This window comes from Nocardia sp. CY15 (assembly GCF_009829295.1).
Taxonomy (GTDB): Bacteria; Actinomycetota; Actinomycetes; order Mycobacteriales; family Mycobacteriaceae; genus Nocardia; species Nocardia sputi.
Map to the genome: position 1 here is coordinate 1 of NZ_VUOT01000024.1, position 115343 is coordinate 115343.

Here is a 115343-nt window from a genome sequence, read left to right on the forward strand (position 1 = left end):
GCCGAAATCCGGGTCACGCGACGCACGACCGGCCGAGCGGGTGCTTCGACCTCACGACGCACCGAGCCACACAACGCAGCAGCGAGAAGACTCTACTGAGTTGACATCCGTTAGGAACTCAACGGCGGGGCGAAATACCAGGTCGAATGGCAGGACTACGACACCGGCGCGCCGATCACCGCGCAAATGGTGGCCGAGAAGATCGACATCGGTTCTATGGGCGATTACCCCCTGCTGATCAACGGCTCCCGCACCCAGGCCAACGAGCGGGCGCGCACCGCACTGGTGTCGGTCACCGGGTACAACCCCAAAGGCGCGCTGAACATGGTCGTGGTGCCGAACGACTCGGCGGCCACCACCATCACCGACCTGGCCGGGCAGAAGATCTCGGCCAGCGTCGGCTCGGCCGGACACGGCACTCTGGTGCAGGCGCTGTCGCGGGCCGGAATCGATCCGGCCAAGGGCGTGGAGGTGCTCAACCAGCAGCCGCAGGTCGGCGCGACCGCGCTGGAATCGCGCCAGGTGGGCGCGCTGTCGCAGTTCGTCGCATGGCCCGGCCTGGTCGTCTTCCAGAACAAGGCCAAACTGCTCTACGACGGCGCCGAACTCGGCGTGCCGACCTTCCACGGCGTGGTGGCCCGGCGCTCCTACGCCGCCGATCACCCGGAAGTGCTCCAGGCGTTCCTCGCCGCGCAACTGGACGCCACCCAGTTCCTGCGGGAGAAGCCGTTCGAAGCCGCGAAGATCGTCGCCGACGGCTCCGGTCTGCCTCACGAGGTGGTGTATCTCTACAACGGTCCCGGCGGAACGAGTTTCGACACCACGCTCGAGCCGAGCCTGATCGCGGCGCTCAAAGGCGATGTGGCCTACCTGAAGTCGATCGGAGATTTCGCCGACCTGGACATCGACCGGTTCGTCGACGACGCGCCGCTGCGCAAAGCGTTCGCCGACGCCGGACGCGACTACGACCGGGAATCGACCGACACCGCCAACCCGACGCGGGTCACCGGCAGCGATCCCGTCTGCGGCATCGCGGCCGAGAATCCCGCACTGGCAGGTGAACTGTGGCTGGACGGGGAACCGAAACCCCAACCGGCCGCCGACCCGACCTGCCTGCTGCGCGCGATCCAGGCCGCGAAGGCGCAGGGCAAAACGATCCGCGCCGCCTACATCCCGGACACCGAACTCGGCACGCGCTGGTTCGCCGACAAGTCGATCTGGTTGCGCGACGGCGCCCGCTACCTGCCCTTCACCACCGCCGCCGCCGCGCAGCGCTACCGGCAGGCGCATCCGTCCGCCGCACCGGTCACCTACGACCAGGCCGTCACGGAAGTACGCGGATGACCAGCGAACTCGCCGTCCCAGCGGTGCGGGCGGGCGCGGCGGAGACCGCCGCGACCCGCCCGGACACCGCCCCCGCACCGCGCTCGGCATGGCGCTCCCGGCTGCTGCGGGTCGCCTCGGTCGCCGTCGCGGTGGGTCTGTGGCAACTGCTCACGGTCACCAACGTGCGGGCGGGCCTGCGCTTCGACACCCTGCCCACCGTCACCGAGATCGTCGCCGAATTCGGCACGCAACTGCGCGCCGAACAGTACTACCTGGATATCGCCCAATCGCTGCTGCGGATCGTCACCGGATTCGGACTGGCCGCGGTGGTCGGCGTGATCGCGGGCATCGGCCTGGGCCGGTCGCGGCTGTTCGCCGACACCATCGGCCCGCTGGCCGAACTGATCCGGCCGATCCCGGCCATCGCCCTTGTCCCGGTAGCGATCCTGCTGTTCCCCAGCGACGAGTCGGGCATCGTGTTCATCACCTTCACCGCGTCGCTGTTCCCGGTGCTGGTCAGCACCCGGCACGCGGTGCGCGCCCTGCCCACGATCTGGGAGGACGCGGTCCGCACGCTCGGCGCGTCCCGGCTGGACGTGCTGGCGCGGGTGGTGTCCCCCGGCATCCTGCCCGGTGTCTTCAGTGGACTGTCGGTCGGCGTCGGCGTGGCATGGATCTGCCTCATCTCCGCGGAGATGATCTCCGGACGCCTCGGCGTCGGCTACCGCACTTGGCAGGCCTACACCATCGTGGACTATCCGGCGGTGTTCGTCGGCATGATCACCATCGGCGTCCTCGGTTTCGCGACATCGGGGCTGGTCGAGCTGGCCGGCCGCCGTATCACCCGCTGGCTGCCCAGAGAGGTCGAAGCATGACCACAGTGATCGACGCCCCGGCCTCGACCGGAATGCGCCTGACCCTCACCGGTGTCCGGATCGCCTACGGCGGCGAACCGGTGCTCCACGGACTCGACTTGTCGATCGCGCCGGGGGAAATTCTGGTCGTGGTCGGCAAATCCGGCTGCGGCAAGTCGACCCTGCTACGCGCGGTCGCCGGGCTGCGCACCCCGGAAGGCGGTGCCATCCTCGCCGACGGCGCCCCCGTTACCGGCCCCGCCGCCGACCGCGCCTTGGTGTTCCAGGACGACGCGTTGCTGCCGTGGCGCACCGTGCGACAGAACATCGAACTCGCGCTGCGCCTGCGCGGCACGCCCCGCGCCCAGCGGCGAGCCGCCGCCCTGCACTGGGTGGACGAGGTCGGGCTCACCGGATACGCCGACTATCTGCCCCGCGACCTGTCCGGCGGCATGCGCCAGCGCGTTCAGCTGGCGCGCAGCCTGGCCGCCGCGCCGCGCGCCGTGCTGATGGACGAGCCCTTCGGCGCGCTGGACACTCAGACCAGAGAAACCATGCAGCGCCTGCTGATCCAGACCTGGCGCGCCCACCCCACCACCATCGTCTTCGTCACCCACGATCTCGACGAGGCCCTGCTGCTCGGCGACCGCATCGCCGTGCTCGGCGGCGGCACCCTGCGGGCGGTGGTACCGGTGCCCAGCCCGCGGGAAGCGATCGACCGGGCCGCGACGAAGGCCGAGATCCTGGAGAAGCTGTGAACATTCCGCAACTGTCCGAACGCATCCGGATGGACTGCGACGTGCTCGTGATCGGCGGCGGCACGGCGGGCACCATGGCCGCGCTCACCGCCGCCGAGCAGGGCGCGAACGTGCTGCTGCTGGAGAAGGCGCACGTGCGGCACTCCGGTGCGCTTGCCATGGGCATGGACGGCGTGAACAACGCCGTGATCCCGGGCAAGGCCGAACCGGAGGACTACGTTGCCGAGATCACCAGGGCCAACGACGGAATCGTGAACCAGCGCACCGTGTACCAGACCGCGACGCGCGGCTTCGCCATGGTGCAGCGGCTCGAGCGCTACGGCGTGAAGTTCGAGAAGGACGAGTACGGCGAGTACGCGGTGCGCCGCGTCCACCGCTCCGGCTCCTACGTGCTGCCGATGCCCGAGGGCAAGGACGTCAAGAAGGCGCTGTATCGGGTACTGCGCCAGCGCAAGATGCGCGAGAGGATCCGCATCGAGAACCGGCTCATGCCGGTGCGCGTTCTCACCGACAACGGACGCGCCGTGGGCGCCGCCGCACTGCACACCCGCACCGGCGAATTCGTCGCCGTCGGCGCGAAGGCGGTCATCCTGGCCACCGGACCGTGCGGCAGGCTCGGACTGCCCGCGAGCGGGTACCTGTACGGCACCTACGAGAACCCGACCAACGCCGGGGACGGCTACGCGATGGCCTATCACGCGGGCGCCGAACTCAGCGGCATCGAATGCTTTCAGATCAACCCGCTGATCAAGGACTACAACGGCCCCGCCTGCGCCTACGTCGCCAACCCCTTCGGCGGCTACCAGGTCAACGCCGACGGCGAGCGCTTCGTCGACTCCGACTATTGGTCCGGCCAGATGATGGCCGAGGTCAAGCGCGAGATCGAGTCCGCGCGCGGCCCCATCTATCTCAAGGTGTCGCACCTACCCGACGAGACGCTCAGCACGCTCGAGGGCATCCTGCACACCACCGAGCGGCCGACCCGCGGCACCTTCCACGCCAACCGCGGCCACGACTACCGCACCCACGACATCGAGATGCACATCTCCGAGATCGGCCTGTGCGGTGGACACTCCGCCTCCGGCGTGTGGGTCGACGAGCACGCCCGCACCACGGTGCCCGGCTTGTACGCCGCGGGCGATCTGGCGTGCGTGCCGCACAACTATATGATCGGCGCCTTCGTCTTCGGCGATCTCGCCGGTGCGCATGCCGCGTCCACCCTGGAGGACCTCGCCGCGCCCGCCGAGCTGCCCGAAGATCAGCTGGCCGCGGCGCACGAGCTGATCTACCGGCCGCTGCGCCACCCGGACGGGCCGCCGCAGCCGCAGGTCGAATACAAGCTGCGCCGATTCGTGAACGACTATGTGGCGCCGCCCAAGACGGCCACCAAGCTGGCCATCGCGGTGGAGACCTTCGACCGGATGCGCGAAGAGGTCGAGGGCATCGGCGCGCGCACCCCGCACGAGCTGATGCGCGCGGTGGAGGTGTCGTTCATCCGCGACTGCGCCGAAATGGCCGCCCGCAGCTCACTGACCAGAACCGAATCCCGTTGGGGCCTCTACCACGAGCGCGCCGACCTACCCGAACGCGATGACGTCGAATGGCGATACCACCTGAACCTGCGCAAGAACCCCGACGGAACCATGGCGTTCCTGAAGCGGCCGGTGGCGCCGTATCTGGTTCCGGTTCCCGGGCTCGACGACCTGCCCTCGGCCGATGCCGACGCCGTCACGGTGCACCAACCGCACCTGATCGCAGGCCGTGCGCCGCACACCGCCGCCGTTGAGCAGGATCGCGCCGGATCCGGCACTTCGGCGCAGCCCGCCACTCCCCCGTCGCCGAGAATCGTCGAGCTGCTCGCGCTCGACGAACCCACCGTGGCGCATCTGTCGTCCTATCTGACGGATCCGGACGCGGGCGTTCGGGCCGCGGCGATCTCGGTGCTGACCGAGCACACACCGGAGGGCTTCGCGACCGCCTTGGCCGACGCCCTGGATGACGAGGCGGCCTCGGTGCGGCGCGTCGCCGCGGCAGGCCTGCGTGAACTCGTGGAGGTCCTGCCCTCGGCGGCCGGGCTCGCCGACCGGCTCGATTCGAGTGATCCCGTCGTGCGGGCCACCGTGATCGACCTGTTGCGCGCGCTGCGGGCGGGCGATGCCGCGCGGTATCGCGCGGCCCTGGCCGACGTGGATCATCGCGTCCGCATCGAGGCGGTCCGCGCGCTGGTCTCGCTGAACGATCGCACCGGAGTGGCCACGCTCGCCGCGGACGACAACCGGGAAGTGCGGATCGCGGTCGCCCACGGCCTTGCCGCCATCGGCGACGGCGGAACAGAGGTGATCCGCCGTCTCGCCGCCGACCCGGATCCGCTGGTGCGCGCCGCGGCTCTGACCGCGTTCGCACAGCTGGGCGCCGAGCCAACCGACGTCACGGCGCTGGAGACCGCGGTTGGCCACTCGGCCTGGCAGATCCGGGTGGGCGCGGCGCGCGGGCTCGCCGGCGCCGACCCGGATCTCGCGGTGGCTGTCCTGGCCGCGGCCCTGCACGATCCGCATCTCGACGTCCGCAAGGCGGCGGTGCTGTCGCTGTCGGCGTGGCCGGACCTACCGGCAGCGCACGACGCGCTGCGCACCGCGATCGATGACACCGACGCCGATGTGCGCGCGTATGCCCGGCGGGCGCTGGCGACCCAGCCCACGGCCTAGCGCGACGTGGTTGCCGCAGCTCGAATCGCTGATTAGATTAGCGGCTCGACCGTTGCCGACTCGCTAGCCGGGTTATAGCCGGGCGGCGGCGGCGGGACGGCCGGCGACGAGTGCGTCGCCGTCTTCCTCATCAGCGACGGGAGTGTGGCGTTGACCGTGCCGAACTGGCTGGATCTCGCCGTGCTCGGCATCCTCGTGGCCGCCGCGGTGCTGGGCTGGCGCCGCGGCGCGATCGTGGGGCTGCCCGGTTTCGCCGGCGCCTTGGCCGGAGCCATCCTCGGTGCGGCGCTCTCGGCGACGGCCCTCGGCCAGCTGGCTCCGGGCGCCGTGCGGCTATTGCTGGTGCTGACGGTGATCGTCGGATTGGTCGCCTTCGGCGCGGTCGCCGGGCACCGGGCCGGATGCGCCGCGCGCGCGGGGGTCTCCGCTCCCGTCGCACGACGCGCGGACGCTCTCTTCGGATGCCTCACCCATGCGCTCGCGGTCCCCCTGGTGGTGTGGTTGTTCACCGCGCCAATGGAATCCGCCGCCTTGGTGCGTCATTCGGCGACGGTGCGGACCGTCGACAGCGTGGCGCCGTTCTGGCTGACCGGCTTGTCCGAGGTGCTCACCGGCCCGATCAGGGACGCCGGGCTCGCCCGCCCGCTCGCGCCGGTCGATCCCCGCATCGTCGAGGGACCGATGCCCGCCGAACTGCGGCCCAGTGTCCTTCGTATCCAAGACCTGGCACCGACCTGCGGAATACGCCAATCCGGTTCCGGATTCGTCATCGCCGCGGAACGAGTGCTGACCAACGCTCACGTCGTCGCCGGAGCCGGCAAAGTGTCCGTCGACGCGGCGACGGGACCGCTCCCCGCGACGGTCGTGCAGTTCGATCCGATCATGGACATCGCGGTGCTCGCCGTCCCCGGCCTCGGCGCACCAGCCCTGACCGTCGCGCCCGAACCCGCCGGGCCCGGGGCCGACGCGATCGCGCTCGGCTATCCCAGGGGCGGGTCCTACACCGCGTCCGCCACCCGGGTGCGCAGCCGGGCCGCGCGCCAGGTGCGCGACATCTACCGCACCGGTCTGGGAGAACGCGAGATCTACACCCTGGACGGTTCGATCCAGCACGGCAATTCGGGCGGGCCGCTGGTCGACCGCGACGGGCGCGTGCTGGGCATCGTGTTCGGTGTCGACGAGAACGACAGCAACGTCGGGTTCGCCACGAGCCTGCCGGAGGTCCTCGATCGACTCGACCACGCATGGCGATCCGACCGGCCCGTCGACACCGGCCCCTGCGCCTCCTGACCCGCGTCAGGAAGCGTCGGCGACGATCACCACACCGCTCGACGCGTCGAGCAGCGGAATCGTCCGCTCCGCGGCGTCGTCGACGTGCACGCGCGGGTGCGGGGGCAGTTCGGTCTCGAAATAGGTGCCCGGCCCGTAGAACTGGCCGTACTTCACCACCACACCGTCGAAGTCCAGCACGGCCGCTTCGTGCTCCTGGATCACCGCACCCCGGCCCGCGGGCGGCTCCCACGCGATGCTCTGCGCGAGAAAGCGTTTGGCCCCCGCTGCCCGCGCGGCGGCGATCAAGTTCCGGGTGCCCTCGGTGCGGATGCGCGCGTTCGCCTCGGCCCGCTCCGGCAGCAATGCCGCGTCGTCCGGCAGATCCGTGAGCTGATGCATCACCATGTCGGCTCCGAACCCGGCCACCGCGGCGATCACAGCTTCCACGTCGTAGACATCGCACACCACCGGCTCGGCGCCCGCCGCCCGCACCTGGTCGGCCTTCGCCGCCGACCGGGTAATCCCCGCCACCTCGTGCCCCGCCTCGATCAGCAGCGGAAGCAAGCGGACACCGATCACGCCGGTCGCACCGGCCAGGAAGATGCGCACGGTGTCATTTTGCCGCGCCTGCGCCGTGGCGTGTTCGCGGGCCCTGACTCCGGCAAGGCCGAGTAGCGCGGCGCGATAGCTCAACGGCAGCTCACCCAAGCGGTGACCGCATCGTCGTTCACGGTGTATCCGATCCCGCGGGCGGTGAGCATGCGCAGCACCGCCGTGTTGTCCGCTGTGGTGCTCACGAAGATTCGCGAGTAGCCCTCGACGGTCGCGCGCTGGATCAATGCGGTGAGCACCGCCGTTCCGACGCCCGATCCCCGGCGGGAGCGGCCGATCCATACGCCCGCCTCCGCTGCACCCTTCGCGGTGGGGAGCGGACACAGGCGCGCAGCCCCGACCACCTCACCGTCCGCGCATACGCAATAGGTCGATTCGACCGGCGGACTCGCCAGCGCCCGGCTTCGATGGAACTTCCGGAAGCTCGCCTCCCGGTCGGCATTCCAGCTCGTATCGGGTCCTTCGACCGGCATCACTTCGCCTGGCTCCGCGTCCGCCACCGCGGTGCGCAGCAGATCGGTCAGCAGGTCTTCATGGAGCGGTTCGAGGGTGACATGACCGGGCACGACCCGATCCTGTCATCGGGCCCGCCCGCACGCGACCGGTTTTCCGCCCGCTCAGACCGGGGTGATCGGCAGTCGCAGTGCGCCGGGCGCGGCGACCGGCACCACGGGGTTCTTCGGTTCGATCGGCGCGAGTCGGCGGTAGGCGTCCCCGAGGGGCGGGCGCGGGTCGTCCTCGCCCTTGTTCGGCCACAACGACATGGCGCGTTCGGCTTGGGCGGTGATGGTCAGGGAGGGATTCACGCCCAGGTTCGCCGAAATGGTCGAGCCGTCGGTGATGTGCAGGCCGGGGTGACCGTAGACGCGGTGATACGGGTCCACGACGCCGGTCTCGGCCGAGTCGCCGATGGCGCAGCCGCCGATGAAGTGACCCGTGATCGGGATGTTCACCAGCTCCGTCCAGGCCCCCTGCGGAAGGCCGCCGATCTTCTCGGCGATCCGCCTGGTGACCTCGTGGCCTTCCGGAATCCAGGTCGGCGGCGCGACGCCCTCCCCCGGCTTGGTCGTCATTCGCCTGCCGAACAAGCCGCGCTTGGTGTAGGTCACGATCGAGTTGTCGACGTTCTGCATGACGAGCACGCCGATCATGCGTTCTGACCAGCGTCGCGGACTATGCAGCCGAATAAGATGGCGGCGTTGCGCGATCAGTTCCTTCACTCCCAGCAACCAGCGCGCCCTGCCTTCCTGAGCGTCCACCAGCACGGTGGTCAGCAAACTCATCGCGTTGCTGTCCTTGCCGTAGCGGACCGGCTCGATGTGGGTGTGATCATTGGGGTGGATCGATGAGGTGATCGCGACACCTTTGGTGAAGTCGGCGTCCCTGCGCAGAGAGCGCGCGCCGAGCACCGCTTCGGAGTTGGTGCGGGCAAGATGCCCCAGCCGCGGCGAGACATGCGGCAGGCTGCCGCTGTCACGCAGCCGGTGCAGCAGTTTTTGGGTGCCCAGCGCGGCCGCCGCGAAGATCACCTGGTCCGCGGTGAACGTCTGCTTCGCCTTGCGGACCCATCGCCCGGTGCGCACCGTCCGTACTTCGTAGCCGCCCGCAGGCCGCGGCCGCACGTCCGTCGCCGTCGTCAACGGGTGCACTGTGGCCCCGGCCTTTTCGGCCAGATAGAGGTAATTCTTCACCAGCGTGTTCTTCGCGCCGTGCCGGCAACCGGTCATGCACTCGCCGCAGTGCGTGCAGGTCGAGCGCGCCGGTCCGGCTCCGCCGAAATACGGGTCTGCGATCTGCTGGCCGGGGCGGGAATCGTTGTCGGCGAACAACACTCCCACCGGCGTGCGGCGGTAGGTATGGCCGATGCCCATGTCCTGCGCCACCGAACGCAGAATCCGGTCGGTCGGAGTGGTCGCCGGATTCTGCGTGACGCCGAGCATTCGTTTGGCCTGGTCGTAGCACGGCGCCAGCTCGGAGCGCCAATCGGTGATGTGCGCCCACTGCTTGTCGCGGTAGAACTTCTCCGGCGGCTCGTACAGCGTGTTGGCGTACACCAGCGACCCGCCCCCGACCCCTGTCCCGCTCATGACGAAAGTGTCGTTGAGCAGCGTCATCCGCTGGATGCCGTAGCAGCCGAATTTCGGCGCCCACAGGTACTCGCGCAGATGCCAGGAGTTCTTCGCGTACTCGTCGTCGGCGAATCGGCGACCGGCCTCCAGCACGCCGACCCGGTATCCCTTCTCGGTCAACCGCAGGGCGGCAACGCTGCCGCCGAAGCCGGACCCGATGACGAGCACGTCGTAGTGGCTGTCCATGCGCTCGAGCCTATGGCGGCGAACGCGCAGGCCGGAGGAGAGATACGGACGCGATATCGAGATTTCCGGCCATACTCGCAACCGGTCTGCACCGCAGCCAGCCGCGCGGATCGGCTGCTCATTGTTGGTCGGATGCCGGCCTCTCGTCGACGTCGGCTTGCCGGTCCGCTGCCGCGACCACAGCGTGAGCGACGTGGGTGGTGCGGCCTGCGTGGGCTTCGGTGCGCATGCGTTCGGACATATGGGGATAGTGCAGTTCGAAGGCCGGGCGTTCGGAGCGGATGCGCGGCAGTTCGTAGAAGTTGTGCCGCGGTGGTGGTGAGGTGGTCGCCCATTCCAGGGAGTTGCCTTGGCCCCACGGATCATCGACGGTCACGACCTCGCCGTATCGCCAGCTCTTGAACACGTTCCACACGAAGGTGAGCATGGAGACGCCGAGCAGGAAAGAGCCGATCGTGGACACGGCATTGAGCGCGGTGAATCCGTCGTCGGGTAGGTAGTCCGCGTAGCGGCGAGGCATTCCCATGCTGCCGAGCCAGTGCTGGATCAGGAACGTCAGGTGGAATCCGATCAGGGTGGTCCAGAAATGGATTCTGCCGAGCCGCTCGTCGAGGAAGCGGCCGGTGAGTTTGGGGAACCAGAAGTAGATGCCCGCGAAGGTGGCGAACACGATGGTGCCGAACAACACGTAGTGGAAGTGGGCGACGACGAAATAGGTGTCGTGCACGTGGAAATCCAGCGGCGGGCTGGCCAGGATGACGCCGGACAGGCCGCCGAGCAGGAATGTTACGATGAACCCGACCGAGAACAGCATCGGTGTCTCGAAGGTCAACTGGCCCCGCCACATGGTGCCGATCCAGTTGAAGAATTTCACCCCGGTCGGTACGGCGATCAAGAAGGTCATCAGCGAGAAGTACGGCAACAGGACCGCGCCGGTGGCGTACATGTGGTGCGCCCACACCGCCACCGACAAAGCGCCGATGGCCAGGGTGGCGTAGACCAGGGCGGTGTAGCCGAAGATGGGTTTGCGGCTGAACACCGGAATCACCTCGGTGACGATGCCGAAGAACGGCAACGCGATGATGTACACCTCGGGATGCCCGAAGAACCAGAACAGGTGCTGCCACAGGATCGTGCCCCCGGTGCCCGGATCGTAGATGTGACCACCCAGATGCCGGTCATAGGCCAGCGCCATCAGCGCCGCGGTGAGGATCGGGAAGGCCAAGAGCACCAGGATGCTCGTAACCAGGATGTTCCAGGTGAAAATGGGCATCCGGAACATCGTCATCCCCGGCGCACGCAGGCAGATCACCGTGGTCGTCATGTTGACCGCGCCGAGGATGGTGCCGAGACCGGAGACGGCGAGACCCATGATCCACAGATCCGCGCCCACTCCCGGCGCGTGCTCGGACAAGCTGAGCGGGGTATAAGCGGTCCACCCGAAATCAGCCGCGCCGCCCGGAGTGATAAAACCCGCGGTGGCCATGCTAGCCCCGAACAGATACAGCCAGTAGCTGAACGCGTTCAGCCGGGGGAACGCCACGTCCGGAGCGCCGATCTGCAACGGCAGAATGGCGTTGGCGAAACCGAAGACGACCGGTGTCGCGTAGAACAGCAGCATGATGGTGCCGTGCATGGTGAACAGCTGATTGTATTGTTCGGGCGAGAGGAATTGCAGTCCGGGCGCGGCGAGTTCTCCGCGCATCAGCAGCGCCATCAAGCCGCCGATCAGAAAGAACCCGGTCGCCGAGGTGAGATACAGGATTCCGAGCACTTTGGGGTCGGTGGTGGTGACCATTTTCCACAGGAACGAGCCTTTCGGCCCGACTCGCGCGGGGTACGGCCGCGTCGCCTCGACAGGTGGAATTTCACGCGCCATCGCAGCCATCGTGCACCTTCTTCCTGGTCGGACGCGCTCGCCGTACCCGGGAATCGAGGCTCTAAACCCGGGTGAAAGGCGAGGCTCGCCCGCTCGGTGTTCTCTCGATGACCGTTCCCGATCGGTGGCCATGGCGCGTACCGACCCACAGGCGAGGCTGCGGCCCGGCGAACGGTTTCGTGGTCAGGTGTGCGCGGGCAGAAGTTCGGCGACGAGTTCCTCGACGAGAGTCTTGATCTCATCCCGAATCGGGCGCACCGACTCGACACCCTTGCCCGCGGGGTCCTCGAGCACCCAATCCCGGTAGCTCACCCCTGGAAATACCGGGCAGGTGTCGCCGCAGCCCATCGTGATGACGACATCGGAGGCTTCCACGGCGTCGAAAGTGAGAATCTTGGGCGATCGGTCGGAGATATCGATGCCGATCTCGCGCATGGCCTCGACCGCGGCCGGATTAATGGATTCGGCGGGTGCACTACCTGCTGAGCGAACTTCGATCTCGTCTCCGGCGAGGTGGGCGAGGAAGCCTGCGGCCATCTGGGAGCGGCCGGCGTTATGGACGCAGACGAACAGAACAGTGGGCTTGGATGCCATGAATCAATGGCCTTTCAGCTGGTGGAGATGTCGGATACGGTCGGCACCAACAGCAGTGCGCGGGTCACGCTCATCGCTCGAGCACCTTTTCCTGCGTCGAGTCGGCAGGTGTGGGTGCGGCGGGTGTGGTGAGACGAAAGCGTGTGCGTAGTGCCAGGGAGACGTACACCAGCCCGACGAGGACGGGGACTTCGATCAGGGGTCCGACGACTCCGGCGAGGGCTTGGCCGGAGGTGGCGCCGTAGGTGGCGATGGCGACGGCGATGGCGAGTTCGAAGTTGTTGCCCGCCGCGGTGAACGCCAGTGTGGTGGTGCGTTCGTAGCCCAAGCCCATCACAGCGCCGAAGAGGTAGCCGCCGCCCCACATGATGGCGAAGTAGGCCAGCAGCGGGATCGCGATGCGCACGACGTCGAGGGGTTGGGAGGCGATTTGTTCGCCTTGCAGGGCGAACAGGATCACGATCGTGAACAGCAGCCCGTACAGCGCCCACGGCCCGATGCGGGGCAGCAGTGTGGATTCATACCAAGCGCGGCCTTTGGCGCGTTCGCCGTAGCGGCGGGTCAGGTAACCCGCCAGCAGGGGGATGCCAAGGAAGATCAGCACCGATTTCGCGATCTGCCACGGCGAGGTGTCGATCGTGGTCTGCTGCCACCCGAGCCAGCCGGGCAGCACCGACAGGTAGAACCAGCCCAGCACCGCGAACATCAGCACCTGGAACACCGAGTTCAACGCCACCAGCACGGCGGCGGCTTCGCGGTCGCCACAAGCCAGATCGTTCCAGATGACGACCATCGCGATGCAGCGCGCCAACCCGACGATGATCAACCCGGTGCGGTACTCCGGCAGGTCCGGCAGCAACAGCCATGCCAGAGCGAACATCAGCGCTGGACCCAGCACCCAATTCGACACCAGCGACCCGATCAGCAACTTGCGGTCGCCGGTGACGGTGTCGAGCCGGTCATAGCGCACCTTCGCCAAAACGGGGTACATCATGATCAGCAGCCCGATCGCGATCGGCAGCGAAATGCCATCGATCTCCACCGCGCTCAACCCATTCCCCAGGCCGGGGATCATCCGTCCCAGCAGCAGGCCCGCGGCCATCGCGACACCGATCCACACCGGCAGGAACCGATCCAGCGTCGACAGCTTCGCCACCACGGCATGGTCGCGTGTTGTGGTGGCGGCGCTCACGCGTGCACCCCCGCGGCGGCGCCGCTTTCGACCAGCAGCACATCCGACAACCGTTGCAGCGCCTCGGGGATCACCCGGTAATAGACCCAGGAGGCGCGGCGCTCGCTGGCCAGCAGCCCGGCCTCGCGCAGCACCTTCAAATGATGTGAGATCGTCGGCTGCGTCAGGTCGATGCCCTCGGACAGATCGCACACGCACGCTTCCTGCCCTTCGCGCGAGGCGATCGCGCTCAGCAGCCGCAGCCGCACCGGGTCCGACAGCGCCTTGAACACCCCCGCCAGCTCGGCGGCGGTCTGCGCGGGCAACGGTTGGCGCACGATCGGCGCGGCCGTACACGCCTGTACGGGAACGATCGGAAGCTGCGACTTCGACATGGACCTATATTGACCGATATCAATACTGGATCGCAAGCGAACAGTGGGCGAACAGAGTGCACGGACTGTTCTGTTCGGGTTGCATCCGGTACCCAGGTACAGGCTTACCGTGAGGTCATGACGATGATCACGCCTTCTCCCTGCGATCGGGTGCCGGACTCCTGCACCCTGCCCACCGCCGAGCAACCGGTTCGGGTCGCGGAGTTCGACCGCTTCTTCGCCGAGTTCGCGCGGCGCGCGCGCCAGCCGACCCGCACACGGCTGGATCTGCTGCTGGACGCCGACGCCGAACCCACCGCCCGCGATCTTGCCGCCCGCGAGTCCGCCTGCTGTTCTTTCTTCGCCTTCACCTTCGACTCCACCATCGATGGGCTGGTGATGCGCATCGAGGTGCCCGGCAACCAGGTCGAGGTCCTCGACGCGCTCGCGGTGCGGGTCGATGCCGCGATCGGCGGGGACCGGCGTTGACCGGGTTGCGCACCAGCCGGCTTGCCGCGGCCGCCGGGGTGAATACCCAAACGCTGCGGTACTACGAGCGCCGTGGGCTGCTCGCCGAACCGGAGCGGTCACTGGGCGGACACCGGCTGTATCCGCAGGAAGCGCTGACGGTGTTGCGGGTGATCAAGGCCGCCCAGCGGCTCGGGTTCACCCTCGAAGAGATCGCCGAACTGCTCGACCTCACCCGGATCGGGCGCCGACGCGCCGACGCCGGGTTGCAAGCCCGCGCGACGGCGAAACTGGCGGAGATCGACGCGAAGCTCGCCGAGCTGACCGCGGTGCGCGACACCCTGCGCGCCGCGATCGCGGCCGGATGCGAGGACCTGATCGCGTGCAGTGAAAGCCCGCGCTGCCCAGTGCCCTTCACCGACGATCACAGCGACGTCACCGGATGCCACCGTGACTGTTGAATGAGCCACCGCGTCCCAGCGTTCACCGAGCGTTGACCTGGTCGCGCAACTCGACGACCGCGTCGATCGGATAACCGACCTCGCCGAGCACGGACGCGATCATCTCCTCGGCCTCCCGCAGCAGCGCATCCCCGCCAGCGTGGAACGCAACTCGACCGCGCGGCGATCGTGCGTGCGTCGAACACCTTCGACCAGGCCTCGCGACTGGAGGCGCTGGATCGCTGAAGTCGGCTTCATGCCAAGGTCTGCTCAGGAGCCGGTAACGTTCTCGATCGGCGAGGTGGCCAGGCGGTTCGGCGTGGCGGTGCCCGCGCTGCGGTGGTGGGAAAAGCAGGGCCTGCTGGTGCCTATTGCTCATGAGTCCGTGCGGCGGCGGTACGACGCGGCGGGCGTACGGCGGATCGCGTTGATCCATCTGTTGCAGCAGACAGCGCTGATGAGTCTTGATGAGATCCGCACGGTGCTGAGCGGCGAACACCACTCGGGAGGGTGGCGGCAGGTTGTCCGGGCGCGCCTGGCCGCCTGCGAGGAGCAGCAGCTTCGGTTGCAGGCGGCCCAGGCCTACCTGTCCCACACGTTGACATGCCAGCGCGATGACCCGATCGACGGATGCCCATACCTTGCCGAGGAGATCGACAGGTACCTGAAGTCTGTCGGCGACCGTTCCTGTGATCACGCACCGCGGACGCCGCGGCAGCCTGAGCGACGCTCCGAAGCACTGACCGAACTATCCATCGACGGGCGGAAGGGGCGCCCGTAGTCATCATGACCGGCCGGGGAGTCGAGCACCTGCTGCCACGGCACGATCGGCGTCGTAGCCGTAGAGCCAATCGAACCGGTTGAGGGTGAACCCGCGCATGACCACGTCGCGAGCCCGCTGCCTGATGCCGTCCGGCAACTGGAACAGATCACCGTTACGGATGGATCGTTGCTGGACGGTGGCGGTGCGGGCGTGCCGGGCTCGCTCATATCGACGAAGCGCGTCCGGCACGCCGGCCCTGCTCACCCCGTCGAGGCTGCGGCCCAGCACCCAGGCGTCCTCGATCGCTTGGGCCGCACCTTGGGCGAAGAAGGGCAGCATGGGGTGCGCGGCGTCGCCGAGCAGGGTTACCCGTCCCAGTCCGATCTTCTCGAGGGGTGGCCGGTCGAAAAGGGGCAGCCGAAGAGTCGTCGTCGCGGCCGCGAGGATCGTGTGCAGATCGGGATCCCAGCCCGCCATCGCGGCGGCGAATTCATCGACCGGGCCCTCGCGAGTCCAGGATTCGATGTCCGCGTCCGGGGCGGGCACCGCCGCGGCCAGGTTGAGCAGACTGCCCGCGGAGATCGGATAGCAGACAACATGTTTGCCCGGCCCGAGCCACATCCGCGTCATGGGCGGCTCGGCCAGGTGCGCGACGGAATCGACGGGGACCAGGACGCGCCAGGCGGCCTTCCCGGAGAAACGCGCTGCGCCGGAATGGAGGAGCCGGCGAAGCTCGGAGCCGAGACCGTCGGCGCCGATAACGACGTCCGCACGATGACCAGAGCCGTCGTCGAATCGGAGACTCACCCCGTCGTCGTCCTGGTCCACGCCGACACAGCGAAGGCCGGTACGAATGACTCCGCCAGGTAGGGCATCGACGAGCACTCGGTGCAGATCGGCGCGGTGCACTGTGTAGTACGGGGCACCATAGATCGCGGCAACATGACCACCGGCGTCTATTTCCTTGATGATCTTTCCCGAATTCCACCGGCGAATTTGCACGCGGGCCGGCTCGACGGCCACGGCGGCGAGCGCGTGGGACAACCCGAGGCGGTGCAGTAGCCGTGAGGCGTTCGGCCCGATCTGGATTCCAGCTCCCGCCTCGCCGAGTTCGCTGGACCGTTCGAAACACACCACCTCATGCCCGGCACGCCGCACCGCGAGCGCTGCACTGACACCACCTATGCCCCCTCCGACGATGGCCACCTTCAATGGCGAAGTCACGACGATCTACCTCTTTTCGACACGGTCGAGATCCGTACCGCGACTATGTCAGCTGAAGTCGACTTCAGGTCAAGGTCGATTGATCGCACTTGATTCCGGATCGCGGTTCGCAGGCCCATGCTGTGTCGATGAACCAAAGGGAGTCGCAGCCGATCTCGCCGAGCTCGATTCGCCTTCCGCTACCGGCTGATCGCCGCACACCCGTCGACCCAGACCACGTCGGCGTCGAGGACTCCGCCGTAACAGGCCTTCTCGTCGTCCGGGGGTTTGAATGCCAGCGATGTCGACCCAGCCCCTCGCCGCCCAACTCGTCGCCCCGTAGATTTCCTGCCCACACCGCGACCCACCACAAGTCGACGGCCACACTGAATTCTGACGCCGGTCGATGAGACCGAGTGCCCGGAGTTTACTGGTCCGGATCACGGGTAGCCCGTCGGCACCATGGCCGCACACGCGAGCAAGTGGAGGTAGCCCGATGACCGTCTCGAACCAGCACCTGGTTCCGGCACACCATCGCCGCAGCCAGACCCGCGGCGAGGTTCCGGATCACAGCCGCACGACCAGAAGCCATGCCGGGGAGGGGATCGAAGATGGCTACAACATCCCCGGGATTGTCCTGTGCGTGCTGGGGATCGTCGCTTCGGCCTTGACTCTGACCGCAGCCGGCTACGGATTCGCCGGGTGGGCCGTTGTCGGTGCCATCGCCGCTACGACGCTGGTCGGCTCAGGCATCGCGTGGATACTGCTGGAGCACCGGCGGGTCAAGGCCAAGGAAGGCCTCGCTCTCACTGATCAGCGGGGGCACTGATACCAAGCCGTCCTGATCCGCCGGGTCCTACGACAGCGCCTCTGCGTGCGGGCCCGGCCTGCGATGCGGAGTTCGACTGCCACCGGGATGGCAGCGAGGTCGGGCACCGTACGCGCTCGGCGACGGCGTGTCCGAGGGTCCGCTGTCACGGGGCGGGCGAGTAGGAGTTCGGCTGCCCAGCCGTGGCCAGATGCGAGAAACCTCACCCGATGAGTACGAACCACCCCATCACAGGCTATTGTCGATCAGGTGCGTGACTTGTCACGCCAAGCGTCGTAGATCGCATTCGCTTCGCAACCAGCGCTTGCCGCATCCGCTCTTATTACGGCGATCGATTTTGCCCATCGGCAATCTCGCCATTTCGTGCCCCCGGCGCGGACCCGCAAGGTCCGCAGACGGCCCGGGCACCACCTGATGCCCGAAAGGCACCGCAACACATATGAGTTCTGCTGACATCTCTTTTGCCGCGCTCGGCGTGAGCGCACCGCTGGTGAAGGCGTTGACTCGCGCCCAGATCACCGAACCTTTTCCGATCCAGTCCGACACCCTGCCCGATTCGCTGGCCGGACGCGACGTGCTGGGCCGTGGCCGGACCGGCAGCGGCAAGACGCTCGCTTTCGCCATTCCGATGGTCAACCGTCTCGGCGGCGGTCTCGCCGGTAGACGCGCACCGAGCCGACCGACCGGCCTGGTGCTGGCGCCGACTCGGGAATTGGCCACCCAGATCGCGGCCGCGCTGGAACCCCTCGCCGCGGCCTATCGCATGACCGTCACCACGATTTTCGGTGGGGTCCCGCAGAACCGGCAGGTCCGGGCGCTGCGCGCCGGTGTCGACATTGTCGTCGCCTGCCCCGGCCGGCTCGAGGATCTGATGAACCAACGTCTGATCTCCCTGGATGCCGTCGAGGTCACCGTTATCGACGAGGCCGACCACATGGCCGACCTCGGGTTCCTGCCAGGTGTGACCCGCATTCTCGCAGCCACCCCGAAGGACGGTCAGCGCCTGCTGTTCTCGGCCACCCTGGACAACGGCGTCAACAAGCTGGTCAGCCGCTTCCTGCCGGATGCCAAGCTGCATTCCGTCGACGAGGCGAACTCCCCGGTCGCCGCCATGACCCATCATGTTTTCGAGACCGCGAGCGTCGAAGCCAAACGCGAGCTCGTGCACCGGCTCGCCTCGGGCTCGGGTCGGCGAATCCTGTTCATGCGCACCAAGCATCAGGCTCGCAAACTGGCCAAGCAGCTGACCCTCGCCGGAATCCCGGCCGTCGATCTGCACGGCAACCTCTCGCAGGGCGCCCGCGACCGCAACCTCGCGGTCTTCGCCGCCGGTGATGCCCTGGTGCTGGTGGCCACCGATGTGGCCGCGCGCGGCGTGCACGTCGACGGTGTCGAGCTGGTCGTGCACGTTGACCCGCCCGCGGAACACAAGGCCTACCTGCACCGTTCGGGCCGTACCGCGCGGGCGGGCAACTCCGGTGAAGTGATCACCCTGGTGCTGCCCGGCGAACGACGCGACCTGGCCGACCTCATGCGCAAGGCCAAGATCACGGTGACCCCGCAACGGGTCACCGCCGATTCGCCCGTGGTGGCCGAGCTCGTCGGCACGACTGCCCCATTCGTCGCGCCCTCCTACAGCGATCGGGCGGCACGTGAAGACGACCGCCGCAGCAGCGGCGGACCGTATCGCAGCAGTGGCGGACCGCGCCAAGGCAATGGCGGACCCCGCAGGAGCAGTGGCGGACCGCGCCAAGGCAGCGGCCGTCGCAACGGCAATGCGGCGCAAGGGCAGTCGCGCGCCAAGCCGCGCGCTCATTCCGCGCGCGGAACGGCCGCATAGGGCCCGCTTTTCGGTCGCTCCCCAGACAGGCCTATACCGAGATCGCCGAGGTGCTGAGCATCGCCAGCGGACTCCCGGACAGCGAATGCTGGTGAACGTGGCCGATGAAGCCGGACCGGCGGGCAACCCATCGGGTGCGAGGCATCGCACGCGCACCTGATGGGTTGCCGTGCGATTGCGTAGCCGCGAAATCTTGGCCGGCCGTCCGACTCGGCCGGTCGAGACCACGGCCGAGTGGGATCTTCGAGGGCTGCGGCGGAAGTAGGGCGGGCAGTGTCGGCTCGTCCCGTCCGACACGGCCCGCAGAGGGCGCGGCGTCACGCGTTGAGGGCGCGGGTCGGCTCGGCGGTGGCGATGTGACGGCGGCGGGACGGGAGCATCGAAGTCGGGTGCGAAATGCTCCAGGCCGCGCTCTTGCAGATGAACTCCTTGACTCGCGCGGCCGCCCTACCGGTGAGAGCCGAAGGCTTGGGCTGATCGTCGGGGGTGACCCACTGGACCACAGCGTCGCGGCGGCCGAGGCTGATGCACTGGGCGGTGTAGCCGATCGAATTGCGGGGGATCTTGCGACCGGTCAGACGTGCGGCGATGGCGTCGGCGGCGTGATAAGCCGAAGGGACACCCGAGGCGCAGGACATGCGCAGCGGATCGCCGTTCGCCCCGGGGGCGAGCGCGGCGTCGCCAACGGCGTAGACGTCGGGGTGCGACACCGACCGCATCGTGTCGTCGACGACGATCTGCCCCGTCGCCGACACCTGCAGGGTGGTGGCCGCGGCGATCGGGTGGACGGCGAAACCGGCTGTCCACACGGTGATTCGGGCCGGGATCGTGCGGCCGTCGGCGGTCTGGGCGCCCGTCCGCTCGACGCGGGCGATGTCGGTGTGCTCGTGCACAGTGATGCCGAGCCGGTCGAACGCTTTGCGCAGATGCTGTTGGGCCTTCTCGCTCAGCCAGTCGCCGAGGCCACCGCGAGCAGCGAGGGCGACCTCGAGGTCCGGCCGGGCTTCGGCGATTTCGGTGGCGGCCTCGATTCCGGTGAGACCACCACCGGCGACCAGCACGGTCGCACCCGCGCCCAGGCTCGCCAGCCGCTCGCGCAGCCGCAGTGCGGACTGCTTGCCGGCGATGTCGTAGGCGTGTTCGGCCACACCGGGCACGCCACAGTCGGCGGCGGCGCTGCCGAGGGCGTAGACGAGAGTGTCGTAGGCGATCGACCGCGAGCCATCGGCGGCGACGATGTCGACGGTCTTGCGGTCGGCATCGACCGCGGCCACCCGGGCCGACACCACCCGCACGCCGGTGTCCGCGAAGACGTCGGTCAGCACGCGGCTTTTCAGCTCCTGACCTGCGGCCAGCTGGTGCATACGGACGCGCTCGACGAACTCCGGGTCGGCGTTGACGAGGGTGATCTCGACATCCGCGGGGTGCAGCCGCTTGGCGAGGCGCCCGGCCGCGTTGGCTCCGGCGTATCCGGCGCCGAGAACGACGATGCGGTGTTTCATGGTCTCACTCCTGTCTGGATGGTGTTCGCTTCCTGAACCGGATAGCGGCGCGAAACCTGACAGAATTGGACTGTGATCTAGGTCACCACCCTTCCTGGAGGGGGTGAGCGTGCCGACCGGCCGCCTCGATCCGCGGTGGGCACCGAATATCACACCGCAGTCCGATTCCATGTAATACCAGAGGGTTACGGCTGACGAGAATCCGGCCGATAGCTTCGAGATATCGAAATCGGCGCCCCGCTCCGACATCGACCGGCCGGCATCGTCGACGGACGGAGATGGCGTCCCCGACTCAAGCTCTCAGGAAGATCTATGACGACACCTGCCTTGGTCCCCGAGTCATCTCCACGGTCACCGCAGCGCGGCGCCGACGGTGATTACGCCCGTCTGTTGCGCCGGATCTCCGCCGCGGGGCTGATGAACCGGCGTCCCGTCTACTACGCCGTCCGGCTGAGCCTCGTCGGCGTCGCGTTCGCAGCCGGGTGGGCGGCGTTCGTCCTCATCGGCGATTCGTGGTGGACGCTGCTGGTCGCGGGGTTCATGGCCGTGACGTTCGCTCAGATCGCACTCGTCATGCACGATGTCGCACACCGCCAAGTCTTCCGGCTACGGCAGCCGACGGAACTGGTGGGACGTCTCGTCGGCAACGCCGGCATCGGCCTCGGCTACGGCTGGTGGCAGGACAAGCACACCCGGCATCACGCCAACCCCAACCACGAGGAACTCGACCCCGATGTGGCACCCGACATTCTGCTCTGGTCACAACAGCAGGCACGGTCCAGCCGAGGTCTGCCTCGTCTCATCGGGAGGACGCAGGCGTTCCTGTTCTTCCCCCTGCTGTTGCTGGAAGGCCTGAACCTCCATGTGGCCGGCGTACGCGCCCTCAGAAATCGATCGGTCAAACACCGCGGAATGGAGGGCACACTGCTGTTCGGCCACTTCGCCGCGTACCTGGCCGCACTGTTCGCGGTTCTGCCCGCCGACAAAGCGTTCGCGTTCCTTGCCGTGCATCAAGGCCTCTTCGGCCTGTACATGGGTTGCATCTTCGCCCCGAACCACAAGGGCATGCCGACCTTGACCGGCGACGACCGTCCCGACTACCTCCGTCGCCAAGTGCTGACCTCCCGCAACGTGCGGGGTGGCGCGTTGACCGACGTCGCCCTCGGCGGGCTCAACTATCAGATCGAGCATCATTTGTTCCCGAGCATGCCGACGCCGAACCTGCGTCACGCTCAGGTGATCGTCCGCGACTACTGCACCGAGATCGGCGTGCCCTATCACGAAACCGGGCTGATCTCCTCTTACCGCGAGGCACTGAGACACCTCCACCACGTCGGCGCCCCCCTGCGCCCGGAGGCCGGAGTGCCACAACGCAATCGTTGACCGATCCACTGCTTGATTCGGTGGTGCCGGTGGCCGTGTCGCACGAGGATCGGGTGGTATGAGACCGGAGGTCGGTGCCGCTGTGGTGCGGTGTGTCGAGTGTGGTGGTTACGAGTACGCGGGTGCCCCGCAGTGCCATCGTTGCCTGCGGCTGGTCGACGATATCGTCGAGGAGGAGTGGCGGCGCTTCTTCCTCGACTGGCAGAGCGAACCCGCGCCCGAGGTCGCCCGGCTCGTCGCCGCCGAGCCCGACCGGCACGACTGGCGGGTCGTGGACGCCGCACTCGATCGGATCGTCTGCGACGAGTGCGGCAATCGGCTCGGTCGCGGACCGATGGACTGTGCGGAATGTAACCTTGCGCACGGATTTCGTTATGCCGCAATGGAGACCGATCGGCCGGGCGTCCCGCCGGGCAACGAGCACGCGATCCGCGTCAACGTCTCGGTCATCCGCCGACCCTGGGTGGCCTCGGCGCAAGAGCTGCTGGCTCGCAGACTCCTGCTGCCCGCCTTGCTGGTCGGCTTCCTACCGACCACCACGCAAGCCCAGCGAATCAGCACCCTGATCAAATCCGACCCCACCCCGGAGCGAGCCACCCGCGTAGTAGATGACTTCCTCCGGGACAACGGCCTGGAAATCCCCACTCGGTGAGCACGCACCCGACTGCCCCTCGGATCGAACCTCCGCGTTCGGCAGCACAGGGAGCAAGACGAGAAGCGGCAGCGATGTCGGTGCGCTGATGTCTGCGCGAGCAAGTCCGGTCTCGGTGAACGCTTCAGCCGGAGGTGACTGCGGCCCGGCGCGCATCGGCGGTCCCGTCTCCTGAAGGGCGGACACGAAACAGGTTGTCCCAGTGGTGATCCAACCGCTGTCTGGCCTCGTCCGGCGGCAGCACACCGAGTGCGGCGTGCTCGTGCTCGATGAGCAGTTCCCAGTCCCGGAGTCTGCGCAGGCCGTCGCGGATCTGGAAGTCGAAGCTCGTCCCCCACTGCCTGCGAAACCAGTCCTCCACGCGTTGATCGAGTTCGGCGGCGGTGAGCGGGCGGTCGGCCGTGCGCAGGAAATGGTAGGCGAGGACGGCTTCCTTCACCTCCGATTCCTCGGCGGCACCCAGCAGATGATGGAACACTCCCGCATCGTTGTCGAGATTGCTGAAGTAAAGGTGTTCCGACAGCGTCTTCATCAACTTGATCTTGCGGTTCTTGAACTTGGAGAACTGCCGAACCAGGTAACCGCCGAAAGCCGCCACCCCCGCGCCCAGGGTGACCAGCGTGGCCTGATCCAACGGCACGGACTCCTCGCGCAACCCGGCCCAAAACGCGAGCAACAGCACCAGCGGCCCCAACGAGGCAACGAGCTTCGTGACGACCACGACGATTCCGGAGACCACCGCGGGCACCCCGATCAGCAGCTTGTCCAGCGGCCGCATCCGCACCCGAACGCTCGGATACAGCATCTCGAGGTCGTTTCTCGGGACATTCTGGAACAGCTTCAGCAGCACACCGCCATTGGGGCGATCCACGACCGCCTCCGGACGCTCGGCGAAAGCGACGTACACCAGAACTTTGCCGTAGTTGGTGAATTCGATGCTGCGCCGCCGCAGACCGAACAACCACCTCACCTGTTCGGTGCGCTGCGACACCCCCCGTCGAAAGAACATCGCCGTCTCGATGTCCTCCTCGTCGATCTCCAACCGCACCTTCACCAGGGAGTGCTCGGCGAACGCGCGCTGAATCTCAGCGGCATCGATGCGCGTGAAATCCGCCGCCTCGGCCAGCGCGACCAGCTCCCGCTCCACCCGCACCCGCGCCGCCGCCCGATCCTCGGCTGTCGCGGCACGGATGGCCCGTTCATCCTCCGCGGGATCGACCAGCTGATACGCGTCGAGCACCTTTTCACCACGCACATGAAATTCGTAGTGCACCAAAGCCGCCAGCAGACGAGCGAACTCCGCGAACGACTCGCGTTCGGCATCAGGAAGTTCGTCGGTACACAGAGATATCACCGCGCTCTTGCGGAACGGCAGGAAGTGTTCGGCATCCATCGGCAACTCCTCTCGACGGACCAGCCCGTCGGCCATAACCCTAGGGGGAAACCGATATTCACCGCCGATCGTTGATCGATCCGGAGAGGTCGTGCGGCACGCAGCACGCAGCCACCGTCGATTCGATGCGGGAGGCCTTTGGCGACATCATGCGGCTCGTGCTCGCGACCGCGCCACAATGCCGAGGCAGGCAAGGGCAGGCAAGGTGGTGCGCGTCGCGACCCAGCGACACCAGGACGCCATCACCGCGCCGGTGTTCCGGTTGAGCATGGTCGGCGAGCTGCGGCCCGGTGCCACGGTTGAGGAAGCCGTGGACATCGTGTGGTTACTTCGGCTACACGGGCTCCTTCACGCTGGTCGACGACAACGGCTGAGACAACGCCACCGGCAGACCAAGGTCAGAAGCACATCACCACCGAACTTCGAAAAAGGCTCGGCTGAAGTGCACGCTCGAAGTGAAGCGCGGATCACCTCGTGCTGACGCGGAGGTGACCACGCCCCGGCCTGCCGCCGTTGGGGCGTCCCGCCTGTCAGCGCGAGGACGACCGTGCCCGGCCTGCCGCCGCGCAAGCCTGCGGCGCGTTCTAGTTGTGGGCGCCGACAGCGATGCTGCTCGCAGGTCGATACTCAGCCGCTGTTGCCGACCAGCGCGGCGGGCATCGTCGGCTGGCCGGGGCGTGTCGCTGCCCGGCGGCGGCGTTCAGTTGATGCCGGCGATTTCTTGGGCGATCGCCGCGAGCCGCGTCTGGGCGGCCGAGACGACACCGTGCCGGTTCTTGTGGGCTTCCTCGTAGGCGACGATCGCTCGAATGTCGGCCGAGTCGGAGAGGTCCTTGACCGCGGCGACGGCTTGGGTGACGTTCAGCTCGTCGTAGTCGTCGATGGGCAACTCCTCGGGTTCGAGGACGCCGGTGGTGGTACGGATCGAACGCAACGCGTCGGCGGCGGCATCGGCGCCTTCGCGTCGGGTGACCTGCTCGGCGGTCTCGAGGGCGGCGTCGCGAGAGGCCGACAGGGTCTTGACGGCGACATCACCCGCGCGCGCACCTTGGGCGAGCAGTTCGCCGAGCGCCGGTGGGGTCGCGCGGACGGTGTCCAGTGCCCGGTCAAGACCACGAGCGGACCAGGTGACCGGGATGTTGACCAGCTTCACCGCAGTTCCGGTGGCCGCCTGCAGCGGTGTGCGGCGCAGTGCCGCCGGCCCGCCGAGGGCGTCCTCGGCCAGGACGGTGGTCAGCCAGTCCACGGTCGCCGAGTGCGCGGTGATCAACCGCTCCGCCAGAGCCACCACCTGACGTTGACCGGCGGTGGTAGCCAGGGCCTTGATGTAGCGGGCGCGGTCGAGGAGTTGGTGTTCGAGGGTGAGGTCGCTCAGCAGGGCTTCGTCGAACGGCTGGGCCTGTTCGACCATCGCCTTGACCGCGGCCGCCGCGCGCCCGAGGAAAGGGCCGACCAATTCCGGGACGCTGCCCAGGTCGCGGATGGCGGCCTCGATGGCCTCGGCGCGGGCACGGCCGTTGTCGGCGTTCTCGGACAGCTCGCGCCGCACCGCTTCGGTCCGGGCTTGAGCTATGCGGGTTTCGGCGACCTGAATTTCGGTGTTGGTCAAAGCGAGGACAGCGCGCAGCTGCGCCAGCAACGTGGTGGTGTCGGGAGTGCTCATGCGAATCTCGTCCCTTCGACGTTGACAGCATCGGGTCGGCGCAAGGTGCACCGCTATCCGAATACCCCGCACTACCCGAGAGTAACCTGCTCCGAAAAAGCATGCCTGACCGACATATGCCGAGGTAAGCATGGAATCTCCCGGCCAACGGATCATCCGGCTCGAGCTGCGGCGCGATTGTGCCCAAGTCGCGCATCGGGCCACCGGTTGCGTCGGGCTTACGTGCAGCCAGGCGCCCGTACAGCTGGGAGTCGTCTCTCGTGGCAAACCTTCAGCTCTCGGGTTGGCGTCTGCGGATGCGCGGGTTGGGCTCGACTCGCCAGAGCGGTCGGTTTCGCTCCGCGGAGTGCGGGTTGGACGAGCACGAGCCGACCGAAGGAGCCTCCGATGCCGCGTTCACTTGCCGATCAGACCGAAGCGGAGCTGGGTGGTCCTCGCAGTGTGCTGAGCTTGCAGCGCCGCGATCACCAAATCCTCGACGGGTTGCTGTCCCGCATCGACAGCAGCGGCGGCGACGACCGCCGGGACGCGATGACGGCGCTGTGCCGGCTGGTCTTCCCGCACGCGTTCGCGGAGGAGGCGGTGCTGTGGCCGCTGGCTCGGAAGGTCCTCCCGGACGGCGAGGAACTCACGCTGCGCGTCGAGCAGGAGCATCAAGAGATCAACGAGCTGTTCAGCGAGCTGGAGACGATCGACGCCGACAGTCCCGAGCATCACGGGCTGTTCGCGAGAATCGAGGGGCTGCTGCGCCAGGACGTGCGGGACGAAGAGGACGTGCTGCTGCCGAAGTTGCAGGAGGCACTCGACGCGCAGGCTTTGCGCCGGGCGGGCTGGGCGTGGCTGGCCGTGCGGGTCACCGCGCCCACACGGCCGCATCCGACCGTCGCGCGGCGGTTGCCCGGTAACGCGCTGGCGGCGGTGCCGCTCGCTCCGCTGGATCGTTCGCGCGACCGGCTCGACCAGGTGGCTCGCCGAGCGCCGCGACGATGGGCGGCCGGCTGCGCGCACGCCAGTCGCGCCCTCGCGGGGGTGGCGGGTGTGGTGGAGCATCTGCCGCCGTTGCGACGCGGCGAGCACCCGTCCACGCGCACCTGAGCGCGCTCCGGATGATGCGTACGCCCGAGGTTCGCCACGACGCGAGCGGTAGTCGCTCGTGTACACGAATACCGCTCCCGCACAATAAAATCTAATTCGGACCCGTCATCTTTTCCAGGTTTGCTCCGGATCGACAGAGGTATCCGCAACGCGGGTGGGGACCCCGTTCGTCGTCTTGGAGGCGTAGATGTTCCGTCATACCGATTACCTGCAGTTCGACGTGAAGCCCGAAAAGCCCGACCCCGTGTACGCGCGGAAGCTCCAGGAACTCGTCGGCGGAGCATTCGGGGAGATGACCGTCACCATGCAGTACCTGTTCCAGGGGTGGAACTGCCGGATGCCCGGCAAGTACAAGGACATGATCATGGACGTCGCCACCGAGGAGATCGGGCACGTCGAGATGATCGCCACGATGATCGCGCGGTTGCTCGAGGGAGCCCCCGCCACCCGCGCCACCCAGGAAGCCGCGGCCGATCCGGTCGTCGCCGCCGTGCTGGGCGGCATGGATCCGCAGCAGGCGATCGTCTCCGGCGGCGGGGCCTCGCTGTCGGACAGCAACGGCGTGCCGTGGAACGGCAGATACATCGTGGCCAGCGGCAATCTCTTGGCGGACTTCCGCGCCAATGTGGCCGCCGAGGCGCACGGACGACTCCAGACCGCGCGCCTGTACAACATGACCGACGACCCCGGCGTCAAGGACATGCTGCGGTTCAACCTCGCCCGTGACACCTACCACCAGAATCTCTGGCTCGCGGCGATCGAACAGCTGAAGGAAGACGGCTTGGAGGGCACGGTCACGCCGAACGCGCTGTTCGACGAAGAACACTCCGAGCACGCGACGAGCCTGTGGCACCTGTCCGACGGCACCCAGTCCGACCAGGGCCGGTGGGCGACCGGCGTCGCCCCCGACGGCGTGCACCAGAACGGCTTCCTCGCCGACCCGCAGCCGCTGGGCGACAAGGCCTCCGCCCCGCCGCCGGACCCGAAGCTCTACGCCACCTACGACGGCTCCCAGGGCGAGCCGCGCTCGGCGGCATTCGGTACCGAGGCGGGACTGATCGGCAAGGTGAAAGACGCCCTCGACCCGGACAAGCCCTGACCTGGTGATCCGGTCACCGGTGCGCCGGCGTCACCCGTTCGACGAGAGCGTGGTCGGATGCCGGCGCACCGGCGTGAGTACACCCGTAACCGCAGCGCCGATTGTGAATTACGCAGGGAACCGATGGTTTTCATGGGATCCGGGCTCGGGCTCGAGTAGTCCGAGGCGAAGTCGGGCGCTGGCATGCGCTATCCGGCATTGCGAATGTAGCTTTGTCGAGCAGTTCGGCGTGACTTGCACGCCGCTGAGATCCTCGGCGAGTGCGAAATTGACCGCACCACCGGAATTTTCATGATTTTTACAATCGCCGACAACATCGGACCCGACGCACTAGGGACTCCGCCAGCGCGTCAGGCGTCGTGCCCGACCGTGCGGGAGTATTCGAACCCGGTGCGAAGTTCACTGTCTTCACACCCGCCGAATAACTGAGACTCCGCGTCCTTCGGTGTGCGAGATGATCCGCGTTCCGGCTGACGCAGGCGCCTGAGCGATCGCCGGCACCCGACAGACCCGCTCATTTCCACCGCAAGGTTCATTCCTGGTCGCCGCCGGTGACCGCCGTCACCCGATCAGCATGCGGTCGCCGAATCGGTCCCGGCTGCCCTGGGACTCCCGGTCCCGTACGACGAAGGCATCGCCCCCGCAACTCGCCCTGCGGGTTGGGCACGCAGTCGCGCCAGGAATTACGAGTCGTCTCAGTGGAGCATCTCGACGGGTCGGAAAGTTCATACACGATTTACCTGGCCGTCGCGCCGCCATCAACGCGTGGCTTTTTTCGTGAGGACGCACGAAGGGCTGGATTCACGCATTCCCAGCAGTGGCGATAAACTCCGATTCGGACAATCAGCCGGTCTTAGACTGAGCCAATGGTGCAGCCGACGCCGTGGCGAGGGAACACTCCTCGAAATGGCCGGGGAAAGATCGTCAGTAATGCCACGGCGCGAGGGCCGAGGGCGTATCAGGTTGCGCTGCGCGGATATTGGGGCTATGCCTGGGCCGCAATCGGCAGCCTGGTGACACTCGCATTACTGTTCCAGCCGTGGATCACCGCGTCCGGCGCGGATGGCAGCGTCCGCGCGAATGCGTTCGGCCGCATGCAAATTACAACGGTGTTTCTCAATGTCTGGTCACGATCCAATCCGCGCGCCCCGCAGATCACCGGCTTCTGGGCACTGCTCGCCAGCGCGGCGATCGTCGTCACCGTCTTGGCCGTGGTGATCAATCTGCGGTTCCGCATCGAGGCGCTCACACGGCTGGCGACGATGTCCACGCTGGCCACAACCGTGTTCGTGCTCATCACGGCCCTCTATGTCAACAGCAAGGGCGGCCAGCTGAAGTCCATGGTCTCCCGCACCTCGGATCTGGGTGGTCAGGTCGGATCGTTGCTCAATTGGGCGTTCAACAACGGCAAGCTCGCGGTGCCGGGCTTCGGTCAGCACGCGTACGCCTCGGCGAGCCTCACGCCGTGGGCGTTCCTGGCCATCGCGGTATCGATCGGATCGACCGTGGCGGCAGTCACCCAGTGGATGCGCAGCGGCTCGACGAACCTCTTCCGCATGCCCGTGCACATCCATTTCAGTAAGACACCACCCCCGTCTTCGGAAGCGGGCGACACCGACGGACCATGAACCGGCCCGCAGGCGTCCGCCTCCGGCGAGCCGCGCATCGACTGTCGATCCCCCATACCGAGCAGATCGCGACCCCGGCGAGCGCCCCCGGGTTCCGGTGGGTTCTAGGCTCGTGCGGTGGTTAACAAGTCTGGCCGGGACGCGGCTGCCGACGCGGTCGTGTCGTTGAAGCGAATTCCGGTGCCGGTGGCGCGGGCGGTCGTGGACTGCGGGGTCTACCGGGACGGGCACCGGGAACCGGGCCGGTTCACCCCGGCCCAAGCGCTGGCCGCCGTCCGCGACACCGCCACCGGCGCCGCGGGTGACGGCGCCGCCGGTGAGGGTGGCGGATTCGTGTGGCTGGGGTTGCACGAACCCGATGCCGGGCAGATGGCCGAGGTCGCCGCCTTGTTCGGGTTGCATCCGCTGGCCGTGGAGGACGCGGTGGTGGGGCATCAGCGCCCGAAACTGGAACGCTACGACCAGACCCTGGTACTGGGATTGCGCACGGTAGCCTACGTCGAGCACGACATGCACGCCGTCAGCGAGATCGTGCAGACCGGGGAAATCCTGATCTTCTGCGGCCCCGACTTCGTCGTCGCGGTGCGCCACGGCGCCCACTCCGGACTACGAGAGGTCCGCGCCGAACTCGAGACCGACCCCGCCCGGCTGGCGCTGGGACCGGCCGCGGTGCTGCACGCGATCACCGACCACGTCGTCGACGCCTACCTCGAGGTCACCGCGCAAGTCGAAGCCGACGTCGAGGAAATGGAAGAAGAGGTCTTCACCCCCCGCTCCCGGCTCACCATCGAAGCCATCTACCAGCTCAAGCGCGAGGTCGTCGAACTACGGCGAGCGATCACCCCGCTGGCAGTCCCGCTGCAGGCTTTGACCAAGCCCGACTCCGGGCTCGGCAAGGAAGTACGCCGCTACCTGCGCGACGTCGCCGATCACCACGCCACCGCCGCCGAACGCGTCCACGACTTCGACGACGCCCTCTCCGCCCTGATCACCGCTTCCCTGGCGCGGATCGCGGTGCGCCAGAACACCGACATGCGCAAGATCTCCGCTCTCGTCGCCCTGGCCGCGGTCCCCACCATGATCGCGGGCATCTACGGCATGAACTTCGACCACATGCCCGAACTGCGCCAACCCTGGGGCTACCCCGCGGTCCTCATCCTCATGGTCGTCGCCTGCAGCTGGCTGGCCCTGCTGTTCCGCCGCAACGGCTGGCTCTGACCAGGGCCGTGACCGACGGCCGACCGGCGTAGCCAGGAGTTGGCCCGGCGACAACACCACCGAGGAGCCGGCGCGGCTGACGTTGCTCGGCGTGCGGTCGATCCAGCGGCACCGATGGCTTCCCAATGACGGCAGGTCGATCCACTCGTCGTTCGCTAAGGTCCGACCGCACGCTCCGGTCATGGGTTCGAGCATTCGAGGCCTTGCTTGCTGCTTCATTGCCGGGGCGCATTTTGCTCGATGTAGAGAGTGACCCCACCGCATGACCGCAACACGCCGTTCCGCACGTCGCGTCCACCATTCCCGATCACGCAATCGCCTGTTCCCGCAATTGCTGACGGCGGCGGTCGATACGGCGTTCGACGCGGTCGCGCTTCGGTTCAATCCGAGCGGGGACCCGGTTGATCAGCGCCAGCTGACCTACCGAGAGCTGGACGAGGAGTCTTCGCGGCTCGCTCGCTACCTGATCGAGTTCGGGGCGGGGCCGGGTGACGTCGTAGCGGTAGCTCTGACGCGGTCGGTGGAGTCGGTGCTGGCGGTGTGGGCGGTGGCGAAGACGGGCGCGGCCTACCTGCCGGTCGACCCGGGTCATCCAGCGGAGCGTGTTTCGCACATGCTCGCGGATTCCGGCGCCGTGCTGGGTGTGACCGTCGCGGCGGACCGGGCTGGGCTACCGGTTGGTGCTGTTGAGTGGGTCGAACTCGATGCCGCCGTACACAGGGAGCGAATCGCCGCCGAGCCGGCGCATTCGATTTCCTATCTGGACCGACTGCGGCCGTTGACCGAGCAGCATGTGGCGTACGTCATCTACACCTCCGGGTCGACGGGCAGGCCTAAGGGGGTCGCGGTCACTCATGCCGGTCTGGCGGGTCTGGTTCAGCACGAGGTCACCGCACGGCAAGTGACGCGGGGATCGCGGGTGACGCACTTGTGTTCTCCCAGTTTCGATTTCTCGGTGGTCGAGATACTGCTGGCGTTCTCGGCGGGCGCGACGCTGGTGGTGGCGCCGCCGACGGTGTTCGGGGGTGTGGAGCTGGCCGACCTGCTGCGGCGGGAGCGGGTTACGCATCTGTGCATCACCCCGGCGGCGTTGGAATCGCTGGACCCGGCGGGGCTCGACGACCTTCGCGCGATCTTGTGTGGCGGTGAGCGGGTCGGTGGCGAACTGGTCGCGAGGTGGGCGCAGCGCCGGGCGTTCCATATCTTGTACGGCCCGACCGAGACCACGGTCGTCGCGACCGGCACCGCGGCGCTCGCCGTGGACGACTCGCCGCATATCGGCACGCCGGTCCCAGGGCTGGGCGCGCATGTCCTCGATGCGCGATTACGTCTGGTGCCGCCGGGAGTGGTCGGTGAGTTGTATCTGTCCGGACCCGCACTGGCCGAAGGTTATCTGCGGCGTCCCGGGTTGACCGCGCAACGATTCGTGGCCAACCCGTTCACCGCGGCAGCCGGCGGCCGTATGTACCGCACGGGTGATCTGGTGCGGCGCACCACGGCGGGGATGCTGGAATATCACGGCCGAGTGGACTTCCAGGTCAAGATCCGCGGCTTGCGGATCGAGCCGGGCGAGATCGACACCGCGTTGACCGCGCATCCGGACGTCGACTATGCGGTCACGCTCGGGATGACACTGCCCTCGGGGGCGCAAACGCTGGTGTCTTATGTGCTGCCGCGCCATGTGTCCGCGGAGAATCCGGCCGGTGGCCGGGTCGGGGTGGACACCACCGACCTCCTCGAATTCGTCGCACGAACGCTGCCCGTGTACATGATCCCGGGTGCGATCACCGTGCTCGACGATCTGCCGCTCACCCCCGTCGGCAAACTCGATCGCGCCGCATTACCGCAACCGGTGCTCGCCGCACGGCAATTCCGGGCGCCCACCACAGCGACCGAGCGGTTGGTCGCCGAAACCTTCACCGCCGTGCTGCTGCCGCAGGGCGGTGACCATGCCGGCCGGGTCGGCGTCGACGACGACTTCTTCGAACTCGGTGGCAACTCGCTGCTGGCCACGCAGGCCGCGGCGCGTATCGGTGCGGAGTTGGGTGTGCGGGTACCGGTCACGTTGCTGTTCGAGGCCTCGGCGGTGGCGAAACTGGCCGAACGGCTCACCGAGCTGACCGAACGGTCCGATTCGGCGCCGCGGCCGATGCCGCGACCCGAGCGGGTGCCGTTGTCCTATGCGCAGCAGCGGATGTGGTTTCTCAACCGGTTCGACCCGGCGAGTGCGACCGACAACATCCCGCTTGTGGTGCGTCTGCGTGGGCGGCTGGATGTCGCTGCTCTGCGGGCGGCGATCGATGATCTGGTCGAGCGGCACGAGGTGCTGCGTACCAGCTACCCGGAGCACGACGGTTCCGGTAGCCAACGGGTGCATGCGATTTCGGACCCGCTGGCGGTCCGGGAGCTGACGGTGTGGGAGATCGGCGAGGCCGAGATACCCCAGAACACGCTGTCGGCGATAAGCGAAAGCTTCGATGTGACGGTGGCGCCGCCGCTGCGGGTGCGGCTGTTGCGACTGAACGACAGCGACCACGTGCTGGTGTGCGTGGTCCATCACATCGCGGGCGATGGTTCCTCGATGGGGCCGCTGACCCGCGACCTGATGACCGCCTATGCTGCCCGGGCGGCCGGCGCGGCCCCAGGCTGGGCGGCGCTGCCGCTGCAGTACGCGGACTACACGCTGTGGCAGCGGGAGATGCTCGGGGACGAGACAGACCCGGATTCGATCCTCGCCCGCCAGATCGGGTATTGGCGCCAGCGGCTGGCCGACCTGCCCGAGCGGCTGGATCTGCCCGCGGACCGGCCACGCCCCGCGGTGTTCTCCGGGCGCGGCGCGAGCTACGAGTTCACGATCGACGCGCCCACGCACGCGGCGCTGATCCGCCTCGCGCGCCGGTATGACGCCACGCTGTTCATGGTCGCGCACGCCGCCTTCGCGGTGCTGCTGGCACGGTTGTCGAACACGCGTGACATCACCGTCGGCACGCCGGTGGCCGGTCGCGGTGACGCCGCGGTGTCCGACTTGATCGGCATGTTCGTCAACACCTTGGTCTTGCGCACCGAGATCGACCCCGGCCGCGGCTTCGCCGACCTGCTCGAGCAGGTGCGCGGCGACGACATCGAAGCGTTCGGGCATGCCGAGGTGCCGTTCGAACGTCTGGTGGAGTTGCTGGATCCGGTGCGGTCGAGCGCGCATCACCCGCTGTTCCAAGTGATGCTCACCTTCCACAATTTCGCGCCCTCGACGCTGGAACTGCCCGCGCTGACGGTTTCGGCGGTGGACGTGCCGGTGCCGGTGGCGAAGTTCGATCTCGAGCTGACCATGCTGCCGCGCGAAGACAACCGCACCCCGCTGGGGATCGCGGCGGGGTTCACCTACTGCACGGACCTGTTCGACGAAGCCACCGTCGCCGGATTCGCCCGGCGATACCGCGCGATCCTCGCCGCCGTGGCCGAGTCGGCGGATCGTGTGGTGGGAGACATCGAGCTGCTCGACGCGGAGGAACGCACCACGATCCTGCGCGACTGGAACGACACGCGCTATCCGATCACCCCTGGGCCGTTGCTCGACGGATACCGGCGCGCTGTCGCGCGGCACGCCGATGCGGTGGCCATCGCGGACGCGAAGCAGGAGTTGACCTATCGCGAGTTCGATGAGCGGGTCAACCAGCTCGCGCGAGTGCTCATCGGCCACGGTGTCGGCTCGGAATCGCTGGTGGGACTGGCGGTTCGGCGTTCGGTGGATCTGGTCGTCGGCATGTACGCGATCCTCACCGCGGGTGGGGCGTTCGTGCCGGTCGACCCCGATCACCCCGCCGAACGCATCGGACACGTCCTCGACACCGCCGAACCGGTGTGCGTACTCAGCAGCACCACCGATGCGGTGCCGATACCGCCGCACATGCCGGTGCTGTATCTGGACACCGTCCGGACCGAACTGCTGCCGGGCACGGCGGTCGATGCCGGTGAACTGCTGCGCCCCGTCCTTCCCCAGCAACCGGCGTACGTCATCTTCACCTCCGGCTCCACCGGACGGCCGAAAGGCGTGATGGTCTCGCATCAGGCGATCGACAACCAGATCGCGTGGATGCTCGCCCACTATCCGATGGGCCCGGGAGATGCGTACCTGCAGAAGACCGCGACGACCTTCGACGTCTCGTTGTGGGGTTACCTCATGCCGCTGCGGTCGGGCGCGAAACTCGTCGTCGCCGATCACGACGGACACCGCGACCCGGCATATCTCGCCGAAACCATTGGCGCGGAGAGGGTCACTGTCACCGACTTCGTGCCCTCCATGCTCACGGAGTTCGCCGCGCACCTGCCCGCCGGATCCCTGCCCACGCTGCGGGAGGTGCTCGTGATCGGCGAAGCCCTGCCACCGCGAACCGTGCACGCGGTCGGCGCGGTCACCGGCGCACGGGTGCACAACCTCTACGGTCCCACCGAGGCCGCGGTCTCGGTCACGTCCTGGCCCGCGGGCGCCGCCGAGGAACCGGCGGTGCCGATCGGCACACCCCAATGGAACACGCAGGTCTACGTGCTGGACGCGCGACTGCGACCGGTGCCCGCCGGCGTGCCCGGCGAGCTGTATCTCGCCGGAGAGCAGCTCGCCCGCGGCTACGTCGGCCAGTCCGCGCAGACCGCCACCCGGTTCGTCGCCAACCCCTTCCGGGCCGCAAGCAGGATGTACCGCACCGGCGACCTGGTCGTGTGGCGCGCACCGAACGCGGGCCGTTCACAACGACTGGAATATCTGGCCCGCACCGACTCCCAAGTCAAATTCCGCGGCCAGCGCATCGAGCTCGGCGAGATCGAGACCGCCCTCCTCGCGCAACCGTCGGTCAGCCAGGCGGTCGCGGCGGTGGTGGCAGCGCCTCTGGGCGACCGGTTGGTGGCCTACGCCGTCCCCCGACCGGGCGAGGTCATCGACCAGGGAAACCTGCTCGCGGCGGTCGCCGCGGTGCTGCCCGCGTACATGATTCCCTCCGCGGTGGTCGCTTTGGCGGAGCTGCCGCTGAACACCAGCGGCAAACTCGATCGCAGGGCACTACCGGAACCCGTATTCGAGGCCGAGGAGTTCCGTGCCCCCCGCACGCCTGTCGAGCAGGCGATCGCTCAGGTGTTCGCCGATCTGCTCGGCGTCGACCGGGCGGGTCTCGACGACGATTTCTTCGCGCTCGGCGGCAACTCGCTGCTGGCCACCCGAGCCGTCGCGCGCGTCAACGAAGCTTTGAACGCGCGGGTCACGGTGCGTGATCTGTTCGAGGCGACCCGGGTTTCCGCTCTCGCCGCCCGGGTCGCCGCTCACGGCGCGCCCGCCCGGCCCGCGCTCGTTCGTTCGGTTCGACCGGAGCGGGTCCCGCTCTCCCTCGCGCAGCAGCGGATGTGGTTGCTCAACCGTATCGATCCGGATTCCCCCGCCTACAACATGCCCTTCGCCCTGCGGCTGACCGGCGCCCTCGACCAGCCCGCACTGCATCAGGCGGTGGTCGACGTGCTGGTGCGGCACGAGGCGCTGCGCACCCGCTACCCAGCCGACCCGGAGGGGCTGCCGTACCAGGAGATCCTGCCGGTCGACGCCGTACTCCCGGATGGACTGGTAGTCGAGTTCGGCGCCACCGGCGTCGCGGACATGGTGACCGGATTGATGTCCACCGGATTCGACGTGACGGCGTCCGCGCCGATTCGGCTGCGGCTGTTCAGCTCCGGCGACGAACATCTGCTGGTCTTGGTGGTGCACCACATCTCGGCCGACGGGTCGTCTCTCGTCCCGCTCGCCCGCGATCTGGCCACCGCCTACCTCGCCCGCACCGGCGGCGGCGCGCCGTCATGGTCGCCATTGCCGGTGCAATACGCCGACTTCGCCCTGTGGCAGCACGCCGTGATCGGCTCCGACAGCGATCCGTCTTCGGTTGCCGCGGCGCAGTTGTCGTACTGGCGCGAGCAGCTGGCCGGGCTCTCCGGGCCGCTGGAGCTGCCCACCGACCGCCCCCGTCCCGGCACGCCGTCGACGCGTGGCGCGGCGACGGCGGTCACCATCCCGGCACAGGTGCATGAACGGCTGGCCGGGATCGCGCGCGAGCACAACGCGAGCCTGTTCATGGTGGTCCACGCGGCTCTCGCCGCACTGCTGGCACGCCTGTCCGGCGGCACCGACATCGTCATCGGAACCCCCATCGCCGGACGCGGCGAACGAGCACTCGACGACCTCGTCGGGATGTTCGTCAACACCCTCGCGCTGCGCGTCGTGGCCGATCACGCGGCAACCTTCCACGACCTCGTCGAACGCTCCCGCGAAGCGGCTCTTTCGGCCTTCGGCAACGCGGACATCCCCTTCGAGCGGGTGGCGGAAGAAGTCGCTCCCGCCCGCAGCGCTGTGGCCGATCCGCTCATCCAGGTGATGCTGTCGTTCCAGAACATCGAGCAACCCACCTTGCAGCTGCCCGATCTGACCGTCACCGCACTGGACACCGGAGAGGTCACCGCCAAATTCGACTTGCAAGTGCTCATCGAACCCCGGCACGCCGCCCACGGAATCGGCGAGATGGACGTCGTATTCGCTTACGCCACCGACATTTACGAGGAATCGACCATCCGCTCCTTCCTTACCCGATTCGCGCGCATCCTGAGTGCGGCGGCGGAGGAACCGTCGACGGCGGTATGGGACATCGACATCCTCGAGCCGGAAGAGGCCCGGCGCGCGGTGTCCGGGGGCCCTGCGACAGTGCCACCGAACCGGGTCGAGCCCGCTGCCGTCGCGCTGCTGCCGGACCTGCTGACCGCCGCCGCGGAGGAGAACCCCGACGGTGTCGCGGTGATCTTCGCCGACGGCTCCCAAACGCATGACCAACTGGATTACGTCGAACTCGACGAGCAGTCCACACGATTGGCGCGGGCGTTGATCGCGCGTGGCATCGGGCCCGAAGATCTCGTGGCCGTGGGCATTCCGCGGTCACCGGAGTCGGTGCTCGCGGTATGGGCCGTGGCGAAGACCGGTGCGGGTTTCGTCCCGGTCGACCCGAACTATCCGCGCGAGCGGGTGACGCACATGGTGTCGGACGCGCGCCCGGTACTCGGCCTGACCGTCGGCGCGGTGCGCGGCGACCTACCCGACGAGCGGGTGGAGTGGCTGGTCATCGACAGCGCCGAGTTCACGCGCGGACTCGGGGAACAGAGCACCGACCCGGTGACCGACCGGGACCGGACGCGACCGCTCCGTCCGGAGCACCCCGCCTACGTCATCTACACCTCCGGCTCCACGGGCACACCGAAGGGTGTGGTGGTCACCCACACCGGGCTGCCCAGCTTCTGCGCGGAGCAGCGCCAGCGTTATCGCGTGACAAGCGCTTCGCGCACACTGCATTTCGCCTCGCCGTCCTTCGACGCATCGGTGCTGGAGTTGCTGCTGGCCGTCGGGGGCGCGGCGACCATGGTGGTGGTCGCACCGACCGTCTACGGCGGCGACGATCTGACCGCGGTGCTGCGCCGTGAACGGGTGACCCACGCCTTCGTCACGCCCGCGGCGTTGGCATCGATGGATCCGGCCGGACCGGACCGGCTGCGGGTGGTGATCGCCGGTGGCGAGGCCTGCCCGCCGGAGCTGGTGCGACGCTGGGTGCAGCCGATCTCCGGCAGGCGGACCCGCGAGTTCTACAACGGCTACGGGCCGACCGAGACCACGATCATGACCAATATCAGCGATCCGCTGTCGCCCGACGAACCGGTGACGATCGGCGGGCCGATCCGGGGCATGCGCGCGCTGGTGCTCGACGGCAGGCTGCGCCCGGTCCCCGACGGCGTCGCCGGCGAACTGTATCTCGCTGGCGGCCAGCTCGCGCGCGGCTACCACGACCGCTTCGCGCTCACCGCGGCCCGGTTCGTCGCCGACCCTTACGGTCCGCCCGGCGCGCGGCTGTACCGGACCGGCGATGTCGTGCGCCGTCGCCGAACCGGCGAGCAGACCGTCCTGGATTACGTCGGCCGCAACGACTTCCAGGTGAAGGTCCGCGGTTTCCGGATCGAGCTCGGAGAGATCGATGCCGTGCTGTCCCGCCGTCCGGACATCGATTTCGCGGTCACGGTCGGGCGGGAAACCGATGCCGGTGCGACCATCCTCGTGTCCTACGTGCTGCCCGCGCCGGACGCGTCCATCGACACCGGTGCACTCGTCGACGAAGTGGGGCGCACACTGCCCGCCCACATGGTGCCGACGGCCGTCGTCGTACTCGACGAGATCCCGTTGACTCCGGTCGGCAAGCTGGACCGGCGCGCGCTGCCGGAGCCGCGGCTGCCCAACGCCCCGTTCCGGCCGCCGTCGGGGCCGCTCGAACAGGCCGTCGCCGACGTGTTCGCCGACCTGCTGCGCACCACCCGGCGACTCGGCGCCGACGACGATTTCTTCCGCCTCGGCGGCAACTCGCTGCTCGCCACCCAGGCCGCGGCCCGGCTCGGCACGGTGCTGGAGGCCCAGGTGCCGGTTCGGATGCTGTTCGAGGCGTCGACCGTCGCTGCCCTGGCCGCCCGGCTGGCCGGGTACGCGGGCTCCGGCGGGCGGCGACCGCTCACCGCCCACCGGCGGCCCGAGCATGTTCCGCTGTCCTCGGCGCAGCAACGGATGTGGTTCCTCAACCAGTTCGACACCCGATCGGCGGCCTACAACGTTCCGATGGCGGTGCGGCTGACGGGAGCGCTCGATGTGGACGCGTTGCGCGCCGCCATCGTGGACGTGGTCACCAGGCACGAAATCCTCCGCACCGTCTACCCGCAGACCGCGCACGGGCCCACGCAAGTGATCCTCGCACCGGAGCGAGCCACGCCGCGGTTCGAGGTTCGCACGGTGGCGGCTGGTGACGTGGAAGCCGTTGTCGGCGACTTCCTTTCGAGCACCTTCGACGTAACCGTGGAAGTTCCCGTCGCGGTGGCGCTGTTCCGTGTCGCCGAGGTGGACCGACCCGGCCCCACCGAGCACGTGCTCGCCTTGGTGGTGCACCACATCAGCGCCGACGGCTTCTCCCTGCGTCCGTTGACCACAGACCTGATGGTCGCCTACGGCGCACGCGCGGCGGGTGCGGCGCCGAACTGGACGCCGCTGCCCGTGCAATATGCCGACTACAGCATCTGGCAGCACGAACTCCTCGGTTCGGAAAGCGACGCGGACTCCCTGGCCGCCGAGCAGATCGCCTACTGGCGTCACGCCCTGGCCGGCCTGCCCGATCAGCTGGATCTGCCCACCGACCGGCCGCGTCCGGCCGTGCAGTCCTTCGCCGGCGGCAAGGTGGCGGTCCACGTCGACGCGGCAACCCATCAGGCCCTCGCCGACCTGGCCCACGACCACGGCGCGACGCTGTTCATGGTGGTGCACACCGCCTTCGCGGTGCTGCTGTCCCGGCTGGGTCGGACCGACGACGTCGCCATCGGTACCCCGATCGCGGGCCGTGGTGAAGCCGTGCTGGACGACCTCATCGGCATGTTCGTCAACACTCTGGTCTTTCGCACCCGGATCGACGGCGGTGAACCGTTCACCGAACTGCTGGCTCGGCAACGCGATACCGACATTCAGGCGTTCGCCCACGGCGATGTGCCGTTCGAGCGGCTGGTCGAAGTGCTCGATCCGGTTCGCTCCACCGCCCGCCACCCGCTGTTCCAAGTGGGTTTCTCATTCCAGAACCTGTCCGAGGCCATCCTCGAGCTGCCGGGTCTGACGGTTTCCGCCGTGGATCCGGACACCGGTCTGTCGCAATTCGACCTGCACCTGATCGTCACCGACACCTATGCCGAGTCCGGCGCCGCGGCCGGTATCCACGGCTTCCTGACCTACGCCGCCGACCTCTTCGACGCCTCGACAGCGCGTGACATCGTCGCGCGACTGTCGCGGGTGCTGGAGACGGTCGCGCGTACTCCGAAGACCGCGGTCGCCGAGATCGACATCCTCGACGAGGCGGAGCGCGCGGAGATCCTGTGGCGGCGCAACACCACCCAGCGGCCGGTCGACGCCTCGGCGACACTGGTTTCGCTGTTCGACGCCACCGTGGCGAATTCGCCGGATGCCGTCGCCTTGGTCGCCGACGCGCCGGAAGGCGCCACCGAGCTGACCTATGCCGAACTGGATGCGCGCGCCAATCGACTCGCGCGGTATCTCATCTCGCGAGGCGTCGGTCCGGAGCACCGGGTGGCGCTCGCGTTGCCGCGGTCGGTGGACCTGGTCGTGGCGATGTACGCGACGGCCAAGTCGGGCGCCGCGTACGTGCCGGTGGACCCGGATCAGCCCGCCGAACGCGTCCGCTATGTCCTGGAGGCGGCCGACCCGGTCTGTGTGCTGGCCGGAACACGATTCGACACGGATGTCGCGCCGGTGCTGCGCCTGCCCGAACTCGATCTCGCCGGACTCGACGCGACATCGGTCTCCGATGCCGAGCGCATCATCCCGCTGCGACCGGAGCACTTGGCGTACGTGATCTTCACCTCGGGCTCCACCGGTCGTCCGAAGGGCGTCGCGGTGCCGCACGCCGCGATCGCCAATCAATTGCAGTGGAAGATCCTGGAGTTCGGCCTCGACGCCGCCGACGCGATACTGCTGAAGACCGCGGCGACGTTCGACCTGTCGGTGTGGGAATTCTGGTCGGCGGCGGCCTGCGGCGGGCGGCTGGTCATCGCCGCACCCGACGGACACCGCGATCCGGCCTATCTCGCCGATCTGGTGGCCAGGGAATGGGTGACCACCCTGCACGCCGTGCCGTCGATGCTGGAGGCTCTGCTCACGGTCGGGCTACCCGATTCGCTGTGGCGGGTACTGGCCATCGGTGAGGCGCTGCCCGCCGGACTCGCGCAGCGGTTGCGCCGGGAACATCCGCGCACCGAACTGTTCAATCTGTACGGGCCGACCGAGGCGGCGGTCTCGATCACCAGCCACCGGGTCGTCACGAGCGACGAGGCGAGCGTGCCCATCGGCGTCCCGGAGTGGAACAACCGGGTGTACGTGCTCGATGATCGTCTCCAACCGGTGCCCGACGGTGTCGTGGGCGAACTGTATCTGGCGGGTTCGCAATTGGCGCGCGGCTATCGCGGACAGGCGACGGTGACCGCGGAGCGGTTCATCGCCGACCCCTTCGGCACCGGTGAGCGCATGTATCGCACCGGCGACCTGGCCGTGTGGAATCGCGACGGCGTCTTGGAATACCGGGGCCGCAGCGACTTCCAGGTCAAGATCCGTGGCTTCCGCGTCGAACCCGGAGAGATCGAGACCACCCTGCGCGGCCTCCCCGAGATCGGACAGGCGGTGGTGACCGCGTGGACCGACGCTCAGGCCGGTGACCGCCTGGTCGCCTATCTGGTGCCGTCGGAGGCCTCGGCGAAACTCGACCCCGCCCGGGTGCGGACGATGCTCGCCGCCCTGCTGCCGTCGTACATGGTGCCGTCGGCGTTCGTCGTGCTGGACGGGTTGCCGCTCACCGTCAACGGCAAACTCGACCGATCCGCCCTTCCCGCACCGGAGGTCGCGCCCGCGGTCTACCGGGCGCCGTCCACGCCGATCGAGGAGATCGTCGCCGGTATCTACGGTGACGTGCTCGGCGTCGACCAGGTGGGGGCCGAGGACGACTTCTTCGCCCTCGGCGGCAATTCGCTGCTGGCCACACAGGTCGCGGCCCGGCTCGGCGCCGCACTGGGGACATCGGTCCCGGTGCGCGCCCTGTTCGAGGCGTCCACGGTGGCCGGGCTGGCCTCGCGGTCCGAACGCCACGCGGGAGCAGTGGGCCGTCGTACGCCGGCGGCAGGCCCACGATCGGAACAGATTCCGCTGTCGCTCGCCCAGCAACGAATGTGGTTGCTCAACCAGTTCGACACCGCCTCCGCCGTCGACAACATCCCGGTCGCCGTCCGGCTCGTCGGCCGGCTCGACCCGGCTGCCCTCGGGCAAGCCGTCCTCGATGTCGTGGGCCGCCACGAGACGTTGCGTACGGTCTACCCGCAGACTCCCGCGGGTCCGGTGCAGCGGGTGCTCGAAGCCTCCGACGTTCCGCTCGATCTGCTGCCCGTGCGGATCAGCCCGGATGAACTCGCCGAGCGAGTCCACGCGGTCGTCCGGAGAGGTTTCGACGTCACCGTCGAACTCCCGTTGCGCGCCGCGCTGCTGCGGTTGTCCGAGGAGGAACACGTCCTGGTCTTCGTCGCCCATCACATCAGCGCCGACGGATGGTCGATGGGGCCGCTGACCCGGGACGTGATGCTCGCCTACACCGCGCGCGTGGCTGGGGTCGCGCCCGACTGGGCGCCGCTCCCGCTCCAATACGCGGATTACGGTCTGTGGCAACGCGACGTGCTCGGCTCGGAGGACGACCCGGACAGCCCCCTTTGCGAGCAGATCGGATTCTGGCGCTCGGCGCTGGCGGGACTGCCCGACGAACTGCCGCTACCGACCGACCGTCCCCGGCCCCCGGTGCAGACCTTCGCCGGTCGCCGCGTCGGCTTCACGGTCGACGCCGAGCTGTATCGGCAGTTGCGGTCCCTGGCCAGGGACCAGAACGTGACGCTGTTCATGGTCGTGCACGCGGCCTTCGCGGTCCTGCTCGCGCGGCTGTCCGGCACAGACGATGTCGTGGTCGGCACGCCGGTGGCGGGACGCGGCGAGCCCGAGTTCGACGACTTGATCGGCATGTTCGTCAACACTCTCGTGCTGCGCACGCAGGTGCCGGGCGAATCGTCCTTCGCGGAACTGCTCGCCCGGACCAGAACGACGGACCTGCGGGCATTCGCCCACGCGGACCTGCCCTTCGAACGCCTGGTGGAACTGCTCAACCCGCAACGCTCGACCGCCAGACACCCGCTGTTCCAGGTGTCGCTGAGCTTCGACAATCTGCCCGAACAGCGATTCGACCTGCCCGAAATGCGTTTGGAGCAAGTCGACTTCGAGGTCGGCACCGCGAAGTTCGATCTGTCGCTCAGCCTCCGGGAGAACACCGCGGCGCTGCATGCCGACTCCGGCCACGACGTAGGACTGTACGCGGAATTCTCCTTCGCCAGCGACCTCTTCGACGACGAGACCGTAGCGCGCTTCGCGGAGCGCTTCGGTCGCATCCTGGCGGCGGTGGCCGCCGATCCCACCGTGCCGGTGGGCGACATCGATCTGCTCAGCGCGTCCGAACGCGCGATCCTGCTCGGCGAGGACGCGGCGGCCCGCGTCGCGGCGCCCGCTGCGACGCTGCCGGAGCTGGTCGGCGAGCAGGCGCGGCGGCGACCCGATGCCACCGCCATCCGATTCGACCAGGCCACGGTGAGCTTCGATGCGTTGCACCGGCACGCGAATCGGATCGCCCGCGCGTTGATCGCGGCGGGTGCGGGGCCGGAATCCGTTGTCGCTGTCGCTGTGGCACGGACGGAGGAACTGCCGGCCGCGTTGCTCGGCGTGCTGGCGGCAGGTGCGGCCTACCTGCCGATCGATCTCACCTACCCGGCGCAGCGGCTGGCGTTCGTGCTGGACGATGCGACGCCGGTGTGCGTACTGACCACAGCCGCGCAACGATCCGGCCTGCCGGACAACGACCTTCCGGTCGTGCTGCTGGAGCGGGCGGAAGGGTTCCCGGATGATCCGGTCACGGACGCCGAGCGCGCGGCGCCGCTGCGGCCGGACCATCTCGCCTACGTCATCTATACCTCCGGTTCCACGGGTGTGCCGAAGGGCGTCGGTGTCACACACCGCAACGCGGTGGAGTTGTTCACCACCACCCGGCCGTTGTTCGGGTTCGACGAGCACGACGTGTGGACGTTGTTCCATTCCTTCGCGTTCGACTTCTCGGTGTGGGAGTTGTGGTGCGCGCTGGCGACCGGAGGCAGCGTCGTGATCGTCGACTACGCCACCTCGCGTGCCCCGGAAGCGTTTCGGGAGCTGCTGATTCGCGAGCAGGTGACGGTGTTGAACCAGACACCCTCGGCGTTCTACCAGCTCGTGGACATCGACCGGGACGCCGCGACCGGCGGGTCGGCGCTGCGCTATGTGATCTTCGGCGGCGAGGCACTGGATCTGCGGCAGCTGCGGCGCTGGTACGAACGCCACCCCGGCAACGCGCCGCGGCTGGTCAACATGTACGGCATCACCGAGACCACCGTGCACGTGTCGTTCCTGCCGATCGGCGAAGACTTGATCGACAGTCCGGCTGCCCTCGTCGGCCGTGCCCTGCCCGGCCTCGACACCTATGTGCTCGATCAGCGGCTGCATCCGGTGCCGCGGGGAACCTCCGGAGAAATCTATGTCGCCGGTGGTCAGGTGTCGCGGGGTTATCTGGGTCGGTCCGGCCTGACGGCGACCCGGTTCGTGGCGAACCCGTTCGGGCCACCCGGTTCGCGGATGTACCGATCGGGCGATCTCGCCCGCTGGGTGGGGTCCGGACTGGCCTATACGGGGCGTGGCGACCAGCAGGTGCAGCTGCGCGGGTTCCGGATCGAACTCGGAGAGATCGAGACGGCGCTGCTGCGGTGCGAGGGGGTGAGTCAGGCTGTCGCGGCGGTGCGGACCGACCCCGTGCTGGGGGATCAGCTGGTCGGATACGTTCTGCCCGAGGCGGGCGCGCGCCTCGACCCGGCCGACCTCCGCACCCGGGTCACCGAATTCCTGACCGCTTTCATGGTGCCCGCCGCGATCGTGGTGCTCGATACCATCCCGTTGACGGACAACGGAAAGCTCGACCGTCGTGCGCTGCCCGCCCCCGCGTTCCGTGCGCGGGTATACCGCGCGCCCGCCACGCCGGTGGAGCAATCCGTGGCGGGCGCCTTCGCCGAGGTGCTGGGCCTCGACCGATTCGGTATGGACGACAACTTCTTCGAGCACGGCGGCAACTCGCTGATCGCCGCGAAGCTCACCGCGCGGCTGTCGACCGTGCTGGGCACGAAGGTGCCGGTGATGCGGGTGTTCACGACGCCGACGCCCAGCGGATTGGTCGCCGACCTCGCCCGTCGCGCCGCCGGCAGCCTGGAAACGGAGGCGGCGTTCGACATGCTGCTGCCGTTGCGTCCCGCGGGCTCGGCCGCGCCGCTGTTCTGCGTGCACCCGGTCTCCGGCATCTCCTGGTCCTACGCGGGACTGGCCGCCTACCTGGACCCCGAACGACCCATCTACGGGTTGCAGACTCCGGTGCTGGCCACCGCCGCCGCGATGCCGGATTCGATCGAGGAATGGGCGACCCGCTACGTCGAGTTGATTCGATCGGTGCAACCGCACGGGCCTTATCACTTGCTGGGGTGGTCCTTCGGCGGCGTCCTCGCGCACGAGATCGCGGTGCAATTGCAGCGCGGTGGCGAGCGGGTCGCGCTGCTGGCGGTGATGGACAGTTACATGGCCGATCCGCCCGGCACCGTGGTCACCGACGCCGGGCAGGTACCGGTCGCCGAACTCATCGGCGGCCTGCTCGGTGAAGCCGCGGGGGATCTCGGCGCCGCCTCCGACATGGATTGGGCCGCTCTCCCGCAGCGATTGACGCAGCTGCCCGAACCGTTCGCCTCCTTCGGCTCCGACCGAGTGGGCCGAATACTCGACGCCGCCGTGCAATCCGTGATGCTGCGCAGTGCGTACCACCCGCCGATCTACCACGGCGACGTCCTCTATTTCACCGCCGCCCTGGACGACCCGACAGGTCGCGTCGGAGCGACGATTTGGGGTGACATCGTCGACGGGGCCGTACACAACCACGCGGTTTCCACCACGCACTGGCAGATGACCACCGCGAGGGGATTGGCCCAGATCGCCGACGTCCTGACAAAGGCATGGCAGGAGGGGCGGATTCGTCGGGGTTACGAGGAGTCTTCGTAAGCGTACCGGTGACGTATGCATACGAACATCGGTGCGGCGAGGTGGCTCGCGGACGGTGTAGCCGTTGGGCTTCACCGTCGCGTGTGCCCGGCAACTACCCTGTTCTCGACAGAGCTACCGGAACGCAGTTGCCACCGCAGCCGAGTCGCCGAAGGGTATCGGACGGCCGATCACTCGAAGCCCCAGCGGATTCGATGACCGAGCGCCGCCCGTATCCCCTGGACACCACGCCCTGGCGACCGGCGCGAGCAACCCACCGAAGAAGGTAGGAATGACGGATACCGCCCAACACACGCAAGGCATCGCGGACTGGGTCGCCACCCGGGGCGGGCGCCGACTGTTCACGATGGTGTTGCCTGATCCACGCTCCGTCACCGATACCACCACGCCCACCGTCGTATTCGAGGCCGGGGCCGGCACGAGCCGATCGTCGTGGGCCAAGGTGCAACCGGAAGTTGCCCGTTTCACGCGAGCGATCGTGTACGACCGCTCCGGCCTCGGCCGCAGTGCGCCCGACTCGGCGGGCCGCACTTTGCATCGCATGGCCGACGATCTCAACGACGTGCTCGACCACTTCGAGCCGGGACCGTTCATCCTTGTCGGCCACAGTGCCGGCGGCCCGATCGTGCGCCTCGCCGCCGCCCGTCGCCCCGATCGGATCGCAGGCCTGATACTGGTCGACCCCGCCGACGAAGCGGCCGATGTGCTGTTCAGCCGCAGCTTCCGCCGAGGCGAGCGCATCGCGCTCGGTGTCGGAACCGTCCTCACGCCGCTGGGGCTGACCAAAGTGCTGTTTCGAAGGCACCTGCGCGACATCCCGGCCGATGTTCGCCGTGACCTGCGGCGAGAGGGATTCACTTCCGGCGTGCTGCGCACCCAGCGGCACCAGGCCCGTACCTTCCTCGACGAGCTCGCCACCTGGCGCGACAACCCGCCCGACCACGGGTCGATTCCGGTCACCGTCATCTCCGGCGGGCGCGTCGGCGACGGGATGAACGCCGCCATCCGCGCCGAGGCCATCGCCTCCCACGCCCACCGCGCCGCACGAGCGCACCAGGGCCGTCACGTCATCGCCGAACACTCCGGCCACTACGTCCCCCTCACCGAGCCGGACCTGATCGTCCGCGAGATCACCAGGATGACAGCGCCGTCGTAGAGCGCGACCGGAGGCGCCCGCGCACTGTGTTCAGCAGTGTGCGAGCGCCGTCCCCGCCTGACCGGCAGGGGTTCCGCGAGTCGCGACGGCCTCGAGCGAAGTGCCCGGACCTTTCTGTGCGGTGAGGTCAGTTCGCGGGAGGTTCGAGCAGCACCGGAAGAGTGAGGGGACCGCTGGTGATGAACTGTGGGCTGTGCGGGATCAGGGCGGGATCACATGCGAGGCTCAGGCGCGGGAACGTGTCGAACAGCGCGGACAGCGCGATTCGGGTTTCCAGTCGTGCCAGCGGCGCGCCGAGGCAGAAGTGCGGCCCGTGGCCGAAGGCCAGTTGGTCGCGATGATCGTGATCGATGTCGAAGACATCGGCGTCGGGATACCGTCGCAGATCCCGTCCGACTCCGGCGAACCACCCGACGATGGCGCCCGCAGGGATGTCGACCCCGGCGATGCTGACGTCCCGTAGCGCGTAGCGGTTGAACATCACGCATGCCGAGGAACGGAAACGCAGTGCCTCCTCCACGACATCCGTCCACCGATCCTCGGCGCGGGCTTTGGCGAGTTGCCCGGGATGGGTGCACAACGCGATGACCGCGTTCCCCAGCAAGTGCACTGTCGTCTCATGTCCGGCGATGATCACCAGCCACAACGTTTGAACCAGTTCCTCCTCGCTCAAACCGTTCTCGACGTCGGCCCGCAGCAGGGCCGAGGTCAGGTCGTCACCGGGTGAGCGCCGCTTGCGGTCGAGAAGTTCGGTGAGATAGGCCAGCATTCCCTCCACGGCGGCCTTCGTCTCGTCCCCTGTGCTGGTGTGTGCCACGACCGTCGTGGCCCAGCGCCGGATCTGTGCTTGTTCGGCCGCGGGCACACCGAACAGTTCGCAGATCACGCGCACCGGTAAGGGTGTTGTGAAGTGGGGCACCAGATCGATCTCGGTGTCGTGATCACGCAGCTCATCGAGGAGTTCGCTGGTGATCTGCCGGATTCGCGGTTCCAGCGCGGCCACTCGGCCGGGGGTGAACGCTTGGCCGATCGCCCTGCGCAACCGGCGGTGATCGTCCCCGTCCTTGTTGAGCATGTGGTCGATGTCGGTCAGCGCGCGCAGGGGCCAGTCCGCCGGGATGGTCCCATCGTGCAACGCGGGGCAGTTGCGGGCGTTCTTGCTGAACAGCGTGCCGTCGCCGGCGAGGACTTCACCGACCGCTTCGTGACCGACCGCGAGCCACGCCTCGACCGCGCCGGGCAGTTCGATCGGAACCACCTGCCCACGTACACGGATTCGCTCATAGGTGTCGAAGATGGATTCTCCAGCGGTGGGCAGCTGGATCACGGCCTCGGTCATGCTGTCTCCCAGGATCGCGAACAGGTGGCGCGCACGCAGCCGGGTCGGTTGCGGCGCCAAGTAGTGTGGACCGCCGCTCCGCGTCGCCTCATCCGAACCGAATTCCTCTGCCTCGGAACGCAATTTCGCGGCACAAAACCGATGGATGGCATCATCGAGATCACGTTCGGCGTCGCCGGAGCCTTCACACTCGGCATCCCCCTGGCGCCCGTGCCGAACTGCCAGCGCACGAACCGTCGCCCGCGACGACGTGCATACGCGCTAGGAGCCCGACCACCCGCAGCGCGAAACTCGCTCAGCCCGGCCTTGGGCGGCGCGAGTGGTGAAACAGGCCACATACCATCACGTCGGCGGTGGCTGTCTCGTCCTCTGATCGAAGACATCCACCTGCCAAGGAGTGCCCCATGCGAACCAAGATCCGGTTCCCCCGCTCGGCCCTTGCCCTCGCCGCCACCATGACCGCGCTGTTCGCGCCGACTGTTCCGGTCGCCAACGCCTGGGAGCCGCCGAGGTCGGACCTGCCCTCCCGATACCTGACGGGTGTCGAATCACGATATGCCGAAACCGATCTCGCTCGATTCCACTACACGGTTTCCGGTAGCGGATCGCCCGTCGTACTGATCGCCGGTGGCGGCTTGTGGGGCTACTCTTGGCGAGAGGTGGCCCCCGCGCTCGCCCTGCGGCACACCGTCTACGTAGTGGACCTGCCCAGCCAGGGCTACACCGAATCACGCAGCGCCGAGTTCGCCTTCGACCTGCCCGCCATGGCGGACGCCATCGCGAGCTTCCTCGACGCCGTCGGCTTGCATCGCGCCGCGCTGGTCGGGCACTCCTGGGGTGGAGCCTGGAGCCTGTACTTCGCCGAACAGCATCCCGAACGCGTCGAGCGGCTGGTGCTCTTGGACTCCCCCGGGCTGGACGCCGAGAAGGCGCCGATCACACCCTTGTTCCAAACCCCGGTGATCGGTGAACTGACCACCGACCTCATGACCCGGTCGCTCTACGCCGAGAGCATCCGCGGTACGTTCACCCACCAGGAGCTCGTCACCGACGAACTGATCGATGAGTTCTACGAGCCGTTCTCGCGGCCCGCCAACCGCGACGGTTTCCTAGCCCTGTGGCGAAATCTCGACTACCGCCGCACCGACGCCGGACTGCACCAGGTGAGCGCACCCACCCTGGTGATCTGGGGCGGCGACGACCAATGGCTGCCGTCCTCCCAGGCGACCCGCCTGGCCGACCGAATCCCCCATGCCGAAGCGGTTATCTTCCCCGGCTGCGGCCACACCGTGCACGAGGACTGTCCCGCCGCGGCGATCCCCCGGATCACGACCTTCCTGAACTGATCACCACGAACGGGAGCAGCCGAGCACCGGAACAGAACGCCGGATTCGTCCGGTTGTCAGGGTTGGCGGATCGGGGACTGCCGTCAACCCGCCCGCTGGTCGACGGGACGCGAATACTGCGGCTCGGCCGTGTCAGCGCGCGTCGCTAGTCTGCCGACATGGTCTCACCCGATTCGGCACTGCGCCGCCTGCTGCGTGAAACAGGAAAACTGCTACAGCAGTACGGGTTCGACGGCGCCGACCCCACCTGGATACGGGTCGAGCCCGGCGGTGTCGCCTCCGTCGGCCGCACCAGGGTCACCCGCACATGGGTCAGCGGACAGCAAGTGCTCAGCTTCGGCTTGGACCTGAACGCCACACCGACCGCCTGGTGGGAATACTGCAACTGGCGCAACGCACGACGGGGCCTACCGCCCACACCGTTGGAGAAAGCCACCGGCCCCGACCTCATCGACACCCATCCCCTACCCGACCGGCTGACCACGCCGTGGTCTCTGCGCCTGGACCCGGCTCAACCGGGCCAACACGTGCTGCAGACCGACATCGACGCCATTCGCAGCGAACTGCCCTCGCGCGTGCACGCATACGCGCGCAGAGCGCTCCGACTCGTGGAGCCCGGTCGCTACCTCGACGAACTCTGCTCTCGGCCCGACCCGCGGATACAGACCTGGGAGGCCGTCACAGTCCTGCTCGCCGAACGCGGACCAGGACCAGAACTCGACGACGCGATACACCACCTGCGCCAAGGCCGCGCGGACAACGACGACTCGGCTCACGCACAGGAGGTCATCGCCTATGCGCGGACCCGAGCCGCCCTGGTCTGAGCACGCGGCACCGGTCAGGGCTGGACTTGGGACAGCCCGAACGCGGCGAGGAATCCTGCCACGATGATCAATCCGATCCACAGGTGTGCGTCGCCTAATGCTTCGGGGATCATCGTGTCGGCGATCATCGCCAGGATCGCTCCGCCCGCGAGCGCGGTGATCGCGGCCAGCACGGCGGCGGGGACCCCGCCGAGCAGCCCGTACCCGGTCATGGCCGCGACCGCGCTGATCACCGCGATCCCTCCCCACAGGGTGAACACGTATCCGCGGCTGCGTCCGGCTCGCAGCATTCCCGAAGCACTGGACAGGCCTTCGGGAACGTTGCTGATGAACACCGCGGCCACCGTGACCACACTCACCGTGCCGCCGCCGACGAGGCTGGTGCCGATCACCATCGACTCCGGTATCCCGTCCAGCAGCGCGCCCAACGCGATCGCGGTGCCGGAACCGGATTGCTCGGCTTCGGAAGGTTGCTGATCACCCGAGCGTTTCCGGTGATGCGCACCGCGACGCGCGAGCACCACATTCGCCAGGGTGTACAGCACTGCCCCCGTCACAGCGCCCGCGGCGGTCACGGCCATCCCGCCGCGTTCGTGGGCTTCGGCGATCAACTCGAACGACACCGCCGACAACAGCACGCCGCTGCCGAAAGCCATGACACCGGCCACCACTCGTGCCGGGATCCGCTTCGAAAGGCCCGCCAGCGCTCCGATCAGCAACGCTGATCCCGCCAGCAACCCCCAGCCACCCGCGACCAATACTCCAGGCACTCTTCATCCCTCATCCACACACGGTGACAACCGAAACCACGCTCACTACGAGCTATCCGACCGCCCCGATCCCAAACGTCCACGCTCGCAACCGGGACGATCCTCACTCGTGCGCGTGGCGACCCGGGCTGCCCCGCCCGTGTCGGCGACGTGGCAGATCAGTGGCACGACCATCCGCCGCTGCCTGTTTGGCCGTTCGAACCGGGGGTACGGTCCGATCACATTCGTTCGCATCGTCGGCGCGCGCGCCGGACAGTTGGCAGAAGGGAGCGACCACGACCATGGATACCCATGTACCGACTGTCGGTGTCGAAGAGGAATTCCTGCTGACCGATCCGGAAACAGGCGCCCCGACGCCCAAGAACACCCAGGTCGCCGAAGCGGCGAAGAAGGCGGACATCGACCTGCAACTGGAACTGACCAGCTGTCAGGTGGAGACCAGTAGCGGTGTCCACTCCGATATCGGCGACCTACTCACGGAGTTGCGCACGCTGCGCAGGACCGTCGCCGAATGCGCGGCCGACAACGACGCTCGACTGCTCGCCGTCGCGGTGCCCCCGACGGTGCCCGAGGAGTTCCCGGTCACCGACACGCCTCGATACCGGCGGATCGCCGACACCTTCGGCATGATCGCCCATGAGCAAGGATTGTGCGGCTGTCACGTGCATGTGGGTGTCCCCGACCGGGACACCGCGATCCTCGTCGGCAATTACGTGCGCCCGTGGTTGCCGGTGTTCCTGGCGTTGACCGCCAACTCCGCGATCTACCGTGGCAGCGAGACCGGGTACGCGAGTTGGCGCAGCATATTGTGGCGGCGCTGGCCGAGCGCGGGACCACCTCCGTACTTCGCTTCCGTCGACGACTACGACTCGATCGTGGCGATGATGCGGGCCAGCGGCAGCATCCTGGACAACAAGATGGTGTACTGGGACATCCGGCCCTCGGAATCCTTCCCCACGGTGGAGATTCGCGTCAGCGACGTCCCCGCCACCGCGGAGGAAGCCGCACTCCTCGCCGCGCTGATCAGGGCTACCGTCGCCACGGGCTTGCGATCGATCGAACGGGGTGAGCCCGCCCCGCCCATCCCGGCCGAAGTACTTCGCGCCGCCTACTGGAACGCCGCGCGGTCGGGGCTGGACGGCGGCGGACTCGACCCGCTCGAAGGCCGGGTAGTCCCCCACCGCGACTTGCTGGACAAACTCGTCGGTCACATCGAGCCCGCGCTCCGGGAGTCCGGTGACCACGCCTTCGTCGCGCGGGCGATCGTGGCTCTGGACGCGCGTGGCAACGGCGCCCGGCGTCAGATCCGAGCCAGGCGCGCCCGCCACGAAATCGCGGACGTGGTCGCGGAACTGGCACACGCGACCCTCGAGGGATGCGCTTGAGCAGCCCGTCCCAGCTCGACGGTCATCGGCGGACAGCTGATGGCGGATCCGGCCGGCGCTCGAATGGTGCCGGTGTCATCGAACCGCACCTTCGCGGCGCACTCGTCGACGCCGACCGGCCCGTGCTCGTCCTCTCCCCTGGCGCCGCCGCCCGGCGAGGGAGCGCGATATCGTCGGAGCATGCAGTCCCGGCCGCTGACTCTGATCCAGGACGACCTCGTCGACTACGACAAGGCCATGGAGCGCATGACCGAACTGGTCGAGCAGCGCCACAGCGGCGCGCGGCCGGATACGCTGTGGCTACTGAGTCATCCGCCGGTCTACACCATTGGTCGCCGGACGCCACGAGAACACCTGCCGGACCCGGCCCACCACATCCCGGTAGTGCAGACCACTCGCGGGGGCCAGCTCACCTACCACGGACCCGGTCAGCTGGTCGGCTATCTCATCGTCCGGCTCGGCGCAGGCGAAGGGGTGGTCGACTACATCCGTGAGGTCGAGTTCCGCCTGATCGAGGCACTCGGCCGCCTCGGTGTTCCCGCCGAACGCCGCGACACCCCACCCGGCTCCGAACTGCTCACCGGCGTGTGGACCAAGCAGACCGACCGCAAGATCGTCTCCATCGGCATGCGCCAGAGCCGTGGTATCACCAGCCACGGCTTCGCACTCAATGTGGACGGTGATCTCGACCCCTGGCGCTGGGCTGTGGCCTGCGGACTCCCCGACGTCGACATGACCTCCGTCGCGCGCGAATCCGGGACAACGACCATGGAGCAAGTGCGCCGGACCGTCGCCACCGCCTTCGAAGCGAGCTGACCGCAGAGTTCGCGAACGATTCACCGACCGCCGAAGACGATATCCCGGCACGTCTGCGCCCGGTCTGCGGATACTTCCGTACCTCCACACGGCAGCAGCGATGAAGGTCGGCACCGCGGTTTCAGCGATATAGGAGAACCACGGGGTCGGTACCCGGTGCAGCGCAGCGACCTTGCAGGCGAGAGCCAGGGATGAGCTGCGCAGTTTCCACGGCGGGCATCGTAGGAGTCGCGACGGACATCCCGCCACATCTGATCGGCCGAACCATCCGAGAACCCGGCCGGTAGAGGTCGGCAGTCCTGATACCGAGGCGTCAGGCGCGCGCCGCGGGCACCAATCGCGCTCGGGAGGTCAATGCGCGCGTGCCCGTCTTCACGACCTTCGCGTAAGCGGCGGTCGCGGTCCGGTCGCCGGGCTGCAAAGAGATTCGCAGGAGTTGCCGGGTTCGGTCGTGCAGCAGAGTTCGCACGGCGAAGTCCGGAAGGGCGCGGGGCAACCAGACGTCGGGCCGCAGCAGTTGCGGCGCGAGCTTGTCGGTGTCGGGGGTGACGGCCAGTTCGGTGGCGCACACCGATTCCAGGTAGTCCTCGAAGTCCGCCCAGGTCCGCGGCATGTGCCGCGCCGAGATCCCGTACCGCCGATACCACTCGCAGCAATCGGCGTACAACGCCTTCTTCTCGTCGACACTCAGGGGGCGGTCGAAGGTTTCGATGGCCGTGTACAGGGTGTCGACGTAGGTGGCGTGCTGGAAGAAGAACAGTTCGGGCGTCAGGCCGCTGTAGCGCTTGCCCCGGCTGTCGACGCCGTGCACCACCCCGTGCCCGTACAGGATCGCCGGGTGCGGATCGCACAGGGTGTACGCGAGGTAGATCATTCGCGACACCGTCCGCTTCTTGTGCGCCCACAAACTGCTCGGCGCGTGATCGACGATGGCAGCCGCGACGGATGGGTGCAGTATTTGCAGCCCGACCGCGCGGGGCAGAGTGAGGGCGAAACGGCGGTCGCCGAGGTAACGACCGAGAAGGGAACCACGTTCCAAGGGCGTGGTTTTCATTCCCGCAGCCTTGCCCGAGCGACGACCGGCGCCATCCAACCGGGCGCCCACCAGTTGGCGGTTCCTGCTGTCCGCATGGCGGCGGGGACGAGGATGGTGCGGACGAGGGCGGCGTCCAGGTACCCGCCTGGACCCACGCCCTGCCGAGATGCCGCCTGGTTCGTATCAGGACCACCGGCTTCGTTGTCATACAACACTTTCCGGGTCACGATATGATCGCCCACAACACCTCCTGAGTGTATGAGAAAGTATACGTTCCATTATCTCATCAGTCACCTCCGCGAGGTCGCATGGGACTCGAACGGCCGACCACTGCCGGATTCGGCCCACTTGCGACATGGTCCACAACTCCGTGTCACAGCAGGGTGACTCCCGGGTCCGTCGAAGATTCCTGCCCGGGAATATTGCGGATGGCGGGTGAGTTCGAGCCGGTAGGCGAACCGGCCCCGCCCCGTCACCGACTCGAAATGCGCGTATAGCACTCGCACCGATCCTCGATCAAATCCTCGATCTCGGCATTGACACCGACGCTTCCGGTCGCCGTCCGATCGCGGCATTATGCGTTACCGGACGTATCCCAAACCCCGGCGTCCAGCGTGCTGTCACACCACAGAATCCGCGTGTCGATTCGCGTCGGCGGCGCGTGTGAAGAATGCTCACAAGTACGAAATCAATTGTCCGCCTGAGCATAACGTGCCATATGGAGCGGACGGAAATGATCGGAGAAATAGCGGTGGTACTGCTGTGGGTGGCAATCGTTGCCATCGTCCTGATTCTGCTCAGCGGTGCGGCCGCGGCCATGGTTTGGGATCCGAACTCCCGGCGTAGGGCTCGGGCGATTAAGAAGGGTGCCGCACTGCCGGTGACGAGCATGCGGACCGGGCACGAAATTTGGCCACACCGGCACTGAGGGGTCGCGCCTCGATCGTGTTCCGTCTTCGCTCACCCGTCCGGCGACCGACTCGACAGCACTTCGCATCGAATTTGCCAGACGGTTGCTATTTGTTCAGCATTCGGGCCTGCGAGCACCTGTTCACCGGGTAGGTTGAGATGCCAGGAACACTGCGCCGCACTTGCCTGGGCGTCTGAACGCGGCGCAGGCGCCAAGAATTGCCGAATGAGCGGAGGTGCAGCGATGACGGGCACAGATGCCGCTCCCGAAGCCTGGCCCGCCTTGCGCGTCGATAGCTGGACTTCTACTCGCGAGACGCTGCATATGTGGACACAGATTGTCGGCAAGATCAGGCTTTCGCGCGCGCCGCTGGTCAACCATTGGTGGCAGGTCACTTTCTACGTCAGCCCGAGGGGACTCACCACCTCCGCCATCCCGCACGCGTCCGGTTGCTTCGACATCGAATTCGACTTCCTCGACCACCGGCTGCACATCCGCTCCAGCGACGGCCGCACCCGCCAGGTCGCGCTCGAGCCCAAGCCGGTGGCGGTCTTCTACGGCGAAACCGTCCAAGCGCTCGGTGAACTCGGCATTCCGGTGCACATCCAGGCCAGACCCAACGAGGTCGAGCCCGCCGTCCCGTTCGCCGACGACTACGAGCATCGCTCCTATGACGCCGCGTCCGCCACCTTGTTCTGGCGCCAACTGATCGCCGCCGATCGCGTCATGCACCAGTTCCGTTCGCGTTTCCTCGGCAAGGTGAGCCCGGTGCACTTCTTCTGGGGCGCGATGGACCTGGCATGCACCAGATTCTCCGGGCGGGCCGCGCCGCCACACCCGGGCGGCGCCCCCAACTGCGGCGACTGGGTCATGGTCGAGGGCTACTCGCACGAACTGAGCAGTTGCGGCTTCTGGCCCGGGGGCGGGACCGAAGGCGCTTTCTATGCCTACGCGTACCCGGAACCCGTCGGCTTCGCCGACTACCGGGTCGGCCCGCGCGCAGCCTCCTACAGCGGCGACTACCGGCAGTTCCTCCTGCCGTATGAGGCAGTTCGCACCGCCGAAGCGCCCGAATCGGCGCTGCTCGAGTTCCTCGACACGACATATGCGGCCGCCGCCGAACTCGGCCACTGGGACCGCTCGGCCCTGGAGGCGGACCCGGGCCGCTGGAACCACAAGCGCCGGCCCCCGACGTAATGTGGCACAGCCGTGATCGGCCGAGCCGGGAGAGTGCCGCGACAGCGACGGTCACGCTCCTTCGACCCACCTCGGCGACACGCCTCGGCATGCCGTCCATGGCGGAGCCCCTGCTCACCTGCCACACCCCGAAGCCGCTTCGCGCCCGGCCGAACGGCACGTCGGACAGGGCGTAAGACTTCCACCCGCCCGGGGTGACCGGCCTCGTCGGCCTGATCAGCGCTTACATCATCGCTCCCACTCCTGGGAATAGTTGTGCATATATCGGTCCACTGATCAATGTATCGTTATATGACGGCACGTTAATCGACGGGATAGAACTCATGCAGAACACGAGGATGCGCGTAACAGTAGGTCGAGTGGTGGCTTCGGCGCTGATCGGCGGGGCGGTCGTGACGGCGGCGGCCATCGCCTCGCCGGAGCCCATCGTGACCACCACAGCGGACCGGTACTCCCACGACCCTGCCGACAAGCGCGGTTCCGGCGTGGGAAGACGGGGCCTGAGCAGCAACCACGGCGGATACCAAGGTCGCAACGAACGTCCCTGCCAGTACACCCCGGAGGGGTACTGCACCGGAGGGCGTTGACCCGACTGTCGCTACGGCGGGCCGGATCGTCCGGGCACCCCGCATGGGCCGCCCTTCCGTGTGCATCGAACCGAGCAATCGAGACCAGCGATCGGATACGAAGACACCGGCCCGACAGAGGCCGTCGGGCCGGTGGTCACGCGTGCGGGGCCGTGCGTCAGCCGATGATCGCGTTCATGATGGTGCCCGCGCTCGTCGCCACCGCGCCGCCTGCCATCGCACTGGCGACCATTTTCGGCGACTGGAGGGTGCCGCCGTTCCATTTCTCCCACGCGAACCTGCCGCCGCCGTAAGTGATCGCCGTGATTCCGGAGAGCTGGACCAACCAGGTGAAGTAGCGGCCCAGCTGCATGAATTTGTCCGCGATCGGCGGCTCTTCCGCAGTCGGATTTTCGAACTGCTGCGCGACCACGGTGTCGTGCAGCGCGGCGAGGATCATGCTCACGTTCGTTCTCCTTTTCGCATGCCGAGGTGATGCTGGAGACAGATTCGAGAGAAAGAGCTGCGGCTACCGAGCAGTTCGGCGCACCACGGGCACCGCGACATCCACGGCCGCCGATCCGGCGGTCCCGTGTCGTGGTCGTGTGCCGCTTTACGAGCGATGACCGGGAAAACTCGTGACAAGATCAATTAGACCGCATGGCGAAGGTGTATTCCCCGCGACACACCGTAGTGCGCATGATTCAACTCACAGGCACGTGCCGTGCCGGAGAAGGCTGCGACCTTTAGGATTTCACTCAGTGCAGGGGCTGACATGATGTCGGTGCAGTGCGGCGCCGAACCTTCCGCTGAGATCACCGTGACCGCGGGGAGGGCACAATGCACACCGCTTTCTTGATTCCACTGCTCATCACACTATTGATCGTCACCGCGACGGCAGTCGTGGCCGGTTATGCCACCGTTGTCGCAGCGTATTGGTTCGAGCTGCGCTCGACCGAGAGACACGGTGGCCGACCGGATATTTCACCTCGCTGACCGGGGCGGAACACCGAACGCGCCGGGGCGTCGATCCGACACTGCGGCGCGTTCAGCCGTTCAGCCGTTCAGACCGATGCCACCGATTCGGCGAGCACCGTCCGGCCGATCCACGGCAGGACCGCATCCCGGACGCGCACCGTCCGCGGCAGCAGACCGTTTGCGGTCAGCAGATCCGCCGCGTGCTGCTGCTCGTCCAGGAAATCCTCGGATACGGGTTCGACGCCGAACGGCCTGCCGCGCAGGGCGGCTTCCCACTCGTCCAGGCTCGCGGTGGCGCCACGGGCGATCGCGTCGTCCACGAAGTACTGAGCGGCCGCTCGCGGGTTCTCCCTGATCCAGGCGTCGGACTGCTGCAAAGCGGTGATGATCGCCGTCAGCGCCGCGCGATTGTCTTCGGCGAAGTCCCGGCGGGTGAACCACAGCGAGGGATGGCTGAACAGGGACTCGGTGTCCACGAGGGTCCGCAGCTCGGTGGCCGCCTCGACCGCCGCGAGACCCGGGTACGCGCCGACCCAGGCGTCCAGGTCACCGCGCAGCAGCGCCGCGCCGCCGTCGTGCACGTCGGTGTCCACCGGCTCGATGTCTCGCCAGGCAAGTCCCGCTCGGTCCAGCGCGAGCAACGCGAGGGTGGTCTGCCAGGAACCGTGCGCGATGCCGACTCGCTTGCCCTTCAGATCCAACACGGTCTCGATACCGGAATCGGCCTTGGTGACCAGGCGGCCGTTCTCCACCCGAGGTCCGGAGATGCCGACGTAGACGATGTCGCGCCCGCCCGCGAGCGCGGTCAGCGGCGGTGTGAAGCCGGTGCCGATGAAGTCGTAGCCTCCGGTGAACAGATGATCCGAATGCAACGACGGCAGTCCCGTCCTCGGGTCGACCGGCGCCGGGCGGGGCAGGTCACGCAGGTCGACCCATTCCGGATCGGGCAGCAGCTTTTCCAAGATGCCGCGGTGGCGCAGGACGAACAGTGAATTGTTGTGCGGGAAGTAGCCGACACGAACGGTCATGATGGTCCTCGATTTCGGTGGGTGGCGCCGGTCAGATCAAGCCGCGTCGGCGGGCTTCGTCGGCGAGTCCGCTGCGGCTCCACTGCACCGCCAGGTTGGACGGATCGAATTCGACCGCGCCGCCGAGGGTTTCGGCGATCGCCTGATATTGCGCGCCCTCCTCGAGCAGCACGACGAACTTCGCCAGCTCCAGCAACCCCGAGCGGCCGATCACGTTCGCGCCGCCGTTCGCTTCGAAGATCGCGACCAGGTCCGGGTCGTCGACCAGCTTCGACAGGATGAAATCCCCCGCCCCGATGCTGCGATCGATGTGCGGCGGAATGGCCCTGGACAGGGTGAGGCGCTGCGAGGCCGCGTATCGGATCGGCAGCGTGCGGTGAGTCTGCGCCCATCCGCCCAGCCACGGCGTGTGGATGTGCACCACGGAGGTGATCTCCGGATGCGCGCGGAACACCTTCGCGTAGCCGGTGACGAAGCCGGCGGAGCCGGTCCCGGACAGCACCTCGCCGTCGAAGGTGGCGATCACCGGCGCGACGGTACGGTCGTCGGCCCACGGCCCCGGCTCGTTCAAGGCGACGGCGATCTCCTCGCCCGGCACGCGTTCCACGAAGTTGACGGTGCCGTTGCCGGAAACGGTGCCGGTCTCCCGGAACACTCGGAACGCCTTCTGCGCGTCGCGGGTGGCGGCGGCGACGAAAGCGGTGACGGACTCCGGCAATCGGGTCTCGGTGGTGGTCATTGTCTCTCCTGAATCATCGAGCGGGGGAAAGGGACGTCGCGGCGGCAGACGCGGTGAGCCGGGACCGGCCGAGCAGTGGAAGCACCTCTTCGCCGACGCGGTAGGCCTCCTCCAGGTGCGGGTTGCCAGCGAGGATGAACGCGTCGACGCCGAGGTCGATCAGCTCGTCGAGCCGCTGCGCCACCTGCTCGTAGCTGCCGACCAGGCCGAACGCCGGTCCGCCGCGGATCAGGCTGAACCCGCACCAGACGTTGGGCTGTACTTCCAGGTCGCGGTACCCGGTGATAATTTCGGGCACCCAGCCCTGGATACGGGCGGCGCCGACCGAATCGCCCTTGGCGGCCCGCTCGGCCGCGCCGCGGTCGACGAAGGCCCAGCCCTTCTCGATCTCCGCCCAGGCCGCCTCCTCGGTGTGCCGGGCCAGGATGTCGATGCGGACGGCGAATCTCGGTGTCCGGCCGATCGTCGCGGCGTGTGCGCGCACGCCGTCGAACTTGGCGCGCAGATCGCCGAACGGCTCCAGCCAGGACAGGTAGTAGTCGGCGTGCTTGCCTGCGGCTTGGACCGCGGCGGCCGAGGACCCCGAGAAGTACACCTCGGGGAACGGCTGCCCGGCGATGCCCGGCGCAAGCGCGGCGCCCTCGGTGCGGAAGAACCGGCCGTCGTGGTCGTAGGGCTCGCCGTCCCACACGCCGCGCAGCACGTCGAGGAATTCGCTGGTGCGCGCGTAGCGATCGTCGTGCGCCACTTTGTCGCCCCACCACAGCTGGGCGGGCCCGCCGCCGCCGCTGATGATGTTGTAGACCAGCCTGCCGCCGGTAGCGCGCTGCAAGCTCGCCGACATCCGCGCCGCCTGCACCGGATGCAGGAAGCCGGGCTGGAAGGCGACCATGAACCGGTAGGTGGTGGTCTCCCCGGCCAGCGCGGCCGCGACCGCCCACGGGTCGTCGGTCACCGGGAACGACGGCAGCAAGCCGCCGAGGAAACCGGCCGATTCGGAGGCTTTCGCCACCGCCGCCATGTGGTCGATGTAGCCGTAGCCGTCGAGTGCGCCGCCACGGATGGCGGGGGCGATGTTGCCCGGCCCGTAACCGCCTGCGTGGCCGCGGTTGTATCGGCGCGGGGTGCGCAGCGAGGCGTGGTCACCCTCCATGCCGATGCGCCAGTAGATGTCGATGGTCATGCGGTTGCCTCCTGAGCGGTCAGGGTGCGCCCGACCGGGTCGGCGAGGAACAAGAGATGTTCGCCCGCGCGATGCAGTTCCTCGATGTGCGGGTGCCCCGAGAGCACCACGCTGTCGACGCCTGCCTCGGCGTAGGACGTAAGGCGGTGCGCCACCTGGGCGTAGCTGCCGACGAGGCCGATGCTCGCGGCGTATCCCAGGTCGGCGAACCCCGACCAGCGGCCGTCGCCCAGATCGTGTTCCCGTGCGCCGGGTCCATCCGGGTGCACCTCGCGCCACTGCCGTTCGACGCGCGCCCACGCCTCGTCCTCGGTTTCCCGCGCGATGACCGGCAGCTCCAGTCCAGCCCGTACCGTCCGTCCCGCCGCCGCGGCGCGAGCGCGCAGGGCGCCGATCGCGGTCCGCACGCCCGCCGCGGTCTCGGTGAAAACGTGCACGTCCCCGTGCTGGGCCGAAAGCTCGAGCGCCGCGGCGGAATCGCCGGACAGGTAGACCGTGGGGAACGGCAGCCCCGACAGGATGCCGCGAAAGCCACCGTCGATCACGTCGTAATGAGCGCCCGCGTAGTGGAACCCGGTGCCCGCGAATCCCGCCGCGGCCACCGGAGCGTCGTTCCATACGCCGCGGGCGACGGTGAGGAATTCAGCCGCCCTGGCGTAGCGGTCGTCTCCGGTGACGCGATCGCCGCGGGTCCGGGCGTCGGCGGGGTCGGTGTCCACGGCCGGCCGCCATGCCAGGCGTCCGCCCGAAATATGTTGCAGGGTCGCGGACATCTTCGCGGCGTAGACCGGTGTCCCGAAGGCGGGCTGGAATTCGACGACGACGCGGGAGTATCGCGTGCCGCGCAGCGCGCCGCCCGCGACGATCCACGATTCCTCGCCGTCCGGGTCGTAGGGCGCGAGCACCCCGTCCAGTCCGGCCAGTTCGGCGGCATCGATGATCTGGGCGAGGTCGTCGAACGGGCCGTACCGTCCCGGCCGCAGGTCGGTCGCGGGTGTCCCCGGCACGGGTCCGCCGAAGCCGCCGCGGTTGCGCTGTCGCGGTCGGGCGTGGCGGCCGTCGCCGCGGGAAGGCAGACGCCACAGGAACTCCGTCATGCGGGCACCCGCCCGGACTCGACGAGTTCCCTGGCCCGGGCCAGCGGTTCGGGCGCGACCCAGGAGTCCAGGTCGAAATCGGCGGCGAGGAAACCGTGTGTGTAGAGGAAGTGCTTCTGCACGCCGAGCAGCTCGATCCGCTCTTCCGACAGCGAGGGGTGCAGGTCGCGGTGGAAGTTCTCGCCGTACGCCGCGACGACACCCTCCGGGCCGGACAGCGTTTCCCGTTGCAACACCTCCCGCACCCCGTGCAAATCGCCCGCGGCCCAGTCCGCCGCCCGCAGACTCTGCGCGAGGAACTCCACGACCACCTCCGGACGCGCCTGGAGCAAGTCGGCGTGCACGGTGATCGGGCGGGGGGTGCCGTTGTTGACCCGCGAGCGTTTGGCGTCGGTGGCGTCCAGATCCACGGCGACGCGCAGACCGTGCTCTCGCGCGACTTCCTGAGCGCGGGCGCCCTTGACGTAGACGGCGTCCACTTCGCCGCGCAGCAGTTCCTCGACACCCCAGGTGACGGCGCGCCGGTTCGCCTGGACTTCGGTGCGCACCTGCGGGTTCCGCTCGACGCCGAGTTCGACGATGGTCACGTCGGCCAGGGTGTGTCCACCGAGCCACAGTGCGTTCGCGAAGCCGTGCAGGGCCATCGCCCGGGGGAAGCTGCGCGCCTGGTCCTGTGCCCACGCGGGAACGCCGACGCGCAGCCCGGTCAGCTCGGCGGGGCCGCGGACCGTCGAGTCCGGACCGACCAGAATGGCCTGTGCCTCATCGATCCAGGTCAATCCGATCAAACGGGTCGGCGATCCCTGTGCGCGCGCCGCGAGGGCCGGAACGTTGCCGCCCTCCCGGATCAGCCCGGACAGGTCGTGCAGGAAGTGGTGGCCGGCCAGCTCCGGTCCAGCGTCCTGGAGGACGCCGAAGTCGAGCCCGGCCCGCGTGGCGGTATCGCCGAGCCAGCCGAGGCTGTGCGCGAGCCCGCTCGCGGTCGGAACCGGGCAACGGGTGTACCAGAGGGTGTCGGTCATGGGGCACTCCTTGGAGCGGGCGTGGTGTGACCCACGCCGAGCTGGGTGAGGAAAAGGGATCGGTAGCGCAGGGTCTCGGGGTCGGCGCGGTCGCGCGGGTGGGCCACGTCGATGTCGACATCCACGGCGAAGCGCCCGTTGTCCAGGATCAGCACCCGGTCGGCCAACCGGATCGCCTCGTCGACGTCGTGGGTCACCATCAGTACCGCGGGACGGTGCCGGGCGACGAGGTCGCCGACCAGATCCTGCATCTGCAAGCGGGTCAGCGCGTCCAGCGCCGCGAACGGCTCGTCGAGCAGCAGCAGTTCGGGGTCGCGCACGAGGGCGCGAGCCAACGCAGCGCGCTGCGCTTCGCCGCCGGAGAGTGTGGCAGGCCACTGCCGGGCTTTGCCGACGAGGTTGACCTCGGCGAGCGCACGCAGTCCCGCTTCCCGGTTGTGCCGGGACCGGCGCTGCCCGACGATGACGTTCGCCAGCACCCGTTTCGAAGGGATCAACCGCGGCTCCTGGTACACGGTGGTGCGCCTGCCGGGGACGAGCACCTCCCCTGCGTCCGGCGCTTCGAGTCCGGTGAGCAGGCGCAGCAGCGTGGTCTTGCCGGTGCCGCTGGGCCCGAGCAGGACGACGAACTCGCCGCGCCGGATGGTCAGATCGGTGCCGTCGAGAACCGTCTTGTCGCCGAAGGACTTCCGCAGGCCGGTGATCGATACCGCGACCGCTTCGGTCGGCGCGGGCGCGGTGGTCAGCTCCGCTCCGGGTTCGGTGACGGCGGTCATCGGATCGCCACCTGTCCGCGCCATGGCATCGCGAAGCGCTCCGCCAGCCGAACCAGCCCGTCGAAGACCAGACCGAGCAGCGCGTACAACACGACGCACAGCACCATGTAGTCCGTGCGGTTGTACTCCTGGGCCAAGGTGACCAGGTAGCCCACACCCTCCCTGGTGCCGACCTGTTCGGCAGCGATGAGACCGGTGATGCTGATGGACAAGCACACCCGCAGCGCCATCAGCACCCCGGGCAGCGCCGAAGGCAGGACGACCTCCAGCACCAGCCGCGGGCCCGCCAGCCCGAAACCGCGGGCGGCCTCGACCATCTTGCGGTCGACGTTGCGGACGCCGAGGTAGGTGTACGCGTACATCGGCGCGACCGTCGCGACGGCGATGAGCAGCACCTTGTACAGCTCGTCGATGCCGAACCAGGCGATGAACAGCGGCACCAGCGCGAGGAACGGCACCGCGCGCAGGATCTGCATGGTCGAGTCGACCAGTTCCTCACCGAGGCCGGACAACCCGGACAGCAGCCCGAGCGTCAACCCGATGGCCACGCCGATGCCGACGCCGAGCGCGGCGCGCACGAACGACGCGACCGCGAAGTCGACCAGCTGGCCGGTGCCGAGCAGCTCGGTGAATGCCGTCCACACGGCGGGCGGGCCCGCCAGCACACGCTCGGAGAGTGCTCCGGTCGCGGAGCCCACCCACCAACCGGCCACGATCACTGCCGGAAGCAGGAACCGTAACGGCACCGAGAACCAAGTGGGCCTGCGCTTTCCGACGCGGCTACGGGGCGGGGCGAGCTCGGTGGGCCCCGGCCCCGCCGCGGCGATCACCGCCATCTCAGCTGCCCGCCTGGACCGATGCCAGCTGCTCGGGCGTCAGCTTGGACTTCAGGTCGTAGAAGATGTCCGCGGCGGTGATCCTGCGGGTGATGACGCCGTTGTCGAAGAAGGTGTTCACCACGTCGGCCAAGGCGGCGGCGTCCGCCTCGTTCGGCAGGTGCGGCACGCTGGCCTCGGCGCCGACCCGGTGGGCGTCCGACAGCCGCTGGCCCGACAGCGCGCGCGGACCGGTCTTCTCGAAGACGTTCTCGAACTCGGCCGGGTTGGCCCGTTGCTTCACCGACAGACCCTGCAGCACTTCGAGATACTTCGCCGCCACGTCCGGGCGCTGCTCGAGCACCTCGGTGCGGAACACGACGACCGTATTGTCGTTGGAGCCGATACTCTTCTCGGTGGCGATCTCGACACCGCCGTTGGCCTTGGCCTCCTGGTAGGGCACCAGGAACGACGCCCAGCCGTCCACCTTGCCGGTCGCGAACGCTGAAGCGGCGTCCTTCTGTTGCAGCGGAACCCGCGTCACTTTGTCGGCCGGGACCCCTGCCTGCGCGAGCGCCTTGAGCAGGATGTACTCGCCCTTGGCGGCGGGATTCACCGCGACGCGCTTGCCGACCAGCTCGGCGACCGAACGCACGCCCGATTCCGGAGCCACGATGATGCCGCTCTGATCCTTGCCCGCCGGATCCTGTACCGCGACGATCCGCACGCCAACGTCCTTGGACAGCGCGCCGACGACGGGGCTGAACGCCGCGCCGGACACGTCGAGTTCTCCGGTGTTGAACAGCTTCAGGTTCGAGCTGAAGCCGGGGGTGATACCGACCCACTCGATCTTCGCGCCGAGCGGCGCCAGCGCCGCGTCGAAGGTTCCGTCGCGCTTGCCGACCGCCAGCGGCCCGGAGTTGCCGGGATCGGCGACCTTCAGCACGAAAGAGGATCCCGCGCCGGTGTCGTCGTCGGCGTCCGAACCACACGCGGCGACGAGTGCGACTAAGGGAACGATCGCTAGCGCGATGCGCATGAGGGCTTGCCGCCTGCGGGACATCGTGAGGACTCCTTGTCGGAAATGTCGATCAATGCCTTCGCAGAGTAGGGAGGAGGAGACCTGGTCACGAGGTAATGCTTTCCGTGGATCGGAAAGCTTGACATATCGGGGTCAGTGCCCAGCTCGCCCGAAACCCCCCTTACTTCCGCTCCTAAACGGAGTGTTGCGGAAGTATCCACCTTGACCTTCTCATCGCTTTCCAAATATCGGAAAGATCGAACGGTTTGGTCCGCAGCCCTGTGTTACCGTCGCATTCGTGGAACCCTCCGGCGTGCAGACCGTCACCCGCGCTCTCTCGGTCTTGGACTGCTTCCGCGACGGCCGGGAGCGCGGCGTCTCGGAGGTGGCGCGGCAGCAGGGCCTGGCGGTGAGCACCACGCATCGCCTGCTGGCCACGCTCGTGCAGGCGGGATTCTTGGAGAAGAACGCCGAATCCAGCAGGTATCGCATGGGCAGCGCACTCGCGGAGTGGGGACAGATCGCCTACCGCCAGCACCGGATCTACCTCGCCGAACCATATCTGGAACACCTCGCGGGCACCACCGGCGCCAGTTGCTCGGTCGCCACCCGCCACGGGATCCACGCCGTACTGCTCGGCACCAGCCGGTGGCGGGAGACCGACGGGCACGCGCTCCAAGGCGTACGCCTGCCCCTGCACGCCAGCGCGCTCGGCAAGGCGCTGCTGGCCTGGTCCGAGGCCACCGACGAGCAGCTGCGCGAGCTGCCTTACGACGAAGGGACCGAGCGCTCGGTGTCCGGGCCGGGCGAGCTGCGCGCGGAACTGGTCACCACACGCGAGCGCGGGTACGCCTACAACGACGAGGAACTCGATCCCGGATTCCGCACCATCGGGCTGCCCATCCTCGACCCGGCGGGCCGCTGCCGGTTCGCGCTGGGTCTGCGCGGCCCCACGACGTTGATGATTCCCGAACGCGTGCCGTTCTTCGTCGAACTCGCGAAGGTCACCGCACAGGAGATCTCGGCCGGATTCGCCGCCGCCGACCAGGTCTGAGCGAAGATCGGGATCATCCGGTCGAATCACCGTGTGCCAGATGTTCGCACCCCTATCCTTGACGCGTAATTCGTCACACGGGGTCGTCATTCGGGAGGCGACAGCGGTGCCGCGCCGGCTGTGCCCGGCGCCGCCTCGGAAGGGAGTCGCCATGCCGGACGGTCACGCGTGGGTGCGCGCCGGGTCGCCGATCAAGCTCGACACGAACCTCGCGCACGAGGCGCGGGTCTACGACTATTGGCTCGGCGGCAAGGACAACTACCCCGCCGACCGCGCGCTCGGTGACACGATCGCCACGCACATTCCCGGCATCCGCGATATGGCTCGCGCCAATCGCGCGTTCCTCGGCCGGGCGGTGCGCTGCCTCGCCGGCGAGGCGGGCATAGATCAATTCCTCGACATCGGCGTGGGCCTGCCCACAGCCGGCAGCACGCACGAGGTGGCCCAGCGGATCGATCCGTCCGCGCGCGTAGTCTACGTCGACAACGACCCTCTCGTACTCGCCCACGCCAGAGCCTTGATGGCGGGCAAACCACCAGGCCGGATCGCGTTCCTCGACGCCGATCTCCGCGATCCGCGCGCCATTCTGGACGCGCCCGTCCTGGCCGACACTTTCGACCCGGACCGGCCGATCGCGATAATCCTGGTGGCGATCATGATGTTCCTACCCGACAGCGCCGATCCGCACGGCGTCGTCGGGAGGCTGCTGGACGCGGCGCCGTCGGGCAGCTACCTGGTGCTCACCCATTCCACCGCCGATTTCGACCCGCGTGCGATGGCGCGCGCGACGGCCGCGGCCGAGCGGGCGGGCATCGCGTTCCGGCCGCGCAGCCGCGAGGAAACCGAAACCTTCTTCACCGGCACCGAACTCCTGGAGCCGGGTGTCGTGCCGATCACCGCCTGGCGTGCGGAATCGGATGCCGAGCCGCGATCAGCCTGGTACTGGGCGGGGGTCGGGCGCAAGCCCTGAGCCGAAGCGGGCGACGTTTGAGCCGTCGCGGCGCGGCAATCACGTCGGATGGACCCGACGGCCGCGGACGGCGAAGGCGGTGAACATGGGCGAAGACGTCGAGAAGCGCTGGCGCGATCCGCGCGGCTTCCGCCGCGCCGTGACCTACGTCGCCTCGGTGCTCGCCACCGCCGCGCTGGTCTTCGTGCTGATCCTGCTGTGGGCCGCCCAGCGCGAGTGCGCGGAACGGGACAGGCTGCTGTGTGACAGCGCCGCGCAGGTCGCCGTGGTGCTCGGACCGTCCGCGATCCTGCTGATCGGCGGCATCGGCGCCTTCGTCGAAACCTATGTGCAGTGGCGCCGCGGCCGGACCTGGCCGATCTGGCAGGGTGCGGGCTGGTTCCTGTTCGTGCTGATGGTGGTGTACCTCGGAATCGGCGGCGGCGCCGTCGCGCGTTGATCAGTCGGCGACCCGCACGACCACCTTGCCGAAGTTACGCCCCTCGAGCATGCCGATGAACGCCTCGGGCGCTGCCGCCAAGCCGGGCACCACGTCCTCGAGATAACGCACACGACCCTCGGCGACCCATTCCCCCATCTGCCGCAGGAAGTCCGGGAACAACTCGCGGACGAACTCGGTCTGGATGAATCCGCGCACCGTCAGGCTCTTGGTCAGGATGCGGCCGTAGTAGGCGGGCAGCCGGTCCGGCCCCTCCGGAGCGCCGGCCGCGTTGTAGTTGGCGATCAGCCCGCAGACGGGCACGCGCGCGTAGGTGTTCAGCAGCGGATAGACCGCGTCCGCCACCGCGCCACCGACGTTCTCGAAATAGACGTCGATGCCGTCGGGCACCGCCGCCGCCAACTGCTCGGTGAAGTCGGGGGCGCGATGGTCGAGCGCGACGTCGAAGCCGAGTTCGTCCAGGTAGGCGACCTTGCGTGGCCCACCCGCGATGCCGACCGTGCGCGTGCCGCCGATCTTGGCGATCTGGCCGACGGCCGAGCCCACCGGTCCGGTGGCCGCGGCCACCACGAGTGTCTCCCCCGGCTGGGGTTTGCCGATCTCGCGCAGTCCCGCGTAGGCCGTGAACCCGGGCATGCCGAGTACACCCAGTGCGGTCGAGACCGGGGCCTTGCCCGGGTCGAGCTTGCGTAGCCCACGCGCCGGGGCGACGTCGTGGGTCTGCCACCCCGAATAGGCCAGCACCACATCGCCTTCCGCGACCGACGGGTCGCGGGATTCGAGCACTTCGGCCACGGTGGCGCCGACCATCACCCCGCCGATCTCCACCGGGTCGGCGTAGGACTCGGCCGAGCTCATACGGCCGCGCATGTACGGGTCGAGCGACAGGTAGAGGGTGCGCAGCAGGACTTCGCCCTCATCCGGTGCGGGGAGCTTCGCGATCTCGGTCCGGAAATTCTCCGGGGTGGGCGCGCCCACCGGCCGGGAAGCAAGCACGATTCGCGTCGACTCGACCATGCGCCCCACCCTAACCGGAAACGCGGGCGCCGGACGTCCGCGCCTGATCGTGTCCGGCGCTCACCACGACGGCGCTTTCGGCCCCAGGAACAAGCCGCCGTTCACCTCCAGCGTCTGGCCGGTGACCCAGCGCCCGTCGTCGGAGGCGAAGAAGGCCACCGCGTCGGCGATGTCCGCGCCGCTGCCGACGCGCTCCAGCGCGGTCATGCCCGCGACGCCCGCGATCGCGCCGTCGTTGGTGTGCAGCCAGGAGTTCATGTCGGTGTCGGTGATGCCCGGCGAGACCGTGTTCACCGTGATCCCACGCGGCCCCAGCGTGTTCGCCAGCGACCTGCTCAGCACGTTGAGCGCGCCCTTGGTCATGCCGTAGACGACCTCCGGCGTGGCGAACCAGGTGACGCCGGAGGAGATGTTGACGATGCGCCCGCCGTCGCGCAGCAACGGCAACGCCCGCTGGACGATGAACAGCGGCGCCCGTACGTTGACCGCGAACAGCCGGTCGAAGTCCTCGGGCGTGGCCTGCTCGACGGTGGCCTCGTAGGCGATGATCGCGGCGTTGTTCACCAGGATGTCCAACGGCCTGCCGCCCAAGCCTGCCGCCAATTCGCCGAACAGCTGGTCGATGTCGCCCTCGACGCCCAGTTCGGCGCGCACCGGGAACGCCCGGCCGCCCGCGCGCCGGATCGCCGACACCGTCGCTTCGGCCGCCTCCTTGTTGGTGCCGTAATGCACGGCCACCTCGGCGCCGTCGGCGGCAAGGCGCTCGGCGATGGCCCGGCCTATCCCCCGCGAGGCCCCGGTAACCAGGGCGGTCTTCCCGTTCGACTCGGTCATTCCGCACTCCCGCACTCTTGTTATGGAACGTTCCCTAACATCATTGACAAGCGCTACTGTAGACCCGTGGAACCGAAACGTCGAGCCGCCGCGGAAACCAAGGAGCACATCCTGGTCGTCGCACGGGAGCTGTTCTACCAACAGGGAATTCGCGCGACCGGCGTGGATCGCGTCGCGGCCGAGGCCGATGTCGCGCCGCCCACCCTGTACCGGCTCTTCGGCTCCAAAGACGATCTGGTCGCCGCGTACCTGGAGCGGGAGGACCGCCACTACCGGGAGTGGTTCACCGCGGCGGCCAGCGGGGACGGTCCGCGCGAACGCATCCTCGCCCTGTTCGAGGCGCTGGCCGAACAGGTCCGTCCCGAATCCTGCCGCGGTTGCCCCTTCCTCATCGCGCTCGGTGAGTTCCCGGCCCACGACCTGCTCGGCCACCAACACGCCGTCGCGATGAAGAGCTGGGTGCGCGCCCAGTTCGGCACCCTGGTCGGCGAACTCGCGGCGTGCGCGCCGATCCCCGATCCGGACGCGCTGGCCGACCAGCTGATGCTGGTGATGGAGGGCGTCTACGCGACAACGCAGGCGTTCGGCGCCACCGGTCCGGCCGCCCGGTCCCTCCCGTTGGTCGAGGCATTGCTGCCCCGCGCATCGGCCTGACCGAAGCGCGACCGCTGTCGCAGGAACGGACGCATCCGCGCGTCGAACAACGGAATCATTGGCGCGCAGCGGAATCGAGATGAGCGTACGGAGCATCGACTCGAGCGACCGGAACATTGGCGTGGGCGGCGCGACTTCGTAGCGTCGAGGCATGACGTTGGAAATCGGCACCATCCTGCCCACCTCGACCCCCGATCCCGCGCGTCCCATCCTGGGCGACGTGCGGGCCGCCGCCCGTCTCGCCGAGCAGATCGGCATCGACTCGGTCTGGTCCACCGATCATCTCGTGGCCAGCGCGCCGATCCTGGACAGCACCGTGGTGCTGGCCACCGCCGCCGCCGTCACCGACCGCGTCCGCATCGGCTACGGCGTGCTGCTGGCGTTGCGGCCGGTCGCGTGGGCGGCCAAGCAGATCGCCACCTTGCAATACGTCTCCGGCGACCGGCTGATCCTGGGCGTCGGCACCGGAAACCCGGCGCACGGGGACATCGGTTGGCGCGCGGCGGGCGCGCCGTTCGCCGAGCGCGGACGGCGCACGGACGAGGCGTTGCGCGTACTGCCCGACCTGGTCGCCGGGCGGCAGGCCACTCTCCCGGACGGCACGGAGGTGACCCTGGCGCCCGGCGCGACCATGCCGCCGCTGCTGGTAGCGGGTGACGGCGAGCGTGCTCGTCGACGCGCCGCCGCCTATGCCGACGGCTGGGTCGCCATCGGACTCGAGCCCCCTCAGGTCAGCGCGAGCGTGGTGGAATTGGCCTCGCTCGCCGACGAATACGACCGCAAGCCGCTCACCGTCACGATCGTGGCGCCCCCGTTGGCCACCGATCCCGGCCATGCGGCCGAGCAACTGGCCGCCTACGCGGAGGCGGGCGCCGAACGCGTCATCCTCGCCCCGACGGGAGCGGAGTGGCGCGCCGACTACGAGTTCGCCGCGAAGATCAAAGAACAGCTGTGATCGCGGCTCACCCGGTGCACAGCAGTACCAGCCCGAGGGCGAGCAGCACCGCCGCGATCACCGTATCCAACACCCGCCAGGCGAGCGGACGGGTGAACAGCGGCCCGAGCAGCCGCGCGCCGAAACCCAGTGCGGTGAACCAGAGGACGCTGGCCAGCATCGCCCCCGCGCCGAGGAACCAGCGATCGGGGCTCGCGTAGGTGCTGGCCAAGGAGCCGAGCAGCACCACGGTGTCCAGATAGACGTGGGGGTTGAGCCAGGTCAGCGCCAGGCCGGTGGCCACCGTCGCACCGAGCGCCGCGGTGGCACCTGCCGGTTCGGCGATCAGCGCGGCAGAGCCGAACGCGCGCCGGGCCGCCAGGACCGCATAACCGATCAGGAACGCCGCGCCCGCGTAGCGAGCCGCCACGAGCACCCCGGGGGCAGCCTCCACCACCACACCGAACCCGCCGATCCCAGCGGCGATCAGCACGATGTCGGACAGCGCGCACACCGCGACCACCGCCGCCACATGCCTGCCGCTGATTCCCTGGCGCAACACGAACGCGTTCTGCGCACCGATCGCCACGATCAACGACAGGCCGAAGCCCAAACCGGACGCGGCCGCTACCGCCGCGGAGGAAACGCTCACGTCCAGCGACGCTAGGACCCCGGCAGATATCCAGGCAAGCTAAAGATTCTTATCCATCATTAGAATTCCTTGATATGGATCTCCAGCTCGACCAGCTTCGCGCCCTCGACGCCGTGATCACCGAGGGCACTTTCGAGGCCGCGGCACGGCGGTTGAACGTCACGCCGTCGGCGATCAGCCAGCGGATCAAGGCGCTGGAAGACGCCGCGGGAAGGATTCTCGTGCAGCGCGCGAAACCGGTGACGGCCACCGAATCCGGGTTGGCGGTACTCCGGCTGGCCAGGCAGATCCAGTTGCTGACCGGGGACGCCGCACGCGAACTCGGCGGCGAGCCCTCGGACGGGCCGATCCGGGTGCCGATCGCGGTCAACGCCGACTCGCTGGAGACCTGGGTGCTGCCCGCGCTCGGCCGCGCACCGCGCGGGGTGTGCTTCGAGATCCACCGCGAGGACGAGGAACACACCACCCGGCTGCTGCGCGACGGCACCGTGATGGCGGCGATCACCTCGACCGCGCGGCCGGTGCAGGGTTGCAAGGTCGAGCGTCTCGGCGCGATCCGCTACCGGCCGATGGCGACCCCGGAGTTCACCGCCACCTGGTTCGCGGCGGGCGCGACGGCGAAGTCCTACGCCACGGCTCCAGTTGTGCTGTTCGACCGCAAAGACGACTTGCAGGATCGGCTGCTACGCAGACGCAGTCGCAAGCCGCTGGATCCGCCGCGCCATTACGTGCCCTCGTCCACCGGTTTCGCCGAGGCGGTCCGGCTCGGGCTCGGCTGGGGCATGCTCCCCGACCTGCAAACCCGCGAGGACCGAGTCACCGGCCGCCTGGTCTCGATCGACCCCGGCGTCGTCGTCGACGTCCCGCTGTACTGGCAGCAGTGGCGCCTGGACTCTCCCGCACTGAGCGCCGTCGCCGCCACCATCGCCGCCGAGGCGGCGAACGTGCTGCGCTGACACCGGCCGGGACGATCCGGATTCACCGGGGCGCGGCACGACACCGGCCGCCCCGAGCACCGCGTATCCGTCCGCGACGGGGCACAGCGGGGTAAGTTCGATCACCGCACGCCGACCACATCTTCAGCTCCCTTTCGCACCCGACACCCAGATGCACAGGAGTTCCCTTGGCACGGCACCGTCGCCCGCATCGCTCGCGCGCCCGCGCGGCATTCGCCAGCGCCGCCGCGCTCGGCGCACTGCTCACCGGTAACGGGACCGACGCGGCCGCACGCCCGATCGGCCCCTACGACGTCGGCGGGGCGATCGAAGTCGAATACGACCAGGCAGGCGGGCGGGCGTTCTTCGGCGATCCCGTGAACCCCGAGTCTCCCGCCGCACGCGGTGGCCGCTATCAAGCGTTCGAGCGATCCTCCTCCATCTACTGGCATCCCGACACCGGAGCTCACCAGGTCGGCGGCGCCATCCGCGACAAGTGGGGCAATCTCGGTTACGAGGGCGGATCGCTCGGCTACCCCGTGACCAGGGAAGCGGCGACACCGTCGAAACCCGGTAGCTACAACGTCTTCCAGAACGGCTCCATCTACTGGTCCCTCGGCACCGCCGCACACCAGATCGGCGGCGCCATCCGGGACAAATGGGGCTCCTACGGCTGGGAGAGCAGCCCGCTGGGATTCCCCATCACCGACGAGTCCGCCGCCCGCGCCCGCGGCGGCCGCTACAACCTCTTCGGCGGCGGCGCCATCTACTGGTCAGCGCGCACCGGCGCCCACGTCATCTGGGGATCCATCCGGGAGTCCTGGGAAGCCGCGGGCGGCGAATCCGGCCGCTACGGCTACCCCACCAGCGATGAATACGACTTCCAGAACGGCAAAGCCCAGGACTTCGAGGGCGGCCGCATCACCTGGACCCCCTGACCAGGGGACTCGCAGCACACGAAGCAACCGACCGTCCGCGGAGGAGTTTTCGACATGCTTGCTGGACGACTGTATCCGCGCGCCACCAACGGGCGGCGATTCCGCCTGGAGGAAGTACCGGTGCCGACCCCTGGACCGGGCCAGGTACTCATCGAGGTCGCGGCCGCCGGTGTCTGCCTATCGGATGTCCACCTCATCGAGGGCGTGCTTTCGCCGATGTACCTGGCCGACGATGCGGTCACTCTCGGACACGAGGTCGCGGGCACGGTGCATGCCCTGGGCCCGGACGTCCGGGGTCCCCGGCCCGGCGATCGAGTGTTGCTGCAGGCAGGTGAGATCCGCGACGGCAAGACCTACACACGAGGCGTGGACTACGACGGCGGCTGGGCGGAATACGCACTGGCCGCCGTGGACACCGTGGTGCCCATTCCCGACGATCTGCCCTTCGAACAAGCCTGTTTCATCCCCGACGCGGTTTCGACGCCGTGGGCTGCCATCACCCGCACCGGCCAGGTCCGGGCCGCCGAGTCGGCGGGCGTCTGGGGCGTCGGCGGGCTGGGCGCGCACGGGGTCCAGTTGCTCCGGCTGATCGGCGCCGCACCGATCATCGCCGTCGACCCGCTGCCCGCCGCGCGGCAGCGTGCGCTCGCATTCGGCGCGGACCTCGCGCTCGACCCGTCCGACCCGGACCTGCCGAAGAAGGTGTACGCCGCCACGGAAGGCGCGGGACTCGATGCCGCGTTCGACTTCGCGGGCGCCGCGCCCGTCCGCGAGCAAGCCGTCGGTTGTCTCGCCGAGGAAGGACGCCTGGTGCTGGTCGGACTCACCGACAAGCCGATCACGATCACGAACGGCACCATCTTCAGCTTCCGGCAACAGCAGCTGCGCGGGCATTACGGCTCCGAACCGGATCACGTGCTCGAACTGGTGCGCCTGCGCCGCGCCCATCGCATCGATTTCGCCGGGTCGGTCAGCGCCGTCCTCCCGCTCGCGGAAGCGGAGGCAGCGGTGCACGCGCTGGAGAACAAAGAAGGCGACCCGATCCGGATCGTGCTGACGCCGTGAACTCTCGGCAATCCGGATGTCGGAACGTGTCGTCACCGGCTCCGCCGGCGACCCCAACTCGCGTTGGGGCCGCCGCGGCCGAACCAGCCAGTGCCCGAGCCGATCGTCAGACCCCGACCTCGACAGGGATACTGCCACATGACAGCGGCCGCGTCGCATCGGTGATCGTCCATCGGTACGTACATGCGCGCGTGCATGTGCATGGACGCCACCGCCACCGAAAACAGGGAATATCGAGGTAGCCGAGTGGCGATTGATAACAGCTCCGCATCGTCGAAGGGCTTACGATGCCGAACTGTTATCTGCGGATAATCTCATTCCGTCGAGTTCGTCCCGCGTGCAACGGATTTCATGCCTCAGCACGAGTAACCCCCTCGGCATCTGACAGATTCAGCGGAGCAGACTCACATCGAGCCGACCGGCCGGTTTCTCGAATGCTCCGCGGAGACCGCGCCCGAGGGCTCACATCACCGCCTGCGAAGGCGCGGATTACCCGATCGGCAAACTATCCGCGCACAGGGAAGCACACCAAGTCGAGCGCGGAGGCGGGGCCTGACGCCGCCGCCCGAGTCCTAATCGCCCGTCCGCATCTCGGTGAGCAGATCGCGTAGGAAACGAATGCTGTCGACCGGAGACAGCGCTTCTACGCTGATCCGATTCATCACCGACATGTACAGCTCGACATCGCGCTGCTTGTCGAAATACAACGAGCTGGTGAGCTGCTCGGTATAGACGATGTCGGCCAGCTCGGGTTCGGGGAAACGAAGGATGCTGAAGGGACCGCCCGCGGCCGAGTGCCCGCCGGCCGAATACGGCAGCACCTGAATCCTGATGCTGGGGCGGTCGGCCATCGTGAGCAGATGCTCGATCTGCTCCTGCAGCACCTCCACCCCGCCGACCGGCCTGCGCAGCGCGCTCTCGTCGATGACCGCCCAGAGCGTGGGGGCGGCCACCCGGTAGAGGATCCGCTGGCGGCGCATACGGATGGCGACGCGGCGTTCGGTCTCGTCGGTGTTGCCCAGCTGGATCACCGCGCGCGCGTAGTCGGCGGTCTGCAGCAGCCCGGGAACGAATTGCGCCTCGTAGGTGCGGATGGTGGTGGCGGCCTGTTCCAGGCCGATGTAGGTCTCGAACCACGCCGGGAGCAGATCGCTGTAGTGCTGCCACCAGCCCGGGTCGTTGGCCCGGCGAGCCAGCTCGAAGTACGTTTCACGTTCAGCCGGGTCGACAACTCCGTAAAGAGTCAGCAGGTCGTGCAGATCGCGTTCTTTGAATCCGGTCCGGCCCAGCTCCAGCCGGCTGATCTTGGCGTGCGATCCGCGGATGGCGTCGCCCGCGGCCTCCCTACTGATCCCGCAGCCCTCGCGCAGCTGACGCAACCGGCTGCCGAGCGCGATCCGCAGGACGGTCGGACCACGTTCCGCCGCAGGGAAATCCGCGTGGTCACCACTGTCCTCGTCGTTCGTCATGCATGCCTCCGGCCGATCGGGGGTTAGACCGCGGGGCGTTGTGCCTCCACCATCACAGCTGTCTGAAACGTCGGTTGACGATCCTACTCGGCCCCACCCTGGCGCCGATTCCGCCGCGAGCGCGTGGCGGAGATTGTGTTCGCACGCATGGATTCGCAAGAGCGACAATGCAATATCCCGACCTGAATCGCCCGCGAGCTGGGACGGGTGTGCGTAGAGTCGCCCCCGACGGCGGCCACGCGGAGGAGAAGCGCCATGACGTCAGCACAGGGATCGGCCCGCTCGGCGGGCGCGGCCCCAGATGGTGCTGCACGACCCGGTGGCGCGGCGGCCCCCGCTGCGGACGCCGTGGCCCGGCGACCGTCTCGTCCCCGGTGGCGTCGGTCGCACGAGTCAGCACCCGTCACCCACCACGGAGCCCGCCATGACATCGAACGACGTGCAGATCACCGATCAGGACATCCGAGACAAGCTGACCGGCATCCTCGGCTTCACCAGCATCGACCTCGCGACGTCGAAAGACGGCGTGAACTGGTGCTCGAACGCGTTCTTCGCCGCGCTGAACGGGGATCCGTTCCGCTTGACGCTCGTGCTCGAGTCCGGGGGGCGTACGTTGGACAGCCTGCGAGCCAATCCGAGCATCGGGGTCAAGGTCGTCCCCGAGGGTTTCCTGAACCCGTTCGCACAGGGCTTGGGCACGGCCGTGGTCCGGGCGGAGGCGAGCGAGCGAGAAGAGACCTTCCGGACGCTGTTACGGAAGGAGCCGCGGGTCGAACCGTTCCTGTCCACGCCCATCGAGGCGGTGGCGGTGCACATCCACTGGTGGCGAGTGACACATGTGCAGGGCGGATGGTTGCCCGGGCGGGTGCTGCACCGGCCCGGCGCGTCCTGAGTCGAGCACGTCATCGAGATGAGTACCGACCGGTCTTGATGCGCGATCGTATTCGGCGCGACAGCCGATCGATCCCACGAAATCAGCACTGGCCGAACGAATCCGCACGGATTGCTCGGCGATGCGGCGGACCCTAGGCTGTGAGCCAGGCTAAGGAAACTAGAGAGAGGTCTCCATGCCCGATTCCGCTCCCCAGACCGGTGTCCGCGCCCCGGTCGGCGTGGACACGACCCGCGCGAGCATCGCTCGCGTCTACGATGCCACCTTGGGCGGCAAAGACAACTACGAAGTCGACCGTTACGTACGCGACAAAGTCGCCGAAGTCGCTCCGCGGCAGAGCGAAGTCGCCCGCATGAACCGCCGGTGGCTGCACCGGGTGGTCCGGTACCTGGCCGGGACGGTCGGTATCGACCAATTCCTCGACATCGGCGCGGGTCTGCCGACCGTCGGCAACACCCACGAGATCGCGCAGCAGGAGAACCCCCGGGCGCGCGTCGTGTACGTCGACAACGACCCGGTGTGCAACATCCACGGCCGCGTGCTGCTCGAGCGCAACGAGTACACCCATTTCGTCCCCGCGGATCTGACCGAGCCGAACACCCTGCTGGCGCACTCCGAGGTCACCCCGCACCTCGACCTCACCCGCCCGCTGGCGCTGATCCTCTGCGGCATCCTGCATCACGTCGACGACGACCTCGATCCCGCCGGAATCATGCGTCAGTACATCGATGCGCTGCCGGTCGGCTCCTATGTCGCGATCACGCACTTCTACGATCCCGCCGACGGCGGCGAGGCCCACGACATGGCCATCGAGCTCCAACGACGTTTCACCGAAATGGGTTTGGGCTCCGGCTGGTACCGTACCCGCGAGCAGATCGCCTCGTACTTCGGCGATCTGGAACTGATCGAGCCGGGTCTGGTCGAACTCGACGACTGGTGGCCGATGGGTCCCGCGATACGTCCACGGCTGACCGAGGAACGTCTCCTACTCGGGGGTGTCGGCTACAAATCGTCGAACGGCGTCGTGACCACACTGCGCCGCCGGGCGACCGAGCACGACCTATCGGATTCCGCCGAGAACGGCTCGGCTGAAAGGTAAACGCGATGACATACGACGACCTCAACGGCCCGGAGCTGCGCGAAGACCGGTGGCGTTTCCTGGAGGTCCCGCTCGGTGCCGACCAGACCTGGCGCTACGCCGATCCGGCCGCACACACCGAGGTCGGCGAGGGCACCGTGTCGCTCCGGATCGACGCTTTCACCCGATCCCACGCCGAAGTCCAGATACTGGACAATCCGAAGCATCTGCTGGTGTCGACCGAGGCGTTCGATCTCACCGCCGGAGCGCGGACCTTCGCCGTGGAGATGGCCGCGGAGAACATCGGCGTCACCGGCGAGGACTACCGCGACGGGTTCGCCGCGTTCAACGTCCTCGACATGAGCAGCGCCCAGGTCTTCGATCTGATCGCGACCGGCAAGCACGCGTACGCCATCCACGAACGGCTGTTCGTGCCCGGCGTCGTCCCCCAGGAAGAGGCGTTCACCCACGTGGTGCACGCGCCGCTGGCCGGGGTCGACATCAAGCCCGGCGAGTTCCACCGCTACGCCGTCACCATCGACCGTACAGCGGGCACCGCCGACTGGTACGTGGACGACTCCCCCGTGTACACCACGCGCGCGCCGCAGCTGCCGGAGACGGTGCAGATCGGTTTCGGCATCATCACCTTGCATCCGATCGAAGACGGCCGCAGCACCTCGCTGCGCGGGCAGGGCCTGCACGGGTCCTGGCGCAACTTCACCGTCGACTGACGGCCTTCCCGGCCAGGGCACTTTTCAGCGCCCCAGTCACGTGGTCCCCGGTCCGTCCGCGGCGGTTTCGGCTCAGATCAGGTTCTTCTGTCTGCGGATACGGCGGCGGATGTCGGCCATCAGGCCATAGGTGCCGCCGTGGCGCACGAACCGCGGGATGAACCGGTTGACGAACGCGACGAACACGAACAGATGCTCGAAACGTCGCTGGTCGGCAGCGGTCCATTCGACCCGCATCTGCTCCTGGAAGAGCGGGGCGAGGAACCCGATCGTGAGGAAGCGCAACAGGTTTCGGAACGGCAGCCGCAGCGTCCAGTGGATCATCCGCAGGTCGAGCAGATCGTTCAGATAGCCGCGCACGTAGTCGTCGATCGCCACGTGGGCGCAGGCCTCGTTCCAGTACCGGTCGAAGTCCGCCCGGGTGGCCGGCCACATGTCCTCGGTGACCTGCAGCGTGGTCCCCAACGTCGAGGACGAGCGGTAGAACGCCTCGGCCTGCTCGTCGTTCATCCGGCCTTGCAGCAGCTGGTAGGTGTCCTCGAAGCCGATGTACAGACACGCCGCCACCCACAGTTGCAGGTGACGATCGAACGCGTTGTATCGCACGGGCGCACCCGGCGCCGAGTGCACTTGGCGATGGGCGACGTTCACCGCTTCGCGGTAGGCCTCGCGTTCCTCGTCGGTGCCCAGGATAGCGACGGCCAGATACTGGGTGGTGGTGCGCGCCCGCTTCCACGGGTGCTTCATCAGCGACCCGGACTCGACTTTGCTCTCGGCGACACCGTAACCGACGCCAGGGCGGGCCATCTGCATGACGACATTCGCCGCCGCGCCCGCGAAGGACCAGAAGTCCAACGCGTCGGTCAGCTTTATCGGGCGCTTTGTAAGCGGCCGATGGGCCGCGTCGACATGGATCCGGGTGCGATCCTTGGTCAGCGGCACGGCGCCGTTCGATGGTTCTGCCACAGCGGACATGACGGTCCTTCCCTTGTCTTCCCTACACCTCGCGCGACCCGGCTCAGCCGCGTCGGCGACAGCCGTGTGCGTCCGCTGCCGTGTCGCCGCGGACAGTTCAGGGCAGCCGCGGCGGCGCCAGCGGCGAGTTGACCTTGTTCACCAGCCAGCGATCGCCCGACTTCTCCAGGCGCAGCACCATCGACAGCTGCCCGGGCGCGGGCTTGCCCTGGGTACCGAGACTGGTGATGCTCTGTCCGATGACCACGATGGCCTCGGCGGAGCTCTCATCGGCGGTGCGAATGGCGCACTGCACGTCGTTCGTCTTCGACACCACCTCGCCCTGGGTCAGCACTTCGCGCAATTCGCGGCTGGTGGAGTCGAATTGCTTCTTCCAGTCCCCGGTGGCGCCGTCGAGCACCGCGGCGAAATACGCGTCGAGATCCTTCGCGTCGTAGTTCGCCAGCACCGGTGCGTACCGGCAGGCGGCGGTACGAGCCTGATCCTGGGCTTCCAGCAGGTCTTCGTTGTTCTTGTTCTGGACGAACCAGAAGGCCGCCGCCGCGACCGCCAGGACGAGCGCGGCCGCGGTCGCAGCGCGCACCGCCAGGGTCGCGCGGGGTCCCCCCAACCGGCTCCGCAGCCGGGGCCGGCGCGCACCGGAGTTCTCGGCGGCGTCGTCCGCCGCGTTTTCGGGCTCGCGCACCTCGGTCGCGGTCGTGTCCTTCGTTTCGTCGGTGTTCTCGACGTCGGTGTCGCTCATCGTTTCTCCTAGTTGCCGGGAGCGGGTCGGGACAGTTCGTCGCCGGTGACGCCCGGCGGCGGTCCGGAACCGTTGTCCGGCACGTTCGGCCGCGGCGCGTTCGCCGAACCGCGGATCTGCAGCGCCGGGTCGTCGGTGACGCAGTAGTTGTAGAGACGCACGCGCGTGTCGGTCATCTTCTGGGTGGGCACCACCGGGATGGTGTCGTACTCGCAGGTCGGTCGCGGCCAGATGTCGACCATCGTGTGGAATGCGTTGTCGTGCGCCGGGATGCCCAGCGCCTCCGAACCGGCCCGCAACGCCGGGAAAAGTGCGGCGATCGCGGGCTCACGGAGTTTGGCGGCTCTGGTGATCGCGACGAAATTGGTGACCAGATCGGTGATGGGGTCCTGCGTGCGGGACACGAACCCGCCGAGGGTGGCCAGTTGGCCGGGACCTTCGTCGAGCAGGTGACGCACTTCGCGGTCGGCGGCGCTCAACTGCTCGAACAGCACCCCACCGGCCCGCGTCAACGTGGCTAGGTCCGGTTGGGCGTGGGAGGTCGTCTCCGCGATGATCTCGAGATTCTCGATCAGCTGCCGGGTCTGCGGCAGCAGATCGGTCAACCCGGCCATGGCCCGGCTGATCCCGGAGATCATGTTCCGCAGCTGGTCCGGCCCGCCAGCCAGCGCTTTGTCGAGTTCGTCGATGATCACGTTCAGCCGATCGGGGTTCATGCCGCCGATGAGCCCGCTCAGATTGGTCAGCATCGACTGCACCGAGACGGGCACGGACGTGCGGGATCGGTCGACCAGCGCGCCGTCGGTGAGATACGGCCCGGTGTCGGCGTCCGGCCGGAAGTCCAGATACTGCTCGCCCGCCGCCGACAGCCGACCGACCACGACCGTGCCGCCGACCGGGATCTTCGCCGTAGCATCGATTTCGGCGATCGCGGCTACGCCGGAACCGGACGCTGTCACCTCCCGCACCGACCCGACCCGGGTGCCGCGGAAGGTGACGTCGTTGCCCGGTAGCAGCCCGCCGGAGGACGGCAAGTCCACCGTGACCGCGTACGTGCCGCGCATCGGGTCGATCCGCAGCACCACCGCGCCCAGGTAGGCCGCGCCCGCCAGCAGCACCACGACCAGACCGAGATTCGCGACGGCGACACGGCGACGGACCAGCCATTGCCACAACGGTGGATTCATCGTCCGCCCTCTTCCTGCTCCGGTTGCCGCGGCGGACTGGTGACCCGGCCGATCACCTTCTCGATGACCTGGGCCAAGCTGCCGATGAAGGCGGGCACGTCACCGAGTTCGGGCAGTCGGCTGCCGGACGGGTCGGTCAGTGCGCCGACGCTGAGGTAGGACACCGTCGCCGCCACCGCCAGCACCGGCCCGTCCAGGCTGCCCATCAGCGACGGGTAGATCGTGTGCAGCCCGTCGAGCGTGCCGCCCAAGTCGTTGCCCATCTGGGTGAAACCCGACATCAACTGCTGGATGCTGTCGAACAGGCTCACCGCTTGCGGTCCGGTGGTCTCGGTGAAATCGCCGAGCGCCGTCATGGTCACCGACACCTTGTCGAGCAGATCCACGATGGCCTGGTTGTTCTCGGCGAGCAAGGCGAGCAACTGCGGGAAGGTGTCCGCGGCGGCCCCGAGTTCGGCCTTGCGCCGGGCCAATTCGCCGGTCAGGACGTTCATTCCGGTCAGAACGTTGTCGATGTCGTCGGTGCGCGCGTTCAGCGCGGCGATCACGGCGGTCAGTTCGGTGATCAGGTGGGCGAGTTCGGGAGCCCGGCCGGCGAACATTGTGTTCAGCTCCGCGGTGATCTTCGCGGCCTGATTGATGCCGCCTCCGTTGATCAGCATCGACACCGACATCATCAGCTGTTCGACCGACGCGGCCGCCGCCGTGTGATCGGCGCCGATGGTGTCGCCCGCCGACAAGAACTCTGCGCCCTCGGTGGCAGGAGGCAGCGTCATCGCGACGAAGATGTCGCCGAGTGGTGTCGCCTGACGCAGCTCCGCGGTGGTGCCGCGCGGCAACTGGATGTCCTCGCGGATGAGCATTTCGACGTCGGCGAGAAAGTTGGTGGTGCTGATGCCGGTGACCACGCCGATGTCGGTGCCGCCGATCTTCACGTGCGCGTGGTCGGGCAGGTTGAGCGCGTCGCGGAAGGTGGCGTGGATCGGGTAGCCCGGGGCGCCGAGCCCCGGCTTCGGCATCGGCAGATTCGAGACGCCGACGCCGCAACCGGTCGCCCCGCCGACAGCCGCCACGGTCACCACGGCGGCGGTGATGCGCTTCAGCGCGGTCGCCCGGTTCATTCTGCGATCCCGAGCAGTGCGGCGGTCAACCCGAAATCGGGACCGAAATCCTGCGGCTTCCCGGTGCGGCAACCGTCGAGGCGCAGCTGGATTCGTTCACAGAACTGGGATACGACCTCGTTGTCCAGCACCACTTTGTCGGTCAGCGCGTGCAGGCGCAGCGCCTGGTGTTCCCGGCTGACCGCGTTGGACAGGTTCTCGAACAGCAGCGGCCCCACATCGATGATCTCGGTGAGCCCGCGGGCGTTGGCCCGCATCTGCGCGGTGATCGCGGTGAAACGGTCGAGCGCGCCGGCCAGCTGGTCACCGTTGCGGCCGACCAGCGTCGAGGTGTTCGTGACGAACTGATCCAGTTGCTCCAGCACCGCCTGCAGACCGGGCGCCTGTTGGCCCAGCAGAGCGATCAACTCGGTGAGCCTGCCGCTGAAATCGCGAACCGTCTGGTCATTCTGCGCGATGATCTGGGTGATCTCGGTGAGCTTGATGATGGTGTTGGAGATCTGGTCGGCATTCGCGAAGGACACTTCGAACGCGGCCGACAGCGCGTCCAGGGTCGCGCGCAGCCGGTCGCCGTTGCCGTCCAGCAGCGGGAACAGCACCCGGCTCGCCATCGGGCCGTTGTCCGGATCGCCCTTCAGCGCGGCGCCGAGCTGATCGAAGTTCTGCAGGATGCGGTCGAGCTCGACCGGTGTGCGGGTCCGCGTGAGCGGAATGTGCGTGCCGTCGGTGAGCACCGGTCCGCTACCGCTGTAGGCCGGGGCGAGCTCGACGTGCCGATTGGTGATCAGTTGCGGTGACACCAGCGCGGCGATCGCGTCGGCCGGAATCGCCACCCCCTTGTCGAGACTCATGGTCACCTGGACATAGCTGCCCTTGGCTTCCACCGTGTCGACGCGGCCGACCGGCACACCGAGCACGGCCACCTCGTTGCCCGCGTACAAACCGGCGACGTTCTCGAAATCCGCGCTGATCCGCAGATGTTCGCCGAGATAGCGGTCGGGCAGCGTGGTCAGGCTGTCGGGCACCAGCGAGCATCCCGCCGCCAACAGGGCGGCCGCGCACACCGCCGTGGCCTTGCCCAGCATTCGCATTCTCCTCACTTGCACCCCTGTACGGCTTGGGCGAAACACAGCCAGTTGTCCGGGAAGAACCACGGCGCCCACACCTCGCCGTAGGGACCGTTGCCGGTCACATTGGTGAACTGCCGCAACGTCACCGGCATGATCTCGTAGAGCCGGTCGAGGTTGTCGCGGTTCTTCGCCAGCCCCTCCGACATCGTGTTCAGGTCGTGGATCAGCGGCTCGAGCTGGTCGTTGTTCTCCAAGCCCATATCGCGCAGCAGGCCCGACAGGCTGGCGACGTTGTCGAGCAACTGCCGCAGCAGCGCTTGGCGCTTCTGCACCGCGGCGCCGATGGCCTCGCCGCGGGTCAGCAACAGCAGCACGCTGTTCTGATTGTCCGAAACCAGCTGGGAGACCTGATCGAGGCCTTTGAGCAGCGCGTCGACCTCGTCGCGGCGATCGTCGACCACCTTGGCCAGCGCGCCGATGCTGTCGAGCGCCTGCACGGCCAACTGCGGAGAATCGCCCAGCTGTTGGTTCACCGCGTCCAGTGCCTGCCGTAGTTTCCGCGGATCGATGCGCTCGATCCGCTCGAACGAATTCTTGTACTGCGGATCCTGGATCATCTTGCTCAAGTTGTACGGCACCGTCGTGTTGATCAGGCGAATCCGGTTGCCCGGCAAGCCCTTACCATCGCCGGGCAGCAGATCCACGTGCAACCGGCCGAGGATGGTGGACATCTCGATGGCCGCGCGCGCGTCCGGCCCCAGCCGCAGGTCGCGACGGACGCGCAGCTCGACGACGACCTTCGGCCCCTCCAGACGCACCGATCGCACCGCACCGACCTCGATACCCGAGACGTCCACCGTCGCACCCGGGCGCAGGCCCGCGGCTTGCGCGAACTCGGCCTCGATCGTCTTGTCCCCCAGCCGCGCCTGTTTCAGCACGCTGGAACCGACGAGCAGAGCAGCGACGAGCCCGGCCGCGAGGAGCCCCAGCCGCAGATGCCGGTTGCGCAGGAAACCCGGCAGCCGCAATTTCTCGATCACCGGCAGACCTCCGAATGCGAATCGCCGCCCACCTGTGAGAACAGTCCCGGTGGCAGCAGCACGCCCCACAGCGAGATGTCGAGGCTGCACAGGTAGGCGTTGCCGTATGCCCCGTAGCCGGTGAAGCGGGCGATGCCGTTGAGCACCGTGGGCAACTCCACCGCTGCCTGGTCCAGCGAGGCGCCGTTGAGCAGCAGCAGCGCCACACCCGTCGTGGCTTCCCGCTGGGCGGTCGCCAGCCCCGGCTTGACCTGCATCACCAAGCGGGTGAGCGAGTCGGTGGTGCCCGCGACCCGGTCGACGGAGTGCTTCAGGCTCTCGCCCTGCGCGTACAACCCCTCCATCAGCGCGCGCGCCTGGGTGAGCAGCGTCTCCAGCTCGTCGCTGCGATGGGCCAGACCGGTCACCACACTGCTGAGGTTGCCCAGCACCTCGCCCAGGATCTCGTCCCGCTGACCGAACGTGCCCGCCAGCTGCGCCGCCTGCGTGATCAAGGCGCTGAGCGACACCTGGCTGCCCTGTAACGCCTGGATCAGCGTCTCCGACAACGAGTTCACCTGATCGGGTTGCAGCACGCCGAACAGCGGCTCGAACCCCGACAGCAGCGCGGACACGTCGAACGAGGGCTCGGTCCGCTCCAGCGGGATCTGCGCGCCCGCCTCCAGCACCGTCCCCGCCCCATCGCCCGCGGCCAAGGCCACGTAGCGCTGCCCGATCAGGTTCTGGTAGCGGACCATCGCCTTTGTCGTCGTGGTCAGCCGCTGCCCGTCCTCGAGCCGGAAATCGACTCTGGCCAGGTACCCGTCGGTGAAGTCGATCTTGTCCACCCGGCCGATCCGCACGCCCGCCGCGCGGACGTCGTCGCCGACGCGCAAGCCGAGCACATCGGAGAACACCGCCGAGTAGGGCTGGGTGCGCCCCTCGACCGATCGCTGCAAAGTGGACCAGATGGTGTAGGTGAGGGCGATCGCCACGACCGCGAACAAGCTGAAACCGATCAGCGCTCTGGTGGATCTCATCTCATCGCCCTCCGCTGCCGGGAGCTTGCTCGGACACGGTCACCGAGCCGCCCGCGAGGACCGGGGTCAGCAACAGCAATTGCGCGACGGTCGGTCGGCCGCCGACGATCGCCGCGACGGCGTCGGCGCCGCGCAGGGCGATCGGCCGGGCGGTTCCCTGCGGCGCCGGACCGGGCTCCGCGGGTGCGGGGGCGCCTGGCCCGGGCAGGCCGGGCAACGACAGACCCGGAATCGCGGGCAATCCCGGAATCGCGGGCAGGCCGGGGATTTGAAGAACAGGTTGCTCCGGCTGCGCCGCGGGGATCGGCCGTGGCCCCGCCGCGTCGAGCCATCCGGGCAGCAACTGCGGCGGGAACTGCTGCGGCGGCGCGGTATCCGGAACAGACGCGCCGAAGCAGCGCGGTCCGTACCGGTCACCGTAACGCGGGCAGTCCGCGGCGGTGTACTGCTGGAACGGCGTGAAGGAGACATCCATCTTCCACACCATCTGCTTCATCGGACCGAATCGGAAAGTGGTGGCCAGCCGCTGCAACGCGACGTTCAGATTCCGCGCCGTGTACGGGATGGCCTGGGGATCGTCGGCGAGGTTGCCGAACAAGTCGTCCAGGCCTGCCACCAGGAACTTGCCCGCATCGGGATTGCGGGCGAACAGCGCGTTCACCGACTCCACCGTCGCGTTGCCCGTAGTCAGCAGGCTGATCAGCTCGGCACGGCGTTCGGCGAGAGTTCGCGCGCTGGTGACCGACTCCGAGAGCAGTCCGACCAGATCGGGCGCGGACACGCTCAGCGCTACCGAAGCGCGTCCGAGATCACCCAGCAGATCACCGATTTCGGGAATCCCGCGCACCTCCGTGAGCCAGTGGTCCAGTCGTTGGATCGTCGAGCCCGGCGCCCGCGCGGCGGGGTCCAGCGCGGCCGACAGCGTCGCGAGCACTCGGCCGAGTTTCTCGGGCTGGATGTTGTTCAGCACGTCGCGTAGCACGTTCAAGGTGGTCTGCAACGCGACGGTGGCCGAGCTCGTGTCCTCCGCGATGGTCGCGCCCGCGCGCAGGCTACCGGTCCCCGGCTCGTTGTCGAGCAGTTCGATCGCGGTGACGCCGAACAGATTGTTGGGGATGACCCGCGCCGTGACATTCGCCGGAATGGTCGATACAACGCCCGGTTTCAGATCGACGCTCGCGTGCTGCCGCGCGCCACGCGCCACGACGTCCACACCGGCGACGCGGCCGACCACCATGCCGCGGAACTTCACGTCGGCGCGGCTGGGCAACCCGTCACCGGTACTGGTGAGGACTACGGTCACCGGGACCTTGTCCTCGAAGTGACCGGTGTAGCGCAGCGCCAGCAGATACAGCAGCGCGGCGATCGTGGTGAGCACGGCGAGCCCGTAGAGCGTCAACTGCCGGCCGGAGGGCCCGCGACCGCTGGGATCCAGGATCATCGGCGCTTACCCCGAGATCCGGAATCCGGGATCGATGCCCCAGATCGTCAGGGTCAGGAACAGATTCGCGAAGACCATCACGACGATCACCATCTTGATCGCCTGTCCGGCGGCCACCCCGACACCCTCGGGGCCGCCGGTGGCAACGTAGCCGTAGTAGCACTGGATGAACGTCGCGAGCAGGACGAACACCACGACTTTCAGCAGGGAGAAGAACACGTCCGGTCCGATCAGGAACTGGAAGAAATAGTGGTCGTAGGTGCCCGCCGCGGTGCCGCCCAGAAACAGCACGGTGATCTTCGTCGTCAGGTACGCGGTGGCGAGACCGATGCTGTAGAGCGGGATGATGGTCAGCGTCGCCGCGATCATCCTGGTGCTGACCAGATACGGCAGCGGACGGATGGCGATGGATTCCAGGGCGTCGATCTCTTCGGAGATGCGCATCGAACCGAGCTGCGCGGTGAAGCGGCAACCGGCCTGGATCGCGAAGGCCAGCGTCGCGAGGATCGGCGCCAGCTCCCTGGTGGTGGCGAAACCGGAGATCGCGCCGGTCAGCGGCGACATGGTGAGGAGGTTCAGCGCCGTGAACGACTCCATCCCGACGATGATCCCGCCGAAGGCGCACAGGATCACCACGACGCCGATCGTGCCGCCGCCGACGATGAGCGAGCCGTTGCCCCAGCCGACGTCGGCGATCAGCCGCGCCACTTCCTTGCGATAGTGCTTCAGCACGAAGGGGATCGCCACGACCGCTCGAACGAAAGTGAAGGCCTGGTGCCCGATGCGCTGATTGGCGTGCACCGGAACCATGGCGGCTTTCCCGACGGCCCGCACCGGCTGCATCGCGGGCGGCGTATAGGTGCTGGCCATGCTCACACCACCTTCGTCGGGAACAGCGTGTTGTACAGCTGGGTGAGGATGATGTTGGTGGCGAACAACATCAGCGCCGAACTCACCACCGCGGAGTTCACCGCGTTCGCGACGCCGCCGGGACCGCCGTGGGCGTGCAAGCCGATGTCGCAGGCGATCACCGCGGTGAGCATCCCGAAGATCGCGGCCTTCACCAGCGCGACCAGGAGGTCGTTCGCGACCGCGAAGGAGGCGAACGAATTGATGAACGAGCCCGGCGTCCCGGATTGGGCGTAGACGTTGAACATGTAGGCGGTCGCGAAGCCGACGAAGACCACGAAGCCGCAGAGCAGGACGCTGACCAGCACCGCCGCCGCCAGCCGCGGCGCGACCAAGCGGCGCACCGGGTCGACGCCCATCACCATCATCGCGTCGATCTCTTCCCGGATCGTCCGGGAGCCGAGGTCGGCGCAGATCGCGGAGCCCACCGCGCCCGCCACCATCAGCGCCGACACCAAGGGCGCGCCTTGACGGATGATGCCGAGACCGGCCACCGCGCCGATGAACGTCGTCGCGCCGACCTGGTTGACGAGCGCGCCGACCTGGATGGAGACGACCACCGCGATGGGAATCGCGACGAACACCGTCGGCGCGGCCGAGACGTTCGCCATGAACGCGCACTGCTTGATGAATTCCTGGTAAGGGAAACGACGGCGCACCAGAGAGACGATCAGTTGCGCGAGCGCTTCCCGGCCGAGCATGACTTGCCGCCCCAATGTCTCGAGCGATCGCTGCGGGTGCCTGCGCCACAGCCCCGAGACGCTGTCGACGATCTTCTCCAGCTCGCTCGCTCCGCCGACAGGGTCGGCGGGCCCGCGATGGAGGGTGGGGACAGTCACTCTTCGCCGGTCCTTTCTGGAATCCGCCCCGCGCGGCAATGACCGTCGGCGGTGGCATGCGGTGTGCAGTGTTGCACACCTCACAGGCGTCAAACAAGCATTATGTTAATCATTATTCTTATAGCTCTGCGCGGATGAGCAAGGAGTGCTGCGCAAGGAACCGGCGGCTATACCCTCTGCACCAGTAGGTTTGACAGCAAGCATGGTAGATACCCACAGCATCCTTCGCCAGACTGTACGAATATGTGATCAGGTGATCTCTCGCCGAGAGGGTGACTTCGACCCCTCACATGCTCGCCAGCCAACGTTGGAGCAGAACCATCAGCGCCCCGAGAACAGCGAACCCCGCGACCGCCGCGCTCGACACCGCGATCCACAACCCGAGACGCAACACCGGGTTGACCTTCATCCGCCCACCGAGGATCTTCACCACGATCACCACGACGTCGATGAGCCACACCATCGCCATCATCAGGTCATGCACACATTCGAGAAGGTGAGCACCGGCCAGCACACGATCGATCCGAGGAACGAGATCACCAGGTCGATGCCGTGCATGTTCCGCAAATGGCTTGTGTGCGTGAGGGTCCAGACCACCCCGGCCAGTCCGTAGGGAATGCCGAGGATGATGAGGGTGCCGAGGAACTCCGAGACCTTCATCTCGTAGCCGAGTATTCGGTCCAGCGTCTTGAGCATGCGCCGATGCATCCTTTCCGTCCGATCGCCACCGCGCGGCCGGATCGTCCGTCACACCCCCGCGAGCGTGACGCACTACCCGAGCCGGGCTGCCGATACCGCCGTTATGTTACCCATCATTCTCACATAATTGGAACCCTGCCGGGTGATCTGATCATCGACAGCCGCCCGTATATGCTGTTGGCAGCAGTCGAATCGTCTTGATAGCGTCTCGCTATGTTTTTCAAAATTCCTGGTATCGCATGGCAGCATCGGCCCGCGAGGAGATCACCCGACCCAGCCACAGCACGGATGCGAGAGTCGATTGCCGGCACCGGCCGCCGAGCGAGCGGGGCGGCCCAAAACAAAAGGTGCCCAGCCGCACTCGGCTGGGCACCCAAGTTCCTCCACCGCCCGCCGGGCGGCGCCACACAGGTCAGACGGTCTCCTTGCGCGGCCACTCGACGCCGCGCTGGCGGACGTACTCGCCTGCGGTAGCGTCACTCTCGTCCAGGTCGTACTCGTACTCGTCCAACTCGGGGCGACGGCGTGGATCCCAGACCATAGCCGCGGCCGACACGGCCAACAACGTAACGACAATGGCCGCAATGACTACGTAGAGCACGTCTTTCACCCTCCTGAAGAAAACCGAAAAGAAACACACAGCCGTGCCGGATACTCAACGCACACAGCTTCTTTGACGCCGGACGCATAGTAAGCCGCGCCGCCGGTCGCGCGGCATTCCCACGACGGTTACCGGTCGGTCGCCGCCGGATCCGGACCGGGCGGCCACGTCCGGCGATTCAACGGAAACGCCACCGCGAACGTTCAGCGTCGCTTAGGCTCATCGCTGTCCCGGTGGCTCCGGGGCATCCAGCGCGGCACCGGTACGCCCAAGCCTGCCGCGATCGCTGGTGGTAGCGGTGGGGTTCACCCAACTAGATGAACCTCGCCGTCCCCCACTTCCCATGAAATCCCACCGACATTCGCGTGGAATCACCCACTTCCGGCATCCTTCGAGCTACCGTCTTCGGTCATGGACGACATCGAACTGCAGCCACCGACCGTCGCCTCCGCCAAGCACACCGGACTGGTCCTGGACATCGCCACCCTCGCCATCCACAACCCGCTCGCCGGGCCCGGCGAGATCACCTACCCGTACGTCCGCTGCACCGACCATCGGGTTCTTCGTCTACCCGAACCGTTGCACCGGTGGGCCACCGAGACCATCGCGATCAACCACACCCAGCACGCCACCGGCGCCCTGCCCCTGTTCCCCGGACAAGTCGAATTCGGCATCCTCGACGGCACCATGTACGCCGAAGTCCTGTAGGCCGGATTGCCGACCAGAGCCCGATCGATACGGCCGGGCTCTAGTCGCGCTTCCGAGGATCGGCCGCCGCAGCCGAACAGGTGCGGTGCCGTCGCGCCGTATGCCGTGTCGCCGGGGTGCGGCGAGGGCCGTATGCCGGGGACGCTCAGGCGGCGATCAGCGTTCGGGCGGGTGCTGGCCCGCGACCGGCCCATGGTTTGCCGACCTCACCGGGACGCAGGAGCTGTCGCCGCGACCAGGACGCCGCCCGCGAACGGACGCAAGCGCCTGTCGTGGTCCGGCCGGGTATGCCGGTGGCGCGGGTTCCGGACGCACGACACACTGGAAACCGTGAATCGCATGTCAACCCGACGACGCCCCGACGGATCGGACGGCCTGCCGTGACCGACCTCGCCCGCGGTGAGAACCGCCCCGCGCCGGGCGATCGGCTGGCGGTGACCGTCACCTGCTCGGCTCCCGTCGACGTATCCGCGCTGTTGCTGAACGCGGCGGGGCGGGTGCGCTCCGACGCCGACTTCGTCTTCTTCAACCAGCCGGTCGCACCGGGCGTCACCTACCGGCACGGCCGGGGGGCAGGCGACGTGGTGGACATCCAGACCAGCGCGTTGCCCGGTGACGTGGACCGTGTCGTCGTCACCGCGAGCCTGGACGGCAACGGTCCGCCCACCTTCGCGTCCGCGGGCTCGCTGCGCGCGACCATCGCCTCCGCCTCGAGCACGCTGGCCTTCCCGATGACAGGGCTGAGCACCGAGACCGCCGTGGTCTGCGTGGAGATCTACCGCCGCGGCGGCGGATGGAAGGTGCGCGCGGTCGGGCAGGGTTACGACAACGGGCTGGCCGGAATCGCAACGGCTTTCGGGGTGAACATCGATGACGAGCCGGCCCCGCCGACCTCGTCACCCGCTTCGACTCCCCCACCGGCGTATCGATCTGCTCCGCCCCCGCCACAGCAAACCGCCTCTGCTCCCCCGTATCCACCTGCCCCACCGCAGGCGCACCAGCCCGCGCCGCCACCGGGCTCCCCGCCGCAACCGGCCTACCCGCCGCAACCCACCTACCCGCCGCCACCGGCCTATTCCGCCCCGTCCGCGGCGCCGCCACCACCGATGCCCTCACCTCAGCAAGGAGCGCTGCCGATGCAGAGCGAACTGTTCGCCCCCAGCCACGCCGAAGTCACCGGCGCGGGCATCCAGAAGCAGGGCGGCAAGATGATCAAGGTGGCCGTGAACGGCGACGTGATGGCTCGCGCCGGATCGATGGTCGCCTACCAGGGCGACCTGCAGTTCCAAGCGCTCGGGGCGGGCGGCATCGGCCGGGCGATCCAGCAGCGGCTGACCGGCGAAGGCGTTCCCCTGATGAAGGTGACCGGGCGCGGCGACCTGTTCGTCGCCAACGGCGCAGCGGATGTGCACACCATCGATCTGGATGGCACCGACGGTCTCACCATCAACGGCGCCAACGTGCTCGCCTTCGATTCCACCCTGCGCTACGACATCCGGATGGTGCAGGGCGCCGCCGGGTTCGCCAGCAACGCCGGCTTGTTCAACTGTGTCTTCACCGGCCGCGGCCGCATCGCCATCACCACGCACGGCACGCCGGTGGTGCTGAATGTCGACCAGCCGACCTACGCCGACCCGCAGGCGGCGGTGGCCTGGTCGTCGAGTCTGCAGACCGGCATCAAACGCAACGATTCGTTCGGGCTGGGCCGGTTGATGGGCCGCAGCACCGGGGAGGGGATGACGCTGTCGTTCTCCGGACGCGGTTTCGTCATCGTGCAGCCGTCGGAGCTGCCGCCGGGCGGCTTCCTCGGCGGCACCGGCGGCGGACAGGAAGCCGGGCAGAGCGGCGGTGTGCTCGGCGGACTGTTCGGATGACGGCGAGATCCGTCATCAAGCCTGGAGCGAGACGAGTTCCACGACGGTGATGTCCGACGGTGCGCCCACCCGCACCGGCGGACCCCACGCCCCGGCTCCCCTGGAGACGTACAGCTGGGTGTCGCCGTACCGCTCGAGCCCGGCGACTGTCGGATTGGCCAGGGCCGCAAGGTAATTGCCGGGCCAGATCTGGCCCCCGTGGGTGTGGCCGGACAGCTGGAGATCGACGCCGTGCGCCACCGCGTCCTCGATCAGCACGGGCTGGTGCGCCAAGAGGACGGCGGTGCGGGCGCGGTCGCGATCGCCGAGCGCCTCGGCGAAGTCCGGTCCCTGGCCGGTTCGTGCGCCCTGCACGTCGTTCACGCCCGCCAGGTCGAATCCGGGCAACTCCGTGCGGGCATTCGCGAGCAGGTGCATGCCGAGTTCCTGGACATGCTCGATCCACTGCTCGGCGCCGGAGAAGTACTCGTGGTTGCCGGTCACGAAGAACGCGCCGTGCCGGGCGCGCAGCCCGGCCAGCGGTTCCACGGCCGAGCGGAGGTGCTCGACGCTGCCGTCCACCAGGTCACCGACGACCGCGATGAGGTCGGGCTGGGTGTCGTTGACGGTCCGCACCACCCGCTCGGCGAAACCGCGCCCGAGAATCGGGCCGAGGTGCACGTCGCTGACCACCGCGATGCGAAATCCACCGGCCTGGCGCGGTAACTTCGCCAGCGGCACGGTGACACGCTTGACGCTCGGTCCGTCCAGGACGCCGTAGGCGCCGACGCCGACGGTGGTCGCCGCCGCGGCGACGGCCGCTCCGCTCACCACCCGCGAGACGAAGACGCGGCGCGGTAGCCGCGTGGCGGCCGGTCCGGCCTGGTCGCTCGCGGAGGCGTTCTCCGGCACGGGATCCGGCGCAGGCGCGGATTGAACGGGTTCGGCCGCGACGACCGGTTCGGGCACCGGTTCGCCGTGATCGAAGCGGCGCAACAACAGGCGGCGGATCGGCTCACCGACCGCCAAAGCCAGCAGCAGATAGACGAACAGCGCACCCCACAGGTAGCCGGGCCAGGCGATAACCCGCACCAAAGCGAACGGAGCATCTGCCACTTCGGCAACCGTGGTGCCGACCAGCAGCACAGGCCCCGCCACCACGATCGCCGTGCCCGCCCGCCGGGCTGGTGAGCCCACGACGGTCGTATCCCGGACCAAGCGACGCCACACGTACCAATGCAGCGCCACCACCGCGACGGCAATCAGTACCACGAGCACGATGGCTGCGACCACAACAATTCCAACCACTACGGCGGCACTCTCTGTGAACATATCGGATGCGCGGCACCAACCTACGGCACGGCTGCGCCGACGCGCCCCGCGCCACCGCTCACCTCGTTCGCTCGACCACCCCGCGCAGGAACGCGGCCTGACCGGCGTGCTGCAGATCGTCGGAGATCACGCTGACCAGCCGCACCCCCAGCGTCACCGGCGGATCCCACCGGCTGTCGACGACGCGGTCGAGGTCGTCGTCGCCGAGGCCGCGCACGAAGCGCAGCGTCTGCTCGTGCACCGCGTCGAAGTACCCAGCGAGCAGTTGCGCGGAGGCACGGATCACGGCCACGCCCTCGGGGCGGTCACCGTATCCGGTCGCCGACTCGTCGATGGGCAGGCCGAACCGGTCGTACCAGCCCTGCGCGGTCCAGACCTGTTCGGTACCGGCCACATCCGCGATGTGATCGTCCTGCACGCGGGTCAGATGCCAGATCAACCACGCGATCGAGTTCGCGCCGGGATCCATGCGGTAGCCGAGGTCGTCCTCCGCCAGCCCGTCCACCGCTTCGTGCACCACCTCCTTGATCCGCTCGTAGGCGTCGGTCAGCACATCGGCACTGGTAGCCACGGTCGACTCCTCCTCGAGGTCGGGTATTCCGACGGTACCCAGCGCGACCGGCCTGCACGAGCGTCGACGTGCCCGGGCGGGGCGAATTCTCGCACGACCGAACCACATTGAATGTACCGTTATACAACGGTACGATGCGTGATGGTGAGATTGGGCCGATGGCCGCCGAATCGGGTCACCGGCAGGACAAGGAACGTACCGAAGTGAGGAAGTACCGATGATCCACGACGTCGAGACCGGGCGCGCACGGCGAGCGGTCGTCCGCGTGGCGATGGTCGCCGCGCTCGCGCTGACACCCGTCGCCGCGGCCGCCGCGCCCGCCATGGCACAGCAGCCCACCGTCACGCAGACGAGTCAGGCCGAGGAGATCCACGGCGGCTGGCACCGCCACGGCGGGTACCACCGCCACGGCTGGGGCGGTTACGGCGGCTGGGGTGGTTACGGTGGCTGGGGTGGTTACGGCGGCTACGGCCACTGGGGCAACCCGTACGGCTTCTGGGGCAGCCCGTTCGGCATCTGGCCCGGCATCGCCTGGCTGCTGCCCGGCACCGGAAGCGCGTTCTGAGCACGCACTCTCCGGCGCGCTACGCCCGGTGATCTCCGGCTCCGCGCAGGCCGGACGCCACGAAGGCGTCCGCACCCAGCACGGGCGCGGAGCCGGAATCACCCGAACCGTGGAGACGATCGCCTACGTCGGCGGCAACGTCCACACCGATGCCATCTCCGCCATCCGGCGCGAGTGCCGCAACACCGGGGGAGCCTCGAATCACCGCCTGCCACACCGCGAACGACCGAGTGGAGAAGATCTCCCCCGGCGTCGCACCGAGTCGCGGTGCGTCCGGCAGCGCAGAGCACCGGCTATCGAGCCCACCGCGAATTCGACAGGTGCCAGCAATTTTCGAGAAAACTCGGTGTGACGCCGATCTAATTCCGAACCACCCCGGTGGAATCAGCACACATTCTGCAATCTCTCGAAATCAGCACACGAAACCGGCTCTGCCCGGGCAGAATTCGCGCGCGAGAGCATTGCGGGCAACTCATCGATTTCTCGTGAAATTCGCAGAACGATTGCTTCGGGAAAGCCCTGCGGCCAGAATGGGTGGGGCCGAAACCCGGCATCTTGGGGATTCGTCGGCACTCGTGGCCGACACGACTATGTGGGGAATACGATGAGAGTCAACAGATTCGCCGCCACCGCCCTACTCGCGGTCGGAGCCACCGGAATAGCGACGGGCGTCGCGCACGCCCAGCCGGCCACACCCGCGCAGGTCAGCGTGCACGGTGTCGAACAGGGAATCGGGTTCACCTCGGCGCCCGCCGCCGACGGCACCGGGGTGGTCACCACCTTGGACGCGGGCAGTTTCGCGTTGACCGCCGACGCCAGGGCGGTCGAACTGCGCGACGGCGCGGGACAGGTCGTCGCGACCGTGCCCCTGGCGTTCCAGGCCTCCGGCGCGACGCACGGACTCGCGCCGGCGATCAGCGACGCGGGCCGCACCCTCACGGTGACGCCGGTGGGCGCCCCCGCGGTGACCGAGCGCCTCACGCAGATCAATGAGGACGAGACGCTCGCACGCAAGCAGCACAACGCCGGTGTCGGCGCCCTCATCGGCGCGGGTATCGGCGCCGTGATCGGCTTCTTCCTCGGCGGGGTCGGCGCACTGGTCACCATTCCGATCGGAGCCGGCATCGGGGCGCTGATCGGTTTCTCCACGCCGTAACCAGCTGGTTCGGTGTGCGGCCGCCGACGACGACCGCACACCGACCGCCGGTCGCACCGCCGGGATTCCCTGGGCACACGCACGCTTCGCGCGGCATTCGGCCGAGGGGGACGCGGCGATCCGATCGTCGACAGCCGTCGTCCACCGCGAGTCGTCCAGTCCCGTGGACGGCAAGCCGAAACGGAATGTCCGGGCGCGCGCTGGGGCATGATGGGAGGGCACGCAGACGATCGGAGCGACGACACAGGATCCGCCAGATGGCACAGCGCAGTTCCCTCTCGCGGCAACGCGCCGCACTGGAACAAGAGTGGTCCCGATGGATTCCCGCCGGGACACCGCAGGGTGATACCGCGCTGCGCAGCGAGGTCGCGCAATCGTGGCTGCGGTCGCTGCGCACGGTCGATCCGGCGCGCAGGCACGCGCCCCTGGCCGAAGCCGATGTGGCGGCCCGCTGGGCCGAGTCCCCGTTGCGCACACCGGTATCCGAGCTGACCGATCAGTTGCGCGACATCACCGAGGGCGCCGGCTACGTCGCGGCGATCACCGACGAGACCGGGACCATCTTGTGGTCGCACGGCGGTCCGGTGATGCGCCGCCGCGCCGAACAGGTGAACTTCGCGCCGGGTGGCTGCTGGGACGAGGCGCACATGGGCACGAACGCGCTGTCGCTGGCGTTGCGTACCGAACGGCCGCACACGGTGTTCTCCGCCGAACACTTGGTCGCCGCTCTGCACGGATGGGTCTGCTATTGCGCGCCGATTCGCGCCGCGGACGGTCGCCAGCTCGGCGTGCTCGATCTGTCCACCACCTGGGATCGCGCCCACCCGCTGGCGATGTCCACGGCCAGGACCTTGGTCACCGCCATCGAGACCAAGCTGCACCACCGGATGGCCGCGCCGGGGGTCCGGCTGACCTGTCTCGGCGCCGCCCGCTTGATCCGCGAAGGCGCTCCTGTGCGGCTACGCCCCAGGCAGCTGGAGATCTTGGCGTTGCTGGCGCTCGAGCCCGACGGCTGGACCCACGAACGCCTGCACTTCGCGGTGTACGGCGACCGGCCGGTCGGCGCGAGCACGCTCAAATCGGAGATGTCCCACCTGCGGCGCGCCACCGGCGGCGAGATAACCAGCCGGGTCTATCAGCTGATCAGCCCGCTGTCCTGTGACGCCGTGGACGTGCTGGCGGCGCTGGAAGCGGGCGATACCGCCACCGCGGTCGAGTTGTATCGCGGACCCCTGCTGCCGGACTCGGACACGCCGGGGATCGTGCAGTGGCGCGACTATCTGGAAGTCGGTGTGCGCACCGCGGTGCTGTCCAGCCGGTCCGTCGAGCACGCGCTGCGCTACGGCGAGCGCGCGCCCCACGACATCGAGATCCACGAACACGCGCTGCGCCTGCTCCCCGCGGGCGACGGTCGTCGCGCGCTCGCGGCCGCCCGGCTGCACAGCGCCCTGCGCGGCTGAACTCGCGCGCCTCAACGTTTCCTCAACCCTCGCCGGGCATAGTGACCCGCATCACGGCCGCTCCGCCGTGTGCATCACGTCCGCAACAAGCGAGGAGGTACCCGCCATGAGCTACGCAAAGCCGGGAACCGAGGGCAGCGTCGTCGAATTCGCGGCGCGCTACGACAACTTCATCGGCGGTGAATGGACCGCTCCGGTCGAGGGCCGCTATTTCGAGAATCCCTCCCCGGTGGACGGTCAGACATTCTGCGAGGTAGCGCGCTCCTCGGCCGCCGACATCGAACTGGCCTTGGACGCCGCGCATCAGGCGGCCGACGCGTGGGGCGCCAGGTCGGCGGCCGAGCGGGCCAACATCCTCAACAAGATCGCCGATCGGATCGAGGACAACCTCGAGGCGCTCGCGGTGGCCGAGACCTGGGAGAACGGCAAGCCGGTGCGCGAAACCAAGGCGGCCGACCTGCCGTTGGCGGTCGATCACTTCCGCTACTTCGCCGGCGCGGTCCGCGCGCAGGAAGGCGGCATCAGCGAAATCGACGCCGACACCATCGCCTACCACTTCCACGAACCTCTCGGCGTCGTCGGCCAGATCATTCCCTGGAACTTCCCGATCCTGATGGCCACCTGGAAGCTCGCGCCCGCGCTGGCCGCGGGAAACGCGGTGGTGCTCAAGCCTGCCGAGCAGACCCCCGCCTCGATCCTGAAGGTGGTGGAACTGATCGCGGATCTGCTCCCGCCCGGGGTCCTCAACGTGGTCAACGGATTCGGCGTCGAGGCGGGCAAGCCACTGGCCGCCAGCCCGCGCGTGGCCAAGGTCGCCTTCACCGGCGAGACCACCACCGGCAGGCTGATCATGCAGTACGCCAGCGAGAACATCATCCCGGTCACCCTCGAGCTGGGCGGCAAGAGCCCCAACATCTTCCTGCCCGACATCATGGCCGCCGACGACGCCTTCCTCGACAAAGCGGTGGAGGGGTTCGTGATGTTCGCGCTCAACCAGGGCGAGGTGTGCACGTGTCCGTCCCGCGCGCTGATCCATTCCTCGATCTACGACGAGTTCATCGCGCGCTGCGTCGAGCGAACCGAGGCCATCCGCAGCGGAAACCCGCTGGACGACGCCACCATGATCGGCGCACAGGCCAGCAACGACCAATACGAGAAGATCCTGTCCTACATCGACATCGGCCGCCAGGAAGGCGCCGAGGTGCTCACCGGCGGCGGCCCGCGCAAGGTCGAGGGGTTCCCCGACGGCTTCTATGTCGAACCGACGATCTTCGCCGGGCGCAACGACATGCGGATTTTCCAGGAGGAGATCTTCGGGCCGGTCGTGTCGGTGACCACGTTCGACTCCGTCGACGAGGCGCTGAAGATCGCCAACGACACTCTCTACGGCCTGGGCGCCGGTGTGTGGACCCGCGACATGAACACCGCCTACCGGCTCGGTCGGGGCATCAAGGCGGGCCGGGTATGGACCAACTGCTACCACGCTTATCCCGCGCACGCGGCTTTCGGCGGCTACAAGAAATCCGGCATCGGACGCGAGAACCACCGCATGATGCTCGACCACTACCAGCAGACCAAAAACCTGCTGGTCAGCTACTCGCCGGACAAACTCGGATTCTTCTGATGCCGGATCAGGTGCACCGCGTCGACCTCACCGGCCCCGCGAAAGCGCTGCTGCGGCAGTTGATCGAACAGCACGGCCCGGTCATGTTCCATCAGTCCGGCGGCTGCTGCGACGGCAGCTCACCGATGTGCTACCCGCGCGGCGAATTCCGGGTCGGTGCCTCGGACGTGCTGCTCGGGTATCCGGCGGCGGACACCCCGTTCTGGATGAGCGCCGACCAGTACGAATACTGGCGTCACACCCACCTCACCGTCGACGTGGTGCCCGGCCGGGGTAGCGGATTCTCCCTGGAAGCGCCCGAAGGCGTGCGCTTCCTGATCCGCTCCCGGCTGCTCACCGACGAGGAACTCGCCGTCCTCGAGACGAGGCCGCCACGCACCGGGGCGGATCTGCCGCAATGACCGGTGCACCGGCCGCTGATGGATACGGCAGCGGCCGGTGCACCACCAGGGCTGCTCACCGGACCGCGCCTCGGTGAGCAGCCCCCTCTTTCGTTTCGGGGCAGGAGAAAACTCGGTGCGGGAATAGCTGGTCAGCGGATACCGTCGTTCGAGGTGGTTAGTCTGGCGAACGAGAGGGGCCCCGGTGGCGACCGAGACTGTGCCCGCGTCCATCGGCCTGCGCTCCGAGCGCGGGGCCATCCTCGGTTCGCTGATGCTGGCGACAGCGTTGGTCGCGCTGGATTCGACGGTCATCGCCACGGCGGTGCTCACCATCACCGACAGCCTCGGCGGCTTCGCGCAGTTCCCCTGGCTGTTCTCCATCTATCTGCTGGCGCAAGCGGTGACGGTGCCGATCTACGGCAAGCTCGCCGACACCGTGGGCCGCAAACCGGTGATCCTGTTCGGGATCACCATCTTCGCGCTGGGCTCGCTGCTGTGCGGCATGGCGACCAGCATGCTCGGCCTGATCATCTTCCGCGCCGTGCAGGGCATCGGCGCGGGAGCGATCCAGCCGATGACCATGACGATCGCGGGCGATCTGTACACGCTGTCGGAACGCGCCAGGGTGCAGGGTTATCTGGCCAGCGTGTGGGCCATGTCCAGTGTGGCGGGCCCGGTGCTGGGCGGCTTGTTCGCCGAGTACGTCAGCTGGCGCTGGATCTTCCTGATCAATCTTCCGCTCTGCGCGCTGGCCGCGTGGATGCTGGTGCGCAGCTTCGCCGAGAGCGCGCCGCGGCGCGGGCAGAGCGTCGACTATGCGGGCGCGGCACTGCTGACCGTCGGCGCGGGCGCGGTGATCCTCGGATTGCTCGAAGGCGGCCAGGCGTGGGCCTGGTCCTCTCCCGTCGGCATCGGCATCTTCGTGGGCGGCGCGGCCATGCTGGTGTCGTTCGTGCTGGTGGAACGCCGAGCGCGGAATCCTATCCTGCCGTTGTGGGTGTTCACCCGCCGCGTGGTGATCGCCAGCAGCCTGGTGTCGGTTCTGGTCGGCGCCATCGTGCTCGGAGCGACCTCGTATGTCCCGACGTTCACCCAAGGCGTGCTCGGTACCGGGGCGCTGGTGGCAGGCTTGACGGTCGGCGCGCTCAGCCTGGGCTGGCCGTTGGCCGCTTCGCTGGCCGGGAAGGTGTACTTGCGCCTCGGCTTTCGTACGACCGCGCTGATCGGCAGCGGTTCGGCCGCCCTCGGCGCGGCGAGCACGCTGCTGATCACGCAGCACTCGACGGTGTGGCAGATCGCCGCGTCCTGTTTCGTGATCGGCGCCGGCATGGGCTTGGTCGCGACCCCGACCCTGATCGCGGCGCAGACCAGCGCCGAATGGACCGAGCGGGGCGTGGTCACCTCGGCCAACATGTTCGCGCGTTCGATCGGCAGTGCGGTGGGCGTCGCGGTGTTCGGCGCGATCGTGAACTCCCAGGTCGGCCCCACCGACCATCCGGCGCCCGCCACGCTGGCCTCGGCGGTCCATCTGGTCTTCGTCACCATCGCGGCGATGGCCGTGGTCCTCCTGGTCGCGGCGGCCATGATGCCGCGACGCTCGGAGAGTGCCTGACGTCCGTGCTGGGCCAGGCGACCGTCGGCTCGGTCACTCGGTGGTCGGGCTCACCGACCATTCCGACCACAGCCTGAGTGATCCGATCGGTCGAGCGCGCCGGTCCGGGCGACGCGTCGAAAGCGGCGGGTTTTCGGAAGCGGCGGCTCCCGACTCGGTACAAGCTGGGTTTTCCAACCGAACCGAAACCCTGGAGGTCGCAGTGGCACAGGCCGTATGCGGAATCGTCGGCGTCTTCTTTTTGGGCATGGGTGTGTACGCGCTCGCCGCACCCGTCGCACTGATTCGGCCGTTCGGCATCCACCTCACCGAACCGAGCGCACGCTACGAGGTCCGCGCCGTCTACGGCGGCTTCGGCGTGGCGATGACGGCAGTGCTCGCGGTGGCCGCCGCGGACCTGGGTTCCCTGCGCTCCGGGATCATGGTCGCCGTCGCCGCCGCGCTGGCGGGCATGGCCCTCGGCCGGGTGGCGGCCGCCGTGCTCGACGAGCGGACCGCCTTCTACCCGAACTGGTTCTACTGCGGCGTCGAGGCGCTCGGCGCCGCGGTCCTGTTCCTCACCGCCCGGTGAGCCCGCGACCAGCGCCCGATCGCTACCTGCTGTGCACGCTGCCTGTGGCCGCGCCGGACTTGCTCAGCTTGCGCAACCCCAGGTAGCCGGCCGACACCAGCGCCGCCCACACCACGCCCACGACGATCGCCGTGCGCCCGCTGTCGGTGAACAACAGCAGCACGACCACCAGCCCGAGGAAGGCCAGCGCCAGGACGGTGGTGTACGGCGCGGCGGGCAGCCGGTAGTCGCTCGCGGGCAGCTCGCCGCGGGCCACCTTCGCACGGTAGAGCAGGTGGCAGACCAAGATGACGCCCCAGACGAAGATGATGCCGATGGTCGACACCGAGGTGATGTAGGCGAAAGCCTTGTCCGGGGAGATGACGTTGACGACCACGCCGAGCACCATCGCCGCCGCCGACGCGGTGATGCCGACATAGGGCACCGCGTTCGCGCTCAGTTTGTTCAGCCGGGCAGGGGCCTCACCGTGCAACGAGAGGGTGCGCAGCATCCGGCCGGTGGAGTAGATGCCCGAGTTGCACGACGACAGCGCCGCGGTGAGCAGCACGAAGTTCACGATGCCCGCCGCGCCGGGGATGCCGATCTGCTCGAAGACCTCCACGAACGGGCTCTTGCCCGCGTGGAAATTGCGCCAGCTGGACACCGACATGATCACCACGAGCGCGCCGACGTAGAACAGGCCGATCCGGAACGGCAGCGTGTTGATCGCCTTGCGCAGCGTCTTGCGGGGCTCGCGCGCCTCTCCGGCGGTGACGCCGACCAATTCCACGCCGACGTAGGCGAACAGCACGATCTGCAACACCAGCAGCGACTGGCCGATGCCGTTGGGGAAAACGCCGCCGTCGGCCCACAGATTGGTGACGGTGGGATCGGAGGCGTGACCGAAGCCGAACAGCAGCACGCCGATGCCGAGCAGGATCATGCCGATGATCGCGGTCACCTTGATGGCGGAGAACCAGAACTCGCCCTCGCCGAACAGCCGCACCGAGATCAGGTTGGCGCCGAACATGACCGCCAGCACGACCAGCGCGGTGATCCACGGCGCGATGTCGAACCAGTACTCGACGTACTTACCCGCCACGGTGATCTCGGCCATGCAGGTGGCCACCCACACCGCCCAGTACGACCATCCGGTCACGAAACCGGCGAAGCGGCCGAGGAACTCGTGGGCGTATTCGGCGAAACTGCCCGAGATCGGCCGATAGGTCAGCAGTTCGCCGAGTGCGCGCATGATCACGAAGATGGCCAGGCCCGCCGCCAGGTAGGCGAGGATGAGGCCGGGGCCCGCCTGCTCGATCGCACCGCCCGCGCCGTAGAACAGACCGGTGCCGATCGCGCCGCCGATGGCGATCATCTGGATGGTGCGCGGGCTCAGGCCCCGGGCATAGCCCTCCGAGTCCCCGCTGTCCGCCGGATCCAACGGTCCGGCATCCTGAAGGTGACGGTCGGAGGCGGTCATATCGTGGTCCTTCCCCTCGCTGGGCCGCGACGCGACGACGCCGGTCGCCGGCCGGTGCGCCGAACACCCGATGTCAGACCATCGCGCGTTCGGCCTGAATCAGCTCGTCACGCTACCGCCCCGATGGGACGCGTCGTTTCCGGGCCGCTCCAGGCCGCCCATCTATCGGAGCTGCGTTCCGGCGTGCCATCATCGGTTCCCCCACTGAGAGCATTTGTCATGACCGTTTTGCCAGCCGGGCGCTCGCGGGCGGTCCGCTATGCGCTCCGCACGACCGTTGTCCTGCTCGTGATCGTCGCCGTCCTGGTCGGCGCGGCGTTCGCGACAACGGCGGTCCTGCACATTCCGTCGCCGCCGACGCTACTGCGGCTCATGACCGACCCACCCTCCGAGCAGGGCGCGTTGTTCGAGAGCCGGACGGTGACCGCCTCCCCCGCCCCGCGCCCGTTGCCGGTCGCCCCGCGGCCGCTGCCCGACCGCGTGCCCTGGAAGGGCTCGCACCTCTCGATCGCCGACTTCCTCGACGCCACGCACACCAACTCGTTCCTGGTCCTGCGCGGCGGCGCGCGCACGCACGAGTGGTATCGCGACGGCGTCACGGCGACCACCCGCCAGTCCTCCTGGTCGGTGGCGAAGTCCATCGTGTCGCTGCTGACCGGCCGGGCGATCGCCGCGGGGAAGCTCCGCGAGGACGACCGCCTGGTGCAGGTCCTGCCCGAGCTGACCACCGGCGGCGCGTACGACACCGTCACCATTCGCGACCTGCTGGACATGGCCTCCGGTGTCGACGTCTCGGAGAACTACAACAAGTACATGCCTCTGACCGGTACGGCCCGGATGTATCTCACCGAGGATCTCGCCGAGTTCGTCCGCGAACACCACGGCCTGCGGTTCCCGCCCGGCAGCAAGGGCGAGTACCGCAGCGTGGACACCCAGTTGCTGGGCATGGCGCTGGCTCGGGTCGAGGGCGTGGCGCTGAGCGAGCTGTTGGAGCGTGACCTCTGGGCTCCGATCGGCGCCGAGGACGACGCGTTGTGGAATCTCGATCGCGCCGGCGGCCAGGAGAAGGGGTTCTGCTGCCTGAACGCGACGGCCCGCGACTTCGCCAAGATCGGGCAGTTGGTGCTGGACGACGGGCGGGTGGGCGACGCGCAGATCGTGCCGAGGGCATGGATCGAGCGCATCCGCACCCCGGCCCCGCACCGGGTGGGCGACTGGCCCTACACCGCGCAGTGGTGGCATCCGACCGGCGGGGACGGCGCCGACCTCACCGCCGTCGGCGTCTACGGGCAGTACGTCTACGTCGACCCGCCCAGCGGCACCGTCATCGTCAAGCTCAGCGACCACGGCACCACCCAGGATGAGCAGGAGATCATCGAGGTGTTCCGGGCGATCGCGCGCGGCTGAGCCTTCCGGCGAAATACACCGGGGACGCCGGGCGTTGGCACTGGAGATCGGCACTCTGGAGGAGATAGATGATCGACGTCCCGCTGTCCGTACTGGACCTGGCGCCGGTGCAGTCCGGTCGCACCGTCGGCGAGGGGCTCGACGCGACCACCGAATTGGCCCGGCGCACCGAAGCTTTGGGCTACCACCGCTTCTGGGTCGCCGAACATCACAACATGCCCGGCATCGCCAGTTCGGCGCCGAGCGTGCTCCTGGCCCACTTGGCGGCGGCCACGTCGACCATCCGGGTAGGTTCCGGCGGGGTGATGCTGCCCAACCACGCTCCGCTGGTGGTCGCCGAGCAGTTCGGCACCCTGCACGCGCTGCATCCCGGGCGGATCGACCTGGGCCTCGGCCGCGCGCCGGGCACCGACCAGGCGACCGCCCGCGCGCTGCGGCGCACCGCCGACGGGCTGTCGGCGGAGTCGTTCCCCCAGGAACTGGCCGCCTTGCTCGGCTACTTTCGCGGCGCCGATCCCGGCGGCATCGCCGCGACGCCGGGCCGCGGCGAGGAGCCGGAGATCTGGCTGCTGGGTTCCAGCGGTTACAGCGCCCAGGTGGCCGCCGTGCTCGGATTGCCGTTCGCGTTCGCCCACCACATCAGCCCCGACAACACCGAGCCCGCGCTGGCCCTGTACCGCGAGCACTTCCGGCCCTCGGAGCGCCTGGAGCATCCGCACGCGATGGTGGCGGTCGCGGTGATCTGCGCGGACACCGACGAGCGCGCGGAAGCTCTGGCCGGTCCGCGCGATCTGGCCTTTCTGAATCTGGTGCGTGGCACGCCGCAGGCGCTCGCCACGCCGGAGGAAGCGGCCGCCTTCCGCCCGTCGGAACACGAGCGCGTGTTCATCCGGCAGCGCCGGGCCGGCCAGTTGCTCGGTTCGCCGGAAACGGTGCGCGGTCAGCTCGCGGACCTGCTGCGGCGCACCCAAGCCGACGAGCTGATGATCAACACTCTGGTCTACGACATCGACGACCGCGCCCGATCGTTCGAACTGCTCACCGAGAAGGTCGCGGCTTGATGCGGCAGGGTCAGTGCAGCCGGAAGCCGTGGTTGGTCAGCGACTCGCGCAGCCGGTGCCTGCCGCTCAGTGCCGCCGCCGAGGCCAGCCTGGCCAGCACGCGTTCGGTCCAGGAATGCGAGAGCTGTTGCTCGGCATAGAATTCCGCGATCCGGGTCTCGTACTCGGCCACGTGCGCGCGCTGCGCGTCCAGATCGTAGGTCTCCCGGTGCAGGACGGCCTCCTGCGGCAGCCGCGGCTTCACCCGCGCGTCCTCGGCGGGGTCGGGATGGCCGACCACCAGGCCGAAGACCGCGAACACCCGCGGCGGCAGGCCCAGCTCGGCCGCCACCTCTTCCGGCTTGTTGCGCAGCGCACCGATGTAGACGGTGCCGAGCCCGAGCGATTCGGCCGCCACGACCGCGTTCTGCGCCGCCAGCGCGGCGTCGATGAATCCGACGTAGCTCGATTCGAGGTAGTCCGCGCCCTCCAGCGGCGCGTTCCGGTCGTCGGCGAGCTGGCGTGCGCGCGCGAAATCGGCCGTCCAGACCAGCAGCAGCGGCGCCTGCACGATGTGGGCCTGATCGCCCGCGAGCGCGGCCAAACGCGCCTTGCGCCGCGGGTCACGCACCGCGACGACGCTCCAGACCTGGAGGTTCGACGAGGTCGGCGCGGACTGCGCCGCGGAGATCAGCAGGCGCAGCGTGGCGTCGGACACCGGGTCGGACAGATAGCTGCGCACCGAGCGATGTTCGTGCAGCACCTGCAACACCGGGTTCCACTGCGCGGGTTCGACCGGCCGGGGGTCGCGATAGCGCTGTTGCACGGCGTGGGTCGGTGTCGGCACGGACTTCGTCATGGCGCTCATCTTCCCGCTCGGGCGGCGCGCCGTCAGCGGTTGCCCGCACCCTGAGCCGAACGCAGGTAGGGTAAGTAAGGCAATCCTAATTAATCCAATCGGAGGTTCCCTTGGCACGCCCCCGCACCACCTTCACGGTGCAACGCACCGAATGGCTGACCCCGCACCTGATCCGGGTGCATCTCGGCGGCCCCGGCTGGGCCTCGTTCCGGCCCAGCGAGTTCACCGACTCGTACGTGAAGTTCATCTTCGAGCAGGACGGCAACGAGGTGCTGCGCACCTACACCGTCCGTTCGGTGGACTCCGTGGCCGGGGAGATCGCGGTGGACTTCGTCTTTCACGGTGCCGAAGGCATCGCGGGACCGTGGGCCGCCGAGGTTCAGCCGGGCGCGACCATCGACGTGTACGGCCCCGGCGGCGCCTACTCCCCCCGGCCGGATGCCGACTGGCATCTGCTGGCCGGTGACGAGGCGGCGTTGCCCGCCATCGCCGCGGCCTTCGAGGCCATGCCCGGCGAGGCGACCGGGCTGGCGTACGTCGAAGTCGCGGGCCCGGACGACGAGCTGCCGCTGAAGAAGCCGGACGGCATCGAGCTGACCTGGCTGCACCGCGGTGTGCGCCCGCCGGGCGAATTGCTCGCCGAAACCGTCCGCGCCGCGCCGTGGGCGCCGGGGCAGGTCCAGGTGTTCATCCACGGCGAGGCCAAGGCGGTCATGCAGGATCTGCGCCGCTACGTGCGCAGAGAACGCGGTGTCCCCGCCGAGTGGGCGGCGTCGATCTCCGGGTACTGGCGTCGCGGCCGCACCGAGGAAGGCTTCCGGGAATGGAAGGCGCAACAGCGGGCGACCGAGGAAGCCGACGGCTGAACCGGCAGCCTCCGCTGTGCGCCCCGCCGCAGCACCCGCGGGGCATGGGGCGCTCAGTCGCGCCAGCCGCTCGACGCGAGGATCTCGTCCCAGGTCAGAGACGGCAGTTCCGGATGGCGCTGTTGCAGGATCAAACCCGCCAGGCTGCCGGGCGTGGCCTTGCGCGGATTCGCCAGAGCTTGGGTTTCGACCGCCGCGCCGAGCGCGCGACTGCCGCCCAGCCGCGGATACGCGGCGTGCACCAGGTCGGCGAAACCGGGCGGCAGGTCCGTCGGCGCGCCGCCGACGTCGACACCGATGCCGTCCACGGCGATCCAGGTTTCCGGCGGCCTGCGGCGGCGCCACACCGGCGAGTCGGTGAAACCGGACAGGTGCGCGGCGATCGTGTCCCAGATCGTGTCCACTCTGGCGTCGGTGACGCCGTTGTCCTCGAGGAATCGCGCGGCGTAGTCGGCGCCGTCGATCTCGAATCTCTGGTCGCCATCGGCGAGGTCGGCCAGACCGATGTCGTGCAGTGCGCAGATGAGGTACATGGTCTCCTCGTCGTAGTCCGCACCGGGTCGCAGGCCCTGCCGTTCGGCGACGGCGCGGCCGAAGAGGAAGCCCCGCACGCTGTGATTGCGGAGGAACGGCGGCAGGTGGGTGTCGATCAGCGCACTCACCCTGCCCGCCAACGAGGTGGTCGGGAGAATGAGCGGAAGTGGTTGTGCGGTAGCAGGTTTCGCGGCGACGACGTAGGCGCTCGCGGCGATCCCCGCGCCCAGCGCGGCACGGCGTGACAAAGACATGGTCGGCTTCCTGGTGAGTGAAGGGTGCGATCAACGCGCGGGCGCGCGAAAGCGCCTGCGGTAGTCGCTCGGCGAGGCGCCGAGCAGGTCGAGGAAGGTGCGGCGCATCGTCTCCTCGGAGCCGAATCCGCTGCGGCGGGCGATCGCCGCCATCGGCTCGTCGCCGGACTCCAGCAGCGCTCGAGCGGCTTCGAGCCGAGCCTGCTTGACGTAACGCCCCGGCGTCACGCCGATCTCCTGCCGGAACAGGCGGCTGAGGTGACGTTCGCTCAGCGCGGCACGGGCGGCCATGGCGGCCAGGCTGTGGTCGGCGCACAGGTCGGCGATCACCGCGTCGACCACCTGACGCACGCTGTCGGTGCGTGGCGTCGGGATACTCGTACGCACGCTGAATTGCGACTGGCCGCCGGGCCGGTGCAGGAACACGACGAGATGTCTGGCCAGCGAACGCGCGAGTTCGGCGCCGTGCTCCTCTTCCACCAGCGCCAGCGCCATGTCGATTCCCGCGGTGACGCCCGCGGATGTGACGATCGGACCGTCGCGCACATAGATGGCGTCGGCGTCCACCCGGACGAGCGGAAACCGCTGGGCCAGTGCGGCACACGCCAGCCAATGGGTGGTGGCGCGCCGCCCGTCCAGCAATCCGGCCTCGGCCAGCACGAACGCGCCGGTGCACACCGAGGCCACCTGCCGCGCCGCGGCCGCGGCCGCGCGCACCGCGTCCACGAGCACGGCCGGAACACGGTCTTCCGGTGGATACCCGGGCACCAGCAACGTGCCGACCGCGCCGCCCAGCTCGCGCAGCGCACCGTCGACACCGAGCGGCACGCCGACGTCGGTACGCACTGGAGCTCCGTCGGGCGAGGCGAACAGGACCCGGTGTCCGGCCCAGTGCAGCACCTGCACCGGTCCGGCGACGTCGAGCATCAGAACCCCGTCCGATACCGCGACCACGACGTCACCGCTTGCCTTCATGAGCCCAGTCTCGAGCCACGGGGCCGGGTCCGCAAGGACACGTAACCCACAGATCCGGACACACGATATGCGTCGGTCGTCTGCTTCCGGCTCAACTCAACAGGCCGACGAGCGTGGCGGACAGGAAGCTGACCAGGGTGGCGCCGTAGAGCAGGCGCAGCCCGGTGCGGGCGATGACGGTTCCCTGTTTCTCACTGAGGCTGCGGACCGCACCGGTGACGATGGCGATCGTGGAGAAGTTCGCGAACGACACCAGGTAGGTGGACACGATCGCGACGGTGCGGTCGGACAGTCCATCGTGTTCCTCGCGCAATTCCTGCATGGCGACCACCTCGTTGGACACCAATTTGGTGCCCATGAACCGGCCCGCGTCCGCCGCCTCGTGCCACGGGATGCCGGTCAGCCACGCCAACGGGGCGAAGACGTGCCCCATCACGTCCTGGAACGTGGTGCCGTTGAACAGGGCGGCGAAGATGCCGTTGACCATGGCCAGCAGGGCGATGAATCCGATCAGCATGGCCGCGACGGTGAAGGCGACCTTGAAACCGACCAAGATGTAGTCGGTGAGCATTTCGAAGAACGACTGCGACTTGCGACCGGCAGCGATCTCCGCGCCGAGCAATTCGGCATCGTCGGCGTCGGTGACGGAATATGGATTGATCAGCGCGCACACCACGAATGCGCCGAGCATGTTCAGCATGATCGCCGCTATCACGTACTTCGGGTCGACGAGCTGCATGTAAGCGCCGAGAATGGCCGCCGAGACCGTCGACATCGCCGACGCGGCCAGGGTGTACATCCGCTGCGGCGGGATGTCCTCCAGCATGCCGCGCAGCGAGATGAAGACTTCCGACTGCCCGAGAATGGCGGCGGCCACCGCGTTGAACGATTCGATCTTGCCGAACCCGCTCACCCACGACAGCAGCAGGCCGAGGAACTTGATGATCAGCGGCAGCACCCGCAGGTGTTGCAGGATGCCGATCAGGGCGGAGACGAACACGATCGGCATCAGGACCGAGAACAGGAACGCGGGCCCACTGCTGCCGGTGTTCGGCAGGTCGCCGAAGATGAACGCGGTGCCCTGGGCGGCGTAGCCGAGTATGTGCGCGAAACTGTCGCTGACGGCGCGGATCACGGTCTGCCCGACGCCGGTTTTCAGCAGTAGGAGACCGAGCGCGAGCTGCGCGACCAGCAGGACCGCGATGCGCGGCAGCCGACCGGCGGCGGCGCGGCGGTCGGTACTCGGCAACCAAGCCAGCAGCAGGAAGCACACCAGCCCGGCGAACCCGATCAGATAATGCACGCGCACCTCGGATGCCGTGCCGGGTAACCGCTTCTGGGAGCACCTCTCATGTCGGTCTATGGTGCGGTGCCCCCACAGTTGAGAAGTTCGCGAGTTCCACCGGCCGCGCCGCCCGAGAGAACGCGAGCTCTCGGGCGGTGCGGCTGGGTACCCGCCGGTGCTACTGGCGCGGCGCGCGCAACGCCTGCTCCACGAATTTCGTGGTGTAGGTCTCGGACAGGTCTATGCGATCGCGCACGGGGCGCACGTTCTTCGAGTACTTCCCGAGGATGTCGAGCACGTTCTGCGCCCCCTCGGGTTTCATCAACCCGTCGCCGTTGAACATGCCGATCGAGTCGCGAATCGACTGGACGTACAGGTCCTTGCCCGCGCTCGCGTACTGCGAGGGCATCTTCTCCGCGATCTCCTCCGGGGTGTGCGTCTGGATCCATTGCAGCGTCTGCACGAACGCGGTGGCCAGCTTCTGCACGATCTCCGGGTGGGCATCGACGGTCGCGCAACTCATGTACAGCGACGTCGCCGGATACAACCCGCCCAGGGCGGCCCTCGTCCCCGCCTCGGTGCGCATGTCGACCAGGATCCGCGCTTGGCCGGAGTTCACCATCTGCGCCACCGTGGGGTCGGTGGTCATGCCCGCGTCGATGCCGTCGTGGTTCATGCCCGCGATGAAGGTTTGTCCCGCACCGACTTTCACCCGCGTGTAGTCCGCGGTGGTCATGCCCTCCTTGCCGGTGAGCGCCTGGGTGAGGAAGTCGGTCGAGGAACCGAGCGAGGTGACGCCCAGATTCCTGCCGCGCAGGTCGGCGACCGACGTGACGGTGGCCGCGTCGGCCGCCGAGACGAGTTCCACCTCGCCCGGCACGTCCGACATCTGCACCACCGAGCGGATGCACTGGTCCTTGGCCTGCAGGTCGATGGTGTGGTCGTAGAATCCGACCACACCTTGCACGTCACCGCTGAGCAGTGCGGTTTCCGCGGTGGCGCCGGACTGCTCGCCGAGCAGCTTCACATCGATGTCGTTGCTTTTGAACAATCCCAGCTGCTGGGTGAGCATGGCGGGCAGGTAGATCACCTTCTCCAGCCCGCCCACCATGATGGTGATCTGAGGGCGGCCGTCAGCCATCGGAATGACCCGCGAGTCGCGGCAGCCGGTGGTCAGCAGCAGTGCCGCGACCGCGGCGACGACGAGCGCCCAATGCTTGCGACGGTTCATGATCAGATCCCGTGGTTCGATGTCGCCTGCGACGGCCGCCATTTCAGCAACCGGTTCTCCGCCATGCCGATCCCCCACTCCGCGATCAGTGCGATCACCGTGATGATGATCATGCCCGCGTAGATTCCCGCCGAGTCGAAGGTGCCCTGCGCATTGCTGATCAGCAGGCCCAGACCTTTACTCGCACCGGCGTATTCACCCACCACCGCGCCGATCAGGGCGAAGCCGAAGGCGGTGTGCAGACTGGACAGAATCCAGGTGGTCGCGCTCGGCAGCACGATCGACACCAGCACTTGCCTACGGCTCGCACCGAGAATGCGGGCATTGTTGATCACATTGCCGTCCACCTCGCGTGCCCCGGTGAACGCGTTGAAGAACACCGCGAAGAACACCAGCACCACCACCGTCGCCACCTTCGAGCTCAACCCGAGGCCGAACCAGATGATGAACAGCGAGGCGAGCACGATACGCGGAACCGCGTTGAGCGCTTTGATGAACGGCGCGAGCACTTCGGCCCAGTACCGGCTGCGGCCCAGCAGCACGCCGAGCACGACGCCTGCCACCGTGCCGATGACGAAACCGAGCACGGCCTCCTGCACAGTGGTGTAGATCTGCAACCAGATCGTCCCGAATTGGGTTCCCTCGGTGAACCATTCGACCAACCGCGCCCAGATCAGCGAGGGCTTGGAATAGAAGAAGGGGTCGATCCACACCGTCGCGGTGAGTTCCCACGCGCCCAGCCACAGCGCCACCAGCGCCGCGCGCAGCCCCCAGGTGCGCAGGCGAGCGCGGCGCGCGTTGGTCCGCACCCGGGCCAGGATCTGCTCTTCGGTCTCGTTCTCCAGTACCGGCTCGGTCACGGCATCCTGGACGAGTACGTCATGCGACACGGGAGGCTCCCTTCGCTCGGGCCGCCTCGACCTGGTCGCGCAGCGTTTCCCAGATTTCCTTGTAGATGTCGCGGAACTCGATGGTCAAGCGCACGTCTTCGACGCTGCGCGGCCGGGCCAAGCCGACAGTGAAGTCCCCGCAGACGGTGGCGGGGCTCGCGGTCATGACCACCACCCGGTCGGCGAGCACGATCGCCTCCTCCAAGTCGTGCGTGACGAAGATGACCGCCGCGTTGGTGCCCGCCCAGACCCGCAGCAACTCGTCCTGCATGAGCTGGCGGGTCTGCACGTCCAGCGCGCTGAACGGCTCGTCCATCAGCAGGATCTCCGGTTCGTTGACCAGCGTCTGCGCCAGTGCGACGCGCTTGCGCATGCCGCCGGACAGCTGGTGCGGGTAGTAACTCTCGAACCCGGCCAGGCCGACCGTGCGCACCCACCCGGCTGCTTTCGCCCGCGCGTCGGCTTTCGACGCGCCGCGCAGGCGCGGGCCGAACGCGACGTTGTCCAGCACGCTCTTCCAAGGCAGCACCGCGTCCTGCTGGAACATGTAGCCGATGCCGTCCG

Annotated in this window: 97 protein-coding genes and 1 pseudogene (1 of these 98 running past the window's edge); 47 read left to right on the forward strand and 51 right to left on the reverse strand. The window is 68.2% G+C overall.

The window, feature by feature from the left end:
• Window positions 1-126: 126 nt before the first annotated feature.
• The 5 genes and pseudogenes from GVY39_RS23655 to GVY39_RS23675 all read left to right on the forward strand — a co-directional run.
• Window positions 127-1344 (forward strand): annotated as a pseudogene (locus GVY39_RS23655) (ABC transporter substrate-binding protein); the annotation flags it as partial.
• The gene (locus tag GVY39_RS23660; protein WP_159928205.1) at window positions 1341-2201 is read left to right on the forward strand and encodes an ABC transporter permease; all 861 of its coding nucleotides are present in this window, start codon (window positions 1341-1343) and stop codon (window positions 2199-2201) included. The pseudogene GVY39_RS23655 and the gene GVY39_RS23660, both read left to right, overlap by 4 nt.
• Complete coding sequence (locus GVY39_RS23665) at window positions 2198-2938, forward strand: ABC transporter ATP-binding protein (RefSeq protein ID WP_159928207.1); 741 nt, start codon at window positions 2198-2200, stop codon at window positions 2936-2938. The genes GVY39_RS23660 and GVY39_RS23665 overlap by 4 nt, the downstream gene beginning before the upstream one ends.
• Window positions 2935-5643, forward strand: coding sequence for a fumarate reductase/succinate dehydrogenase flavoprotein subunit (locus GVY39_RS23670; RefSeq protein ID WP_159928209.1), 2709 nt, complete (start codon window positions 2935-2937; stop codon window positions 5641-5643). The genes GVY39_RS23665 and GVY39_RS23670 overlap by 4 nt, the downstream gene beginning before the upstream one ends.
• Before the next feature lie 156 nt (window positions 5644-5799).
• Window positions 5800-6933, forward strand: a complete 1134-nt coding sequence (locus GVY39_RS23675; RefSeq protein WP_236565635.1) for a MarP family serine protease — start codon at window positions 5800-5802, stop codon at window positions 6931-6933.
• Between the two features lie 6 nt (window positions 6934-6939).
• On the opposite strand, the gene GVY39_RS23680 is transcribed toward GVY39_RS23675, so the two are convergent.
• The 7 genes from GVY39_RS23680 to GVY39_RS23710 form a co-directional block, all read right to left on the reverse strand.
• The gene (locus GVY39_RS23680) at window positions 6940-7623 is read right to left on the reverse strand and encodes an NAD-dependent epimerase/dehydratase family protein (protein WP_369412169.1); all 684 of its coding nucleotides are present in this window, start codon (window positions 7621-7623) and stop codon (window positions 6940-6942) included.
• A complete protein-coding gene (locus tag GVY39_RS23685; protein ID WP_159928213.1) occupies window positions 7605-8093 on the reverse strand; it encodes a GNAT family N-acetyltransferase in 489 nt (162 codons plus the stop codon). Before GVY39_RS23685 ends, GVY39_RS23680 begins: the two co-directional genes overlap by 19 nt.
• 51 nt (window positions 8094-8144) lie before the next feature.
• The gene (locus tag GVY39_RS23690; protein WP_159928215.1) at window positions 8145-9842 is read right to left on the reverse strand and encodes a GMC oxidoreductase; all 1698 of its coding nucleotides are present in this window, start codon (window positions 9840-9842) and stop codon (window positions 8145-8147) included.
• Window positions 9843-9960: 118 nt separating this feature from the next.
• Window positions 9961-11721: a cytochrome c oxidase subunit I gene (gene ctaD, locus GVY39_RS23695; RefSeq protein WP_370523819.1), complete on the reverse strand. Its 1761-nt coding sequence runs from the start codon at window positions 11719-11721 to the stop codon at window positions 9961-9963.
• Between the two features lie 183 nt (window positions 11722-11904).
• Window positions 11905-12315, reverse strand: a complete 411-nt coding sequence (locus GVY39_RS23700; protein ID WP_159928219.1) for an arsenate reductase ArsC — start codon at window positions 12313-12315, stop codon at window positions 11905-11907.
• 70 nt (window positions 12316-12385) lie between these two features.
• Complete coding sequence (gene arsB / locus GVY39_RS23705) at window positions 12386-13507, reverse strand: ACR3 family arsenite efflux transporter (RefSeq protein ID WP_159928221.1); 1122 nt, start codon at window positions 13505-13507, stop codon at window positions 12386-12388.
• A complete protein-coding gene (locus GVY39_RS23710; protein WP_159928223.1) occupies window positions 13504-13881 on the reverse strand; it encodes a helix-turn-helix transcriptional regulator in 378 nt (125 codons plus the stop codon). Before GVY39_RS23710 ends, arsB begins: the two co-directional genes overlap by 4 nt.
• A 117-nt stretch (window positions 13882-13998) precedes the next feature.
• Between GVY39_RS23710 and GVY39_RS23715 the strand changes: the two genes are divergently transcribed.
• The 3 genes from GVY39_RS23715 (at window position 13999) to GVY39_RS23725 (ending at window position 15549) form a co-directional block, all read left to right on the forward strand.
• Window positions 13999-14349, forward strand: a complete 351-nt coding sequence (locus GVY39_RS23715) for a hypothetical protein (protein WP_236565626.1) — start codon at window positions 13999-14001, stop codon at window positions 14347-14349.
• Entirely contained in the window at window positions 14346-14789 is a 444-nt protein-coding gene (locus GVY39_RS23720) for a MerR family transcriptional regulator (RefSeq protein WP_159928225.1), read from the forward strand. Before GVY39_RS23715 ends, GVY39_RS23720 begins: the two co-directional genes overlap by 4 nt.
• Before the next feature lie 139 nt (window positions 14790-14928).
• Window positions 14929-15549 (forward strand): MerR family transcriptional regulator, encoded by a 621-nt coding sequence (locus GVY39_RS23725; protein WP_159928227.1) that lies wholly within the window; start codon window positions 14929-14931, stop codon window positions 15547-15549.
• A 3-nt stretch (window positions 15550-15552) separates the two neighbouring features.
• Here the strand turns inward: GVY39_RS23725 and GVY39_RS23730 are convergent, their stop codons facing one another.
• Entirely contained in the window at window positions 15553-16755 is a 1203-nt protein-coding gene (locus GVY39_RS23730) for an FAD-dependent monooxygenase (protein ID WP_159928229.1), read from the reverse strand.
• 475 nt (window positions 16756-17230) lie between these two features.
• On the opposite strand from GVY39_RS23730, the gene GVY39_RS23735 reads away from it, so the two are divergent.
• Together GVY39_RS23735 and GVY39_RS23740 are read left to right on the forward strand one after the other, a co-directional pair.
• A complete protein-coding gene (locus GVY39_RS23735; protein ID WP_236565627.1) occupies window positions 17231-17563 on the forward strand; it encodes a hypothetical protein in 333 nt (110 codons plus the stop codon).
• 439 nt (window positions 17564-18002) lie between these two features.
• Window positions 18003-19403, forward strand: a complete 1401-nt coding sequence (locus GVY39_RS23740) for a DEAD/DEAH box helicase (RefSeq protein WP_159928231.1) — start codon at window positions 18003-18005, stop codon at window positions 19401-19403.
• Between the two features lie 317 nt (window positions 19404-19720).
• Here the strand turns inward: GVY39_RS23740 and GVY39_RS23745 are convergent, their stop codons facing one another.
• Entirely contained in the window at window positions 19721-20905 is a 1185-nt protein-coding gene (locus GVY39_RS23745; RefSeq protein ID WP_159928233.1) for an NAD(P)/FAD-dependent oxidoreductase, read from the reverse strand.
• A gap of 312 nt (window positions 20906-21217) precedes the next feature.
• Between GVY39_RS23745 and GVY39_RS23750 the strand changes: the two genes are divergently transcribed.
• Window positions 21218-22288, forward strand: coding sequence for an acyl-CoA desaturase (locus tag GVY39_RS23750; protein ID WP_159928235.1), 1071 nt, complete (start codon window positions 21218-21220; stop codon window positions 22286-22288).
• A gap of 58 nt (window positions 22289-22346) precedes the next feature.
• Window positions 22347-22940 carry a hypothetical protein gene (locus GVY39_RS23755; RefSeq protein ID WP_159928237.1) on the forward strand — a complete coding sequence of 198 codons (594 nt, stop codon included), beginning with the start codon at window positions 22347-22349 and terminating at the stop codon, window positions 22938-22940.
• 124 nt (window positions 22941-23064) lie between these two features.
• Here the strand turns inward: GVY39_RS23755 and GVY39_RS23760 are convergent, their stop codons facing one another.
• Complete coding sequence (locus GVY39_RS23760; protein ID WP_159928239.1) at window positions 23065-24333, reverse strand: TMEM143 family protein; 1269 nt, start codon at window positions 24331-24333, stop codon at window positions 23065-23067.
• Window positions 24334-25033: 700 nt separating this feature from the next.
• The gene (locus tag GVY39_RS23765) at window positions 25034-25996 is read right to left on the reverse strand and encodes a ferritin-like domain-containing protein (RefSeq protein ID WP_159928241.1); all 963 of its coding nucleotides are present in this window, start codon (window positions 25994-25996) and stop codon (window positions 25034-25036) included.
• A 387-nt stretch (window positions 25997-26383) separates the two neighbouring features.
• Here GVY39_RS23765 and GVY39_RS23770 point away from each other — a divergent pair, with 387 nt between their 5' ends.
• From GVY39_RS23770 to GVY39_RS23795, 6 genes are all read left to right on the forward strand, one after another.
• A complete protein-coding gene (locus GVY39_RS23770) occupies window positions 26384-27091 on the forward strand; it encodes a hemerythrin domain-containing protein (RefSeq protein WP_159928243.1) in 708 nt (235 codons plus the stop codon).
• A gap of 187 nt (window positions 27092-27278) precedes the next feature.
• Window positions 27279-28190 carry a manganese catalase family protein gene (locus GVY39_RS23775; protein WP_159928245.1) on the forward strand — a complete coding sequence of 304 codons (912 nt, stop codon included), beginning with the start codon at window positions 27279-27281 and terminating at the stop codon, window positions 28188-28190.
• Between the two features lie 866 nt (window positions 28191-29056).
• Window positions 29057-29818, forward strand: a complete 762-nt coding sequence (locus GVY39_RS23780) for a hypothetical protein (protein ID WP_159928247.1) — start codon at window positions 29057-29059, stop codon at window positions 29816-29818.
• 117 nt (window positions 29819-29935) lie between these two features.
• A complete protein-coding gene (locus GVY39_RS23785; protein ID WP_223516449.1) occupies window positions 29936-31036 on the forward strand; it encodes a magnesium and cobalt transport protein CorA in 1101 nt (366 codons plus the stop codon).
• A gap of 262 nt (window positions 31037-31298) precedes the next feature.
• Window positions 31299-46835: a non-ribosomal peptide synthetase gene (locus GVY39_RS23790; protein ID WP_159928249.1), complete on the forward strand. Its 15537-nt coding sequence runs from the start codon at window positions 31299-31301 to the stop codon at window positions 46833-46835.
• Between the two features lie 271 nt (window positions 46836-47106).
• A complete protein-coding gene (locus GVY39_RS23795; protein WP_159928251.1) occupies window positions 47107-47991 on the forward strand; it encodes an alpha/beta fold hydrolase in 885 nt (294 codons plus the stop codon).
• 127 nt (window positions 47992-48118) lie between these two features.
• Here GVY39_RS23795 and GVY39_RS23800 read toward each other — a convergent pair whose 3' ends face one another.
• Window positions 48119-49330, reverse strand: a complete 1212-nt coding sequence (locus tag GVY39_RS23800; RefSeq protein ID WP_159928253.1) for a cytochrome P450 — start codon at window positions 49328-49330, stop codon at window positions 48119-48121.
• Window positions 49331-49734: 404 nt separating this feature from the next.
• On the opposite strand from GVY39_RS23800, the gene GVY39_RS23805 reads away from it, so the two are divergent.
• Window positions 49735-50676 carry an alpha/beta fold hydrolase gene (locus GVY39_RS23805; RefSeq protein WP_159928255.1) on the forward strand — a complete coding sequence of 314 codons (942 nt, stop codon included), beginning with the start codon at window positions 49735-49737 and terminating at the stop codon, window positions 50674-50676.
• A 158-nt stretch (window positions 50677-50834) separates the two neighbouring features.
• Window positions 50835-51500 (forward strand): hypothetical protein, encoded by a 666-nt coding sequence (locus GVY39_RS23810; protein ID WP_159928257.1) that lies wholly within the window; start codon window positions 50835-50837, stop codon window positions 51498-51500.
• Window positions 51501-51514: 14 nt separating this feature from the next.
• Here GVY39_RS23810 and GVY39_RS23815 read toward each other — a convergent pair whose 3' ends face one another.
• Window positions 51515-52270 carry a ZIP family metal transporter gene (locus tag GVY39_RS23815; RefSeq protein WP_159928259.1) on the reverse strand — a complete coding sequence of 252 codons (756 nt, stop codon included), beginning with the start codon at window positions 52268-52270 and terminating at the stop codon, window positions 51515-51517.
• Between the two features lie 281 nt (window positions 52271-52551).
• Here GVY39_RS23815 and GVY39_RS23820 point away from each other — a divergent pair, with 281 nt between their 5' ends.
• Complete coding sequence (locus tag GVY39_RS23820) at window positions 52552-53655, forward strand: glutamate--cysteine ligase (protein ID WP_159928261.1); 1104 nt, start codon at window positions 52552-52554, stop codon at window positions 53653-53655.
• Window positions 53656-53835: 180 nt separating this feature from the next.
• Complete coding sequence (lipB, locus tag GVY39_RS23825; RefSeq protein WP_159928263.1) at window positions 53836-54471, forward strand: lipoyl(octanoyl) transferase LipB; 636 nt, start codon at window positions 53836-53838, stop codon at window positions 54469-54471.
• A gap of 313 nt (window positions 54472-54784) precedes the next feature.
• Here lipB and GVY39_RS23830 read toward each other — a convergent pair whose 3' ends face one another.
• Window positions 54785-55525, reverse strand: a complete 741-nt coding sequence (locus tag GVY39_RS23830; protein WP_159928265.1) for an oxygenase MpaB family protein — start codon at window positions 55523-55525, stop codon at window positions 54785-54787.
• Window positions 55522-55749, reverse strand: a complete 228-nt coding sequence (locus GVY39_RS23835) for a hypothetical protein (protein ID WP_159928267.1) — start codon at window positions 55747-55749, stop codon at window positions 55522-55524. Before GVY39_RS23835 ends, GVY39_RS23830 begins: the two co-directional genes overlap by 4 nt.
• A 911-nt stretch (window positions 55750-56660) precedes the next feature.
• Between GVY39_RS23835 and GVY39_RS23840 the strand changes: the two genes are divergently transcribed.
• Window positions 56661-57614 carry a DUF5996 family protein gene (locus tag GVY39_RS23840; protein WP_159928269.1) on the forward strand — a complete coding sequence of 318 codons (954 nt, stop codon included), beginning with the start codon at window positions 56661-56663 and terminating at the stop codon, window positions 57612-57614.
• Window positions 57615-57952: 338 nt separating this feature from the next.
• Window positions 57953-58201 carry a hypothetical protein gene (locus GVY39_RS23845; protein ID WP_159928271.1) on the forward strand — a complete coding sequence of 83 codons (249 nt, stop codon included), beginning with the start codon at window positions 57953-57955 and terminating at the stop codon, window positions 58199-58201.
• A 157-nt stretch (window positions 58202-58358) separates the two neighbouring features.
• Here GVY39_RS23845 and GVY39_RS23850 read toward each other — a convergent pair whose 3' ends face one another.
• From GVY39_RS23850 to GVY39_RS23890, 9 genes are all read right to left on the reverse strand, one after another.
• Window positions 58359-58640 (reverse strand): hypothetical protein, encoded by a 282-nt coding sequence (locus GVY39_RS23850; RefSeq protein ID WP_159928273.1) that lies wholly within the window; start codon window positions 58638-58640, stop codon window positions 58359-58361.
• Between the two features lie 604 nt (window positions 58641-59244).
• Window positions 59245-60186, reverse strand: a complete 942-nt coding sequence (locus tag GVY39_RS23855; RefSeq protein WP_159928275.1) for an ABC transporter substrate-binding protein — start codon at window positions 60184-60186, stop codon at window positions 59245-59247.
• A gap of 31 nt (window positions 60187-60217) precedes the next feature.
• Window positions 60218-60925, reverse strand: a complete 708-nt coding sequence (locus tag GVY39_RS23860) for a class II aldolase/adducin family protein (RefSeq protein ID WP_159928277.1) — start codon at window positions 60923-60925, stop codon at window positions 60218-60220.
• 13 nt (window positions 60926-60938) lie between these two features.
• Window positions 60939-62108 carry an LLM class flavin-dependent oxidoreductase gene (locus GVY39_RS23865; protein ID WP_159928279.1) on the reverse strand — a complete coding sequence of 390 codons (1170 nt, stop codon included), beginning with the start codon at window positions 62106-62108 and terminating at the stop codon, window positions 60939-60941.
• Window positions 62105-63205 (reverse strand): LLM class flavin-dependent oxidoreductase, encoded by a 1101-nt coding sequence (locus GVY39_RS23870; protein WP_159928281.1) that lies wholly within the window; start codon window positions 63203-63205, stop codon window positions 62105-62107. Before GVY39_RS23870 ends, GVY39_RS23865 begins: the two co-directional genes overlap by 4 nt.
• Window positions 63202-64227 carry an ABC transporter substrate-binding protein gene (locus tag GVY39_RS23875; protein WP_159928283.1) on the reverse strand — a complete coding sequence of 342 codons (1026 nt, stop codon included), beginning with the start codon at window positions 64225-64227 and terminating at the stop codon, window positions 63202-63204. The genes GVY39_RS23870 and GVY39_RS23875 overlap by 4 nt, the downstream gene beginning before the upstream one ends.
• Window positions 64224-65003 carry an ABC transporter ATP-binding protein gene (locus GVY39_RS23880; protein WP_236565629.1) on the reverse strand — a complete coding sequence of 260 codons (780 nt, stop codon included), beginning with the start codon at window positions 65001-65003 and terminating at the stop codon, window positions 64224-64226. Before GVY39_RS23880 ends, GVY39_RS23875 begins: the two co-directional genes overlap by 4 nt.
• Complete coding sequence (locus GVY39_RS23885) at window positions 65000-65839, reverse strand: ABC transporter permease (RefSeq protein WP_159928287.1); 840 nt, start codon at window positions 65837-65839, stop codon at window positions 65000-65002. Before GVY39_RS23885 ends, GVY39_RS23880 begins: the two co-directional genes overlap by 4 nt.
• A 1-nt stretch (window position 65840) precedes the next feature.
• Window positions 65841-66881, reverse strand: a complete 1041-nt coding sequence (locus GVY39_RS23890) for an NrtA/SsuA/CpmA family ABC transporter substrate-binding protein (RefSeq protein ID WP_159928289.1) — start codon at window positions 66879-66881, stop codon at window positions 65841-65843.
• Window positions 66882-67137: 256 nt separating this feature from the next.
• On the opposite strand from GVY39_RS23890, the gene GVY39_RS23895 reads away from it, so the two are divergent.
• From GVY39_RS23895 to GVY39_RS23905, 3 genes are all read left to right on the forward strand, one after another.
• On the forward strand, window positions 67138-67893 hold the full coding sequence (locus GVY39_RS23895; RefSeq protein WP_159928291.1) for an IclR family transcriptional regulator: 756 nt from the start codon (window positions 67138-67140) through the stop codon (window positions 67891-67893).
• A gap of 151 nt (window positions 67894-68044) precedes the next feature.
• Window positions 68045-68863: an SAM-dependent methyltransferase gene (locus GVY39_RS23900; protein WP_159928293.1), complete on the forward strand. Its 819-nt coding sequence runs from the start codon at window positions 68045-68047 to the stop codon at window positions 68861-68863.
• A gap of 85 nt (window positions 68864-68948) precedes the next feature.
• Complete coding sequence (locus tag GVY39_RS23905) at window positions 68949-69302, forward strand: hypothetical protein (protein WP_159928295.1); 354 nt, start codon at window positions 68949-68951, stop codon at window positions 69300-69302.
• Here GVY39_RS23905 and GVY39_RS23910 read toward each other — a convergent pair whose 3' ends face one another.
• Window positions 69303-70319 (reverse strand): NADP-dependent oxidoreductase, encoded by a 1017-nt coding sequence (locus tag GVY39_RS23910; RefSeq protein ID WP_159928297.1) that lies wholly within the window; start codon window positions 70317-70319, stop codon window positions 69303-69305.
• A 60-nt stretch (window positions 70320-70379) separates the two neighbouring features.
• Entirely contained in the window at window positions 70380-71153 is a 774-nt protein-coding gene (locus GVY39_RS23915; protein ID WP_159928299.1) for an SDR family oxidoreductase, read from the reverse strand.
• Window positions 71154-71219: 66 nt separating this feature from the next.
• Here GVY39_RS23915 and GVY39_RS23920 point away from each other — a divergent pair, with 66 nt between their 5' ends.
• Entirely contained in the window at window positions 71220-71807 is a 588-nt protein-coding gene (locus GVY39_RS23920; protein ID WP_201295320.1) for a TetR/AcrR family transcriptional regulator, read from the forward strand.
• A gap of 151 nt (window positions 71808-71958) precedes the next feature.
• Window positions 71959-72762: an LLM class flavin-dependent oxidoreductase gene (locus GVY39_RS23925; protein WP_159928303.1), complete on the forward strand. Its 804-nt coding sequence runs from the start codon at window positions 71959-71961 to the stop codon at window positions 72760-72762.
• Between the two features lie 7 nt (window positions 72763-72769).
• Here the strand turns inward: GVY39_RS23925 and GVY39_RS23930 are convergent, their stop codons facing one another.
• Entirely contained in the window at window positions 72770-73393 is a 624-nt protein-coding gene (locus tag GVY39_RS23930; protein ID WP_236565630.1) for a LysE/ArgO family amino acid transporter, read from the reverse strand.
• 74 nt (window positions 73394-73467) lie between these two features.
• Between GVY39_RS23930 and GVY39_RS23935 the strand changes: the two genes are divergently transcribed.
• The 3 genes from GVY39_RS23935 (at window position 73468) to GVY39_RS23945 (ending at window position 76331) form a co-directional block, all read left to right on the forward strand.
• A complete protein-coding gene (locus GVY39_RS23935) occupies window positions 73468-74349 on the forward strand; it encodes a LysR family transcriptional regulator ArgP (protein ID WP_159928305.1) in 882 nt (293 codons plus the stop codon).
• 167 nt (window positions 74350-74516) lie between these two features.
• Entirely contained in the window at window positions 74517-75266 is a 750-nt protein-coding gene (locus tag GVY39_RS23940) for a hypothetical protein (RefSeq protein ID WP_159928307.1), read from the forward strand.
• Window positions 75267-75320: 54 nt separating this feature from the next.
• A complete protein-coding gene (locus GVY39_RS23945) occupies window positions 75321-76331 on the forward strand; it encodes a zinc-binding dehydrogenase (protein ID WP_159928309.1) in 1011 nt (336 codons plus the stop codon).
• Between the two features lie 572 nt (window positions 76332-76903).
• Here GVY39_RS23945 and GVY39_RS23950 read toward each other — a convergent pair.
• Window positions 76904-77800: a helix-turn-helix transcriptional regulator gene (locus GVY39_RS23950; RefSeq protein WP_159928311.1), complete on the reverse strand. Its 897-nt coding sequence runs from the start codon at window positions 77798-77800 to the stop codon at window positions 76904-76906.
• Window positions 77801-78224: 424 nt separating this feature from the next.
• Between GVY39_RS23950 and GVY39_RS23955 the strand changes: the two genes are divergently transcribed.
• The 3 genes from GVY39_RS23955 (at window position 78225) to GVY39_RS23965 (ending at window position 80501) form a co-directional block, all read left to right on the forward strand.
• Window positions 78225-78692, forward strand: a complete 468-nt coding sequence (locus GVY39_RS23955; protein WP_201295321.1) for a hypothetical protein — start codon at window positions 78225-78227, stop codon at window positions 78690-78692.
• Window positions 78693-78867: 175 nt separating this feature from the next.
• Entirely contained in the window at window positions 78868-79791 is a 924-nt protein-coding gene (locus GVY39_RS23960; RefSeq protein ID WP_159928313.1) for an SAM-dependent methyltransferase, read from the forward strand.
• 5 nt (window positions 79792-79796) lie between these two features.
• On the forward strand, window positions 79797-80501 hold the full coding sequence (locus GVY39_RS23965) for a DUF6081 family protein (RefSeq protein ID WP_159928315.1): 705 nt from the start codon (window positions 79797-79799) through the stop codon (window positions 80499-80501).
• Window positions 80502-80573: 72 nt separating this feature from the next.
• Here the strand turns inward: GVY39_RS23965 and GVY39_RS23970 are convergent, their stop codons facing one another.
• From GVY39_RS23970 to GVY39_RS24030, 13 genes are all read right to left on the reverse strand, one after another.
• Entirely contained in the window at window positions 80574-81476 is a 903-nt protein-coding gene (locus GVY39_RS23970) for an oxygenase MpaB family protein (protein WP_159928317.1), read from the reverse strand.
• A gap of 97 nt (window positions 81477-81573) precedes the next feature.
• Window positions 81574-82218 carry a hypothetical protein gene (locus GVY39_RS23975; protein WP_159928319.1) on the reverse strand — a complete coding sequence of 215 codons (645 nt, stop codon included), beginning with the start codon at window positions 82216-82218 and terminating at the stop codon, window positions 81574-81576.
• An 8-nt stretch (window positions 82219-82226) separates the two neighbouring features.
• Window positions 82227-83405 carry an MCE family protein gene (locus GVY39_RS23980; protein WP_159928321.1) on the reverse strand — a complete coding sequence of 393 codons (1179 nt, stop codon included), beginning with the start codon at window positions 83403-83405 and terminating at the stop codon, window positions 82227-82229.
• Window positions 83402-84526 (reverse strand): MCE family protein, encoded by a 1125-nt coding sequence (locus GVY39_RS23985; RefSeq protein WP_159928323.1) that lies wholly within the window; start codon window positions 84524-84526, stop codon window positions 83402-83404. Before GVY39_RS23985 ends, GVY39_RS23980 begins: the two co-directional genes overlap by 4 nt.
• Complete coding sequence (locus GVY39_RS23990) at window positions 84523-85611, reverse strand: MCE family protein (RefSeq protein WP_236565631.1); 1089 nt, start codon at window positions 85609-85611, stop codon at window positions 84523-84525. Before GVY39_RS23990 ends, GVY39_RS23985 begins: the two co-directional genes overlap by 4 nt.
• A gap of 11 nt (window positions 85612-85622) precedes the next feature.
• Entirely contained in the window at window positions 85623-86633 is a 1011-nt protein-coding gene (locus GVY39_RS23995; RefSeq protein WP_370523821.1) for an MCE family protein, read from the reverse strand.
• Window positions 86633-87655 carry an MlaD family protein gene (locus tag GVY39_RS24000; RefSeq protein ID WP_159928325.1) on the reverse strand — a complete coding sequence of 341 codons (1023 nt, stop codon included), beginning with the start codon at window positions 87653-87655 and terminating at the stop codon, window positions 86633-86635. The genes GVY39_RS23995 and GVY39_RS24000 overlap by 1 nt, the downstream gene beginning before the upstream one ends.
• Window position 87656: 1 nt before the next feature.
• On the reverse strand, window positions 87657-89096 hold the full coding sequence (locus tag GVY39_RS24005) for an MlaD family protein (protein WP_159928327.1): 1440 nt from the start codon (window positions 89094-89096) through the stop codon (window positions 87657-87659).
• Window positions 89097-89102: 6 nt separating this feature from the next.
• Window positions 89103-89966, reverse strand: coding sequence for an ABC transporter permease (locus GVY39_RS24010; RefSeq protein ID WP_159928329.1), 864 nt, complete (start codon window positions 89964-89966; stop codon window positions 89103-89105).
• A gap of 2 nt (window positions 89967-89968) precedes the next feature.
• A complete protein-coding gene (locus tag GVY39_RS24015) occupies window positions 89969-90787 on the reverse strand; it encodes an ABC transporter permease (protein ID WP_236565637.1) in 819 nt (272 codons plus the stop codon).
• A 343-nt stretch (window positions 90788-91130) separates the two neighbouring features.
• Window positions 91131-91316 (reverse strand): hypothetical protein, encoded by a 186-nt coding sequence (locus GVY39_RS24020; protein WP_159928333.1) that lies wholly within the window; start codon window positions 91314-91316, stop codon window positions 91131-91133.
• The gene (locus GVY39_RS24025; RefSeq protein WP_159928335.1) at window positions 91316-91540 is read right to left on the reverse strand and encodes a hypothetical protein; all 225 of its coding nucleotides are present in this window, start codon (window positions 91538-91540) and stop codon (window positions 91316-91318) included. The genes GVY39_RS24020 and GVY39_RS24025 overlap by 1 nt, the downstream gene beginning before the upstream one ends.
• Before the next feature lie 415 nt (window positions 91541-91955).
• Complete coding sequence (locus tag GVY39_RS24030; RefSeq protein WP_159928337.1) at window positions 91956-92099, reverse strand: hypothetical protein; 144 nt, start codon at window positions 92097-92099, stop codon at window positions 91956-91958.
• A 456-nt stretch (window positions 92100-92555) separates the two neighbouring features.
• On the opposite strand from GVY39_RS24030, the gene GVY39_RS24035 reads away from it, so the two are divergent.
• Entirely contained in the window at window positions 92556-92852 is a 297-nt protein-coding gene (locus tag GVY39_RS24035) for a hypothetical protein (RefSeq protein WP_159928339.1), read from the forward strand.
• Between the two features lie 380 nt (window positions 92853-93232).
• Window positions 93233-94726 carry an AIM24 family protein gene (locus tag GVY39_RS24040; protein ID WP_236565632.1) on the forward strand — a complete coding sequence of 498 codons (1494 nt, stop codon included), beginning with the start codon at window positions 93233-93235 and terminating at the stop codon, window positions 94724-94726.
• Between the two features lie 15 nt (window positions 94727-94741).
• On the opposite strand, the gene GVY39_RS24045 is transcribed toward GVY39_RS24040, so the two are convergent.
• Together GVY39_RS24045 and GVY39_RS24050 are read right to left on the reverse strand one after the other, a co-directional pair.
• Window positions 94742-95998: a metallophosphoesterase gene (locus GVY39_RS24045; protein WP_236565633.1), complete on the reverse strand. Its 1257-nt coding sequence runs from the start codon at window positions 95996-95998 to the stop codon at window positions 94742-94744.
• A 97-nt stretch (window positions 95999-96095) separates the two neighbouring features.
• Entirely contained in the window at window positions 96096-96608 is a 513-nt protein-coding gene (locus GVY39_RS24050) for a DUF664 domain-containing protein (RefSeq protein WP_236565634.1), read from the reverse strand.
• A gap of 217 nt (window positions 96609-96825) precedes the next feature.
• Between GVY39_RS24050 and GVY39_RS24055 the strand changes: the two genes are divergently transcribed.
• The 7 genes from GVY39_RS24055 (at window position 96826) to GVY39_RS24085 (ending at window position 103979) form a co-directional block, all read left to right on the forward strand.
• Window positions 96826-97173: a hypothetical protein gene (locus GVY39_RS24055; protein ID WP_159928343.1), complete on the forward strand. Its 348-nt coding sequence runs from the start codon at window positions 96826-96828 to the stop codon at window positions 97171-97173.
• Between the two features lie 604 nt (window positions 97174-97777).
• On the forward strand, window positions 97778-98329 hold the full coding sequence (locus GVY39_RS24060) for a hypothetical protein (protein WP_159928345.1): 552 nt from the start codon (window positions 97778-97780) through the stop codon (window positions 98327-98329).
• Between the two features lie 257 nt (window positions 98330-98586).
• The gene (locus GVY39_RS24065; RefSeq protein WP_159928347.1) at window positions 98587-99789 is read left to right on the forward strand and encodes a transcriptional regulator; all 1203 of its coding nucleotides are present in this window, start codon (window positions 98587-98589) and stop codon (window positions 99787-99789) included.
• A 106-nt stretch (window positions 99790-99895) separates the two neighbouring features.
• The gene (gene adh / locus GVY39_RS24070) at window positions 99896-101413 is read left to right on the forward strand and encodes an aldehyde dehydrogenase (RefSeq protein WP_159928349.1); all 1518 of its coding nucleotides are present in this window, start codon (window positions 99896-99898) and stop codon (window positions 101411-101413) included.
• Window positions 101413-101814, forward strand: a complete 402-nt coding sequence (locus GVY39_RS24075; RefSeq protein WP_159928351.1) for a DUF779 domain-containing protein — start codon at window positions 101413-101415, stop codon at window positions 101812-101814. The genes adh and GVY39_RS24075 overlap by 1 nt, the downstream gene beginning before the upstream one ends.
• Before the next feature lie 184 nt (window positions 101815-101998).
• Window positions 101999-103408: an MDR family MFS transporter gene (locus tag GVY39_RS24080; protein ID WP_159928353.1), complete on the forward strand. Its 1410-nt coding sequence runs from the start codon at window positions 101999-102001 to the stop codon at window positions 103406-103408.
• 202 nt (window positions 103409-103610) lie between these two features.
• A complete protein-coding gene (locus tag GVY39_RS24085; protein WP_159928355.1) occupies window positions 103611-103979 on the forward strand; it encodes a DUF4345 family protein in 369 nt (122 codons plus the stop codon).
• Between the two features lie 22 nt (window positions 103980-104001).
• On the opposite strand, the gene GVY39_RS24090 is transcribed toward GVY39_RS24085, so the two are convergent.
• On the reverse strand, window positions 104002-105438 hold the full coding sequence (locus GVY39_RS24090) for an amino acid permease (protein WP_370523820.1): 1437 nt from the start codon (window positions 105436-105438) through the stop codon (window positions 104002-104004).
• A gap of 219 nt (window positions 105439-105657) precedes the next feature.
• Here GVY39_RS24090 and GVY39_RS24095 point away from each other — a divergent pair, with 219 nt between their 5' ends.
• A complete protein-coding gene (locus GVY39_RS24095; protein WP_159928357.1) occupies window positions 105658-106845 on the forward strand; it encodes a serine hydrolase in 1188 nt (395 codons plus the stop codon).
• 68 nt (window positions 106846-106913) lie between these two features.
• Window positions 106914-107906: an LLM class flavin-dependent oxidoreductase gene (locus GVY39_RS24100; RefSeq protein ID WP_159928359.1), complete on the forward strand. Its 993-nt coding sequence runs from the start codon at window positions 106914-106916 to the stop codon at window positions 107904-107906.
• 10 nt (window positions 107907-107916) lie between these two features.
• Here GVY39_RS24100 and GVY39_RS24105 read toward each other — a convergent pair whose 3' ends face one another.
• On the reverse strand, window positions 107917-108753 hold the full coding sequence (locus GVY39_RS24105) for an NADPH-dependent oxidoreductase (protein WP_159928361.1): 837 nt from the start codon (window positions 108751-108753) through the stop codon (window positions 107917-107919).
• 101 nt (window positions 108754-108854) lie between these two features.
• Here GVY39_RS24105 and GVY39_RS24110 point away from each other — a divergent pair, with 101 nt between their 5' ends.
• Window positions 108855-109610 carry a siderophore-interacting protein gene (locus tag GVY39_RS24110; RefSeq protein WP_159928363.1) on the forward strand — a complete coding sequence of 252 codons (756 nt, stop codon included), beginning with the start codon at window positions 108855-108857 and terminating at the stop codon, window positions 109608-109610.
• 53 nt (window positions 109611-109663) lie between these two features.
• Here the strand turns inward: GVY39_RS24110 and GVY39_RS24115 are convergent, their stop codons facing one another.
• The 6 genes from GVY39_RS24115 to GVY39_RS24140 form a co-directional block, all read right to left on the reverse strand.
• On the reverse strand, window positions 109664-110398 hold the full coding sequence (locus tag GVY39_RS24115) for an HD domain-containing protein (protein ID WP_159928365.1): 735 nt from the start codon (window positions 110396-110398) through the stop codon (window positions 109664-109666).
• 30 nt (window positions 110399-110428) lie between these two features.
• Window positions 110429-111373, reverse strand: a complete 945-nt coding sequence (locus GVY39_RS24120) for a GlxA family transcriptional regulator (protein WP_159928367.1) — start codon at window positions 111371-111373, stop codon at window positions 110429-110431.
• Window positions 111374-111464: 91 nt separating this feature from the next.
• Window positions 111465-112676: a NupC/NupG family nucleoside CNT transporter gene (locus GVY39_RS24125; protein WP_159928369.1), complete on the reverse strand. Its 1212-nt coding sequence runs from the start codon at window positions 112674-112676 to the stop codon at window positions 111465-111467.
• A gap of 160 nt (window positions 112677-112836) precedes the next feature.
• Entirely contained in the window at window positions 112837-113889 is a 1053-nt protein-coding gene (locus GVY39_RS24130; RefSeq protein ID WP_159928371.1) for an ABC transporter substrate-binding protein, read from the reverse strand.
• A gap of 2 nt (window positions 113890-113891) precedes the next feature.
• Window positions 113892-114779: an ABC transporter permease gene (locus tag GVY39_RS24135; protein ID WP_159928373.1), complete on the reverse strand. Its 888-nt coding sequence runs from the start codon at window positions 114777-114779 to the stop codon at window positions 113892-113894.
• On the reverse strand, window positions 114769-115343 hold the 3' portion of the coding sequence (locus GVY39_RS24140; RefSeq protein ID WP_159928375.1) for an ABC transporter ATP-binding protein. It continues 232 nt past the right edge of the window; only the last 575 of its 807 coding nucleotides appear in the window; its start codon lies beyond the right edge, outside the window — the gene reads right to left on this strand; the stop codon is at window positions 114769-114771. The genes GVY39_RS24135 and GVY39_RS24140 overlap by 11 nt, the downstream gene beginning before the upstream one ends.

What these genes read in the sequence shown, in the direction of transcription:
- GVY39_RS23660 (WP_159928205.1), top strand. Translation starts at nt 1,341, where the DNA reads ATGACCAGCGAACTCGCCGTCCCAGCGGTGCGGGCGGGCGCGGCGGAG.
- GVY39_RS23665 (WP_159928207.1), top strand. Translation starts at nt 2,198, where the DNA reads ATGACCACAGTGATCGACGCCCCGGCCTCGACCGGAATGCGCCTGACC.
- GVY39_RS23690 (WP_159928215.1), bottom strand. Translation starts at nt 9,842, where the DNA reads ATGGACAGCCACTACGACGTGCTCGTCATCGGGTCCGGCTTCGGCGGC.
- ctaD (WP_370523819.1), bottom strand. Translation starts at nt 11,721, where the DNA reads ATGGCGCGTGAAATTCCACCTGTCGAGGCGACGCGGCCGTACCCCGCG.
- GVY39_RS23700 (WP_159928219.1), bottom strand. Translation starts at nt 12,315, where the DNA reads ATGGCATCCAAGCCCACTGTTCTGTTCGTCTGCGTCCATAACGCCGGC.
- GVY39_RS23710 (WP_159928223.1), bottom strand. Translation starts at nt 13,881, where the DNA reads ATGTCGAAGTCGCAGCTTCCGATCGTTCCCGTACAGGCGTGTACGGCC.
- GVY39_RS23715 (WP_236565626.1), top strand. Translation starts at nt 13,999, where the DNA reads ATGACGATGATCACGCCTTCTCCCTGCGATCGGGTGCCGGACTCCTGC.
- GVY39_RS23735 (WP_236565627.1), top strand. Translation starts at nt 17,231, where the DNA reads ATGACCGTCTCGAACCAGCACCTGGTTCCGGCACACCATCGCCGCAGC.
- GVY39_RS23740 (WP_159928231.1), top strand. Translation starts at nt 18,003, where the DNA reads ATGAGTTCTGCTGACATCTCTTTTGCCGCGCTCGGCGTGAGCGCACCG.
- GVY39_RS23745 (WP_159928233.1), bottom strand. Translation starts at nt 20,905, where the DNA reads ATGAAACACCGCATCGTCGTTCTCGGCGCCGGATACGCCGGAGCCAAC.
- GVY39_RS23750 (WP_159928235.1), top strand. Translation starts at nt 21,218, where the DNA reads ATGACGACACCTGCCTTGGTCCCCGAGTCATCTCCACGGTCACCGCAG.
- GVY39_RS23755 (WP_159928237.1), top strand. Translation starts at nt 22,347, where the DNA reads ATGAGACCGGAGGTCGGTGCCGCTGTGGTGCGGTGTGTCGAGTGTGGT.
- GVY39_RS23760 (WP_159928239.1), bottom strand. Translation starts at nt 24,333, where the DNA reads ATGGATGCCGAACACTTCCTGCCGTTCCGCAAGAGCGCGGTGATATCT.
- GVY39_RS23765 (WP_159928241.1), bottom strand. Translation starts at nt 25,996, where the DNA reads ATGAGCACTCCCGACACCACCACGTTGCTGGCGCAGCTGCGCGCTGTC.
- GVY39_RS23770 (WP_159928243.1), top strand. Translation starts at nt 26,384, where the DNA reads ATGCCGCGTTCACTTGCCGATCAGACCGAAGCGGAGCTGGGTGGTCCT.
- GVY39_RS23775 (WP_159928245.1), top strand. Translation starts at nt 27,279, where the DNA reads ATGTTCCGTCATACCGATTACCTGCAGTTCGACGTGAAGCCCGAAAAG.
- GVY39_RS23780 (WP_159928247.1), top strand. Translation starts at nt 29,057, where the DNA reads ATGGTGCAGCCGACGCCGTGGCGAGGGAACACTCCTCGAAATGGCCGG.
- GVY39_RS23790 (WP_159928249.1), top strand. Translation starts at nt 31,299, where the DNA reads ATGACCGCAACACGCCGTTCCGCACGTCGCGTCCACCATTCCCGATCA.
- GVY39_RS23795 (WP_159928251.1), top strand. Translation starts at nt 47,107, where the DNA reads ATGACGGATACCGCCCAACACACGCAAGGCATCGCGGACTGGGTCGCC.
- GVY39_RS23800 (WP_159928253.1), bottom strand. Translation starts at nt 49,330, where the DNA reads ATGACCGAGGCCGTGATCCAGCTGCCCACCGCTGGAGAATCCATCTTC.
- GVY39_RS23805 (WP_159928255.1), top strand. Translation starts at nt 49,735, where the DNA reads ATGCGAACCAAGATCCGGTTCCCCCGCTCGGCCCTTGCCCTCGCCGCC.
- GVY39_RS23810 (WP_159928257.1), top strand. Translation starts at nt 50,835, where the DNA reads ATGGTCTCACCCGATTCGGCACTGCGCCGCCTGCTGCGTGAAACAGGA.
- GVY39_RS23820 (WP_159928261.1), top strand. Translation starts at nt 52,552, where the DNA reads ATGGATACCCATGTACCGACTGTCGGTGTCGAAGAGGAATTCCTGCTG.
- lipB (WP_159928263.1), top strand. Translation starts at nt 53,836, where the DNA reads ATGCAGTCCCGGCCGCTGACTCTGATCCAGGACGACCTCGTCGACTAC.
- GVY39_RS23830 (WP_159928265.1), bottom strand. Translation starts at nt 55,525, where the DNA reads ATGAAAACCACGCCCTTGGAACGTGGTTCCCTTCTCGGTCGTTACCTC.
- GVY39_RS23840 (WP_159928269.1), top strand. Translation starts at nt 56,661, where the DNA reads ATGACGGGCACAGATGCCGCTCCCGAAGCCTGGCCCGCCTTGCGCGTC.
- GVY39_RS23845 (WP_159928271.1), top strand. Translation starts at nt 57,953, where the DNA reads ATGCGCGTAACAGTAGGTCGAGTGGTGGCTTCGGCGCTGATCGGCGGG.
- GVY39_RS23850 (WP_159928273.1), bottom strand. Translation starts at nt 58,640, where the DNA reads ATGATCCTCGCCGCGCTGCACGACACCGTGGTCGCGCAGCAGTTCGAA.
- GVY39_RS23855 (WP_159928275.1), bottom strand. Translation starts at nt 60,186, where the DNA reads ATGACCGTTCGTGTCGGCTACTTCCCGCACAACAATTCACTGTTCGTC.
- GVY39_RS23860 (WP_159928277.1), bottom strand. Translation starts at nt 60,925, where the DNA reads ATGACCACCACCGAGACCCGATTGCCGGAGTCCGTCACCGCTTTCGTC.
- GVY39_RS23865 (WP_159928279.1), bottom strand. Translation starts at nt 62,108, where the DNA reads ATGACCATCGACATCTACTGGCGCATCGGCATGGAGGGTGACCACGCC.
- GVY39_RS23870 (WP_159928281.1), bottom strand. Translation starts at nt 63,205, where the DNA reads ATGACGGAGTTCCTGTGGCGTCTGCCTTCCCGCGGCGACGGCCGCCAC.
- GVY39_RS23875 (WP_159928283.1), bottom strand. Translation starts at nt 64,227, where the DNA reads ATGACCGACACCCTCTGGTACACCCGTTGCCCGGTTCCGACCGCGAGC.
- GVY39_RS23880 (WP_236565629.1), bottom strand. Translation starts at nt 65,003, where the DNA reads ATGACCGCCGTCACCGAACCCGGAGCGGAGCTGACCACCGCGCCCGCG.
- GVY39_RS23885 (WP_159928287.1), bottom strand. Translation starts at nt 65,839, where the DNA reads ATGGCGGTGATCGCCGCGGCGGGGCCGGGGCCCACCGAGCTCGCCCCG.
- GVY39_RS23890 (WP_159928289.1), bottom strand. Translation starts at nt 66,881, where the DNA reads ATGTCCCGCAGGCGGCAAGCCCTCATGCGCATCGCGCTAGCGATCGTT.
- GVY39_RS23900 (WP_159928293.1), top strand. Translation starts at nt 68,045, where the DNA reads ATGCCGGACGGTCACGCGTGGGTGCGCGCCGGGTCGCCGATCAAGCTC.
- GVY39_RS23905 (WP_159928295.1), top strand. Translation starts at nt 68,949, where the DNA reads ATGGGCGAAGACGTCGAGAAGCGCTGGCGCGATCCGCGCGGCTTCCGC.
- GVY39_RS23910 (WP_159928297.1), bottom strand. Translation starts at nt 70,319, where the DNA reads ATGGTCGAGTCGACGCGAATCGTGCTTGCTTCCCGGCCGGTGGGCGCG.
- GVY39_RS23915 (WP_159928299.1), bottom strand. Translation starts at nt 71,153, where the DNA reads ATGACCGAGTCGAACGGGAAGACCGCCCTGGTTACCGGGGCCTCGCGG.
- GVY39_RS23925 (WP_159928303.1), top strand. Translation starts at nt 71,959, where the DNA reads ATGACGTTGGAAATCGGCACCATCCTGCCCACCTCGACCCCCGATCCC.
- GVY39_RS23935 (WP_159928305.1), top strand. Translation starts at nt 73,468, where the DNA reads ATGGATCTCCAGCTCGACCAGCTTCGCGCCCTCGACGCCGTGATCACC.
- GVY39_RS23945 (WP_159928309.1), top strand. Translation starts at nt 75,321, where the DNA reads ATGCTTGCTGGACGACTGTATCCGCGCGCCACCAACGGGCGGCGATTC.
- GVY39_RS23950 (WP_159928311.1), bottom strand. Translation starts at nt 77,800, where the DNA reads ATGACGAACGACGAGGACAGTGGTGACCACGCGGATTTCCCTGCGGCG.
- GVY39_RS23955 (WP_201295321.1), top strand. Translation starts at nt 78,225, where the DNA reads ATGACATCGAACGACGTGCAGATCACCGATCAGGACATCCGAGACAAG.
- GVY39_RS23960 (WP_159928313.1), top strand. Translation starts at nt 78,868, where the DNA reads ATGCCCGATTCCGCTCCCCAGACCGGTGTCCGCGCCCCGGTCGGCGTG.
- GVY39_RS23965 (WP_159928315.1), top strand. Translation starts at nt 79,797, where the DNA reads ATGACATACGACGACCTCAACGGCCCGGAGCTGCGCGAAGACCGGTGG.
- GVY39_RS23970 (WP_159928317.1), bottom strand. Translation starts at nt 81,476, where the DNA reads ATGTCCGCTGTGGCAGAACCATCGAACGGCGCCGTGCCGCTGACCAAG.
- GVY39_RS23975 (WP_159928319.1), bottom strand. Translation starts at nt 82,218, where the DNA reads ATGAGCGACACCGACGTCGAGAACACCGACGAAACGAAGGACACGACC.
- GVY39_RS23980 (WP_159928321.1), bottom strand. Translation starts at nt 83,405, where the DNA reads ATGAATCCACCGTTGTGGCAATGGCTGGTCCGTCGCCGTGTCGCCGTC.
- GVY39_RS23985 (WP_159928323.1), bottom strand. Translation starts at nt 84,526, where the DNA reads ATGAACCGGGCGACCGCGCTGAAGCGCATCACCGCCGCCGTGGTGACC.
- GVY39_RS23990 (WP_236565631.1), bottom strand. Translation starts at nt 85,611, where the DNA reads ATGCTGGGCAAGGCCACGGCGGTGTGCGCGGCCGCCCTGTTGGCGGCG.
- GVY39_RS24000 (WP_159928325.1), bottom strand. Translation starts at nt 87,655, where the DNA reads ATGAGATCCACCAGAGCGCTGATCGGTTTCAGCTTGTTCGCGGTCGTG.
- GVY39_RS24005 (WP_159928327.1), bottom strand. Translation starts at nt 89,096, where the DNA reads ATGATCCTGGATCCCAGCGGTCGCGGGCCCTCCGGCCGGCAGTTGACG.
- GVY39_RS24010 (WP_159928329.1), bottom strand. Translation starts at nt 89,966, where the DNA reads ATGGCCAGCACCTATACGCCGCCCGCGATGCAGCCGGTGCGGGCCGTC.
- GVY39_RS24020 (WP_159928333.1), bottom strand. Translation starts at nt 91,316, where the DNA reads ATGATGGCGATGGTGTGGCTCATCGACGTCGTGGTGATCGTGGTGAAG.
- GVY39_RS24025 (WP_159928335.1), bottom strand. Translation starts at nt 91,540, where the DNA reads ATGCTCAAGACGCTGGACCGAATACTCGGCTACGAGATGAAGGTCTCG.
- GVY39_RS24035 (WP_159928339.1), top strand. Translation starts at nt 92,556, where the DNA reads ATGGACGACATCGAACTGCAGCCACCGACCGTCGCCTCCGCCAAGCAC.
- GVY39_RS24055 (WP_159928343.1), top strand. Translation starts at nt 96,826, where the DNA reads ATGATCCACGACGTCGAGACCGGGCGCGCACGGCGAGCGGTCGTCCGC.
- GVY39_RS24060 (WP_159928345.1), top strand. Translation starts at nt 97,778, where the DNA reads ATGAGAGTCAACAGATTCGCCGCCACCGCCCTACTCGCGGTCGGAGCC.
- GVY39_RS24065 (WP_159928347.1), top strand. Translation starts at nt 98,587, where the DNA reads ATGGCACAGCGCAGTTCCCTCTCGCGGCAACGCGCCGCACTGGAACAA.
- adh (WP_159928349.1), top strand. Translation starts at nt 99,896, where the DNA reads ATGAGCTACGCAAAGCCGGGAACCGAGGGCAGCGTCGTCGAATTCGCG.
- GVY39_RS24075 (WP_159928351.1), top strand. Translation starts at nt 101,413, where the DNA reads ATGCCGGATCAGGTGCACCGCGTCGACCTCACCGGCCCCGCGAAAGCG.
- GVY39_RS24090 (WP_370523820.1), bottom strand. Translation starts at nt 105,438, where the DNA reads ATGACCGCCTCCGACCGTCACCTTCAGGATGCCGGACCGTTGGATCCG.
- GVY39_RS24095 (WP_159928357.1), top strand. Translation starts at nt 105,658, where the DNA reads ATGACCGTTTTGCCAGCCGGGCGCTCGCGGGCGGTCCGCTATGCGCTC.
- GVY39_RS24100 (WP_159928359.1), top strand. Translation starts at nt 106,914, where the DNA reads ATGATCGACGTCCCGCTGTCCGTACTGGACCTGGCGCCGGTGCAGTCC.
- GVY39_RS24105 (WP_159928361.1), bottom strand. Translation starts at nt 108,753, where the DNA reads ATGAGCGCCATGACGAAGTCCGTGCCGACACCGACCCACGCCGTGCAA.
- GVY39_RS24115 (WP_159928365.1), bottom strand. Translation starts at nt 110,398, where the DNA reads ATGTCTTTGTCACGCCGTGCCGCGCTGGGCGCGGGGATCGCCGCGAGC.
- GVY39_RS24120 (WP_159928367.1), bottom strand. Translation starts at nt 111,373, where the DNA reads ATGAAGGCAAGCGGTGACGTCGTGGTCGCGGTATCGGACGGGGTTCTG.
- GVY39_RS24130 (WP_159928371.1), bottom strand. Translation starts at nt 113,889, where the DNA reads ATGAACCGTCGCAAGCATTGGGCGCTCGTCGTCGCCGCGGTCGCGGCA.